This window comes from Rhizobium sp. PAMB 3174, from assembly GCF_052908375.1.
In genome coordinates, this window is record NZ_CM128608.1 from 3254665 (window position 1) to 3366748 (window position 112084).

A 112084-nucleotide genomic window follows, 5' to 3' on the forward strand; every position below is an offset into this window, starting at 1 on the left:
GTTCTGCGGCCTGTTCCCGGTCGACGCCAATGATTTCGAGGACCTGCGCGCCGCCGTCGGCAAGCTCCGGCTGAACGACGCCTCGTTCTCCTTCGAGATGGAAAGCTCGGCAGCACTCGGCTTCGGCTTCCGCTGCGGCTTCCTCGGCCTCCTGCATCTTGAAATCATCCAGGAACGGCTGGAGCGCGAATTCGATCTCGACCTGATCGCCACCGCCCCGTCCGTGGTCTACGAACTGACGATGACGGACGGCTCGCAGCGCGAGCTGCACAACCCGGCCGACATGCCGGACGTGGTGAGGATTTCGGAAATCCGCGAACCGTGGATCAAGGCGACGATCCTGACGCCGGACGACTACCTCGGCGGTATCCTGAAGCTCTGTCAGGACCGGCGCGGCATCCAGACGGACCTGACCTATGTCGGCAGCCGGGCGATGCTGACCTATGAACTGCCGTTGAACGAAGTGGTGTTCGATTTCTACGACCGGCTGAAGTCGATCTCGAAGGGCTATGCCTCCTTCGACTATCACCTCGACGGCTACCGGGCCGGCAACCTCGTGAAGATGTCGATCCTCGTCAACGGCGAGCCGGTCGACGCGCTGTCCATGCTGGTGCACCGCATGGCCGCCGAAAAGCGCGGCCGCGACATGTGCGAGAAGCTCAAGGAGCTGATCCCGAAGCACATGTTCAAGATCCCGATCCAGGCGGCCATAGGCGGCAACGTCATTGCCCGCGAAACGATCTCGGCGCTGCGCAAGGACGTGACGGCGAAATGCTACGGCGGCGACGCCACCCGCAAGCGCAAGCTTCTGGAAAAGCAGAAGGCCGGCAAGAAGCGCATGCGCCAGTTCGGCAAGGTGGAAATCCCGCAGGAAGCGTTCATCGCAGCGCTGAAGATGAGCGACGAGTGAGACGGCGCCTAGCCGTCTTCACGCGCCAGAATGCGGGCCCAGTTCTGACGGCTTCCCAATAAGCGAACGATCAGGATCCCATCAGGATTTGCCAGATAGACGATGACGTGACTGGCGTGGAAGTGGATGCGGACTGGCGGATGAAATTCCGCGTGCTCCCGCCCTACTGAAGGCATGTCGGCCAACATAAGAAATGTTGTCTCTAACTCCGCATGATATCGCTCGGCCTGGCTGATGCCGAAGGCCTCAACTCCGAAGGCATATATACCGAGAAAATCTTCTTCGGCCTGCGCGGTGAACCGCAACTTTATTTTGCAGCACGACGGCGCGCTTCCGCCAAAAGTTCCGTCAGGCTGCGCGTGCCGACGCCACTTTCCAGCCCTTCATCAATCAGCTTTTGCATCTCCACGATACCCTGCTGACGCTCCTGGTCCCGCCGAATGAGGTCGCGGACATAGTCACTGGCATTGCCATAGCGGCCACCTCTCGACTGCTCTTCCACCCAATTCTTCATCTGCTCAGGGAGAGAAATATTCATCGTGGCCATGGTCGCTTCCTTTTTATGGCAGATATTGCCAAAATTTGCCATGACCTACAAGAGTGAATGCTAAAGCCGCGCGAATGGATTTCGATCGCCGAACACTCGCGCATATACAAACGAAAACCGCCCGCCTCCATCCGGAAGCGAGCGGTTTTTCTTATCGGTCGAAGACCGTTAGTTCGAACCCGGCGCGGCCGGGGCAGCGGGAGCCGCATCGTTGGTGGCCGGAGCTTCCGGGGCGGCCGGCTTGACGTCCGGTGCCTGTTCCGTCGTTGCCGGCGGCGTGGTGGAGGCGGTCGTGCCCGGATCGGTGCTCGGCGTGCCCATGATCGCCCAGACGGCGATGACGACCACGGCGATGGCGCCGACGGCTACCCAGGTGACCGAGCCGCCGCGACGCGGGGGCTCCGGCGGCGGCGAATAGGGATTGGGGTTCGGGTTGTTCAGGTTGGGATCATAGGTCATGGCTCTCTCCTTTTCATTCAGTGACAGGAGAATGCGCGACCCACAGCGCTGGTTCCGTTGCCTCGGAATTACCTTTGTTGCGGCAAAATCGGGGCTGCGTCGATTTAGCGCGCCGCCTTTGCCTTTGCGCGGGCGGCGTCACGGCGGGCCCAGCTATCCGCAGGCCAGAGAGCCTTCATGTCGTAGTATTCCTCGAAAGCGTTCGCGCCGTCGGGAAGGACCACCCAGGGCATTTTCGAGCGGGTGAAGATATGGACGTCGGGAACGAAGGAGGATGGATCGTCGAGCGCGGCGACCCGGACGAAGAGCATCCAGCCGCGACGCCCGTAATCGCTCCACAGGGCGGAGCCGCAATCGGGGCAGCGATGGATATCGTGGGGATGGCCGCTGTCGGTGGCCATTTCAACGGCGACCGGCGTCCCCTTGAGCACCTCGATCCGGTCCGCCTCGATGATCGCATTGATCGCAAAGGCGCTGCCCGTCTGCCGCTGGCAGTCCTTGCAGTGGCAGCAATGGATGAACATCGACCGCCCGTGCTGGCGAAAGCGGACGCCGCCGCAGAAGCATTGTCCTTCGAAGATCTCGTCCATGCCTGCCCTCCCCGGCAGCAGCAGGATTGCCGCCGTTCGATTTACGCCCGTTCAGCCGGGCGTTTCAAGATGGAAGCGCTGAAGCCCCGCCGTCAGCCTGGGCACTGCTGGAGCTGGGCGGCATAGGTGCTGGTGATCGAATTCATCTTGGCGGCCGTCCGCTGTGCCGTCGAATTGCCCCGCCAGGACCCCTTCGAATAGCCGGTGTGGCCGACATAATAGGCGAGATAGAGATTGTAGGGATCGTTGAGCTGAATGCCGTTCTGCAGATGGCTCTGGTAGTGATACCAGCCGATGAACTGGATGGCGTCCGAGAAGCTCGTGCGGTTGGCGGCAAAGCGGCCCGTCTCGCGCTTGTAGCGATCCCAGGTTCCGTCGAGCGCCTGCGAATAGCCGAAGGCCGAAGACTGCCGCTTCCAGGGAATGAAGCCGAACAGCTTCGTGCGCGGCGGCTTGGCGCGGCCGTTGAAGCTCGATTCGACGTAGATGGTCGCCATCAGCACCGGCACCGGAACGCCGTATTCGCGCTCGGTCGCCTCGGCGGCCCGGCGCCAGTTGTTGAACAGGCCGTCGCGCTGCTCGAAAATGGCGCAGGCATTGCGGGTCTGGGACGGTGGTGCGGCACAGGCCGCGAGCGAAAGCAAAAGGCAGATCGCCAGGAAACGCATAACAAAACTCCCGGATTCGAGAGATTTATAAATCGTAAAGATTAACGATCGGTTTTTAGCGAGCCTATAGAACTTGGGGGGTCAGCCAGCCATGGCCTCCGACCGGCGCGCGGCCTGCCGCCGCGCCACGCCGATCCATGCCCGCGCAATCGCCATTCCCGATGCATGGGCCGGTGCGCCATGCAAGGCGGCCTCACTGGCATGGCGGCGCGGCCAGTCGGGATCCATCCTCAGGGCGGCATCGGCGAACTCCGTGCTCCAGCGCTCCACCACCCTTGTTCCCGCCTCGAAATGGCACTGGAAGCCATAGGCAGCCTCTCCGACGCGAAATGCCTGATTGGGAACGGTTGCACCTGCCGCGAGGTGGACCGCGCCCTGCGGCAGCGTGAAGGTGTCGTCATGCCATTCGAAGGCGCGGAAGCCGCCTGCAAGGCCGCTAAGCAGTTGATCGCGGGCACCCTCCGCCGTCGGCGCAATTTCGCACCAGCCGAATTCCGTCGCCGTCCCGACGATATTGGCGGCGCCATAGGCGCGCGCCAGAATCTGGCTGCCCAGGCAGAGGCCGAGCACCGCCTTGCCGCTGTCACCGAAATCACGCATCAGGCGGGCAAGCGCCGGAAGGTAGGGGTGGGCTTCGTCATCCAGTGCATTCTGAGTACCGCCGAAAACGATCAGCGCATCGAATTCCGCATGGCCTGCCGGCAGCGTGTCACCGGCATAAGGACGACGGATGACAGGAGCAATCCCGGCCTCCGCCAGCGCCTCGCCAACGAGACCATGCTCGGTGCCGGCCATGTTTTCGACGGCGAGTATGCGCATGCCTAATCCTCGGGACGTTTTGCGAAATCGGAGGAAGATGACCATGTTCGCCAAAGCGCCGCAAGGGCCCGGCCCGCAGAAACCACGGACAAATCTGTTGCCGGCGGGCGGGCGGCTGATACGATTGCCACACGCCACATGAAAGACTGGATGACCATGGACCGGAAATACCGCATCTCGATCCTCTACTGCACGCAGTGCAACTGGCTGCTACGCTCCGCCTGGATGGCGCAGGAGCTGCTCTCGACCTTCTCCGATGTGCTGAGCGAGGTCGCCCTGGTGCCCGGCACCGGCGGCATTTTCGAGATCCGGATCGACGACGATCTTCTGTGGGAGCGCAAGCGAGACGGCGGCTTCCCCGGTCCGAAGGAGCTCAAGCAGCGGGTGCGCGACGTCATCGAACCGGGGCGCGACCTCGGCCACACCGACAGGTCCTGATGTGAAAAAGCGGGGCGCAAGGCCCCGCTTCATCAGCGTTCGTATTGTCGCTTCGCGGCCTCAGCCCCACGGCGAATGGCACACCCTGTAGTCGCCGCTATAGGAGAGGAAGCGGTTGGTGCGCGGATTGTAGGACCGGTAGCGGTCGAGGCACCAGCGGACATGCCGGTTCCAGTATCCGCCCGGAGCAGGCCGCGGTGGCGGCGGAAGCGGGCGAATTTGGCGAGGACCGCCACGCCAGTAGCAGTTGCGGTAGATGTCGCAGACCCAGCGAACGTCCTGGACGTTGCCGCTCACTCCGCCACCGGCGGCAACGGCCGGCGGAGACGCGACGAACGCGCCCGCGGGCGTCGCCGGCGCAACAGCCGCGACGCTCATGACAATACCAGCAGCTATTCTTGCAATCTTCTGCATGAGGCACTCCTTCCCAATGATGGGGTTGTTAACGCGATCCCGCCGCTTTGTTATTCATGCCAGCCCCCAATTGAAGCACAAAACCGTCGATTGTCGACAGAAATCTTGCCTACCGGTGGTCATGAGCCAAGAGGCGTCCTATCTCAGAACTACCGGCGAGAAACGACGAAGCCTGACGATTGTTCCGCATTGAGCGGTGCGATCCAGTCAAAACTTTGCATTCTCGGCCATGACTTCTATACCGATTGCGGCCCGATGACGGCCGCACACGATACCGACGAGGGAGAGAAAGTTGAGCCTGAAATTTGGAACCAGCGGCCTGCGCGGCCTTGCCACCGAGCTTGCCGGCAAGCCGGCGACAATCTACGCGACGGCGTTCGCAAGGCATCTCCTCCAATCCGGACATGCCAATAACGGCGACGCGGTGCTGATCGGCCAGGACTTCCGGCCCTCCAGCCCCGCCATCGCCGCCGCCTGCGCCGCCGCCCTTTCCGATGCCGGCTTGCGCCCGATCAACTGCGGCACACTGCCGACGCCGGCGCTGGCGCTCTACGGGCTGAAGACCGGCGCCGCCTCGCTGATGGTCACCGGCTCGCACATCCCCGCCGACCGAAACGGGATCAAGTTCTACCTGCCGTCCGGCGAGATCGACAAGCACGACGAGGCCGCCATTACGGCGCTCGCCGCCGAGGTGGAGGCGGAAACGTTTTCCACCCCCGCCGATGCGGACATGGAAGATGCCAGCGAGCGTGCGATGGCGGTGTTCTTCGACCGCAACCGTGCCCTGCTGTCGCCAGGCACTCTCTCCGGCATGACGATCGGCGTCTACGAGCATTCCACCGTGGCGCGCGATCTTCTGGCCGACCTCCTGGAACAGTATGGGGCGACCGTGAAGCGGCTTGGGCGCTCCGAAACGTTTATCCCGGTCGACACCGAGGCCGTCTCTGCCGAGACCATCGACAAGCTGAAGACATGGGCGCGCGCGGAAAAGCTCGACGCCATCGTCTCGGCCGACGGCGACGGCGACCGGCCGCTGGTGGCCGACGAGACCGGAACGCCGCTTCGGGGCGATCTTCTCGGCCTGATCGCCGCCGGCTTCCTCGGTGCCAAGGTTGTCGTCACCCCGGTCACCTCCAATTCCGGCATCGAAGGCGCCGGGCGCTACGAGGTGGTGCGCACCCGGGTTGGCTCGCCCTACGTCATTGCCGGCATGCTGGACGCGCTCGCCGACGGCAAGGACGGCGTGATGGGCTTCGAGGCCAATGGCGGGCTTCTGACCGCATCGCCGTTCCTCTTGAACGGCCGGACGCTCAATCCGCTGCCGACGCGCGACTGCTTCGTGCCGATCCTCGCCTGCCTGGCGCGTGCCGCGACGAGCGGCCAGAGCCTGTCTGCCGTCGCCGCCGACTACCGGTTGCCCGTGGCGGCCGCGGACCGGCTGGAGAACTTTGCGCAGGAACGCTCCGCCGCGCTCATGCAGCATCTCAGGGCGTCGCGCGAAAACCTCGCCGGCTTCCTTGCCGACATCGGCGAGGTCGAATCGACCAGCGACATCGACGGCCTGCGGGTGTCTCTCAAGGACGGCCGGACGATCCATTTCCGCCCGTCGGGCAATGCGCCGGAAATGCGCTGCTACGTCGAAGCCGGGAGCGAGGAAGCGGCCTCCGCACTGCTGGACAAGGGGTTGCGGACGATCCGCGCCTTCGCCGCCGCAAGCCCTTGAAAATTCTTTTCCGGCTTTGTCGCGAAAACTTCAAAATGCCTGTTGACAGCAGGCTCTCCTCCTCTTACATCGCTCCCCGTCGCCCAGATGGCGGAATTGGTAGACGCGCCAGCTTCAGGTGCTGGTACTCGCAAGGGTGTGGAGGTTCGAGTCCTCTTCTGGGCACCAATTTCATGTTCCGGACTGTTACGGAAAATACAAAAACCCCGCCTAGGCGGGGTTTTTTGTTGTCTTCTTTCTTGTGAGCAGCTTGCTCTTTCTGCCAACAGAAATCCGTCTGTAAACGGCAATGCCCCCGGCCGCATTCGTAGCGTCGGGGGCACCTTGCGCGTGCCGTGGGCGGATCAGCCGCGCTCTTTCTCGTCACCGGATTCGATGAAGCGGCGGTCGTCCTGCAGTTCGAGCCAGATGGCGTTGAGGACGGCGAAGAGGGCGGCCAGCGGCAGGCCGAGGATCCATGCGAAATACCACATATCAGATGTCCTTTCTCAATAGACGACGTCGCTGGCTTCGGTGACGCTCTTCTCGGTCACCTTGCCCCACAGGACCTTGTAGACCCATGCCGTGTAGGCGAGGATGATCGGCACGAAGATCACCGCCGACACCAGCATGACGAACAGGGTCTGGTGCGACGACGAGGCGTCCCACACCGTCAGCGACGAACTGGGCGCGATCGACGACGGCAGAATGAAGGGGAACATGGTGAGCCCCACCGACGAGATGACGCCGATGATCGAAAGCTTGGAGAACAGCAGCGTCGAGACCTCGCGGCCGGCCCGCAGGCCGAGGAAGGCCAGGAAGGCGCCGGCAAAGCCGAGGATCGGCGATACGATGATCCACGGTCGGGCCGAATAGGCGGCCATCCAGGAGCCCTGGCGGACGACCTCGCTCAGGAGCGGGTTCGAAGGTCCGTTGGCAAGCGGCGGGACGCTGAAGGCATAGGCCTGGATGCCCGCTGCCAGCCAGACGCCGGCCAGCGCGTAGCCTGCCATCATGACAAGGGCGGCGATCGAGCCGTAGCGGCGCGCCCGGGCCTGTACGGCACCTTCCGTTTTCAGGTTCAGCCATGCCGCGCCGTGCATGACGATCATCGACAGCGAGACCACGCCGGCCAGAAGCGCGAAGGGGTTCAGGAGGCCGAAGAAGGTTCCGTCGTAGAAGATCATCAGATCGTCGTTGAAGCGGAACGGCACGCCCTGCAGCACATTGCCCATGGCGACGCCGAAGATCAGCGCCGGAACTGCGCCACCAATGAAGAGCGCCCAGTCCCAGCCGTTGCGCCAGGTGGCGGAATCGCGCTTGGACCGATACTTGAAGCCGACCGGCCGCAGGATGAGGGCGGCGAGGATGGCGAACATGGCCAGGTAGAAGCCGGAAAAGCTGACCGCATAGAGCGGCGGCCAGGCGGCGAAGATGGCGCCGCCGCCGAGAATGAACCAGACCTGGTTGCCTTCCCAGACGGGGCCGATCGTGTTGATGGCGACGCGCCGTTCCGTGTCGGTCTTGCCGACGAAGGGGATGAGCGCGCCGACGCCCATGTCGAAGCCGTCGGTCAGGGCAAAGCCCGTCAACAGGACGCCAAGCAGCACCCACCAGATGACGCGCAGGACATCGAATCCAATCAGTTCAAAGAGAATCATGATCGTTACTCCGCGGGTTGCAGTTCGTGATTGCCTGCGCTCAGGCGATTACGGTGCTTGTTCATCCACTGTTCGGTTTCCGCCACGTCAATATACGGGCCCTTGCGGATGTATTTGAGCATCAGGCCCATCTCGATGACGAACAGCGCCGAGTAGAAGACGGCAAAGCCGATCAGCGTGATCAGGAGATCGGTGACGCTCAGCTGCGAGGCGGACAGCGCCGTCGGCAGCACGCCGTCCACCGTCCAGGGCTGGCGGCCGAATTCGGCGACGAACCAGCCGAGTTCGGCGGCAATCCACGGTGTCGGAATGATCGCCACCGCGAACCACAGCGCCGGGCGCGAGAAGCGCATGCGCTTGAACGAGGCCTGGTAGAAGAACCAGCCAAGGATGGCGATGAAGGCGAAGCCGAGCGCGACCATGATGCGGAAGGCCCAGAACAGCGGCCAGACGGTTGGGATGGTGTCGTTCGCCGCCTTGACGATCTGCTCCTCGCTCGCCTGACGCGGATCGTCGACGTAGCGCTTCAGGAGCAGCGCGAAGCCGAGGTCGCTCGAGTGATCCTCGAAGGTCTTGCGGACCTCGTCGCTGACATTGCCCTTGTTTCCGCGAATGGTCAGCAGCGCGTCATAGGCGATGATGCCGGAGCGGATCCGCTCTTCAGCCACCTTCACCAGCTTGTCGATGCCGGGGATCTCCTCGGTCAGCGACCGGGTGCCGATCAGGCCCATGGCATAGGGAATGTGGATGGCATAGTGCGTTTCGCGTGCTTCCTGGTCGGGAAAGCCGAACAGGGTGAAGGAGGCCGGCGCGGGCTGGGTTTCCCACATGCCTTCGATGGCCGCGAGCTTCATCTTCTGGTCATGGGTGACCGAATAGCCGGATTCGTCGCCGAGCAGGACGACCGACAGCGCCGAGGCGAGACCGAAGCTGGCGGCAACCGCGATCGAGCGGCGGGCAAGCTCGATATGCCGGCCCTTCAGCATGTACCAGGCAGAAACGCCGAGCACAAAGACGGAGGCCGTGACGTAGCCGGCGGAGACCGTGTGCACGAACTTCGCCTGGGCGACCGGATTGAAGACCACATCGAAGAACGAGGTCATCTCCATGCGCATCGTCATCGGATTGAAGGCGGCGCCGACCGGGTTCTGCATCCAGCCATTGGCGATCAGGATCCAGAGCGCGGAGAAGTTCGAGCCGATGGCAACGAGCCAGGCGACGATCATGTGCGCGCGCTTGGACAGGCGATCCCAGCCGAAGAAGAAGAGGCCGACGAATGTCGCCTCGAGGAAGAAGGCCATGAGGCCCTCGATGGCAAGCGGAGCGCCGAAGATGTCGCCGACATAATGGCTGTAATAGCTCCAGTTCATGCCGAACTGGAATTCCATGGTGATGCCGGTGGCAACCCCGAGAACGAAATTGATGCCGAACAGCGTTCCCCAGAACTTGGTCATCTGGCGCCAGACCGGTCGGTCGGTCATCACGTAAACCGTCTCCATAATGGCGACGATGATGGAAAGGCCTAGTGTCAAAGGGACAAAGAGAAAATGATAAAGTGCCGTCATTGCAAATTGCAGTCGTGACAGCTCGACTATGTCGATAGCCATGGCGTCCTCGCTTTCTAGTCAGAGCAGGCGTTCATCCATACCCGACTTGCATTAGACCCCTCCGCTTGCCGCGTACTTGATTCACGTCAATAAGATGCATTTTTCGCGCACCTTATTGTCGCACCCCCGTTGCCGCAGCCGGCAGAGGTTTTCAGGAGAGCGATATCAGGCGATGAGCCCAGGCCTTCTCGGCCGCGCGGTGGGCCGCGACCAGGATCGCGGCTTCGGGAAAGGCGGCCTGCAGGCGCGCCAGAACAGTCTCCGCCGTCGCGCCGTCAAGCCCTTCGGTCGGCTCGTCGAGAAGCAGGAGACGCGGCCGCCGGATCACCATCCGGGCCAAGGCCAGCCGGCGCTTCTCTCCGCCGGAAAGGCCGCCTCCGCCTTCCCCGAGACGGAATTCCAGGCCGCCTTTTTCCGTGATCACAACGTCAAGCGCGGCGATCTGCAACGCAGCCATCATCTCTTCGTCGGAAGCGTCCGGACGAGCCAGGCGAAGGTTATCCGCGATGCTGCCGCCGACCAATGCGGCACGTTGTGGCAGGTAGCCGACGAGATGCGACACATCGTCCTCGGCGAGATCAAGGACCGGCCTGCCCGCCAGCGAAACGACTCCGCTGTCCGGCGCGAGAAGGCCGCGCGCCAGATTGAGAAGCGTCGTCTTGCCGGAACCGCTCGGGCCGGTGAGTGCGACGATTTCGCCGGCGTTGATGTCGAACGAGAGTGTCTTCAGCAACGGCCGTCCACCCTGCACGAGGGAAACGGTCTCGAAACTCAGCAACGGAGCGGCAGGGGACGAAGTCGTCTGCAGCGACGTCCGATCGGCGGCAGAGGTCGGAACCGCTGCGGTGAACTCGGCCTCGATGCGGCGGGCCGCATCCGTCATCCGGCCCAGTTCGCCGATGCCGCGGGCGAGCGGTACGGCGATCTCGGCGAGGGCGAGGGCCGCAAAGAAGCCGAGGGCGGCGTGGGCGGCATCCAGCGTTCCGTTCAAGGTCGCGAGTGCCCCGAGAAGAAGCGAACCGCCGGCGGCAATTGTCGCAAAACCGGTGATCAGAATGGCCGAGCGATGTTCGGCGCGGTCGACCGCATCGCCGGCCGCCTGCAGTCGATCCTGCGCATCCATGATCGACAGGCGCCAATCGTCGAGCCGCCCGGCAACCGCCAGCTCCGGCTGGGCGCGCATCATGTCGATAACGCGCATGCGCAGCGCCTGCATCGCCCTCTGGCCGAGGCGCGAAGGCTTGCGGGCCTTCCTCAGCATCATGAGGGTGGCAACCGCGATGCCGACAAGGAAGCCGCCGATCTGCCAGGCGGCGATCAGCGGCGTCGTCAGCCATGCCAGCAGGAGATAGGCGGCGACAAAGGTGATGGCGGCGGCGGTGAAGGGAATGACCAGCCGCAGGGCAAGACCGTCGAGGGCATCGATGTCGATCGTCAGGCGATTGAGGCGTTCGGAACCGCGGAGCCTGGAGAGGACAAGTGCGGGGCGGCGCAGCATGGCGGCAAGCACGGACACCCTGAGACGTGCCAGACCCCGCAGCGTCGCGTCATGGGTGGTCAGGCGCTCGCCATAGCGGGCGGCGGCCCGGCCGAAGGCCAGCATGCGCACGCCGGCGCTGGGGCGGAAGACGTCGAAGACGAGGCCGGCCCCTGCCCCGCCGGCGACGCCCGCCGCGGTGATGAACCAGCCGGACAGCCCCAGCAGCGCCATGCTGGCCGCGGTCACCGTCACCGACAACAGGACGCCCAGCAGCAACGAGCCGAAATGGCCGCTCCAGACGCGGCGAAAGACCTTGAAAAGCGCGCTCATGGGTGGGCCTCCAGCCGGATTTCCCGGTCCATGCGGGCAATCAGCGCCGGGTCGTGGGTGGCGACGATCAGGGTTGCCCCGGATTGCGCGGCGGCCAGAAGGGCGTCGGTGATCCGTGCCGCGGTCATCGCGTCGAGATCCGCCGTCGGCTCGTCGGCAAGAATGACGTCGGCATTGCCGTAGATCGCGCGGGCGATCATCAACCGCCGGGCTTCGCCGCCGGAAACGCCTGCGCCGTTCTCGCCAAGCCTGGTATCGGCCCCGCGCGGCAGGGCCGCTACCACGTCGGGCGCCTGCGCCCTCTCAAGAGCGGAGGAGAGGCGGTCCGGATCCGCATGTATTTCGGCCAGCGCCAAATTGGCTCTCAAGCTCGCATTCAGAAGATGGGGATGCTGGCCGACATAGCCGATCCGGGCGCGCCAGGCATCCGCCGTTTCGTCGTCCAGCCGCTGGCCGGCAACCGTCAGCGATCCCTGGTCGGGCTTCGCCAGACCGGCGAGGAGATAGAGAAGCGTGCTCTTGCCGGCGCCGCTGCCGCCGGTCAGTGCAACCTTCTCGCCGGGCTCGATGGCAAAGTCCGGGAAGAGGACCTGCCGTCCGGCGCTCATCGACAGCCCCACACCCTCCGCGCGGACGGCAGGCGCGCGCCCAAGCGGCGGCTGCTTTTTTCCGGAGCCGAGGATGGTGTGAGCCGCCCCGGTCTCCAGCGCCGCCACCTCTCCCGCCACAGCAAGCGCTGCCGCCCGGTCGTGCCAGGCAGCCGCCAGTTCCCGCATCGGCTGGAAGAAGTCCGGAACCAGAAGCAGGATGAAGATGCCGCCGGCAACCGAGAGCGGCGTGCCGTAGGTGCCGAAGGAAAACGTGCCGAGCAGGCTGAAGCCCACATAGACGGCGGCAAGCGCAATGCCGAGCGCCGCGAAGAGTTCGAGAACGGTCGAGGAGAGAAAAGCTACCTTCAGCACTGCCATGGTGCGGACCCGGAGACTATCGGCCGCGTCCTCGAAACGCGCATGCGTTGCGGCTTCCGCGTTCAGGAGCCGGATGTCGAAGGCGGCGGTCAGCCATTCGAGAAGCAGCCCATTGAGCGTGCCGGTCTCGGCGAGATGCTTCTCGCTCGCGTCCCGCGCGGCAAAGCCGATCAGCGCCATGAACAGCGGGATCAGCGGCCCGGACATCAGCAGGATCAGCGCCGCCACCCAGGACCAGAAAAGCGCGGCCAGGAGGATGGCGATCGGGACGACGGCCACCTTGATGGCGGCGACGCGGTAGCGCGCCATCCAGGGGATGAGAAGTTCGAGCTTGTTGCCGACCAGTGTCGCAAGCGCCGCGGAGGATTGCCGGTTGGAGGCGAGCGGCGAGACCCTGCTTTCCCGATCGATGATCCGCCGCCGCTCGCCGGCCACGACGGATTGAGCGGCACGAAACGCGCTGCGGGCCGCATAGGCTTCGCCGCCATGCCGCAGCAGGCCGAAGGCAATGAACAACACGGCGCCAAGCACCGCCTTCTGCACCGTCGCCGTGCCGGCAACCAGTGCTCCGATCAGATCGGCTGCGACATAGGCCTGGACGATCCAGAGAAGCGAGGCGGCGCAGGCAATGGACGCGGCGGCGAGGATCGGCCGGCGGCTTGCCTGTTCCAGCGCATCGAGCGCGCGTTTGGCCGGATCATCGGTTGAATGGGGGGGCATGAGGACGAAACAATCTAAAAAACATATTCTGGATGCATCTTTTATGACCACGCTACGGGCAGCCATGATCTCGATCAAACCCCAAATTGCCACGGCCCTGTAAAACACGGACTTAGTGGTGGGGAAAATCTGACATGCGGCTGACGACAAGGACCAATCTTGCCATCAGGACACTGATGTACTGTGCGGTGAACCGGGAGGCGATCGTCCGAAAGTCGGATATCGCCCTGGCCTGCAACGCGTCGGAAAATCATCTCGGCCAGGTGGTGCGGCTTCTGGCGCAGCACGACCTTCTGGACGCGACGCGCGGGCGCAATGGCGGCATGCAGCTCGCCAGGCGACCGGAGGAGATCGGCATCGGCGCCGTCTTCCGGCTGTTCGAGGCCGACCTGCCCTTTGCCGAATGCTTCAGCCCGTCGAACACCTGTCCGCTCGTCGAAGCCTGCTGGCTGAGAAACGCCATCGGCGATGCTGTCTCTGCCTTCTACGCTTCGCTGGACCGCGTCACGCTGGCCGATCTCGTTAACGGCAACGAAGCGCTGGCCGTCCTGTTGCGACTGCATCCGCCTGTCGGCTGCTCGGCGCGTGGAGCGCCGGGCACCGGATTGGCGGCACCGCTTTCGCCGGCCGCGATCTAGGCCGGCCACCGTCTCACCTGATTGATCCGCCTCAGGTCCTCAGTACCCGGTAGATGGCTGGGATGACGAGGACGGTGAGCAGCGTCGACGACGCCAGACCGAACAGCAGCGAGATCGCCAGGCCCTGGAAGATCGGGTCCGTCAGGATCACCACCGCGCCGATCATGGCGGCAAGCGCCGTCAAGAGGATCGGCTTGAAGCGGATCGAGCCGGCCTCGATCAGGACCTCGGTCAATGGCCGGTCTTCGGAGCCGGCATGGCGGATGAAATCGACGAGCAGGATCGAATTGCGGACAATGATGCCGGCAAGCGCGATGAAGCCGATCATCGAGGTCGCGGTGAACGGCGCGTGGAAGATCCAGTGGCCGCCTAGAATGCCGATGAAGGTCAGCGGGATCGGTGTCAGGATGACGAGCGGCACCTTGAACGAACCGAACTGGGCGACGACGAGGATGTAAATCCCGATCAGGGCCACCATGAAGGCCGCGCCCATGTCGCGGAAGGTTACCCAGGTCACCTCCCATTCGCCATCCCACAACAGCGTCGGGTGGCTCTCGTCGGTCGGCTGGCCATGCAGCGAGATCACCGGCTTCTGCAGACCCGTCCAGTCCATGCTGTCGATCGCATCCTGGACGGCCAGCATGCCGTAGAGCGGTGCTTCGTACTGGCCGGCAAGCTCGGCGGTCACCATTTCGGCGAAGCGGCCATTGTGACGGAACAGCGGATAGGACGTCTGTTCACGGGTGATCTTCACGACGTCGCCGAGTTCGACGACGGCGCGCGAGCCGGGCAGGACATTGGCCGGAACCGGCGTCGACAGGAACCGTTCGTCAAGCACCCTGGCCCCCTTTGGCCGGGCAATCTCGATCGGGATCGGCGCACGTCCGCCGCCACGGTGCGAATAGCCGACGACCGTGTCGCCGTTCAACGCCTTCAGCGTATCGAAGACATCGCTTTCCGACACACCGTAGAAATCGAGGTCGTCGGTGGAAATCGTCGCGCGCAGCCGCGGCGCCGGCGTGCCGAAGGAATTGTCGACATCGACGATGAAGGGCACCGATTTGAAGGCTTCCTCGACCTTGAGCGCCACGGCGCGGCGGGTCTCGGCATCCGGACCGTAGATTTCGGCAAGAAGTGTCGCCATGACGGGCGGTCCCGGCGGCGGCTCGACGACCTTCAGCGAGGTACCCTCCGGCACATCGATGGCCTTCAGCCGATCGCGCAGGTCGATGGCGATCTCATGGCTCGAGCGGTCGCGATCACTCTTCGGCGTCAGGTTGATCTGCACGTCGCCCATGTCGGGGTTGGAGCGCAGATAGGCGTGGCGCACCAGCCCGTTGAAATTGAAGGGTGCTGCGGTTCCGGCATGCGTCTGCATGGAGATGACTTCAGGCTCCGCCAGCGCCACACGCGCAACCGCCTGGACGACCGCATCGGTATCCTCGACGGACGAGCCTTCCGGCAGGTCCACCGTCACCTGCAGCTCCGACTTGTTGTCGAAAGGCAGGAGCTTGACGGTCACGTCCTTCGTATAGAACAGCGTCAGAGAGCCGAGCGTCGCCACGCCGACGGCGAGGAGGAAGATCCAGCTGCGGGTCTTGGTCTTGAGGATCGGGCGTGCCACGGCCGCATAGGCGCGGCCCAGACGGCCGCCGCTACTATGATCGGTATCGGCATGCAATTCCGCCTTGCCGGCGATCTTCAGCATCAGCCACGGGGTGACCATGACGGCGACGAAGAAGGAAAAGATCATCGCTGCCGAGGCGTTCGCCGGGATCGGGCTCATATAGGGGCCCATCATGCCGGAAACGAACATCATCGGCAGAAGGGCGGCGACCACGGTCAGGGTCGCGACGATCGTCGGATTGCCGACCTCGGCGACGGCCTCGATTGCCGATTGCCGCCGGTCGCTGCCGCCCATGCCCCAGTGGCGGGCGATGTTCTCGATGACGACGATGGCGTCGTCGACCAAAATGCCGATCGAGAAGATGAGCGCGAAGAGAGAGACGCGGTTCAGCGTGTAGCCCATCAGGTTGGCGGCAAAGAGCGTCAAGAGGATCGTCACCGGAATGACGATCGCCACCACCATCGCCTCGCGGCGGCCGATGGCGATCCAGACCAGAGCGATGATCGACAGCGTCGCCAGCCCGAGATGGAAGAGAAGCTCGTTGGCCTTCTCGTTTGCCGTCTCGCCGTAGTTTCGCGTGACCTCGACCGATACGGAGTCCGGCAGCAACTTGCCCTTGAGTTCATCGACCTTGGCGAGGATTTCCTCGGAAACGACGACGGCGTTGGCGCCGGCGCGCTTGGCGATGGCCAGGGTGACGGCGGGAACGCGCACCGGCTCGCCGTCCTTGCCGCGGGTGACGGAAGACACGTGCGTGTCTGCGGTATCGGTGACGAAGGAGACATCGGCGACGTCGCGCACATAGACCGGCCGGTTGTCGCGGGTCGTCAGCAGGAGATTGCCGATTTCGGCCGGGGAGCGCAGCGTCTCGCCGGCGACGACGTCGATCTGCTTGCCGCCGTCGCGCACGAGGCCGGTGGAAAAGGACCGGTTGGCCGCGGTCACCTTGCCGGTCAATTGCTGCAACGTGACGCCGTAGAGCGCGAGCTTTTCCGGGATCGGCGCGATGCGGATGGCGTCGCCCGTCTCGCCAACCAGATAGGTCAGGCCGACATTCTCGATGGTCGACAGCTGCATGCGCAATTCGCTGGCAATGCGGGTCAGGTCATTCGCCGTGACGCCGGCGCCCTTGTCTTCGGATGGCGTCAGCGTCAGCGCCATGATCGCCACATCGTCGATGGTGCGGCCGACGATCATCGGCTCGGGAATGCCGACCGGAATGCGGTCCATATTGGCCATGATCTTGTCGTGGACACGCAGAACCGCCGCATCGGCGGAGGTGCCGACGAGGAAGCGCACCGTGACCATGACCTGATCGTCGCTGGTCTCCGAATAGACGTGTTCAACGCCGTTGATGCCCTTGACGATCGTCTCCAGCGGCTCGGTGACGAGCTTGGCGGCATCCTCCGCCTTCAGCCCCTCGGCCTTGACGAGGATATCGATCATGGGGACGGAAATCTGCGGCTCTTCTTCGCGCGGGAGCGTCATCAGGGCGATGAGGCCAAGCGCGAAGGCGGCAAGCAGAAAGAGCGGCGTCAGCGGCGACGAGATAAAGGTCTTCGTCAGGCCGCCGGCAATTCCAAGGCCGTGCTTCATGGCAGCTGAACCTCTTCGCCGGCTTGAAGGCCTGTCAGGATCTCGACCATGTCCTTGCCATTGTCCGAGATCGTCTGGCCGGTCACGACGGCGCGTTCCGAGGTGATGTCGCCGGCCGTCACCGAGACATAGTCGATCCCGAACCGGTTGACGACGGCGGCCTTCGGCACGAGCAGTGCGTCATGGCTGCCGACGGGCAGGCGGACCAGCACGCGGGCGTTGACGAAGGCGGTCGGCAGGTCGGCGACCTCGACATCGGCGATCACCCTGCCATTGTCGATTTCGGGATAGATCTTGGCGAGCCGGCCTTCGGTCGCGCTGGTGCCGTCGACACCGTCGATCTCTATTCCGGCGCCCTGCTTCAGGGTGGCCGCATGCCGCTCCGGGATGGCGAGCCGCAGGAAGAAGCCGCCGCCGCCGACCGTGGCGACGGTTTCGCCCGCCAGCGCCACGGCGCCGCGGGTGACCGGTACGGCCAGAACCTTGCCGTCGACCGGCGCCAGCACCTGACCTTCCTTTGCCTGCTCCTCGATGACGGCGCGCTCTGCTTCGGCCGCGCCGATCTGGTTGGTGATGACGTCGACCTGGGTGCGCAACTGGTCCAGCCTCTGCGTCGTCGTCACGCCGCTCTTCAACAATTGCTCGCCGCGCTTCAGTTCGCTCTGTGCATTGGCAAGCGATGCCTGCAGGCCCGAAAGCTGGGCATTGATGGCCGCGACCTGGAAATCGATCTTGTCATCCTTGACCACGGCCAACACGTCACCGGCCTTAACGGTATCGCCTTCGGTCACGTTCAGCTCGATGATGGTACCGCCGAGACGGGCGCGGGCGGGAACGCTGTCGCGCGCCTCCACCCGTCCGTAGACAGCCTTCCACTCGGTCATCCTGGCCGGCTCCAGGCGCAGTGTCTCGGCTGCGGCATCAACCGCGCCGCCAGCGAGGCCAAGCGCCAGGGCGCCCGACAAGACGAAGGCTTTCCACCCCATTTCGGTATCCCCTGCTTTCATCAGAATGCGTTACCCGGCCTGATGCCGAGCTTCTTCAAGATCATGGCCGCCGGGCAGAAGCCCGTGAAGGCCGATTGCAGCATGTTGGCGCCGACAAAGACGGTCAGCCAGACAAAATAGGGACTGACGGCGTAGGTCAGCGCCAGAGACAAGAGCACCATGAAACCGGCAAAGCCGAGAACTGCACGATCAACGTTCATCTGAACCTCCATAATATATAGTGAAATTCATATATTTTTGTTTGACCGGGTTTTCAAGGGCCCTTCTGTCTGTGCTCCTCCCCTGATCTCGGGATGCCGATTCAGTGACCTGCGAGGCTTGACGTCAGCCAGTCGACGATCTGCCGTTCGCCCATGGCGCCCGACACCCGCGCCACCTCGCGGCCGTTTCTGTAGAGCAGCATGGTCGGAATGCCCCGGATCGACAGCCGGCCGGCGGTTTCCTGCTCATCGTCCGAATTGAGCTTCAGGAACCGGACCTTCGGCTCCAGCCTCTTGGCCGCCGCCTCGAAGGCCGGCGCCATCGACCGGCACGGTCCGCACCAGGGCGCCCAGACGTCAACGACCACCGGGACCGTGCTCTTCTCGATCTGCCGGCTGAAACGCGCTCCATTCACCTCGATCGGATGCCCCGAAAACAGAAGCGACCCACACGTCCCGCATTTTGCCGTCAGCGGATCGCGGTCGGTCCGCAACCGGTTGATGCCCGCGCAGGACGGGCACACGATCTGATGTGCGTCTGTCATATCCGGCCTCCTCTTCGTCGCCGTGATCTCCGACATGAAGAATATTGCATAGGCGTTGCAGAGGGAACTTGATCACGGTCAAGTCTTTGCGCCGGGATGCCGGCCGCGAAGCCGTCGACGTCAGTCGAGCGTCTGGCGGTAGCGCAGCATGGCGATAACCGTGATCACCACCATGATCAGGCCGAGCGCCGTCATGTCCGGCACTATGTCGGTCATGCCGGCGCCTTTCAGCATCACCTTGCGGACGATGCGGACGAAGTGGGTGGCCGGAATGACGCTTCCGACCACCTGCGCCCAGGCGGGCATGCCGGCGAAGGGGAACATGAAACCCGACAGCAGGACCGACGGCAGGATGAAGAAGAAGGACATCTGCATCGCCTGCATCTGGTTCCTGGCGACCGTGGAGAACAGGAATCCGAGTGCCAGGTTGACGACGATGAACAGGTTGAGCCCGGCGAGGAAGGCCCAGCCGCTGCCTTCGAAGGGAACGGCGAAAAGGATGAGCGCGATCAACAGGAAAACCACCGTCTGCACGTAGCCGACCAGCACGTAGGGCAGGATCTTGCCGAGCATCACCTCGGCGGGCCGTACCGGGGTCGAGATCAGCGTCTCCATCGTCCCGCGCTCGGTCTCGCGCACGATGGCGACCGCGGTGATCATGATCATCGTCATGGAGATGATGATCGCCAGCAGGCCGGGGACGATGTTGAAGGCGGTGACGCCGGCCGGATTGAAATGCTTGTGCACGACGATGTCGTAGGGCGGCGCCTGCGGCGCAAGGTGCTTGAGCGCGCCCGGCAGGCTGTCGGTGAGTGCCGCCTCGATGATGCCGTTCAGGGCGCCGACCGCGCCGCCGGTCGCCGTCGGATCGGAGGCGTCGGCGGCAAGCAGCACCGCCGGCTTCTCGCCGCGCACGACATCGCGTTCGAAATCGCCGGGGACGACGATGATGAAGGTCGCCCTGCCGGCAGCAAACGCCTCGTCGGCCTGCCTTTCTCCGGAAACCGCGCCGCGAATATCGAAATAGGTGGAATTGTCGAGGCCCGCCATCAGCGCGCGCGTCAGCGGCCCGCTGTCGCGGATATCGACGAGGGTCGGCAGATGGCGCGGGTCGGTGTTGATGGCGTAGCCGAAGAGCAGCAGCTGGACGATCGGCAGCGCCACCATCATGGCGAAGGTGACCCGGTCGCGCCGCATCTGGATGAATTCCTTGACCAGGACCGCGAGGAAACGGCTGAAGGAAAGACCGGACATCATGCCTCCGACTCCCGGCCGCCGAAATTGTCCTTGGACCTCGACATCAGGTGGATGAAGATATCCTCCAGCCCGGCCTTGTGCCGTGTCCATTGGCGCGACTTGTCTTTCGCACGCAACGTCTCGGCCGTCTTTGCAAGCGCCTCGTGATCCGTGCCGGAGGCGTGCAGCGCGGTACCGAAGCGGGTCACCTGGTCGACGCCCGGCTGACCCCGCAAATCGTCTTCAAGAGTGGTGAGGTTCGGGCCCTCGACATTCCAGGTCTCGAGGCCGACCTGGTCCGGAATGTCGCTGGTGCGTCCGTCGATCAGCTTGCGGCCATAGGCGATGTAGGCGATGAACTCGCATTGCACCGCCTCGTCCATGTAATGGGTGGACACCAGCACGGTGACGCCGCGGCGCGACAGGCGGCGGATCTCGTCCCAGAATTCGCGGCGCGCCTTGGGATCGACGCCGGCGGTCGGTTCGTCGAGGAGCAGCAGGTCCGGTTCGTGCAGCATGCAGGCGGCGAGCGCCAGGCGCTGCTTCCAGCCGCCGGAAAGCTCGCCGGCGAGCTGATGGGCGCGGTTGCGCAGCCCAAGATCCTCGAGCGCCTGCTCGACGCGCTCGCGCCTTCGATCCAGCCGGTACATGCGAGCGATGAAATCGAGATTTTCGCGGATCGACAGGTCCTCATAGAGCGAGAATTTCTGGGTCATGTAGCCGACCCGCTCCTTGATCCGGTTGCTGTCGGTTCGGATGTCCATGCCGAGGCAGGTGCCCGAACCGGCATCCGGCGTCAGCAGGCCGCAGAGCATGCGGATCGTCGTCGTCTTGCCGCTGCCGTTCGGACCGAGGAAACCGTAGATGGCGCCACGCGGAACACGAATGTCGAAATCGTCGACCACCGTCTTGGCGCCGAAGACCTTCGTCAGGCCGGTCACGTCGATGACCGTCTCGCGCTCCTGTTCGCCGCTGCTCATCGGCTTGAACCATCCGCGGCACGAACCATCACCGGTTGGCCGACAGGTGGGCGGAAGCCCCCTTCATCCAGACGGGCCTCGGTCATGAAGACCAGCCGGCCGCGCTCATCACGGCTGTAGATCAGCGGCGGCGTGAATTCGGGCTCGGATGCCTGGTAGGTCACCACCGCCGCGACCTCGCCGTCGCAACCGTCGCATTCGGCCACGACCCGGGCGCCGATAGCGAAATGGGACCGTTCGGCTTCGGGCACGAAGAAGCGCAGCTTGAGGTCCCCCGTCCGAACGATCGACAGAACGGGCGAAGACGGGCCGGACACTTCACCGACCTTGAGAAACTGCCGGTCGACCCTGCCCTCGACGGGTGCGACGACGTGATAATAGCCGAGCGCGGTTTGCGCCTGCACGAGCGCCTGTCCGGCGGCCTCGGCCTTCGCCTTCGCGGCGGCAATCTGCTCCGGCCGGGCCGGCAGCTCCGCCGATGCAAGCTGGGCATTCAGCTGCCGGACCTCGGCCGCCGCCTGCTGCAGGGCGGTGTCGGCCTTGTCGCGATCGGCGGAGGTGGCGACGCCGCGCACCGCCAGCGCGCGGATGCGGGAGGCATCCGCCGTCGCCTGCTGCAGCGTCAGCTGCGCCTGCTGCAGGTTCTGACGGATAACCTCCAGATCCGCCTCGCGCGCGCCGGTCTCCAGATTTCGCTGCTCGGCCGCCGCAGCATCGGCCTCCGCCTTGGCCTGAGCCACCGCGCTTGCCGCCGCGGTGTCGTCGAGATCGAACAGCGGCGTGCCGGCTGCAACGGTCTCGCCTTCCTTCACATGGACATGTTCCAGGCGACCGGAGACGAGCGGCGCGACATAGGTGTAGTCCGCCTCAACATAACCGGAGAAGCCGTCGGGCTGGGTGGGTGAGAAGAGGCTCAGCAGGCCGGTGAATGCTGCCCCGAGCCAGGATTGCACGTCATTCATCGTCTTTCTCCCGCAGCAGTCCGTTCATCAGGATGTCTATGTGCGACCGCATGAAACTTTCCTGTGCCTCGGCTTCGGCGCTTCCCAGCCCGAACACCTGGTAGAGGATGAGGTTTGCAATCAATGGACCGACGACGGCGCGCACAGCATGATCAGGATCAATTCGGCGGAAGCGTCCCGACTGCATGCCCCGTTCGAGGATGACTTTCGCTGCCCCCAGGCCGCGGTCGAGCACTTCCCGGCGATACATCGCGGCAAGGTCTGGAAAGAGCTTGGCTTCCGACAGGATGAGCCGCGGAACGGCGGCGGTTCGCTGGTCACCAAGACGCCGGCCCACGAGATGGATCATCCGGACGATGTCTTCGGCCGGATCGCCGGTGAGGTTTTCGGCCACCTGCGCGACGTTCTCGGCGACGGGGACCAAGGCCCGCTTCACGATCGCCTCGATCAGCGCTTCCTTGTTGGGGAAGTAGAGATAGACCGCCCCCTTGGATATGCCGGCGCGCTCGGCGATATCCTCCACACGGGTCATGGCAAAGCCGCGCTCGATGAAGAGATCAAGAGCCGCATCAAGGACCTCGTCCGGGCGCGCGGTCGGCCTGCGGCGGAACTTCGGCGGTTGCAGCATAGGGACCTTCTCCGGAGAATAAATAACTGACTGGTCATTTATATAATCGCAAAATTTAGGCGTGTCGAATCCCCTCTTTCCGGCGCAACACCGGCCTTCTGCGGCGGGTTGCTGAAGGGGCTTGAAAAAATTCAATAACTGTCGGATAAAAAATCAACCAACCTGACGAATTTGAAAATGAATTTCATAGACTTCGCGTTTCGGCCCGAAATTCGATTGACTAGGACGAAAATTTGTCACAGCCTAAGAAAATAAATTACGAAAACACGACGTATCGTAAAGGGTCCCATCAATGAGAGTAGGTATCATCGGTCTCGGCTACCGTCTCGGATATCTGAGTTATGTGTTCAATGCCCTGGACAAGGATTTCCAGATCGCCGGCTATGTCGACCCGGCGCCGGCCGGCATGACGACCCTGAACGAGCATGGCATTTCGCCCGGCAACGTCTATGAGACGCCACAGGAACTGATCGCCAACGAGACCTTCGACTTGCTGATGATCGGCTCGCCGAACCACATGCATCTCGAGCATATCCGCATCGGCCTCGAAGCTGGTTGCAAGGTGTTCTCCGAAAAGCCGATCGTCACGACGCTCGAACAGACCTACGAGCTTGCCCACCTGCTTGCCAAGTACGGCCACGACCGCCTGATGGTCGGCCTCGTGCTGCGCTACTCCCCGCATTACAAGAAGCTGCGCGCCGCACAGGCGGAAGGCCTGCTCGGCGAAGTCGTCTCGATCGAGGCCTCCGAGCATATCGAGCCCTATCACGGCGCCTTCTTCATGCGCGACTGGCGCCGCTACGAGCGTTATGCCGGCGGCTTCATGCTGGAGAAATGCTGCCACGACCTCGACCTCTACAACGGCGTGGTCGGCTGCCGGCCGGAGCGGGTCGCGAGCTTCGGCGGCCGCAAGAGCTTCATTCCGCAGAACTCGCCCGCCAATCAGGGTACCAACGACATGGAAGTCTATCACCGCAAGCCGAGCGGCTGGATGGGCTCGGACAAGGTGTTCGACAGCGATGCCGACATCATCGACTTCCAGACCGCGATCGTCGAATACGAGAACGGCGTGGCGATGACCTTCCACACCAATCTCAACGTTCCGGACCAGTTTCGCCGCTTCTGCGTCATCGGCTCGAAGGGCATGGCGGAAGGCGACTTCATCCGCGGCTATGTCGACGTCCACGACGCGCATACCGGCAAGAAGGTCATCGAGGAGCGCTACAATACGCGCACCGCGCTCTCGCAGCACTACGGCGCCGACGAGCAGATGGCCGAAGACATTCTCGATCACATGAAGAACGGCACGCCGCTGCCGGTCTCGGCCCTCAACGCCATGGAAGCCGGGGTGTTGGCAATGGCCATGGACGAGGCCCGACGGACGCGATCGGTGATCGACATGAGGCCCATATGGGCGCGGTTCGACGCCGCACTCCAGGCACAGGCCGCATAATCAAGCACAAAACAATAAAGGGGAGCTTGAATGCAGGGAATGACGACAAGACGAAGTGCGGTGCTCTTCGCCTGGATGCTTTTGCTCCCGGCGCTGATCTATGTCCTCATCATCGTCGCCTATCCGCTGATCGATACCATCAAGCTCTCCTTCACCGACGCCTCCCTCAAACGGACCTATGACTGGGTCGGCTTCGAGAACTTCACCAAGATCTTTCGCCGCGGCTTCTCGGACATCATCGTCCGGACCTTCGTGTGGACCTTCTTCTCCGTCCTCTTCAAGATGATCATCGGCACATGCGCCGCAGTCCTGCTGAACGCGGCCGTGCCGGGTCGCACGCTGTTTCGCCTGCTGACCATGCCGCCATGGATCGTGCCCATGGCCATCGGCATCTTCATGTGGGGATGGATGTACAACGGCCAGTTCGGGATGATTTCCGGCCTGCTGCAGCGCTTCGGCTTCCTCGACGGGCCCTTCCCCATCCTTTCGACCGGACCGACCGCCTTCTGGGCGACGATCGTCACCGACGTGTGGATCGGCGTTCCCTTCGTGACGATCTATCTGCTGGCGGCCATCCAATCGATCCCCACCGACCTCTATGAGGCCGCCTGGACCGACGGTGCCGGCCGCTTCTACCGCTTCCGCCGCATCACCCTGCCGCTGATCGTTCCGGCCATGATCACCATGTCGATGATCTCGCTGATCTCCACCTTCAATTCCTTCGACATCATCTGGATCCTGACCCAGGGCGGGCCGAGCGGCCAGACGACGACGATGATCATCGATACCTATCGCACGGCCATCGGTGCCTACAAGTTCGGCGAAGGTGCGGCGCGCGCCGTGCTCATCACCATCTTCCTGTCGCTGTTCTGCTGGCTCTATTTCCGCATGGTCAACCGCTTTTCCGGGGAGGCCGCACGATGAGCTCGAGCGCGCTGATCAACCGCTACACCTGGTACGAGAAGATCGGCATCTATGCCGGCATCCTCCTGTTCCTCAGCTTCGTGCTGGCGCCCTTCGTGGAAGGCTTCTTCGTCTCGCTGAAGCCGCTGTCGCACCTCTTCTCCTCGCCCTACCGCTTCTGGCCGGACGACGCCTCGCTGGAGGCCTATCACACCATGTGGGAGCGCGTGCCGCTGCTTGGCCGCTACATCGTCAACTCGATCTTCATCGCCGGCGTCGGCATGATCATCTCGCTGTTCCTGATCGTGCCGGCCTCCTATGCCTTTGCCCGGTTCGAGTTCAAGGGACGCGGACCGCTGATGGGCGGCTTCCTGGCAGTCAACATGTTCTCCGGCGCCGTGCTGCTCATCCCGCTGTTCCGCCTGATGCGCACATTCGGGATGCTCAACACCTATTTCGCCATGATCGTGCCGGGCGTCGCCTTCGTCATTCCGACCGGCATCTGGCTTTTGCGCACCTACATGCTGCGCATTCCGAGGGAACTGGAAGAGGCAGCACTCGTCGACGGCGCATCGCGCCTCTACACCTTCCGGCGCGTCATCATTCCGCTCGCCTTGCCTGGCATCGCGGTTGTCGCGATCCACTCTTTCCTCACCATCTACGCGCAGCAGTTCATCTTTGCGCTGACGTTTAATTCCAAGACCGAATACATGCCGCTGTCCGTCGGCCTCTACGCCTTCTTCGGACGCCAGGAAGTCATCTGGAACGAGCTCATGGCCGCCTGCTTCCTCGGCATTCTGCCGGTCTTCATCGTCTTCATCTTCCTGCAGCGCTACCTGGTGGCCGGCATGACGGCGGGAGCCGTGAAGACATGACAACAGATTTCGTGGACGGCATCGAGAAAGCTGTGTGCGGATTAGGGCAAGGCCCCGGGAAGGGAGTGACTGACGTCAACCCGGCGCCTTGCCGAACGGGCAAACAATAGAAGGGAACCCAGACAATGAGCATGACCCGAAATATCCTTGGCGCAGCAGCCGTGGCGCTTCTCGCCTCCACGCAGCTGGCGGCCGCAGAAGACACGACCGTCTCCATGATCCAGTGCGGCGACAAGCTCGCCGAAGGCTATGACGGCTTCATCAAGGAATGGGAAGCCAAGAACCCGGGCTACAAGGTCTCCGTCGAAATCGTCGGCTGGGCGCAGTGCCAGGACAAGATCACCACGCTTGCCGCCGCCGGCACGCCGGTCGGCCTCGCCTATGTCGGCTCGCGCACATTGAAGCAGCTGTCCGAAAGCGACCTGATCGTTCCCGTACCGATGACGGACGAGGAAAAGGCTTCCTACTATCCGCACATCGTTTCCACCGTGACCTTCGATGGCCAGCAGTGGGGCGTTCCGGTCGCCTTCTCCACCAAGGCGCTCTACTGGAACAAGGACCTGTTCGAAAAGGCCGGCCTCGACCCGGAAACCCCGCCGAAGACCTGGCAGGAACTCTACGACATGGCCAAGACCATCAAGGAAAAGACCGGCACCGCCGGATATGGTCTGACCGCCAAGACCTTCGACAACACGATGCACCAGTTCCTGCACTGGGTTTACACCAATAACGGCACGGTCATCGACGACGAAGGCAAGATCACCCTCGACAGCCCCGAGAACATCGAGGCGCTGACCTGGTACGGCAAGATGACGGACGTTTCGGAAGAAGGTCCGACCGCTTACGAGCAGGACGAACTGACGCCGCTGTTCAACGATGCCAAGGTGGCAATGATCGAGCAGGGTCCGTGGGTGCGCGTGCGCGTCAACAAGGACCTGAAGTGGGGTGTGGCTCCGCTGCCGCTCGGCCCCGAGGCCAAGGGCCCCGGCACGCTGCTGATCACCGACAGCCTCGCCGTCTTCAAGGGCACCGGCTACGAAGACAAGGCAGCCGACCTTGCCAAGTGGCTGACCAACCCGGAACACCAGTTCTTCTATGAAAAGACCCATGGCCTGACGCCGCTGCGTCCGGTTCCGGGTGTGGAAGAAATGGTCAAAGCCGACCCGACCTGGAAGCCGTTCCTCGACGGTATCTCCAACGGTGGTCCGGAGCCGCTTTTCACCGACTACAAGGCATTCCAGAACGCCATGATCGACATGGTGCAGTCGGTCGTCACCAAGCAGGCCAAGCCTGAGGATGCGATCAAGAAGGCTGCCACCGAGATCGAAGACTACAAGTAATCCCAGCCTGCGGCCCGCCTTTCCTTCCTGGAACGGTGGGCCGCTCTTTTTTCACCCCCGGCATGCGGCGCATTTCTCAACGCCAGGCATTTCCGGTATTCTTCAACCGATCGCATATCATACGTCCGCATGAACCGGACGACAGGAGTTGGCGTTTTGGGACAGCTTAACCTCACCAAAATTCGCAAGAATTACGGCACTTACGACGTCATCAAGGACATCGATCTCGAAATCCGCGAAGGCGAATTCGTGGTCTTCGTCGGCCCGTCCGGATGCGGCAAGTCCACGCTTTTGAGGATGATCGCCGGGCTTGAGGAAATCTCCGACGGCGACATTCACATCGCCGGCAACCGTGTCAACGACCTGCCGCCCGTCAAGCGCGGCATCGCCATGGTGTTCCAGTCCTACGCGCTTTATCCACACATGACCGTCTTCGAGAACATCGCTTTCCCGCTGCGGGTCGAGAAGATGCCCGAGCAACAACTTAAGGAGAAGGTTCACGAGGCCGCGCGCGTGCTGCAGCTCGAAGAACGCCTGCAGCAGAAGCCGGGCATGCTGTCCGGCGGCCAGCGCCAGCGCGTGGCCATCGGCCGGGCGATCGTGCGCGAACCGAAGATCTTCCTGTTCGACGAACCGCTCTCGAACCTCGACGCCGCGCTGCGCGGCGAAATGCGCATCGAACTCACCAAGCTGCACAAGCGCCTGAAGGCGACGATGGTCTACGTCACCCACGACCAGGTCGAAGCCATGACCATGGCCGACCGGATCGTGGTGCTGAATGGCGGCGACATCGCCCAGTACGGCGCGCCGCTGGAGCTTTACCACAGGCCGCAGAACCTGTTCGTCGCTGGCTTCATCGGCAATCCGAAGATGAACATGCTGCCGGTCAGCTGCACGGCCTCCGGACCGGACGGCATCACGGTGTCCTACGAGGGCCAGTCCATCACGGTTCCGGTCAAGCCGCACGGCAACCCGGTCGGCAAGACACTGACGCTCGGCATCCGCCCCGAACACATCAAGATGGGCCAGGGCGACATGAAGATCTCGGCGGTCCCGACCGTTGTCGAACGGCTCGGCGCCCACACCGTCGCCTATTTCATCCTGCCCTTCGGCGAGACGGAAAACTATTGTGGTCTGTTCGACGGCCTCGCCTCGTTTGCATCCGAGGCACCGGTCGAAAGCGGCTTCTTCGCGTCGGACTGCCACCTCTTCGACGAGGACGGCAGCGCGTTCGAACGCCAGGTCGCACTGACGGCGATCGACCCGCAACTCCTGACGATGACGCACTGATGACGGCAGGGAGCCCGAGGGCTCCCTACCAGACCAATCCCCGGGCGGCGATCTTCTCGATACGGGTGACCTGGCCGTCGCGGTGGAACACCATCTCATCAAACAAGTTCGAGACCACGCAGGTGTGGTTGGGAATGATGCGGACCCGATCGCCGATCGCCGGCCGTTCGCCGGAAACCTTCGAAAGATCGATGACGCCGTGCTCCTCCGACAGGCCCGTGATGACGGCCTGCGGATAATCCGGCAGGTAGCCGTAATCGGCAAAACCCAGCAGGTCGGAGGTCAGCGCCTTCGACCCCGCATCGATCACCGCGCGGTCGGGCGTCGGGCGGGAGACGACGGTCGCCAGGATATGCATGGCGCAGTCGCGGTAATCGCAATGGCCGGCGCGCACCATCGACCGGTCATTGTAGATATATGTACCGGCACGATGCTCGGTCGCCGACGGCACCAGGTGAGCGGAAAACAGGCTCGGCGTGCCGCCACTGCTGACCACCGGACAGTTGATGCCGGCGTCGCCCAGCAGCGCCAGGGCCTTGGAAAACCAGCGCTCGACCGCCTCTTCACTGGATGCCTTGGGATAGGTCAGGAGCCCGCCGAACGTCAGCCCCATCGATCCGACGATCTGCCTTGCCAGCGCCAGCGCATCCTCCGGCGTCTGCACGCCGCAGCGACCGCCGCCGGTGTCGCATTCGACGAGCACCGTCAGCGGTTTGCCATTGGCGAACGCCCGCGAGAGTGCCGCCACAGTGATCCCGTTGTCGGCCACGACCTTGAGGCTTGCGACGCGATCGTTGAGTGCGACCAGACGGGCAAGCTTCTCGGTGCCGAGAATGTTGAAGGTGATCAGGATGTCGTCGAAGCCGGCATCGGCGAAGACTTCGGCCTCCGTGACCTTCTGGCAGTTGATGCCGCGCGCGCCGGCATCCGTCTGCGCCTTGGCCAGTGCCGGGATCTTGTGGGTCTTGATGTGCGGACGGAAGGCCAGGCCATGCTCGTCCATGTAGGACTGAACGCGGGCGATGTTGCTGGCGAGAACGGTCTCATCGATGACCGGAACGGGGGTCGACAAGCCTGCAAGAGCCATGCCGGGCTTCAGTTCGAAGGGGTTCATTTAAGCGACCACATCCTTTTCTGCGTAGGGATTTTCGACCATCGGCCAGATGGTCCTGCGCGCCTTGCGATAGGGCGTCCTGGCCGGGTTGTTGGGATAGGGCGTCCCGGCCGCGCAGTAAATGATTTTCGAGGCGATCTTGGAGAAGGACGAATAGAAGTGGTTCGTCGACTTTATGACCAGAATCCGCTGCGCCCGCGGATCGATGCCCATGACCTCGAACAGGCTCGGGTCGAAGCTTTGCGCGCGGGTCGAGTTGAGGATCACGTCGATGCCGGCAAAGCGGATATGCGCCGCATCGCCGAAGGGCGCATAGCTTTCGCCGAAGCGCATCTCGGCATTGCGCAACAGCTTGACGACCGTCACCCGCGCATCGACCGGATTGCCGGTGCCGGGCGCGGACTTGGCGCCGAAGCGCAAGGGGATTTCCGCCCCCTCGCCTGCCGCCATGCAGATCTGCACGGCGATCGGGTCCCAGATCGTGCCGAAGGCGGCGCCCGTGACGCCGCGGGACAGAAGCTCTTCCAAAAGTACTGTGGAATCGCCCGCCGTGCCGCCGCCGGGATTGTCCCAGACGTCGGCGATGACGACCGGCCCTTCGGCTGACTTCAGCGCCTCGTCGACGGCCCCCCTCTCATCCAGCTGGGGCATCATGAAGGTGCCGCGAAGGCTGAAAAGCTCCATTCCCAGATCGCGGGCGATCTCGTCTCCCTTTTCCGGCTTGCCGTTGGTGACGGCGATCACCTTGGTCCCCATTTCCGGCACGTCGCCGGCCATGAAGCCGTGAATGACGGAGAGCGACAGGATATCCGGATCGGCGCTCTCCATGTCCATCATGCGGTCGACGAAGGAACGCATCGGCTCGCGCGAGGTCGGGAAGACGTCGATCATCCGGCAGTCGAAGACCGACATGCGCGGCGTCACCCGGCGCTCAACCGTATCGATCGCGATCTGCCAGAGGTCGATGGCGCGATCGACGAAATCGGTATGGGGGAATTCCTTGAAGGCGACGAAGAAGTCCGCGGCCTCGACACGCTTGCGGGTCAGATGGGAATGCGGGTCCAGTTCGGCGCAGACGAGCACGTCGGGACCGACCATCTCGCGTATACGCGACAGGAAATCGCCTTCCGGATCGTCGTAGCCGTCGGCGACCATGGCGCCGTGCAGGCCGAGGACGACGCCATCGACCGGCAGTGCCGCACGCAATTGCTCGAGGATCTCGTCGCGCAGCCCCTCATAGGTCTCGCGGTTGATGAGGCCTGCCGGATCGGCCCAGGTGGCCGTTCCCTCGATCAGTTCAAACCCGTGCTCGCGCGCAAGACGCCGGCCGACCGTGATCGGCGAGGAACAGAGCGTCGGTGTCGCCGGATGCATTCCCGGCGGCGCGTAGAGCGAGGCTTCAAAGGCGCGCCGGTCGATGCAGATCGGCGAGAACGTATTGGTTTCGGTCGCAAGAGCAGCGGTAAAGAAACGCAAGGATGAAGGCCTCCCCGGCATGATTGCGGCTTATTTCCCACCCATCGGATTGGGCAGGTAGCCGGTGAAACCGGAAATCTTCCAGCGTCCCTCATGCAGCCTGCAATAATAGAGCGTCTGCCACTTCATGATGTCTCGCTCGCCATCGGCCTTCAAGATCGAGCCGTCGAACTTCTTGCGCACCAGCGCCATGTCGCCGTTGATCTCGATGTCTTCCAGTGTCGTGGTGGTGAAGATCGCGGTGCGCGGGTCCTCGGCAAAGCTCTCCTTCTGGAAGGATTGCGCCTGGCGCAGCCACTCGTCGCGGTAGTGCCCGAGGGTCGGAAAGGCGAGCCGCCAGTCGTCCGGGCTCTCCGTCTTGCCGCCGTCGATGCCGATGAAGCCATCCTCGACGAAATCGTTCGCGACCATGCTCCAGTCAGCCGCCAGGAAGGCATCGATATCGCGCGGAACAAGCATCTCCCAAATGGCGCTGCGCGCCTTGTCTGAAGCGTCGAAAGGGTTCTTGAACGGGTCGCGCATTTAAATTCTTTTCATGAATTGCAATTTTGTCTGGCAAATTTCCGCCTTATCTGGTCAATTGTCAACGAAATAAGAAAATAATTTGCATAATGAGGGTCACATGACGATCAAGCGATATGGAGCGGAAAAGAAGGGCGCGGGCGGGCAGCGACTGCCGTTTGCGCGTGCCGTCGAAGCGGACGGCTGGCTTTATGTTTCCGGCCAGGTTGCCATGGAAGACGGCGAAATCATCGAAGGCAACATCGTCACACAGACGCACAAGACCATCCAGAATGTCATCGCCATTCTGGAGGAAGCCGGATACGGGCTCGAGCATGTCGTTAGGGTCGGCGTGTGGCTGGACGACCCGCGGGATTTCTGGAGCTTCAACAAGATCTATGAAGGCTATTTCGGCGAACATCCGCCGGCGCGCGCTTGTGTGCAGTCGCGGATGATGGTCGACTGCAAGGTCGAAATCGACTGCGTGGCCTACAAGGCCCGCCAGGCCTAGACCAACGGTAAGCGGGGGACCTCATGGACATTCTCACTCGGCTGCAGCAGGAGAAAGAGGCCCTCTCCCAATCGGAGCGCCGCATCGCCGACATCCTGTTTTCGGATTTCGATTTTGCGGTCAACGCCTCGATCATCGAGCTTGCCGAACGGGCCGACGTCTCGCCGCCGACGGTGACGCGCTTCTGCCGGCGGCTCGAATGCCAGAGCTTCTCCGAGTTCAAGGTGCGGCTGGCCCAGACGGCCTTTGTCGGCACGCGCTACCTCAATCCGACCACCCGGGCGACCTCGCCGCAGGACATCGCCGAGAACGTCATCACCAAGGCGCAGTCGGCGCTTTACGCCCTGCACCGGTCGATCGACCTCGAAAAAGTCGAGGCGGCGGCAACGCGGATTGCCGAGGGGCGGATGATCTATGCCTTCGGGTCCGGCGGCAACTCCTCCATGGTCGCCAACGAAATGCAGAACCGTCTCTTCCGGCTCGGCATCAACGTGACGGCCTGCAACGACCACCAGATGATGCTGATGATGACGGCCGCCGCCACCACGCAGGATGTCATCGTCGGTTCGTCCTTCTCGGGCCGCAACCGGGAACTCGTGCGCATCCTTGAACAAGCGCGGGAATACGGCATCTTCACCATCGCATTGACGCAGAGCGACAGTCCGGTGTCGAGAGCTGCGGGCCTGGCCCTGACGATCGACCTTGCCGAAGGCGTCGACATCTTCCGCCCGACCTCGACGCGTATCGCCTATCTCGCGATGACCGACGTCCTTGCCAATGTGGCGGCCCACAAGATCAAGAACCAGGCGACGGCGACGCTCCGGCGCATCAAGCAGCAGCTGGTGACGTTCCGCGACGAGGACGACCGCCAGCTTCTCGGCGACTAGAGCAATATCGGAGACGAAACGACATGGCGACGAGCGTTGCAGTGGTGACGGGAGCGGCCGGGGACATCGGACGGGCGATCGCCCGCGCCCTTGCCGGTGACCATGAGGCGATCGTGCTCGCCGATATCGACGCTTCGGCGGCGGCAGCGGCCGCAGCCAGCCTCTCGGATGACCGTACCCGCTTCGAACCGTTTGCCTGCGACATCACCGACCCGCAGTCGACGGAAGCGCTGGCGGCCTTCGCCTCGGGGCTCGGGCCGGTCGCTACACTCGTCAACAATGCCGGTGCTGCCCGAGACATCTCCCTGCAGAGCACGACGGGAGACAACTGGCGCCGCGACATGGCGCTCAACCTCGACGGCTGCTTTCATTGCTTCAAGGCGTTCGAAAGCGCGCTGAAGCAGTCGCAGGGCTCGGTCGTCAACATCGCCTCCGTCAACGGCCTCAACGTCTTCGGCCATCCGGCCTACAGCGCCGCCAAGGCCGGCATGATCCACCTCACCCGGCTGATCGCCGTCGAGTACGGCAAGTTCGGCATCCGCGCCAATGCGGTGGCGCCCGGCACCGTGCGCACCCAGGCCTGGGAAGCGCGCGCGGCGGCCAATCCGAACGTCTTCGAGGAGGCGCGCCGCTGGTATCCGCTGCAACGCGTCGTGCCGCCGGAAGACGTGGCGAGCGCCGTGCGATTCCTCGCCGGTCCGGCCGCCCGATCGATCACCGGCGTCTGCCTGCCGGTCGACTGTGGCCTGACGGCCGGCCAGGCGGAACTGGCGGCAACCTTCAGCCAGTCTGCCGATTACTGATGTTCAAAACCTCCCGATAAAAGAGCCCCCATCATGACCATTCCGCTATTTCGCCTAGAAGCTGCCTGGGAACCCGTTGCCGGCACCTCCGGCAAATTCCATTTCTCGCTGGTTAATCTGTCCGAAGAAGCCCTGACCGGCTTTCGTCTCTCGTACACGTCGCTGACCCGGACGGCTGAAAAGCACGTCTGCGAAAATGCCCGTCTCACCAGGAAGGTCGCCAATTATCACGAGTACGCGCCGCCGGAAGGTCTTTCGCTCGCGCCCGGAGCAATCTGGTCTTTCACGGTCGAGGGGCTGACGCGCCCGGCAAAGCATGTCACGGACGGCGCGAAATCCGCCTATGTCACGACGGTCGATAACCGTCATCTGGCCGTGGCGATCGGTGACCTGATGCTCAAGGGCGCGGAAAGCCGGACGCCGCCCCGCCTTCTGCCCGAAGGCAAGGCGGACGAGCCCTTCTCGCTTCTGCCCTGGCCGCGCGAAAGCACGCTGGAACCCGGAACCGAGGTGCCCGTCGCGCTGTTTCCGGCAGCGGGCACTGCTGGCGCCGACGTTGCTGCCATGGCAGCGATCCAGGGGCTCTATCAGCGGCTTTTCCCGGTCGATCACCTGCCCTTCTCGCTCGTCGCGGTCGATGGCGGCATTGCAGTCGAATTTGCCGAAACGTCCGCGCTTGCTCAGGAGGCCTGCGAGATCGCATTCGAACCCGGCGGCATCAAGCTCGTCTATGGCGGCGCTGCCGGCCGGCAATACGGCCTGACCAGCCTTGCGCAGCTGCTCCACGGCGCGCGGCCCGGCGGCAGCGGCTTCCGCTTCCCGAAGTCCGGCCGGATTTCCGACAGCCCGCGCTATGGCTGGCGCGGCTGCCATCTGGACGTCTCCCGCCAATTCATACCGGCCACCGACGTCCTGCGCTTCATCGATCTTCTCGCCTGGCACAAGCTCAACATCTTCCATTGGCACCTGACCGACGACGAGGCGTGGCGCCTGGAGATCAAGGCCTATCCCGCACTGACCGACACCGGCGCGCGCCGCGGCCCGGACGAACCGCTGATCCCGCAGCTCGGCGACGGAGCCGAACCGCGCCATGGCTTCTACAGCCAGGAAGAGGTCAGCGCGATCGTCGCCCATGCCGCCTCGCTCCATATCGAGACGGTGCCGGAAGTCGACATTCCCGGCCATTGCACGGCAGTCCTCATCACCTATCCGGACCTGACCGACGGCCAGGAGGCCCCCGACAGCTACCGCTCCGTTCAAGGCTATCCGAACAACGCGCTCAACCCGGCGATCGAGGCGACCTATGATTTCCTCGGCAAGGTCTTCGATGAAATGGTCGCGCTCTTCCCGTCCGAATATATCCACATCGGCGGCGACGAGGTTGCCGACGGCTCGTGGCTGAAATCGCCGCTCGCCCGTGCCCTGATGGACAAGGAAGGCCTTGCCGGGACCTTCGAGCTGCAATCGCATTTCATGAAGCGGGTGAAGGCGATGCTCGACGCCCGCGGGCGCAAGCTTGCCGGCTGGAACGAGGTCGCGCATGGCGGCGGCGTCAGCGCCGATGGAACGCTGCTGATGGCGTGGCAAAACCCGGAGGTGGGGATAGAGCTTGCACGCGAAGGCTACGACGTAGTCATGACGCCCGGCCAGGCCTATTATCTCGACATGGTGCAGGCCGAGGAATGGCAGGAGCCCGGCGCCAGCTGGGCGGGAACGGTGCCGCCGGCGCACAGCTACGCTTATGAGGCGGAAGGCGAGTTTCCGGAAGACCTGAAGGGACGGCTGCGCGGCATCCAGGCCTGCATCTGGACCGAGAACTTCATCTCGCGCGCCTATTTCAACCATCTGGTCTTCCCGCGCCTCAGCGCGATCGCCGAAGCCGCATGGACACCGAAGGCACGCAAGGACTGGCTGCGTTTCGCGGCGATCGCCCCACTTTCACCCAAGCTTTGAGGAGATGACCATGCGCATCGCCTTCGGCGGCATTCATACGGAATGCTCGACATCTTCCTCGGTGTTCATGAAGGAAGAGGACTTTCGGGTCGTCAGGGGCGACGACCTTCTTGCCGACGCACGGTTCCGCTTCATGGCAGCGGCCGGCATGGACTGCCTGCCGCTGACGCATGCCCGGGCCGTGCCGGGCGGCCCTGTGTCACGCGAGACTTACGAACGCTTCAAGACGGAGTTCCTCGAACGGCTGTCCGCCGTGCTTCCGGTCGACGGCCTCTATCTCGCCATGCATGGCGCGATGAATGTCGAAGGCATGGACGATGCGGAAGCAGACTGGATTTCGGCGGCCTGCGATGTCGTCGGACCCGACTGCGTGGTCGCCGCCAGCTACGACCTGCACGGCAATGTCAGCCAGCCGATCATCGACCGGCTGGACATTTTCGCGGCCTATCGCACGGCCCCGCATATCGACACGCAGGAAACGATGGAGCGGGCCTTCTCCATGCTGGTCGAGGCACTGAAATCCGGCGTGAGGCCCGGCATCGCCTGGGCGAAGATCCCGGTGCTGTTGCCGGGCGAAAGGACCTCGACGGAAGACGAGCCGGCCAAGGGGCTTTATGGCCTGCTGCCGGAGATCGACGGCGTTGCGGGCATTCTCGATGCCAATCTGATGGTGGGTTACGTCTGGGCGGACGAGCCGCGGGCGACGGCGGCGGCAATCATGACCGCGACGGACCGGACGGCCGCGATGCTAGAGGCGGAGAAACTGGCTGCGGCGTACTGGGATGCGCGGACGGACTTCCGCTTCGGGCCGACGACAGGGCCGCTCGAGGATATGCTGAAAGTCGCATCGCAGACAGAGACGAAGCCGATCATCCTCGCAGATTCCGGCGACAACCCGACCGGAGGCGGGGTCGGCGACAGGGCGGACGTGCTTGCCGCGCTGCTTGCCGCCGGCTGGCAGGATGCGCTTGTCGCCGGCATCTGCGACCGGCCTTCGGTGGAGGCCTGCTTTGCCGCCGGCGAAGGACAGAGCGTGACGCTCACCATCGGCGGCAGCCTCGATCCGGCGAGCCAACCGGTCGCGGTCGAGGCACATGTCGTGCGGCTGGACGATCCCGCCGATGCGCCCGAGCGGCAGGCCGTCGTCGAGATCGGCGGCCTAACCGTCGTTCTTTCGGCACGACGTCGCCCCTATCACAACATCGCCGATTTCACGCGGCTCGGACTCGATCCGAAATCCGTCCGGCTGCTTGTGGTGAAATCCGGCTATCTGTCGCCGGAGCTGGCGCCGATCGCCAATCCCAACCTGATGGCGCTGACGGACGGTTCGGTCAACCAGGACATCGAGGCCTTGGCAAACGCGCGCCGGCAGCGGCCGATCTATCCGTTCCAGAAGGATTTCGAGTTCAAGCCGGAAGCGGTGCTTTCGAAACGGTGGCAGACGCGCTGATCAGAGCGTGTCGATCTTCGTCTTCAGGGCGCGTACACTTGCCTCGTCGGTCTTCTTCGGATTGGTCGGGGCAAAGCCAAGCTCGATGACCTTGGGATTGCTGACCGGGACGGAGACGGAACAGGAGCCGTGGATCTCATTCGTCTTCAATCGCGGCAGCAATACGTCGATCGTTTCCGAATTGACGCCGGAGCCGGGCATGATGGAAATGCGGCCGGCCGCCACTTCGATGGCCCGTTCGATGACATCGACGCCTTCCGGTGCGGTGCGCTTCCCGCCGGAGGTCAGGATGCGTTCGAAGCCGAGCGAGATCGCCATCTCGACGGCCTCGTCGAAATCCGGGACGAGATCGATCGCCCGGTGGAGCGTCATGCCGAGCCCTTCGGAATGACCGGTGAGGATCTTCAGGAGATTGTAGTCGAGGCGGCCATCGGGCCGCGTGGCGCCGAGCACCACGCCATCGACGCCGGCGCGCCGGACCATGTCGATTTCGCGCATCAGCATCGAAAACTCCGATTCGGAGTAGACGAAATCGCCATCGCGCGGGCGGATCATGGCGTAGCAGGGGATGGACAGGTTCACGGCGGCCGCAATGAGGCCCGGGGTCGGGGTCAGCCCGCCGATGGAGAGCGCACTACAGAGTTCCAGCCTGCCCGCCCCTCCGCGAAAGGCTGCCATCATGCCAATTTCATCATCAATGCAGACTTCGAGAATACGCTCGGCCATGAACTCTCCCACTCCTCTTGGGTGGCAAAGAATTTATGGCCTGAAGGCGGCGTGACAACCGCCTTCAGCGCATAGCTTCTATTCGCAATCAGAGGAGCTGGCGCTTCGAAAGATTGCGCATCAGCGCCGAAACCCCGAAGGTCCAGGGCTCGCATTCCGTCGACAGGCGGACCCGGTTGCTGAGCGCGCCAAGGCGATCGTTGGAAATCGTCACGACGTCGTCGCCCTTGTGCGTGAAGCCCTGCCCCGGAAAGTCCCGGTCCTCCACCGGCGCAAACAGCGTGCCGAGGAACAGCATGAATCCGTCCGGATACTGGTGGTGACGGCCAATCGTCTGGGCGACGAGGTCGAGCGGATCGCGGCTGATCTCCTTCATCGAGCTCTTGCCGTGCAGCACATAGCCGTCCGTGCCTTCGATCAGGAGATCCAGTTCCGCCTGCCGGACATCGTCGATCGTGTAAGTCTCATCGAACAGACGGATGAACGGGCCGATCGCGCAGGAGGCGTTGTTGTCCTTCGCCTTGCCGAGCAGCAGGGCCGAGCGGCCCTCGACGTCCCGCAGGTTGACGTCGTTGCCTAGCGTCGCGCCCTTCACCTCGCCGCGGCTGTTGACCGCCAGCACGATCTCCGGCTCGGGATTGTTCCACTTCGAGACGGGGTGAAGCCCCACATCCGCACCGTGGCCGACAGAGGACATGACCTGAGACTTGGTGAAGACCTCAGCGTCCGGACCGATGCCGACCTCGAGATATTGCGACCAGACGCCTTCCTCGATCAGCGCCTGCTTGACCCTCTCGGCGTCCGGCGAACCGGCCTTCAGGTTGCGCAGGCTGTCGCCGATGATGGAGGTGACCTTCTCCCGGATCTTCAGTGCGAGCGCCGCATTGCCGGCGGCGCGTTCCTCGATGACGCGCTCGATCATCGAGCGGGCGAAGGTAACGCCGCAGGCCTTGACCGCCTGGAGGTCGCAGGGTGCGAGCAGCGTCAATGCCTTGCCCTGCGGTGCCTCGAGCAGATCTGTCACCGCGCAGAGCGTCTCCCCCTTCGCCGCGCGGGCGTAGGCGGCGGGATCGTCTTTCTCGAGCAGATCACGCATGGTCGGGGCATCCTTGCCGGTAATGTCGACCACATTGCCGTCACGCAGAACGACCAGAGCCGGGCCGTCGATGTCCCGATGCCAGACACGCCCCACGAAAAGTCCGGTTGTAAATTCCTGCGCCGACATGGCCTTCTCCTCATCCTGTTTCGAGGGACAGTCATAGGGTGACCGCCGGCGAAACGTCAACGCCGCATCGTGGCGCGCAAGGCCAATAGTCAATACTTACGCGATCGCTTAACCGCTTGATAAGGCATTTTGCAAATAATGCCCGGGATTTGAGGGCGTTTGGGCGCCACACTGTATTGGGGGGCCATTGGTGAAAAATCCTGTTCGAAATATTCCGCTGTTCCAATTCTCGTCGATCAAGGCCAAGTTTGCCTTGCTGGTCATTGGTGCGACACTGGTTTCATGCTTGTCCGTGGGTCTGCTGAGCTACCAGATCGGTAAGCAGGGGCTTATCGAAGCGAGCGAGCTTCGCCTGGCGTCGATCGCCGGCAACCAGGCGAAGGATGTGTCCAACTATGTCGTGCGCGTCAACCAGACATTGAGCGACATAGGGCAGAACACGGCCGTCGCCGACGCGGTGGACAACATCGCCTCCATCATGTCGTCCGAGCGCGACAACATCCTCAAGACTTTTTCGCCGTCCGGCTCGACGCTTGACCAGCGCGTGAAGGAAGACGGCTCGGCGACCAAGTTGATCTACGGCATGCGCCATTCGACGATCCACAGCTCGCTGGTCGCGGCCTGGAAGAACGCCAAGGTCAGCGACATCTACGTCGTCAACCAGGAAGGCCTGATCGTCTACTCCGTCACCAAGGGTCGCGAGTTCCTGCAGAGCGTCAGCGATCCGGGCAACGAGCCGCTCGCCAAGATCATCGAGGAAGCCGGCAAGAGCACCGAGACGAAGGATTTCGTCGAGGGCTTCCAGCCCTACAAGGCCGAAGACGGTGACGTGTCGGCGTTCATCGGCCGACCGCTTGAGATTCTCTACTGGGGCAAGCCCACCCGCAAGGGATTCGTGATCATCCGCGTCTCCAGCTCCAAGCTTGCGCAAGTCGTCGAACCGGAAGGCCTTGGCTCGACCGTCGACGCCGGCTTCCTGCTGACCGGCAACGGTGAGCTGCGCGCCGGCGCGGCGAGCTTCGCCAAGGACGGCAAGGCGCCCGCAGATCTCGCTGCGGCCGCCGGCCAGTCCTCATCCGGTTCGCTGCTTGCCTCCGACGACCAGGGTTCGTTCTTCTACTCCTATCTGCCGATCTCGCTTTTCGGTGAAAACGACATGCTTGTCGTCGGCCAGGAAGAGAGCAAGGTTCTGGCCGCCTCGACCAAGCTGGCGCAGTCGGCAATTGTCGCCACGCTTGCCGTGCTTGCCATCATGGGCCTCGTCGGTGCCTTTGTCGCAGCCCGCATGACGCGTCCGCTAACCAAGCTGGCGGAATTGATGAACCGCCTGAATGCCGGCGACAAGTCGATCGTCATCGAAGGCGTCGAGCGCAAGGACGAAATCGGCACCATGGCGCGCGCACTGGATTCCTTCCGCAACAGTGCACTCGAAAAGGACGCCATGGAGATCAGCGCCGCCGAGAAGAACCGCGAGATCGAAACGGAACGCGTCCAGCGCGAAGCCGAGAAGGCGCGCAGCGCCGCCGACCTCGAGGCGGCGGTCGCAGCTCTCGCCAGCGGGTTGAAGAACCTCGCCGGCGGCAGGCTCAGCCACCGGATCAACGTTCCCTTCGTCGCCAGCCTCGACCAGCTGCGTGTGGACTTCAACCTGTCCATGCAGCAACTGGAAGAGACGATCGGCGCCATCGGCGAAAGCGTCGACACGATCAGCGGCGGTTCGGCCAGCCTGAAGACGGCTTCCGAGAGCCTCTCGCAGCGTACCGAGCGGCAGGCAGCCGCTCTTGAGCAGACGGCGGCCGCGCTTGGCAGCATCACCGAGACGCTGAAGGAGACGCGCGGACGCTGCGAACATGCTGAAGCCGTGACCACGCAGACGACGCAGCAGGCGAGTGCTTCGGCCTCGATCGTCCGCGAAGCCATCTCGGCGATGGACAAGATCGAGAGTTCCTCGCAACAGATCCGCCAGATCATCGACGTGATCGACCAGATCGCCTTCCAGACCAACCTGCTGGCGCTCAACGCCGGGGTCGAGGCAGCACGTGCCGGTGATGCCGGCAAGGGCTTTGCCGTTGTCGCGCAGGAAGTCCGCGAACTCGCCCAACGTTCGGCAGCCGCCGCCAAGGACATCAACGCCCTGATCAACGGCTCCGCGACCGACGTCGAGAACGGTGTGGCGCTGGTGCTGAAGACGGGCGAAGGCCTGACCAAGATCGAAGAGGGCATCCAGGCGATCAGCGCCGAGATCAACGGTATCGTCATGGCGTCTCGTGATCAGTCCGAGCGTCTGGGCGAGATCAACTCCACCGTTGTCTCTCTCGACCAGGTCACGCAGCAGAATGCGGCGATGGTCGAGGAGACCACCGCATCGGCCCACAGCCTCGACAGCGAGAGCATCGTGCTGAGCCAGCGCATCAGCCACTTCCAGATCGGCGATGCACGGACACGCGCAGTCGGCCGGGCCGCCTGACAATTATGCCCCCGTGGCCTGGCCGCGGGGGCATTTCTCACCCCGGGGAACGCAGCAAATTCTTAAACCTATTGGTGCAATACTGCCGAGTATAGTTGTGAATTAACCCGGTCCCTGGTTGAATGGCAGACAGACGAGCACATTCCCTGCGCCGCATTGCGGTGAGATTGGTCAAGGCGCCCTACCTTCCCGGGCTGCTGCTCGTCGTCGCAATCTTCAGCGCACTTTTCTATGCCGACTTCGTCCGCAAGAAGTCGGCCGAGACCATGGCGCGAACGAAGGTTCATGAGGAACTGAACCTCATCCGCAGCAAGCTGGAAGGCAAGATCAACGGCAACATCCTGCTGGCACAGGGCCTCGCGGCGGCGGTCGCGACGGAACCCGACATGCCGGGGGAGAGCTTCGACAGGCTCGCCGGCCACCTCATGCAATCGGGCACGCAGATCAGAAGCATCGCGCTGGCACCCAACCTCGTCGTCAATCACGTCTACCCGCTGAAGGGTAATGAAAAGGCCCTGGGGCTAGACTACCGGAAGAACGACGACCAGCGCTCCGCCGTCTACAGGGCCCGTGACGAGAACAGGGTGACGCTCGCCGGTCCCGTCAACCTTGTGCAAGGCGGCCAGGGGCTGCTCGTGCGATATCCGGTCAATGTCACGGACCCGGATGGAAAAACGACGTTCTGGGGCGTTCTGTCCGCCGTCATCGATCTGGACAAGCTTTACCGGGAGAGCGGCCTCGACGCGGCTGCCAAGAACCTGCACATCACGGTCGGGGCCATCAACCACGACAACGGGTCGATCCGCTATTTCTACGGCAGCCGCGCCGAAGCGGGCCGGATGCCGACAGCGGCGGCAATCGATCTCGGCTATGAGCAATGGATCATGCTCGCCTCTCCGAAGGAGGGTTGGGATGTGTTGCCGGAGGGGACCGCAACCTTCCGCCTCACCCTGGCACTCGTCGGCCTGCTGATCATTCTGCCGCTCCTGTGGATCGGCCGCCTGATGCGCGAACGCCACGAGAATGTCCTGGCGTTGAGGAACCGCGAGGAGCAGCTCGAAGAGCTGTCCCAGAGGCTCGGGGTCGCCCTCGAAACCTCCCAGATCGGCGTCTGGGACTATGACGTCGACGAAGACATCCTCATCTGGGATGAGCGCATGCGCGACATCTACGGCATGTCGAGAGGCCAGGTGAACAACATCTATGAGGACTGGGAGCGATCCCTGCATCCCGAAGACCTGCCGATCGCGAAAGCCACTTTCGCGGAAACCATCGCCACCGGGCGTAAATACATCACCCAGTTCCGGATCATCACGGAAACGGGGGAAATCCGGCATATCCGCGCCTACGGTACGGCTTACCGGGACCGCCGGGGTCATTACAAGATCGTCGGAGTAAACTGGAACGTCACCGAGGATATCCGCCTCCAGGACGAGTTGAAGGCAGCCAAGAAGAAGGCGGATGAGCAGAACCGCGAGCTGGAAATCGCCCGCAAGCGGATGGAGTACAATTCACTGCACGATGCGCTGACCGGGCTGCCGAACCGGCGCTTCCTCGATCAGATTCTCGCCGAACGCGATGCCGGAGCGAAAGCGCCGGGCATGACCCTGCTGCATATCGACCTCGACCGGTTCAAGGACATCAACGATACGCTCGGGCACGGCGCCGGAGACCGTATTCTCAAGCACACTGCCGACACCCTGCTGGCCAATGTCGGCGTCACCGAATTCGTGGCACGCATCGGCGGCGACGAATTCGTCGTGATCACCGGCGGCAATGGCGGCCCGGAGGACAGCAGCCAGCTCGCCGAGAAACTGATCGAAGGCATCAGCCGGCCCGTCGACTACAACGGGCACGAATGCCGGGTCGGCGCCAGCATCGGCGTCGCGTCCCGCACCGATTTTTCGGAGAAGGCCGACGACCTGCTGATCAATGCGGACATCGCCCTCTACGAAGCCAAGCGCCGCGGCCGCAACCGGGTGGAATTCTTCTCCGATGAGCTTCGCGCGGTCGCCGTCTCGAACAAGCGCACGGCCGACGAAATCCTTCGCGGCCTGGAGCACGGAGAATTCATCCCGTATTTCCAGCCGCAGTTCGATGCGCGGACGCTCGAAATCGCCGGCGTCGAGGCGCTCGCCCGCTGGGAGCATCCGGAAAAGGGGATGCTGCCCCCTTCCGCCTTCCTGCCGATCGCCGAAGCGCTCAACAACGTCGCCCAGATCGACGCGAGCATCCTGCACCAGGCGCTGTTCCAGTATCACCGCTGGCAGGCGGCCGGACTTGCCATACCGCAGGTATCGGTCAACATCTCCGCCCAGCGTCTGCTGGACGACGGCCTGATCGAAAAGCTGCGCGAGATCGCTCCAGCGCCCGGCTCGCTGTCGTTCGAACTCCTGGAATCGATCTCGTTCGATGACGAGGACGATATGCTGCTGAGCCGGATCAAGGCCATCAAGGAGCTGGGGATCGCCATCGAGCTCGACGATTTCGGCACCGGCTATGCTTCGATCATCAGCCTCATCAACCTGTCGCCGCGCCGGCTCAAGATCGACCGGCAACTGATCAAGCCGGTGCTGTCCGGCGAGTCACAGAAGCAACTGGTGCGATCGATCATCGACATCGGCCGGTCACGGGGTATCGAAAGCGTCGCCGAAGGCATCGAGACGATGGAGCATGCCTCTCTGCTGCGCGACCTCGGCTGCGATCTCCTGCAGGGCTTCGCGCTGGCGCGGCCGATGAGTGCCGACCAGTTTCTGGCCTTCGCCAAGGCATACAAGCCGGCGACATCGCGGCGGCGAAGAAGCGCCTGAGAAAAGCCTTCCCTAGCGGACGGCGGACGGCCCGAAGCTCTCCAGCAGTCCGGTGTAGGGCTTCGATATCGGAAACGAATAGGCTCCACGCTTGGCCGTTCTGAGCCCGAGCGTCACCAGCGCTTCCGCCTGCTTGACGGCGGCACCGACACCATCGATGACCGGCAGCCCGTATTTCTCCTGAAGCTCGGCGGCCATCTCGGCCATGCCGGCGCAACCAAGCACGATCGCCTCGGACCTGTCCTCTTCGATGGAACGGCGGATCTCCGCCTCTAGGCGGGCGCGCGCACCGGACTGCGGATCTTCAAGCGAAAGCACCGGGATGTCGGCCGCCCTCACCCGCGCCCGGCCCGCCATGCCGTAGCGCTGGACGAGGTGTTCCAGAGGGTCGAGCGAGATCACCATGGTGGTGACGACGCCGATGCGGCGGGCGATGAAGGAGGCGGCGGCAAGGCCCGCCTCGCAGATGCCGATGACGGGGATGGCGGCCATGGCGCGAGCGGCATCGAGGCCGGTGTCGTCGAAGCAGGCGATGACGGCCGCATCCGCTCCGGCCTTCTCACCCGCCGCGATTTCCGCAAGCAGGCCCGGAACCGCGAACGCCTCGTCGTAGTAACCCTCGATCGAGACCGGGCCCATGGCCGAGGTCACAGCGGAGATCTGCGTGCCCGGGGCCGCGACGCGCACCGCCGCCGAAGCGATGGTCTCCGTCATGCTGGCGGTGGTGTTGGGGTTCACGACGAGGATGCGCATGGAAGGTCCGTCAGTTCGCCGACCCAGGTCGACGGTGCATTGCAGGGAAACAGTTGACCGGAGGTCACGCCCGCGCGCGCTTCCGCCCAAGATAGACGATCACCGCGAGCGTCGTACCGATGACCGCGAAGGAGAACAGCGTGGTCACGGTGCCGAGCGCATAGAGCACCGGCGTCGTCACATTGGTGGTCATGCCGTAGATTTCGAGCGGCAGTGTGTTGTAGCTGCCGGCCGTCAGCAGAGTGCGGGCAAACTCGTCATAGGAAAGCGAGAAGCCGAACAGGCCGACGCCGACGAGGCTCGGCGCGATCATCGGCAACAGCACGTTCGAGAAGGTCTGCCAGGGAGAGGCGCCGAGATCGCGGGCCGCTTCTTCGTAGGACGGCGAGAAGCGGTTGAAGACCGCAAACATGATGAGAACGCCGAAGGGCAGCGTCCAGGTGAGGTGCGCCCCGAAGGCCGAGGAATACCAGAACGGCTTGAAGCCGAATTGCTGGAACATCACGCCGATACCAAGGCTGACGATGATCGACGGCACCACGAGGCTGGCGATGGCGAGATAGAAGAGCGCGGTCGAGCCGACGAAACGCCTGCGGAAGGCAAGCCCCGCCAAAAGCGAGACGACGACCGTAACGGCCATGACCAAAAGGCCGAGGGTGACTGAGCGGGTGATCGAGCCGGCGAAGTCGCCGACGGCCTGCTTTTCAAACAGGTTGGCGAACCAGCGCACCGACCAGCTGTTCATCGGGAAGGTCAGGCCGCCGTTCGGACCCTGGAAGGACAGGATGAAGATCGCCGACATCGGCCCGTAGAGGAACAGGACGAAGATCGCGAAGAAGATGGCGAGGACATAGAAGCCGGTGCCGCGCTTTTCGTGGTGCATGGTTCAGAGCTCCTTCCTGATGTCGACGATCCGCAGGATGCCTGAGACGATGATCAGAACCGCAAGCAGCAGCACCACAGCATTGGCGGCGGCGGCCGGATATTGCAGGAGCGACATCTGGTTCTTCATCATCAGCGCGACCGATGCGCTCTGGCCGCCGGACATAACCTGCACGGTGGTGAAATCGGCCATCACCAGCGTGACGACGAAGATCGTGCCGATCGCCATGCCGGGCTTGGCCAGCGGAATGATGACGTTCCAGAGCGTCTGCCAGCCCGTCGCGCCGGCATCCTTGGCGGCCTCCACCAGCGAGCGGTCGATGCGCATCAGCGTGTTGAAGATCGGCGTGACCATGAACAACGTGTAGAGATGGACCATGGCGAGCACCACGGCGAAATCCGAGTAGAGCAGCCATTCGACCGGTGAGGAGACCAGTCCGGCCTTCAGCAGCCCCATGTTGACGAGGCCATTGCGCCCGAGCACCGGAATCCAGGAAATCATGCGGATAATGTTCGACGTCAGGAACGGAACGGTGCAGACGAGGAAGAGGATCGTCTGCATGGCCGCGCTTCTGACATGGAAGGCGAGGAAATAGGCGACCCAGAAGCCTATCACCAGCGTCAGCGCCCAGACGATCGCCGCATATTTCAGGGTGTTGAGGTAGGTCTTCCAGGTGACCCAGGAAAACAGCACATCCTCGTAATTGGTCCAGAGGAAATCGGGATAGATACCGGCGAAGTCGTAGTCCCAGAAGCTGACGGCAATGATCAGCACGATCGGCAGCAGGAAGAAGAAGCCGAGGATCAGCGTCAGCGGTGTGGCCTGGAGATAGGAGGCGGCGCTACCGGCCATTCGCGAGGCGAGGCTGGTCTTCACGCGCTTCATCGGCATCATGTCATCTGTGGCAGCGGTGCTCACGGGTGCCGTCTCCTATGACCGGGCTTTGGATGGCGCCCCTCCCCCGCAGATCGAGGGAGGGGCAGTCGTTATCAGGCTGCGATGAACTCGTTCCAGCGCTTGACCATGTAGCGGTCCTCGTCCATCACCGAGTTCCAGCAGGCGACGTGGCCCATGCGCTCCATGAACGAGCCGCCGTCGCGAACGGCACCGGCCTTCTCCATGACCTTGCCTTCCGGCGACAGGATATCGCCCTCGGCCGGCTTGCCTTCGATCCAGTAGCCCCATTCGTCGGCGGACATGTATTCCTTGGCGGTGTCCATGCAGGCCGAGTAATAGCCCTGACGGTTGAGGTAGCCACCGACCCAGCCGGACGTGTACCAGTTGATGTATTCGTAGGCTGCGTCGAGCTCGGCGCCGGAGAGGTGCGAGGCAAGGCCAAGACCGCCGCCCCACGAACGGTAGCCTTCCTTGAGCGGCTGGTACTTGCAGGCGATGCCCTTGGAGCGGACGGCGGCGACGGCCGGCGACCACATGGACTGGATCACGACTTCGCCGGAGGCCATCAGGTTGACGGACTCGTCGAAGGACTTCCAGAAGGCGCGGAACTGGCCGTCCTGCTTGGCCTTGATGAGGAAGTCGATCGTCTTGTCGATCTCTTCCTTGGTCATGTTGCCCTTGTCGGCATACTTGATGTTGCCCATGGCTTCCATGATCATGGCGGCATCCATGATGCCGATCGACGGAATGTTGAGGATCGAGGTCTTGCCCTTGAAGGCCGGATCCATGATGTCGGCCCAGGTGGTGATCTCGCGGCCGACGAGGTCCGGACGGATGCCGAGCGTATCGGCGTTGTAGATCGTCGGGACCATCGTGAACCAGCCGGTTTCGCCGGCAGCGAACGTCTTGTCGCCGGGCTTTTCGACGAAGCCGACGGTATGCGGCGCGGTGCCCTGGGCAATGACGCTGTCGGGCGTCAGCTTACCGGTTTTGAAGAGCGGCACGATCTTGTCATAGTATTTCAGCTTGGAGGTATCCATCGGCTGGATGGCGCCCGACGGGTAGACCTTCTTCAGGATCCAGTATTCGATGTCGGCGATGTCATAGCTGTCCGGCTGGGTGACCGTACGCTGCGCGGCGGCGTCGGAGTCGAGCGCGGTCATTTCGAGCGTGATTCCGAGGTCTTCCTTGCACTTCTCGGCGATGGCGTTGATGTTGGAAACGCCCGTGCCGATCTGGCGCAGCGTGATCGGGTTCTTCGCCCAGATGGTCGGGAAGCCGGTGATGACGCCGGTGCCGGCGGCAAGACCGGCCGCCGCGGCGCCCGTCTTGAGGATGTCGCGGCGCGTCAGCCCCTTCTTCTCTGTCTTCGTCTCGCTCATAGCTGTTCTCCTGGTGGTTTTGTTGACGGTCATTTATCGATCCGACCGAGGACGACCACATCCCCGGCATCCCAAGCGAGCGCCACGGCGTCTCCGACCTTGACCGGCCGGGCGAAAAACTCCGTGTCCCCCACAATCGCAGTGAAATCCGTGATCCCCGCACCGTCCGCGGTCAGCTTCACGGAGGAGCCGCGATATTCGACATTGGTGATCGTGCCGGAGAAGCCGAGACCCGGCGCCGTCGGCTCGCCGAGGCGCACGCGGTCCGTGCGCACGGCGATGTCGACGGGTTCACCGGGATCGCGCGGGCCGTCGATGGCCGTGAAGACGGCATCCTCGACCGCGACCGACAGGAAGTTGCCGTCATGGCCGGCCGCCTTGCCGGAGATCACGTTGTGGTCGCCCATGAAGCGGGCGACGAATGCGGTTGCCGGACGCTCGAAGACCGTGCGCGGCGCCGCGGCCTGCTCAATGCGGCCGTCGTTCATGACCACGATCAGGTCGGCCAGCGCCAGGGCCTCCTCCTGGCTGTGCGTGACATGAACGAAGGTGATGCCGAGCGAGGTCTGCAGCTTCTTCAGCTCGGCGCGCATGTGCACCTTCAGGAAGGGATCGAGTGCCGACAGCGGCTCGTCGAGGAGCAGCGCCTCCGGATCGGTGATCAGCGCGCGGGCAAGCGCCACGCGCTGCTGCTGGCCGCCCGAAAGCTGGGTGGGCTTGCGCGTCGCATAGCGCTCCATCTGCATGAGCTTGAGCATTTCCAGCGCCTTGGCACGCCGCTCCTCGCGGGCAACACCCTTCATCTTCAGGCTGAAGGCGACATTGTCGATGAGGTCGAGATGCGGGAAGAGCGCATAGGACTGGAACATCATCGCCGTGCCGCGGCGCGCCGGCGGCAGGTCGGACACGTTCTTGTTGCCGAGGATCACGTCGCCCTCGGTGATGCTCTCATGCCCGGCGACCATGCGCAGCGTCGTCGTCTTGCCGCACCCCGACGGGCCGAGCAGGCAGCAATAGGTGCCGGCCGGAATTTTGAGGTTGATGCCGTGGACGGCGGTCGTTGCGCCGTATTTTTTGACGACAGATACGATTTCGATTTCTGCAGCTTTGCTCATGCGGCGCCCCTTCGCTTGCCAAATGAGAAATGCATTTCGCGTGCCAGACTCAAGAAGCCTCTGATATCATGGAGGTTTCTGGCACACGCTGCCTGCTCACAAAATTGACAAATGTCGCATTGCACAAAATTTAACCTATTGTCTCCGATGCAATGTCAAAATTGTATGCAATCTGATGGCACTTTTTCAGACACTCGCCATTTGCATGAAAAGCGGTTCGGGATTAAATGAAGTCATCGAAATGCGGTGAATTCCTTCCATGACTGACGCAGCCTATTCCATCGACGCACCGGCAGAAGACCGGGCCCAGGCCATTCGCGACGCGCTTCGCGATGCGATCGTTGATCGCCGCCTGGTGCCCGGCACGAAGCTCTCCGAGGCGGAGGTGGGAACGCTGTTCGACGCGAGCCGCACGGTCGTGCGCTCGGCCCTGCAGATGCTGGCCTTCGAAGGCCTGGTCAAAACCGAGCGCAACCGCGGCGCGTTCATCTCCAATCCGACGCCGGAGGAAGCGCGGCAGGTCTTTGCATCGAGACGTCTGATCGAACCCGGCATCGCCACTGCCGCCGCCGAGCGGATCAAGGCCACCGACATCGCCCGCTTCCGCAAGCAGCTGGATGAGGAATCGCGCTTCATGAACGCCCGCGGGCCGCAGGCGCGGCGCGGAGAGATCAAGGCGTCCGGCGACTTTCACCTGATGCTGGCGGAAGTCGCAGGCAACCAGATCCTGCAGCGTTTCATGGACGAGCTCGTCGCCCGCTCCTCGCTGGTCATCGCGCTTTACGGACGCACCGGCATTTCGAGTTGCGGCCACAGCGAGCATACCGGCATTCTCGACTCCCTGGAAAAGGGCGATGCAAAGCGCGCCGCCGACCTGATGCTGCACCACATCGACCATATCGAGGCCGATCTCGACTACCGCATGCGTGAAGGCCTGGCGCTGAAGGATGCGCTGGACCTGTAGGCCGGACAGGCGTTCTGGGCGCTTGGGGAGGACCGGGCATGGCATGGAACCTGCGCAACTGGGCGCGCGCCATGAAGCGCGACGTCTCGGCGCTCTACCGCGCCAGCCGTGATCCGCGTGTCCCCTGGCACGCGAAGGCGCTGGCCGTCATCATAGTCGGCTATGCGCTGTCACCGATCGATCTCATTCCGGATTTCGTTCCCGTCATCGGCTATCTCGACGACATCATCCTGGTGCCGCTCGGCATATGGGCCGCGATCAAGCTCATTCCGCCGGAGATCATGGCGGAGCACCGCCGGCTGACATCCGCAGAGCGGCCGGCCAGCAAAGCGGCCGCAGCCGTCATCATCGCCATCTGGATCGCGGTCTTTGCGGTCGTCGCTGTCTGGCTCGCCCGGTGGCTGCGCCCTACTCCCTGACCTGCGACGAGATCCAGACGCGGAAGGCTTCGGCCAGCGGATTTTCGCGCTTTCCCTCCGGTACGACGACATAGTAGCTGTTTTCGGTCGTCAGCGGCTGCTCGAACAGGATCGCCAGCCGGCCATCGGCAAGCTCCTGTTCGATCAGGTAGCGCGGCAGGAGGGCGGCGCCGAGCCCGGCAATGGCCGCCTCGATCTGCATGGAAAACTGTCCGAAGCGATGACCGCTGAAGGCGCCGGCCGTTTCCAGCCCCTGTTCGTCGAACCACTCCGCCCAGAGCTTCGGTCGTGCAGTCAGGTGCAGGAGCGGAACATCGGCGAGGTCGGCGGACGTCAGTCCTGCCATGCGCGCTTTCAGCGCCGGACAGGCGACCGGCAAGATGACTTCGCGACACAGATAGTGGCAGACGGCCTTCGCCCAGACCGGCTGGCCGTAATGGATCGCCAGATCGAAGTTTTCTTCGTCGAAATCGAAAGGCTCGGAGCGAGAGGCGAGTTCGAGCGTCGTTCCCGGATGGCCTTCGAGAAAACCCGGCAGCCGCGGCGTCAGCCAACGGCTGGCAAATGTCGGTAGTGTGGCGATCGAAAGGTTTTGTTGGCCGGCGCGCGAGGCCATCGCCTTCAGCACCATGGCCTCCGTGCGATTGAGAAGATTGCGCACTTCCGGCAGCAGCGCATGCCCCTGCTCCGACAGGACGACACGCTGGCGCACACGCTCGAACAGGGTGAGACCGAGGCGGACCTCCAGTTCCTTGATCTGGCGGCTGACGGCGCTCTGTGTCAGGTTGAGTTCGCGCGCCGCCTGGGTGAAGCCGCCATGCCTGGCGGCGCATTCGAACGCCTGCAGCGTCGCCATGTCCGGCATCTGCCGTCTGTTGAGCTTCATGACCATAACGCATCACCTGAACTGCGAATTTTGCAATATTACCCCGATGAATTTCATTATAATGCTGAAACGGAATTAACTTACAAGCGACCCCATTCGCGATAGAGGTGCCCATGACCATTGCAGCTTCAAAAATCAACGTGCCCAAGGAAGCCGCCGCCCTGCTGGAAAAGCTGGGCGTCGATGCGGCGCTCTATACCGGCGGCAGCATGGCGTCGAATTCGCCGGTGACCGGCGAACAGATCGCTGCGCTTACCCCGCACACACCGGAAGCTGCTGCTGAAATCATCGCCAATGCCGACGCCGCGTTCCGCATCTGGCGCAACGTGCCGGCGCCGAAGCGCGGCGAACTGATCCGTCTGCTCGGCGAGGAATTGCGGGCCGCCAAGGCCGATCTCGGCCGGCTTGTGTCGATCGAGGCCGGCAAGATCGCCTCCGAAGGCCTCGGCGAGGTGCAGGAGATGATCGACATCTGCGATTTCGCCGTCGGCCTCTCCCGTCAGCTCTACGGCCTGACGATCGCCACCGAACGGCCGGGCCACCGGATGATGGAAACCTGGCATCCGCTGGGCGTCGTCGGCATCATCTCCGCTTTCAATTTCCCGGTCGCCGTCTGGTCGTGGAATGCGGCGCTGGCGCTCGTCTGCGGCAATGCGATCGTCTGGAAGCCGTCTGAAAAGACGCCGCTGACGGCACTTGCATCGCAGGCTATCCTCGAGCGCGCCATCGCCCGCTTCGGCGACGCGCCGGTAGGCTTGTCCTCCGTGCTGATCGGCGACCGCGCCATCGGCGAGGTTCTGGTCGACGACCGCAAGGTCGCGCTCGTCTCGGCGACCGGCTCGACCCGCATGGGCCGCGAAGTCGGACCTCGGCTCGCCAGGCGTTTCGCCCGCTCCATCCTCGAACTCGGCGGCAACAATGCCGGCATCGTCTGCCCGTCCGCCGACCTCGACATGGCCCTGCGTGCCATCGCCTTCGGCGCCATGGGCACGGCCGGCCAGCGCTGCACGACGCTGAGGCGCCTGTTCGTCCATGACAGCGTCTACGACGCGCTCGTGCCGCGGCTGAAGAAGGCCTATGAAAGCGTATCGGTTGGCAATCCGCTCGAGACGTCGGCCCTCGTCGGCCCGCTGGTCGACAAGGCCGCCTTCGACGCCATGCAGAAGGCGATCGACACGGCAAAGGCCGCGGGCGGCACGGTGACCGGCGGCCACCGCGTCGATGACGCCGGCAGCGCGCAGGCCTATTATGTGAAGCCAGCGCTCATCGAAATGCCGGCGCAGGTTTCGCCTGTCACCGAAGAAACCTTCGCGCCGATCCTCTACGTGATGAAATACAGCGATTTCGACGAGGCGCTTGCGCTTCACAACGACGTCGCGGCCGGCCTCTCCTCCTCGATCTTCACGCTCGACATGCAGGAGGCCGAGCGCTTCCTGTCGGCGGAAGGTTCCGACTGCGGCATCGCCAACGTCAATATCGGCACGTCGGGTGCGGAAATCGGCGGTGCGTTCGGCGGTGAAAAGGAGACCGGCGGCGGTCGCGAATCCGGTTCCGACGCCTGGAAGGCCTACATGCGCCGGGCAACCAACACGGTCAATTATTCCAAGGCCCTGCCGCTCGCACAGGGTGTGTCCTTCGACATCGATTGATCCTTAAAGGCCGGGGCGAACCTTCGCTCCGGCTCCCAACCTTTTCTGAACATGAAAACGGGGCCGCATGGCCCCGTTTTCATGTCAGGTCTTTGATCGCCACTATCCGGCGATGCGATGGGTCTTGCTTCGGTCTTCATAATACTGCCCGAACCGGTTCTGCAGAAACGCCTCAAGGCTGATTTCTTCCTGGCGGATGAAGCCGGCCTGGCGCGGCAGCTTGCCTTCGGACATCATGTCGAGCACGGCGCAGATGCTGGCAGCCGTGGTGATCTGGATGGCGCTCGTCATGCGACCCGCGACGACGCCGCTATAGACCTTGTTGGCATAGGTTTCCTGGACGAGGCGTCCGTCCTTGCGACCCGAGACGGTAACGAAGATGATCACGACATCCTGCGTCGTTGTCGGCAGCGCGTTTTCGAAGATATCCTTCAGCACCTCGCGGCGGTGGCGCAGGCCGAGATCGTTGAGCAATGCCTTCATGATCGCGGCATGGCCGGGATAGCGAATGGTCCGGTAGTTGAGGGTGCGGACCCTGCCCTTCAGCGTCTCGCAGAGCGTCCCGAGGCCGCCGGAAGTATTGAAGGCCTCATAGGTCACACCGTCGAGCGAGAATTCCTCGCGTTCTTCCAGCGCCGGCACTTCCGTCAGCACACCCTCGACGATCGCCTCACAGGGCTCGATATACTCGTTGATGACGCCGTCGGTGCTCCAGGTCAGATTGTAGTTCAGAGCATTCGACGGATATTGCGGCAGGGCGCCGACCCGCATGCGCACTGACTCCAGCGTATCGAAGCGGCTGGCAAGATCATGCGCGACGATCGAGATGAAGCCCGGTGCAAGCCCGCACTGGGGGATGAAGGCGGTCGTCGCGCCGGTCGCGATTTCCTTCACGCGGCGGGTGGAATCAACGTCCTCGGTCAGGTCGAGATAGTGAACGCCGGCGCTGGCCGCGGCTTCGGCGATGGCGACCGTCAGGTGGAAGGGGGCGGCGCTGAGGACGGCGAACTTGCCGGATAGCAAGGCTTCAAGGCTCGCGCGGTCGGCGATGTCGACGACCCTGGTCGAGACGGCAGGATGTGCTTCGATGGCGGCGAGCTGGTCTTCCGCACGATCCGCGACGACTACCCGATAATCGCCGCTATGGGCGAGCAGGCGGGCAATGGTCGAGCCGATCTTTCCGGCGCCGATGACGACGATATCCTTCATTGCGAATCCCCTTCTGGACATGTTTTCGTCAGCATGACGGAGATTTACGTCGATTTGCAGCTTCCAAAAGACATCATTGCCTTATAGAATTGAACATATAGGCGAAGAGATTGCGCAAAATGACGACAAGCGACAAGGACAGGGCCTTGCTGGATCTTCTGGGCGAAAACGCCCGGATGCCAGTGGCGACCATTGCCCGCCGGCTGGGCCTGTCGCGCACCACCGTCCAGGCGCGCATCGAGAAGCTGGAGCGCGACGGCGTTATCGCCGGCTACGGGGTGCGGCTGTCGTCCGCCTATGAAAGCGGGCTGGTGAAGGCCCATGTGCTGATCACGATCGCACCGAAATCACTTGGCCGGGTGACGGCTGACCTCTCCGCCATCGGCGAAGTCAAGGCGCTGCATTCTGTGAGCGGCAGTTTCGACCTGATCGCGATCGTCGCGTCCACCTCGATCGGCGCCCTTGATCACATCATCGATGCGATCGGTGAGATCGAGGGCGTTGAACGGACACTCTCCTCGATCATCTTGTCGACCAGGATCGATCGCTGAGGGCGTCAGTCCGAGCGCTTGGTAGAAGGATACGGCGTGCGGGTGCTCTCGACGGAATAGACGCCGTTGCTGCAGCGGTACACAAGCCGCGGCAGCGACCTGTTGTTCCGCAGCAGATTGCCGTCATCGTCGTCATAGCGATGGAAGCGGAACTGGCGTGTCGCCGTCTCGCACCTGAACTTCGCGCTCGTGTCGGTGCTGGTGCCGAAGGTCTCCACGCCAGGCAGATCCTTGTAGGGATACTGGCCCTTCAGCTTCGAAAAATCGAGCTCGGTGGCGGACGCCGGCGCGGCAGCGGCCAGCATGAATGCGCCGGAGATGGCAATGACGATCTTCAACATTCTTCCTCGGCCTCAAGCGGCGAACACACCCAATATAGGTCGCTCGAACAGCTACCGCAAAGGATCACTCAATAAAAACGGCGGTAGGCCGTCGGCTGGCCATAGAGCGGCTCGATGCGGGCGACCGCGTCGGACAGAGGCTCGCGGGTGACCTGCATCGTATGGCCGTTGGCATGCAGCAGGCTCTCGGCATCCTCCATGAAGCCGACATGGCCTTTCCAGAAGACGAGATCGCCGCGTCTCAAATCATTGCGGGTGATGGTCGTGCCGAAGGCGGCCTGCATGTCGCTGTCGCGCGGCGCATTGCGGCCGCTCATCTGCATCGAGAGTTGCACGAGGGCCGAGCAATCGATGCCCAGACCGCTGCGACCGCCCCAGAGATAGGGCGTCTGCAGGAAAAGACCGGCAATCGTCACCGGATCGTCGTCGAGACTGTCGCCGACCGGCCGGCAATGGAAGCCGATGACGGCGGTTCCGTCGGCAAGCAGGAGATAACGGGTGTTGCGGGTCTCGGTCTCTCCGACAACCGCAATCCGGCTTCCCATCGACAGTGTCGCCACGATCGGGAAGCGCAGGTCCGGGCCGGGATAGAGGAAGGTGCGCGGCACGCTGACCACATGCGTTGGCGCCGGCGCATCCTGTGCCACGGCCTCCACCGGAACATAGCCGACATAGCCGTCGACGGCCGACTGCACCCAAGCCCAGCCGTCGGCCCGGTCGAACACCGTCATCGCTTCGCCCATCAGGAACTGGGTATCGATCCCGACCGCAAGATCCGGCTTCGGGCGGACATCGACAACCGGCACAGTAATGATGCCCGCCTCGCCCTCGACATAGCGTTCCGCTTCAACCTCACCCTTCAGGCGGATGTCGGCAAGATCGGGCCGGAAGGCATGAAGACGTCGGTCGAGCATCGTGGTCTCCTGTCGTCAATCCAGTTTGCGGGCCTGATCGATGATCAGATCGCCGAGCTTTTCGAGATAGAGCGCGCCGGCGACGGTGCGCTTGATGATGACGTTGCGGCGGTCGCGTTCGTCACGCACCCGATCGATGAGCTTCATGGCGCCCATCGTATCGAGCGCCCTCGTGATGACCGGCTTGCTGACGTTCAGCGTCGCGGCCAGACCGCGCACCGTGTGCGGCGGTGGCACGAGGTAGACATGCAGAAGGATCGCCATCTGGCGGAGCGTCAGGTCCGGGTTTTCAAGCCGCACCTGCTCCAGGCTCACGCCATGCATGAGGCCCAGCGCCTGGCTGGCGGTCAATTCGACGGACACGGGGCTCTCCAGAACCGTTACGCTACCGTTCTATTTACCGCCAACCGGGCACATGGGACAAGGCCCCTCAGAGCCCTGCCTTCAGCACATGGTAAATGGCGCGGATCGCCTGCGCCTCGCCGCCCATGGGTGCGTGCGGCTTGTCGGCCTGCGACCAGGCGAAGATATCGAAATGCGCCCAGCGCGGCGTTTTGGTGACGAAGCGCTTGAGGAACAGTGCGGCGGTGATCGATCCCGCCATGCCGCCGGACGGCGCGTTGGTCAGATCGGCGATCCTGGCGTTCACCATCTGCTCGTAACCGGCAAATAGCGGCATGCGCCAGATCGGATCGAACACCTCGCCGCTTGCCTTGGCAAGCGAGGCGGCGAGAGCCTCGTCGTCGGTATAGAACGGCGGCACGTCCGGTCCGAGCGCGACGCGGGCAGCGCCCGTCAGCGTCGCCATGTCGATGATGAGATCGGGCTTTTCCTCGTCGGCATAGGCCAGCGCGTCGGCCAGGATCAGCCGGCCTTCCGCGTCGGTATTGTCGATCTGCACCGTCAGGCCCTTGCGGCTGGTGTAGATGTCGCTCGGCCGGAACGCATTGCCCGCTATGGAATTCTCGACTGCCGGCACCAGTACCCGCAGGTCGATGTCGAGGCCCGCATCCATGATCAGGAGCGCCAGGCCGAGAACGTTGGCGGCGCCGCCCATGTCCTTCTTCATCAGAAGCATGGAGGAGGCCGGCTTGATGTCGAGGCCGCCGGTGTCGAAGCAGACGCCCTTGCCGACCAGCGTCAGGCGCGGCGCGCCCTTGCGTCCCCAGCGCATGTCCAAGAGACGCGGCGCCGACGTGCTGGCGCGACCGACGGTATGGATCAGTGGAAAATTCAGCTTGATGAGATCGTCGCCGCGGATGACCTCTGTTTCAGCACCATAGTGCCTGGCGAGAGCGAGGAACACGGACTCCAGCTCTTCCGGCCCCATGTCGTTTGTCGGCGTGTTGACCAGGTCGCGAACCAGGTAGACCGCCGCGAGCTGGCGGGCGATTTCCACCGCATCGGCGTCCTGCGGCATGGCCATGCGTGCCTTTTCCGAAGACGGGGCCTTGTAGAGATCGAAACTGTAAGCACCGAGGCCGAAGCCGAGGCACAGCCAGTCCACATTGATCGGCGCCGTTTCCAGGTGCCAGTTTCCGGCCGGTAGCGCCTTCGGCAGCTTGCCCGTCAGGAATGGCTGGGTTTCCGGCGCACTGCCGAGGCCGAACAGGGCACCACCGAGATGTCCGTCTTCACCCGGCACCGGCAGCGTCGCGCCGGCTTCGGCCTTGAAACCTGCCTTCCGGGCCCAGTCGAGTGCCACGGGATCGATCGATCCGGCCTCGATCTGGGCGGGCGTAACGGCGAAGATCGGCAGCGTCGCGCCGCCCTCTTCGAGATAGGGAGAACTGCGATTGATATGCTGAAAGGGAGCCATGAGTACCTTCGAAATGCTGGGAATCAAATGCGACGTTAACCGTCCATTAGGGTTAACAGAATATTGCTGGAGTGAGAATGACGCCGCATTCCGGTCACGGATTCGGCTCGGGCACGAAGAGACAGGGGCATAGTATGAGCATGCCGGCACAATTGGCTTCCGGAAAAAACCGCCTTCTCGTTGGCGTGTGTCTGGCGATCGCAACCCTCTCGGTGAGCGGCTGCGCGATGAAGCCGAGCCAGATGACCACCGGTTCCATCCCGAAATTCTCCAAGCCCATCGAGCAGATGGATTCGGCCGAACTCAATGCGGCTGCCAATCAGGCCGGCAGAGCCTATGACAAGGCACCGACCAACCCGCAGGTCGGCACGACCTATGCCAACCTCCTCCTGATGTCGGGCAAGAACGATCAGGCGCTCGCCGTCATGCAGCGCGTCGCGATCGCCAATCCCAAGAACCCCGTCGTTCTTGCCGCCTACGGCAAGACGCAGGCGGCTGCCGGCCAGTTCGACCAGGCGCTGTCCTCGATCCAGCGGGCGCAGACACCGGATCGCCCGGACTGGAAGCTCTTTTCCGCCGAGGGCGCCGTACTCGACCAACTCGGCCGGCCCGCGGAAGCGCGCGAACGCTATCGCAATGCGCTCGACATCGTGCCGAACGAGCCGTCGGTGCTCTCCAATCTCGGCATGTCCTATCTCCTGACCGGCGACCTGAAGACGGCCGAATCCTATTTGCGCACGGCGATCGCCCAGCCGACCGCCGACAGCCGCGTACGCCAGAACCTCGCACTTGTCGTCGGCCTTCAGGGCCGCTTCGACGAGGCGATCAACATTGCCCAGCGCGAACTGACAAAGGAACAGGCCGACGCCAACGTCGCCTACCTGAAGCAGATGCTGAACCAGCAAGGCACCTGGAAGAAGCTCGCGAAAAACGGGTGAACACCTTACTGAGGGCGTCATCAGGAAGAACCGTTCTGGTCGGCTAGACCTATCAGCAATCGTCGGTAAATTGGTGTTTGTTGTACTCAAGACCTTCAGAGGCGGTGATTGAGCAAACTCCTTACGACGTTTACAGAAACGCTGATGCGGACCCAATCGTTGGAACCGGAAGCGCTCCAGCGCTACCAGGACCGGCTGACCACAATGCTCGTGGCTCACGCCGCTCGCCAGGTCCCATTCTACCGCGACACGGGTAGGTTATCGTCAATATTTGACGATAAGACCGGAAATGTGGATCTCACGCGCTGGCACGAGGTCCCCATTCTAACGCGCGAAGAGGCACAAGAAGCCGGAGAACGACTTCGTGCGGAGTCAACGCCGCCAGAAGCCGGCAATGCAAATTTGATCCGAACATCTGGATCGACCGGTACACCGTTTATCTTTCTCCAATCCGCAGCGCTCTTCATTGCCTCCAAGAGCTGCACGCATCGGCACCTCAAATGGTTTGGATTGGACGAATCGTCGGCATTTGCCCAAATGCGTCACGGACGGCCACCAGCTCCAGATTCGGAAGACGGCGTCCGTTCCGAGCAATCTAACTTCCATTTATACGACGTTGCTCACCGTAGCGATGATCCGCTCGATTGGCTTCGTAAAACGGGAGTGAATAACCTAATCAGCTATCCAACATATGCTGGGTTTCTTGCCCGCAAGGCGGCAGCAGAGGACCGTCTCCCCTTACACTTGGAACATGTCTTCTGCTTTGGGGAAGTGCTCGACGATGATGTACGCGAGGATGTGACGAGGGCGTTCAATACTCAGGTTGTCGATCGCTATGCATCCGAAGAATGCGGGATGATTGCAGGTGAGTGCGTTGAAAACCGACTTCACATTCAAAGCGAAACGAACCGACTTGAGATCGTTGACCATGACGGCCAATCAATAACAGGGTCAGCGATCGGCAGAGTGATCGTCACATCATTATACAATTATGCGACGCCTCTTATCCGATACGATACTGGTGATTTCGGGACTCGAAATCCGACTGCCTGTAGATGTGGAATTAAGTTGCCCACCCTCGGAAAGATACTCGGTCGTTCCAGACAGATGTTTCATCTCCCTGATGGGCGAAGTATCTGGCCTGTGATCCCATTTTCACGACTCCAAGAGTTTGTCGAAATGCGTCAAATGCAGATTGCGCAAACGCGAACCGATCACCTGGAAGTGCGTTATGTGCCAAAAGGCGCCCACTACATTGATCAAGTTTCAGCTTCAGCGTTTGTGAAGAAATGCCTTGAGGACGACAAAGATCAAATTGCCGTCGACTTTAAGCCCGTCGCCCACATCCCCAGAAGCTCGTCAGGAAAGTTTTTCGACTTCATTTCCGAAGTCTAACATTAACGTCAATACAACTCGACAGACGTCTCACTGCTCACCGGCGTTTCACCCAGCGAATTCGATATTCCGAACAGGGTATCCGGTTCCCAGGTATTCGGGTCGTCTTCGCGATGACGCCGGATCAGGGACTTGTCGGACTGCCCGAAATAGGCCCTGACGCCGACCCAGGCGGACTGGTGGTCGCTCTCGCCGATGCGCCCTTCGGCGAATGCGGAGAACGCCGTACCGCTGCCGTTCTGGAATAGGACTTCAGTGCCGAGCGCCAACGCATGGTTGCCGCCCGTATAACGGTGACCGGCATAAACACTGATATTGTCGGTTGGATAATAGGCGAAATCGACCATGTCGAAGAAACGGGTGCCGTCATCATATGATATCAGCGTCGAGCCACTGGTGGAGCTATCACCATTGCTGAATTCGACGCCGGCCACGCCGCGGATGGTGAAGCGGCCGAGATAGGCCTCGCCTTCCGCGCCGATACGGCCGCCATTCAGACCGCCAGCGGCATCGTAATGCGAAAACGAACCATAGACGCCCGCGAGCCCGACGTCCGGATCTCGCCAGAAGGTGTGGTTGGCGATCGAGAAATAGGTGTTTCCATCATTGCTGAACACGCCGCCGTCGAATTGCGTGCCGAATGCATGGCCCACAGGGATCGATAGCTTACCGACAAGACCGAAGATGCCGTCGCTGTCGCCGCCCCCGCCAAGGACACTCAGGCTACCGTTGACACCGTCTACGGCAGGCTTTTGGACGGCTGGCGGCGCAAATGAAGACGGAGCATCTGCCGCAACAAAAACATCCGCAGCAAACGCCTCTGATCGGGCAGCAGCAAATGCAGCAATAAGAGCCAATGCTGTGCCGGCACGCAATAATTGACGATAACCCATACCCCTTACTCCCTTTCATCAAAGGTTATCAGGGAAAATACCGCCATTCTAGTTACAGCTGATAGGGTTTATTAAAGAACAATAAATTGTTGCGGCCGAACAACAGATCAATTTCACCGAATATGTACGGGAAATGATGGTTCTTCAGTTGAAAAATTTCAACCCAGTCCAATCAATGGAACTTGTCGGAAACCGAGATGCCGGCGGGGCCGAGGATGACGGCGATGAGGACCGGGAGGAAGAACAGGATCATCGGCACAGTCAGCTTTGGCGGCAGGGCGGCGGCCTTCTTTTCGGCCTCGTTCATGCGCTCGTCACGGCCTTCCTGAGCCAGGACGCGAAGCGCCTGGGCGATCGGCGTGCCGTAGCGCTCCGCCTGGATCAGCGCCTGGGTGGCGCCACGGACACCCGGAAGCTGCGTGCGGTTGGCGAGATTCTCCAGCGCCTGGCGACGATCCTGCAGGAAGGAAAGCTCGGCCGTCGTCAGAACCATTTCTTCTGCAAGTTCCGGCGACTGCTCGGCGACTTCCTCGGCGACGCGGCGCATCGCCATTTCCATCGAGATACCGGATTCCACGCAGATCAGCAGGAGGTCGAGGGCGTCCGGCCAAGCAAGGCGGATGGACTTCTGCCGTTTGCCCATGCGGTTGCTGATATAGAGGTTCGGCGCATAGAAACCGGCATAGGCAACGAAGATCGTCACCAGAAAGCGCATGGCGAACGGTTTGTCCGGCAGGTTGCCGAGGCCGAAAACCCATCCGAGCGCGAGCAGGAAGAAGACGAACGGCAGAACGAACCGGGCCACCAGAAATGTGTTCAAGGCGTTCTGCGAACGATAGCCGGCAGCGCGAAGCTTGTTCATCGTGTTTTCGTCGACAAGCGCTTCCCTGAGGTTGAACTTCTCGACGATGCTGCGAACCGACTTGTTGTTCTCGGCACGGATCGACACGCGCCGGCCCTGCGATGATGCCTCCTGGCTCATGCGCGCCCGTTCGCGCGCCCTGATCTGGTCGCGCTCGGTGGAGACAGCTTTCATGCGCTTCTCGAGATCACCCTTTTCGAAATAGGGCATGACGAGCGAATAAAAGGTGCCGAACACGGTGATGGCGACCAGCAGGGCCACCAGGGTTGCGGGATCGGTAAGCCTGGATGCGAGGTCAGCCGTCATTGCTCCAGGTCCCTATATCTCGAAGTTGATCATGTTGCGCATGACGAAGATCCCGATGCTCATCCAGATGCCGCTCCCCAGCAGGATCATGTGCCCGCGGGGATCGGTGACGAGGACCGAGATGTAGCCGGGGGACGTCAGATAGACGAGCGTCGCCACGGCAAACGGCAAGATGCCGATGATCACGGCAGAGGCCTTGGCTTCCATGGACAGCGCATTGACCTTGGCCTTCATCTTCTTTCGTTCGCGCAGAACCTTCGACAGATTGGCCAGCGCCTCGGAGAGGTTACCGCCGGCCTGGGACTGGATGGCGATGACGATCGCGAAGAAGTTTACTTCCTGCAGCGGCATGGTGTTACCCATGCGCGCGCAGGCTTCCGGGATATTCATGCCGACCTGCTGCGCTTCGATGACGCGACGGAATTCGGTCTTGACCGGCTCCTGGCCTTCGACGGCAATCAGGCGAAGCGCATCGTTCAATGGCAGGCCGGAGCGAATGGAGCGCACCATGATGTCGAGCGCGGACGGAAACTCGTTCAGGAACTTCTTCTGGCGGCGCTTGATCAGAAAGCCGACAAACCAGCGTGGAACGCCCGCCCCGATCACGAAGGCGGCCCCGAGAACAACGAAAATGGGCAAGCCAGCCAGAAAGCCGGCAAAGAAAACGAAGGCCGCGGCGGCGGCGCTATAGGTGTAGAACTGCTTCAGCGAAATCGGAATCGATGCCTGCTTGAGCTTTGCCTCGATGCTGAGCGACTTCTTGCTCTTTTCCTGCTGCTTCTTTTCCATCTCCTTCAGCGTGTCCTGGACGGACTTGCGCCTCTTGGACATTTCCTGAACGCGATCCCGCGCCGCCTTGACCTTCGCTCCGTCGGTTTCGGCGGACTTGATCTTGCTGACCCGGGATTCCGTCTTTTTCTGCTTTTCGATCGAGCCGAACAAAATGCCGTAGGATACCGCGCCGGCGGCGATGGCCGACAGGACAATGATGGCAATCAGATTGATATCAATCCCGAACATCGGCGTTCCAACTTGCGTTCATCACTGCGCCATGGCGTCAAGCGCTGCGGCCAGACGTCGCTCTTCATTGTAGTAGCGTGCACGATCCCAGAAATTCGGCTTGCCGATGCCCGTCGACTTGTGCCGGCCGATGATGCGTCCGTTCGCGTCTTCGCCTTCCATGTCGTAGATCATCAGGTCCTGGGTCACGATGACGTCGCCTTCCATGCCCACGACTTCGGTGATGTGCGTGATGCGGCGCGAACCGTCGCGCAGGCGCGCCGCCTGGATGATGACATCGACCGAGCCTGAAATGATTTCGCGGACGGTTTTCGCCGGCAGGCTGAAGCCACCCATGGCGATCATGGATTCCATACGGCTGAGGCATTCGCGCGGAGTGTTGGCGTGGATCGTCCCCATGGAGCCGTCATGGCCGGTGTTCATCGCCTGCAAGAGGTCGAACACCTCCGGGCCACGGACTTCGCCGACGATGATGCGTTCGGGACGCATACGCAGGCAGTTCTTGACCAGATCGCGCATGGTGATCTCGCCTTCGCCTTCGATGTTCGGCGGGCGGGTTTCGAGCCGGACGACGTGCGGCTGCTGCAGCTGCAGTTCCGCGGTATCCTCGCAGGTGATGACGCGCTCATCAGTGTCGATGTAAGCCGTCAGGCAGTTCAGCAGCGTGGTCTTGCCCGAGCCCGTACCGCCGGAAATGACGACGTTGCATCGCACGCGACCGATGATCTGGAGCAGTACGGCCCCTTCCTGGGTGATCGCGCCGAACTTCACCAGCTGATCGAGGTTGAGCTTGTCCTTCTTGAACTTTCGGATCGTGAGTGCCGGGCCATCGATCGCCAGTGGCGGCGCAATGACGTTGACACGCGAACCGTCTGGCAGACGTGCGTCGCAGATCGGGCTCGATTCATCGACGCGACGGCCGACCTGGCTGACGATGCGCTGGCAGACGGACAGAAGCTGCGCATTGTCGCGGAAACGGATTTCCGACTCGATCGTCTTGCCGCCGACTTCGATGAAAGTCTGGCCGGCGCCGTTGACCATGATGTCGGCGATGTCGTCACGCGCCAGGAGCGGCTCCAGAGGACCGTAACCCAAGACGTCGTTGCAGATATCCTCGAGCAGCTCTTCCTGCTCGGAAATGGACATCGCGAAATTCTTGATGGTGATGATATCGTTGACGATATCGCGGATTTCCTCGCGCGCGCTCTCGCTGTCAAGCTTGGCAAGCTGCGACAGATCGATGGTGTCGATCAGCGCAGAAAAGACCTGCGACTTGGTATCGTAGTAGTCCTCGTTGCGGGCAGTCTTCTTGCGCTGCAGAGGCGGCGGCGCAATCTTGCCACGCTCCGGAATGGGGCCCGCGTCGAGCACGCCCGGCCTTGCCGGTGCGGGTGCAGGATTTTCGGCAGCCGGCGGCGCAGGTGCGGCGGCAGAAGACGGTGGCGCGACGGGTTCGGAGACCGCGACCTTTTCGGGGACGGCCGGTCGGGCGATCGTACCGATGCCAGTACCCGCCTTGCCAAATCCCTCATTTCCGCGCTTGCCAAACATCATTGAATCCTGTCGCTGTTCTTCTCAACCGTCTATTTTCTGCCGAGCATTCCCAGAACCTTGCCGAGACCGCCGCGCTTTTCCTTCTTCATCGTCGCCCGGCCGGTCACCAGATGGGCAAGCTGCGAGAAGGTTTCCGCGACCGGTGACTTGCCGTCAATTTCTGAGATCATCCGGCCACTGTTGGCCGCATCGCCGAATAGCTGGACGTTGAGCGGGATGATGGCCGCCGCCTCCATCTCCAGCGGCTCGCAGAAGTCGGCAGGCGCGATTTCCGGCCGTTTGACCATTCCGACCTGGTTGAGGATCAGATGCGGTGCCTTGTCGTGCGGCCGCAATTTTTTCAGGGCATCCAGCAGGTTCTTGGTGTTGCGCAGATTGGCGAGATCGGGCATCGCCGTGATCACCACTTCGTCGGCGGACGAGAGCACCGAACGCGCCCAATCCGTCCAGACATGCGGCACATCCAACACGGTTACCGGCGCCGTGCGCTGGAGGATCTCCAGCAGAGGCAGGAAGGCATCTCCGGAAAAGTCATAGGCACGATCAAGCAGCGATGGCGCCGCCAGCAGCGACAGCTTGTCGGAGCACTTGTTCAGCAGACGATCGAGAAAGACCTCGTCCAATCTCTCCGGCGTGAAGACCGCCTCGGCAATCCCCTGCGCCGGATCCTGGTCGAAATCGATGTTGGCCGTACCGTAAGGCAGGTCGAGATCGGCAAGAACAGTTTCGCTGTCGAACAGATGCGAGATCATGAATGCGCAATTGTGCGCGATCGTGGAGGAACCAACGCCGCCCTTGGCACCGATGAAGGCAATGCTCCGACCGAGCGGTTCCGACTGCGGATCGACGAAGATTCCCGACACCGTTCTCATGACGTCGGCCATCGCCACAGGGGCGACCAGATATTCGGAGAGGCCGTTGCGGATCAGTTCACGATAGAGATTGATGTCGTTGTGGTGGCCAATCACGATGACCTTGGTCGTCGGATCGCAGACCTCAGCAAGCGGGCTCAGCTCTTCGAGAAGGTTCTGCGGGCTGGCAGTCGTCTCGAGAATGATCAGATTGGGCGTCGGAATCTGGGAAAACATCCGGGCCGCAGCGGCAATGCCGCCGCCGTTGATCCGCAGGCTGACCTTCGACATCCGCCGATCCTCGGCCATCCGGTCCATGACCCGGCTGACGGCATCGGTTTCGCAAAAAGCATGAATGGAGATGCGCGGCAGAGGACGGATCTGCTCCATATCGCCGAGGATGCCGTGATCGAACTCACCGCCGTCATCGGGTCCCGCCGATCCAATTTCGTAGTCAATCGCGTTCATCGTCTTTCCTGACTTTCAATCCAATGCCAGATCATTCGGAGGCGGTGCTGGACCCATCACGATAATTGTCTATGACGGTGCTCCTGCGGTCCGCGTCGATCGGCGTCATTCCACGCGGTGCGACGAGGTCCATGGGATTGGCAATCTGTGCGGCAAGGTTGTTCTGGCTGGCGCAACCGAAGTTGTACCAATTCTTGTTCGCCATGGAGTCTGCCATGAGATCCTTCGGCCATTGCCCGCAGGTGTTCGTCACCGCGGTCACTGCCGAGTAGCTCAGATGAATAGGTGCTGCGCCTTCGTAGGAACCGGCGTCGTAAACCGTCGTGACGATCTGCGGCGCACTTACTCCAGCCGTCACCAATTGCCGGCGGATGTCCTTCGACAAATGAGACGCGGTCGCGCTGTTGATCGCGCCCTGCGGCAGGGCGACCTGGATCGTGCCACCGCCACTGGCGATGAAATTGGCCGCGAATCCCTTCAATACGTCCCTGGAACCGATCGGAAGCGCCTTGTCACCGGTGCCGACTGCCAAGTCGAGCGTATGCGGGACGTCGGCAAGAACAATCGGATGGCGGGTGCGGTAGTCGTCCGGGATCGAGCCTGTCTGGATGCGGTCTCCCATGGAGCCGCAGGAGGTCACAAATCCGGCGATCGCCATCATCGAGCTGGCGACAAAAAGGCGCGAAAAGCGATAGGCGGATGGCTTGTAAACCATGGTTGCAGCCTCTGCGTCCTGGCGGGTTTTTCTGGAATTTTTCGTCATTGCCGTTCTCCGCCTACTTGTAGATGAAGCCGACGGTGCCGTGGAACTGGCCCGGTTGAACGGTGTCCTCCTCGCGCCCGTAAACCTTGTTGATGCGATTGAGGAAGAACGTCGCCTGGTCGCTTGCCGGATTGAAGTTGTCATCCGGCTTGGCAAGATTGTTGCGCGCCACCGGGCGAACCAGATACGGCGTCGCGATGATGACGAGTTCTGTCTCGTTGCGCGTAAAATCCTTGCTGCGGAACAGTGTGCCAAGGATAGGAATGCGCGCCAGTCCCGGCAGTCCCGACATCGCCTGGCGAATATCGTCGCGCACCAGACCGGCAATCACGATGGACCCGCCGGACGGCAATTCGACAGTGGTGGATGCCTCGCGCTTGCGGATGCCCTGATAGGTGACGCCCGGAGTCGAGAGCGTCGAGCCAGTAACGTAGGAATCCTCGAAAGTCGGCTCGGAAACGTTCGTCTCGATCTTGAGACTGATTCTGCCCGGAGACAGAACGACGGGCGTGAAGTTGAGCTCGATGCCATATTCCGTCGTCGTGACCTCGCGCGTCACCTTGCCGTCTTCGTCGATGTCCTGGCTGGAAGCAAGACGGAACTCGCCACCCACATAGAATTTGGCGTCCTCGCCCGAGATCGCCGTAAGGCTCGGTTCGGCAAGTGTCCGCATGACACCGGCGCGCTCCATGGCATTGATATATGCGCTGACATCCATGCCCGCAATCGATCCGGACAAGGTGGCGTTCGCGGTCGAGTTGACGGACGAACCAAGGTTGGTCGGGTTCATATATTGGATCGCGGCATTCGCTCCGCTCAATGAGCCGGAGAAGCCGAGCTGTTTCATGACAGAACGGGTGACTTCGGCAACAGTGACCTTCAGTGTCACCTGATCCTCGCCCTCGATCTTCAACAGATTGACGATCTGCGACGTCTGACGGTCTTCCTCGTAGATCGCAACATCTCCGCCTTGGGCGCTGCTTGCAGCCGACGAACTGCGGGTCGTCGCCTCACCGCCCTTGAGGAAGGCTTGGGCGAGCTTTTGAGCCTGCAGCGCATCCTGCGGCGTCCGGACTGTCCCCGTCAGAACAATGTTGTCCGATACGATCTCGATCTTGATGTCGGAGTCGGGAATGAAGCGCGACAGGTTCTGCTCCAGCCCGCTGATGTCACGCTCGATCTCGATCTCAAGTGTCACGATCTCCTGGCCGTTGGGGCCGAAGATGAAGACATTGGTCTGCCCGACCGTCTTGCCGAAGAGATAGATCCGGCGTGACGTCCGCGTCACCGCGTCGGCCATTTCAGGATCGGACACGAGAATATCGTGGGCATCCGTCGGCAGATCGATGACAACGGCCTTGTTCAGGCCGAGCTTGACGCGCTGCGATGCGCCCGCCCCAAAACGTGCGATCTTGATCACGCTCGAAGCCGCATGCGCAGCTTCCGGGACCAGAAGAACGGTGGATACCCCGGCTGTCAGGCCGGAGAAGGTCAAGGATAGCGATACACCGCCGGCAAGGAGTGCATGGACCGTCTTCTTTAAAATTCTCATGGTCCCCACTCCCTTATTGCGACTGAGCAGCATTGATGCTGCTGGTTGCCAGCTCACCGGACTTGATCACGGTGATGCTGTCGGCTCCGGTCCCGGAATTCAGAATGCCCTTGGGGATCGTTGTGTCCTCTTCGCCGGCGTCCGCTACAGAGCGCAATGCCAGCGTCAGCCGGTCGGCCATCTGCTGCGCCACGGCGATCACCTTCGCCTGATCGGGCGTCAGCTCAAGCGTCGCGGTGGAACCGACGACTGCCTTCGATCCATCCTTCTCCTCCTGGATCTGCTGGTCGATCGCCAGGACCCGAACGTTGCTCAGGATCGTCCTCGTCTGAAAGTTTCGGTTATCATCGCGACGGACCATGATGACGTCGACCCGGTCATTCGGGAGGATGAAGCCGCCGGCGCCCGTCGACACGGTGATATCCGTCGAGATGGCGCGCTTGCCGGCCGGCAGCAGCGAAGACAGGATTCGGCTCGAGGAGTCGGCTATCTTTTCCGGCCGGATCGGCTCGCCAGCAAACAGGGGAAGCCGCACGACCGAGCCTGCCATGGCGGTGACGGCATCCGGGCTCTTTGCCTTGGTGATCAGCCCGTCGGCCACACTTCCCTTCGGCCAGGCAATCCATTCGACATTTTCCGGATTGAGGCGACTTCCGACCGGCAGGTTCTCCTTCGTGACGAGAACATCCACCGTCGGCTCCTTCTCGACGAGAGCTTCAGTCTGCTGCACCACAACCTGCGGGCGGCTCACCATGTTGACCACTAGAAGTCCCGCCAGGCCTGCGGCAACGACAGCAACTGTCAGAATAATGATGCGGGCAGGTTTCATGATCGTCCCTTGAGGAATCGCGACTTGATTTCCCCCAAGGATGATCAGCAAAAGGTGTAATTATAGTTAATGAGATGCGTACAGGCTTGGTTAATGTAAGCTTACTGCTGGAGATTTCGGCGGAGCTGGCCGGTCAATGCGCCTGAATGACAAGGGCCATCAAAGGCGAGGACGGATAGGCAAGAAACCCTCCTATTCCAATTGCGATACCATAGGGAATCTTTTTCGCATGCAGGATAGAAGCGGGCAGATTAAGGCCCATCGCCATGATGGCATTTGCCTTGCTTCGCAAAACGAGGATCATGAGCGTCACCGCACCGCCAACATAGCAGACGTATATCAGGAACTCCATGAGTGAAGGCGTAAAGCCGAACCAGACGGCAGCTGCGGCCAGCAATTTCGCATCCCCACCACCCATGACGTTGAAGGCAAAGAGAGCAAAGCAGACAGTGAGAACCAGAAGGCCTGCAACCGCGTGCATTCCCATCTCCTGCCAAGACAGGCCAACAAATGGCGCGACAAGAAAGAATGTTATCAAGAGGATCGCCGAAACCCTGTTTGGGATTGTCATGGTAAAGAAGTCGGTGAATGCTGCTAAAGCCAAGCATATCGGGAACACAACGAAAAGGGCAGCCGCAATCATCTCTTTTACCTCTATTATGACATCTGAAGCCTAGCGTGTAACCGCTAATAATTTAGAATTTAGACAGCGAAATAAAAGCATTTTTCCTACACGAAGACCGCCCTCATCTCTGAGAGCGGTCTATCGGGATCTCGGATTGCAACGGCGGTTGCGATGGTCGCTTCCGCCGCTTCTCCAAATCAACCCGAATAATTCAGCTTGCCAGCGATGTTGGTGAACTGGTTGCTCAGGCTGCTACCCAGCGTCGTCGCACCGGTGATGATTGCGACAGAGATGAGAGCTGCGATAAGACCGTATTCGATGGCGGTCGCACCGGACTCGTCCTTCATAAAGCGTGCAAAAAGCTTGGTCATGGTGATCTCCTTAGTCCACTTGTTCAGCACTTCCGCCAACTGTTGCCGTTGTTCGGATGAGCAAACACTAGCCAAGCCCTGTTGCAATCGACTTAAAAAAAGTAGTTACCAGTCCGTAAATATCGACACATCATTCCTATGGTAAACAAGTTGCGAACGGCTTTACTGCATTTCTAAATGATCCATGACGGTTTCCGGACACCTTGGCTACCCGCGCGAAGAGCGAACTTGGCGAACCGCAATTATCGGCAATGGTCACTCCAATATTTGCGCTTAGCTCGGCTATTTCGCTCCGCCTTTGCGCCGAATCGAGGCATTTAACGATTCATTCACCATTCCGCGCCATTGTCCCGTTAGTATTTCCGTCATCCGAAGCTCGTCATCTTTCGAGGATCGTGCCGTCATGCGTGGCCATCTCATCAAGTCCTGCCTTGTCCTGGCCTTTGCCGTGTGCGGGATGAAGCCGGCCTTTTCCAACGACAGCAATGGCATGCTGACGGTCTACATGAACCAGGCTCGGGTGCTTAAGCTCGATCGTCCGGTCAGCAAGGTCATCGTCGGCAATTCCGATGTCGCAGACGCCACGGTCGCCGATTCCCAGACGATCGTGTTGACAGGCCACGCGTTCGGTACGACGAACCTGGTTCTGCTCGATGCGGACGGCAATGCCATTTTCGACGAACGCATCCTCGTCGCCATCGACGAAGACGATACAGTCCGGGTCTTCCGCCAGACAGAACGCACCGTCCTGTCCTGCACGCCGAACTGCGAAGTCCACGCCGAGACCGGCACGTCCAAGTAACAGCTGGTGGCCGGTGGGGATGTCGCATGTCCCCACTTTCCTTATCTGCCGGAATTGCTTTATTGAGGGTTGGCATCAGCCATCGTCTCTCCCAACAGGCATGAGATGACTGGACGGAGCGATATCGATGCGCCCGAATATCCCGTTGAGGCAGAGCCTGTGACGGACTTCCGTGGCAGGCGAGGACACAATGGCACGAGCATTCCTTTACGTTCTGGATTCCTTCGGCGTGGGCGGGGCGCCTGATGCACGCGCCTATGGAGATTCAGGAGCGAACACGCTTGGCCATATTGCCGAAGCCTGTGCCGGCGGCGCGGCCGACCGGGCGGGCCTGAGAAGCGGGCCGCTACGCCTGCCCAACCTTTCCGCGCTTGGACTGATGCACATTGCAGAGATGGCGTGCGGCCGCTTTCCGGCCGGCATGGAGATCCCTGACAGGGTATTTGGCCTCTTTGGCGCAGCGAACGAGGTTTCGCGCGGCAAGGACACGCCGTCGGGCCATTGGGAGATTGCCGGCCTGCCGGTCAATTTCGACTGGGGCTATTTTGCCGACAGGGAGCAGTCATTCCCCGCCGAGCTTCTGGACGGGATCTGTCGGCATGCCGACCTGCCGGGCGTCCTCGGCAACTGCCACGCATCCGGCACCGATATCATCGCCCGGCTCGGCAAGGAGCATATCCGCACCGGCAGGCCCATCGTCTATACATCGACGGACTCGGTCTTCCAGATTGCCGCCCATGAAGTGCATTTCGGGCTGGATCGCCTGTACCAGCTCTCGCAGATCGTCCGCCAGCTGCTTGATCCGCTGAACATCGGCCGGGTGATCGCCCGTCCGTTCATCGGCGAGGATGCGTCGACCTTCACCCGCACCGGCAACCGCCGTGACTTTTCCGTACCCCCGCCGGAGCCGACGCTGCTCGACCGCGCCGCGCAATCCGGCCGGGAGGTGATCGCCGTCGGCAAGGTGAGCGACATCTTCGCCGCGCGCGGCGTGACCGCCAAGATCAAGGCCGACGGCAATGCGGCTCTGATGTCGGCCAGTCTCGACCTGATGGAAAACGCGCCGGACAACAGCCTCACCTTCACCAACTTCGTCGACTTCGACATGCTTTACGGCCATCGTCGCGACGTGGCGGGTTATGCCGCCGCCCTGGAAGCCTTCGACCGGCAGATGCCGGACGTTTTCCGCCGGCTGCGACCCGGCGATCTCATCGTGCTGACGGCAGATCACGGCTGCGACCCCACCTGGCGCGGAACGGATCACACGCGAGAACGCGTTCCGGTCATCGCGTTCGGGCCGAACATCCAGACGCGGTCGATCGGCATTCGCGGCACCTATGCCGACATCGGCGAAACCATCGCGCGCCACCTCGGCCTGCCCGCCGGACGCTACGGGCGCAGCTTTCTCTGAAGCCGGCAGCTGCTTTGCCTAAAGAAACGGGGCAAAACGCCGTCTCGTCTCTTGCGGCCTGCGCAGATTCCGTGGAAAAAAGTCCGTACATAACCAGAAAAGAAGGCCTACCCATGGACGGCGTCACCGTTATCGATCACCCGCTCGTGCAGCACAAGCTCACCATCATGCGCCGCAAGGAAACCTCGACGGCCAGCTTCCGCCGGTTGCTCCGGGAGATCTCGACGCTGCTCTGTTACGAGGTGACGCGTGATCTGGACTTGACGATGGAGACGATCGAGACACCGATGACCGAAATGCAGGCGCCGGTGCTGGAAGGCAAGAAGCTGGTGTTCGCCTCCATCCTGCGCGCCGGCAACGGCCTTCTGGAAGGCATGCTGGAGCTGGTCCCCTCCGCGCGCGTCTCGCACATCGGCGTCTATCGCGACCACGAAACGCTGAAGCCGGTCGAATATTATTTCAAGGCGCCCGAGGATATCGCGTCGCGCCTGATCATCGTCGTCGACCCGATGCTGGCGACCGGCAATTCCTCGATTGCCGCGGTCGACAAGCTGAAGGAGCGCGGTGCGAAGAACATCCGCTTCCTGTGTCTGCTGGCCGCACCGGAAGGCGTGAAGAACTTCACCGAGGCACATCCGGACGTGCCGGTCTACACCGCCTCGATCGACAGCCATCTGAATGAAAAAGGCTATATCGTTCCGGGTCTTGGCGATGCGGGCGATCGGATGTACGGGACCAAATAGTTTAACTTTCCTTAACCAGGACGCATGGAAACGGGGCCGGTTCGGCTCCGTTTGCGTCTGCGTTAACCATTCGTCAGACGCTCATCCATAACGATCGGTCCGGTTTTGCAAACAAGGGTCCGACATGATCGTCCGCAGCATCGTTATTGCCGCAGTTGCCGGCGTCTCGGCTATTCTGGTCCCGTCCCTGATGCCGTCTTTCACGCGCCAGAGCGAGCCGGTGCAGCCAAAGCAGACGATTATGACCGACACGGCAAAGGCGGAGCCAGCCTCTTATGGACACAGCGGACGGACGGAGATACCCGTCGGACGGAACGGGCATTTCTATGCCCGGGTGATCATTAACGGGCGGCCCCTCGATGGCCTGATCGACACCGGCGCAAGCACTGTGGCCATCAACGAGACAACCGCGCGACGCATCGGCATTGCCGGCAGCGATATCGACTACAAGTACACGGTCGGCACCGCCAACGGGAAGGCACGCGCGGCAAGTGTCGTGCTGAAGGACGTCCAGATCGGCAATGTCCGGGTGCGCGATGTCGAAGCCGTGGTGCTGGAGGACAAGGCACTGTCCGGTATGCTCGTCGGCATGAGCTTCATGAAGAAGCTGCAGTCCTATGCCGTCAAGGACGGTGTCCTGCAGCTCGTCCAGTAAGTCAGACCAGACCGGCGATGACCGGCCGCTCGTCGGGTCTTTCCGCCGATATCCGATAGCATTCAGACAGTTCTGCACGCGCTGCCTCAGCCTCTGAAGCGTTGCGGGCATGGACGAACGCTATGGGATCGCCTCGCCTCACTTGGGTACCGAGCGGCACGAGCCGGCTGAAGCCGACAGCGTGGTCGATGGCGTCGGACGGCTTGCGGCGGCCCCCGCCGAGGCCGATCACGGCAAGGCCGACATCGCGCGCATTGCAGGCTGAGAGAAAGCCATCCGCAGATGCCGGGACCGGGAGAATGACGGCCGCTTCCGGCAGATAGGCGGAAGACCTCTCCAGAAGATCAGCTGGACCGCCGAGTGCGCTGACCATGCGCGCAAACGTCTCGGCCGCCTGGCCATTTTCAAGCACTGTGCGGGCCATCGTTTCAGCCTCCGTGGGGCCCGACGCGATACCCGACTGCATCAGCATCTGGCCGGCCAGCGCAAAGACGATCGCCTCCAGGCGCGTTCCCTTCTTCTCGCCCTTCAGGAAGGCGAGGCAGTTGGCGATTTCCAGCGCATTGCCGGCCGCATCGGCGAGTGGCTCGTTCATGTCCGTGATCAATGCCGAAGTCCTGACGCCCGCGTCATTGGCGACGCCCGCGAGGATGCGGGCCAGTTCTTCGGCCTCCGTGACCGTTGTCATGAAGGCGCCGCTGCCGAACTTGACGTCGAGGACCAGCGTTTCCAGGCCGGCGGCAAGCTTCTTCGACAGGATGGACGCGCAGATCAACGGCATGGAATCGACCGTCGCGGTCACATCGCGGATGCCGTAGAGAATACGGTCGGCCGGCGCGAGATCGCCGGTCGGGCCGATGATGGCGCAGCCAACATTGCGGACGGTTTCGCGAAGGCGCTGCGCATCAGGACGGATTTGATAGCCCGGAATGGATTCAAGTTTGTCCAGCGTGCCGCCGGTGTGACCCAGGCCCCTGCCCGAGATCATCGGTACGGCGGCGCCGCAGGCCGCAAGGATGGGCGCCAGCATCAGCGAGACATTGTCGCCGATGCCGCCGGTCGAATGCTTGTCGACGATCGGCCGGCCGGCATCGCTCCAGTCGAGCACATCGCCGCTGTCGCGCATGGCAAGCGTCAGCGCCACGGTCTCGGCGCGGCTCATGCCCTTGAAATAGACGGCCATGGCGAAGGCGGCGGCCTGGCCTTCGGTGATCGTGCCGACGGTCATGCCGGCGATGAACTCGCTGATCGCGGCAGCCGACAATTCCTCGCCGTCGCGCTTCTTCCGGATGGTTTCCTGTGGGAGCATTCTAATGGTTCGCCTGGAGGGTTGCGTCTTCAAAGCGCCGGCCGGAAAGGACCGACAGGATGTCGTCGAGAAGGATGGTCGCGCCAAAGCGGAAGGTCGAGGGCATGACCCAGTCCTCCCCCATGACCGTTTGTGCCAGACCGAGATAGAGGCCGGAGTTTTCGACGGACCGCATGCCGCCGGACGGCTTTATCCCGACCTTGCGTCCGCAGTAGCGAATGGCCTGCAGGATGGTGTCGACGGCCTCCTGCGTGGCGTGCACTCCGGCGCGCCCGGTCGACGTCTTGATGAAGTCAGTACCGGCGGCAATCGCCAGTTCGGCGGCACGGCGGATGAGATGCGGGTCGCCAAGGATGCCGGTCTCGAGGATGGTCTTCAGCATTGCATCGCTGCCGCAAATGGCCTTGACGGCCGTAACCATGCGTGTGACGGCCTGCTCGTCGCCGGCCATCAGGGCACGGTAGGGAATGACCAGATCGATCTCGTCCGCGCCGGCGTCGAGAACCGCGCGCGTTTCGTCCTCCACGGCCACGCAGGTATTCTCGCCATCGGGAAAATTGACCACCGTTGCAATCCGCACCGCATGCGACGGTCCGAGTATGGACCGCGCCAGTGAGACGTAGCGCGGCAGGATGCAGATCGCCGCTGTATTGCCGTATCCGGTCTGGGCCCGGGCGCAGAGCTCAACGACATCGTCCTCGCTGCAATCGGCACGCAGGTTGGTCAAATCCAGTACGGACAAGGCTAACGCCGCCGTCTCGCGCAGGTCATGGCGATCCATGATGAAGGTCTCCTCCGGCAATCATCTCCCTCAGGATTGCCGCAAGACGCCTTCCACCAATGGGGGCCATGTCTTTTGTTTCTTCGTGACTGAGTTCTGCGCCGGTCATGCCGGCGGCAAAATTGGTAATGACGGAAGCGGCGGCAACCTTCATACCATAATAGCGCGCCAGGATGACTTCGGGAACCGTCGACATGCCGACAGCGTCGGCACCCATTATCCGGGCCATGCGGATTTCCGCCGGCGTCTCGAAGCTCGGGCCGGAAAACCACATATAGACACCGCTCGCCAGGTTGACGGTGGCCTTGGTCGCGGCGGCACGCATCCGCTCCAAGAGTTCCGCGTCATAGGCATTCGTCATGCCGACGAAACGGCGGTCGCTACGCTCGCCGATCAGCGGATTCATGCCGGAATAGTTGATGTGATCGGTAATCAGCATCACCGAGCCCGGCGGCATCTCGTCCTTCAGCGAGCCGGCGGAATTGGTGAGGATCAGCGAGTTGACGCCAAGGCCTTCCAGCACGGCGATCGGCAGCCGCATGGCCGCGGCATCGCCCTGTTCGTAGTAGTGCACCCGGCCCGACAGCATGACGACCGGCGTCTTGCCCATGTAGCCGGCCACCAGTTCGCCGGCATGGCCGGAGACCCCACCATGCGGAAAGCCTTCCAATTCGGCGTAGGGGACGCGGACCGCATCCCGCAATTCATCGGCCAGATGGCCGAGCCCCGATCCGAGAACGATGCCGTATTTCGGCAAGAGCCCGTTCAGCCGGTCGACAAGCAGGTCGATGACCTCCTTCATCCGATGACCTCGGTCTCGAAGGCGAAGGGCAGCAGTTCGTCGATCGTCAGTGTCTTCTGCACGCCGACCTCATCACAGAGATAGATGCGCGTCTCTCTCGTGGCGAATTCGGCGATCTTCTGCCTGCAGCCACCGCAGGGCGGGCAAAGCGGCAGCTTCTCGGCGATCACCGCGATCTCGACAATTTTCTTCGCGCCGCCCATGATCATCTGGCCGATCGCCGTGCATTCGGCGCACCAGCCCTGCGGGAAGGCGAGGTTCTCGATGTTGGCGCCCTTGTAGACTTTGCCGTCCTCGCCGCGGATCGCGGCGCCGACGGGGAACTTGGAATAAGGCGCATAGGCAAATGCCATCGCGTCCTTCGCGGCCCTGAAAAGCTCGTCGGTCATGGCTCTAGCGCTCCTTGGTATAGGGTACGCCGCCGGCCTTCGGCGGACGCGCGACGCCGATGAAGCCGGCAAGCAGCACGCAGGTCAGGATGTAGGGCAGCGCCTGGAAGATCTGCACGGGAATCTCGCCAATGCCGAATACCGTCTTGCCCTGCATGAAATTGGCGAAGGCATCGAGGAAGCCAAACAGGAGGCAGGCGAGCATGACGGGCACCGGCTTCCACTTGGCGAAGATCAGGGCGGCGAGCGCAATGTAGCCCTTGCCGGCCGACATGTCCTTGATGAAGGCCGCCGACTGGGCGGTCGAAAGATAGGTGCCGGCGAAGCCGCAGAGGAAGCCGGCACAGATGAGGGCGCGGTAGCGCAGCCAGGTGACCGAAATGCCGGCCGTATCGACCGCACCCGGATTTTCGCCGACGGCGCGCAGACGCAGGCCGAAGCGTGTGCGGTAGAGGACCCACCAGGAGAGCGGCACGGCGGCAAAGGCCATGTAGGTCAGGATGTTCTGACCGGAAATGACATTCGCATAGAACTTGCCGAGATAGCCCATACTGCGGGCGGCATCGGCACCGGGGAAGACGATCTCGGTAAAGCGTGCGCCTGCCGGAAGCGACGGCGTGCGGCCGCCCTGCTGGAACCAGGCGCTGCCCAGCACGACGGTCAGACCGGCCGCCAGGAAGTTCAGCGCCACGCCGGAAACGATCTGGTTGCCGCGGTTGGTGATCGAGGCAAAGCCGTGGATCAGCGAGAACAGGATCGACACCAGGATGCCACCGCCAAGGCCGAGCCAGGCGGACCCGGTGACATAGGCGACGCTTGCCGAAGCGAAGGCGGCCGCCAGCATCTTGCCTTCCAGGCCGATGTCGAAAATGCCGGAACGCTCCGAAAACAGCCCGGCCAGCGCGGTGAAGATCAGCGGGATCGACAGACGGATCGTCGAGCCGAGAATACTGATGAAAATATCGATGTATTCCATCCCCTCACCTCACACGGTTACGAATTTTTGGTAGACGCGAACGATCGCCGGCCGGAACATGTATTCCAGCGCCCCGGCGAACAGGATGACGAGACCCTGGATCACCAGGATCATTTCGCGGGTGATCGCCGGCATGTCGAAGGAGAGTTCCGCGCCGCCCTGGTAGAGCACGCCGAACAGCACCGCCGCGAAGATGATGCCGAGCGGATGGTTGCGTCCCATCAACGATACCGCGATCCCGACGAAGCCGGCGCCGCCGACGAATTCCAGCTGCAGGCGGGCGGATGCGCCCATCACCGGATTGAGCGCCATCATGCCGGCGAGACCACCGGAAATCAGCATGGTGATGATGACCGTGCGGACATAGCGGATGCCGCCATAAGACGCCGCCGACGGCGAGAAGCCGAGGGTGCGAATTTCGTAGCCGAGCTTGGTGCGCCAGATCAGCAGCCAGACGACCAGGCACATGAACAGTGCAACAAGGAAGGAGAAGTTGAGAGGCGCGGCACCGAGCTTGGAGCCGAACATGGCGATCAGCCAGTCGAGCTTCGGCAACTGTCCGCCTTCGAGGAAGGTGCGCGTTTCCGGCGCCATCTTGCCGGGCACGATCAGCACGCGCACGAGCAGATAGTTCATCAGGCTGGCGCCGATGAAGTTGAACATGATCGTGGTGATGACGATGTGGCTGCCGCGCTTTGCCTGCATCAGGGCCGGCAGGAAGGCCCATGCGGCCCCGAAGAGCGCCGACAGGATGACGGCGAACGGCATGGTGACATACCACGGCACGTAATGATCGAGCGACAGGGCGGCGATCGCCGCACCGAGGCCGCCGATATAGGCCTGGCCTTCGGAACCGATGTTGAAAAGGCCCGCATGGATGGCGACTGCGACCGAAAGGCCGGTGAAGATGAAGCTCGTCGCATAATAGAGGGTGAAACCGATGCCCTCACCCCGTCCCAGCGCGCCCTGCAGCAGCAGCGTCAGCGCCTCGATCGGGCTTTCGCCGATCATCCAGACGACGAAGCCCGAAACGATGAAGGCGGCACAGAGATTGATCAGCGGGATGAGACCGTAATTGATCCAGTTGGGTAGCGGTACGGATGCCGTGCTCATGTATTTCCCTTATGCCGCAATGCCGGCCATCATCAGACCGAGCGCCTGTTCGTCCGCGTCCGGCGTCTTTTCGCCGACCACATGGCCGGCAAACATCACCAGGATACGGTCCGAAAGAGCGCGGATTTCGTCCAGCTCGACGGACACCAGAAGAACGGCCTTGCCCTCGTCGCGCATTTCGATGATGCGCCGGTGAATGAACTCGATGGCGCCGATGTCGACGCCGCGCGTCGGCTGGCCGATGATCAGCATCTTCGGGTCGCGCTCGATTTCTCTTGCGACGACGATCTTCTGCTGGTTGCCGCCGGAAAAATTGGCCGTCTTCAGGCGCGGGTCCGGCGGGCGGATGTCGTATTTCTCGATCTTCTCGACAGCATCCTTGCGGATTGCCTCCAGGTCCAGAAAGCTACCCTTGCCGTAGCGTTCGTCACGATGATAGCCGAGTATGGAATTTTCATATTCCTCGAACTTCAGGACCAGGCCCATGTGGTGCCGGTCTTCCGGAATATGGGCGAGGCCCAGCGCCCTCAGCGTCGCGGGATCGGCGTGGGGCACCTGCTTGCCGTCGATGAAGATCTGTCCTGATGTCGGCTTGCGGATGCCGGCGATCGCCTCCAGCAGTTCGGACTGGCCGTTGCCGGCGACACCGGCGATGCCGACGATCTCACCGGCCCGAACATCGAAGGAAACGTTGTCCACCATGGTGACGCCGCGGCTGTCCTTCACCGTCAGATTCTTCACCGACAGGAGAACGTTGCCCGGGTTGGCTTCACCCTTTTCGACTCGCAGGAGAACGCGCCGGCCGACCATCAGTTCTGCAAGCTCCTCTACCGTCGTCTCCGACGTCTTGCGCGTGGCGACCATCTCGCCGCGGCGCATGACGGAGACCGTATCGGTGATCGCCATGATCTCGCGCAGCTTGTGGGTGATGAGGATGACGGTCTTGCCCTGGTCGCGCAGGACGCCAAGGATTCGGAAGAGGTGATCGGCCTCGGCGGGGGTGAGCACGCCCGTCGGCTCGTCGAGGATGAGGATCTCCGCGCCGCGATACATGGCCTTGAGGATCTCGACGCGCTGCTGCAGCCCGACCGGCAGTTCCTCGATGACGGCATCGGGATCGACATCGAGGCCGTATTCGCTTTCCAGCCGCTTCAACTCCGCCCGCGCCGCCGCCACGCCCTTTTTCAGCAGGCTGCCGCCCTCGGCGCCCAGCATGACGTTTTCCAGTACGGTAAAATTCTCGACCAGCATGAAATGCTGATGCACCATGCCGATGCCGGCGTCGATGGCCGCCTGGCTGTCGCGGATTGCGACCGGCGCGCCATTGATGCGGATCTCGCCGCTGTCGGCCTGATAGAAGCCATAGAGGATCGACATCAACGTCGATTTCCCGGCCCCGTTTTCACCGATGATCCCGTGGATCGTCCCCTTTGCGACCTTGAGGTCGATATTCTTGTTGGCATGAACCGCGCCGAATTTCTTGTCGATACCGGCGAGCTCGATTGCGATGTCCTGGCTCACGTGACCACTCCAGATGCAGACGGCAAATGGGCGCATGACGGTTTCCCCTCCGCCATGCGCCCATCGCCTGTTCGAGACTTACTTGGCCGGGCAGGCGCTGTCCGTCGTGTAATCGTGAACCTCGACCGCACCGGAGATGATGTCGGCCTTGGCCTTTTCGACTGCCGCCTTCATGTCGTCGGTGATCAGGCTTGCGTTGTTGTCGTCGAGTGCGTAATCGACGCCGCCTTCCTTGAGACCGAGGTTCTGGATGCCGGCGGAGAACTTGTCGTCCTTGGTGTCGGCGAAGGCGTTGTAGATCGCCAGATCGACGCGCTTGACCATGGAGGTCAGAACCGAGCCCGGATGCAGGTAGTTCTGGTTGGAGTCGACGCCGATCGAGAACTTGCCGTTGTCGGCAGCCGTCTGCAGCACGCCGAGACCGGTGGCTCCGGCCGCTGCGAAGATCACGTCCGCACCCTGATCGATCTGGTTCTTGGTCAACTCGCCGCCGCGCACCGGATCGTTCCAGGCGGCACCGGTCGTGCCGGTCATGTTCTGAAAGACTTCGATGTCCGGCTTGACGGACTTGGCCCCGAGCTCATAGCCACATCCGAACTTGCGGATCAGCGGAATGTCCATGCCGCCGACAAAGCCGACCTTGCCGGTCTCAGACTTCAGTCCGGCGAGGACGCCGACGAGATAGGAGCCTTCGTTTTCCTTGAAGAGGACAGAGCGGACGTTCGGCTTTTCAACGACCGAGTCAACGATGACGAACTTGGTGTCCGGAAATTCGGCAGCGACCTTGTCAAGCGCCGACGTCCAGGCAAAGGAGATCGCGACAACCGGATTGAAGCCCTTCGATGCGAAGTTGCGCAGCGCCTGCTCGCCCTGGGTGTCGTCGTTCGGTGCGAAATCGCGGTACTCGATCCCCGTTTCCGACTTGAACTTCTCGGCGCCGTTATAGGCGGCTTCGTTGAACGACTTGTCGAACTTGCCGCCCGTGCCGTAAACCAGCGCCGGCTTGATGTCGGCGGCCAGCGCCGAAGCCGACATGGCAGCCATGGCGAAGAGGGTCAAAAGTGATTTTTTCATTGTGCAGCCCTGTTGTAGCTATTGATCTTGTTGGGTCCTCCCGCAAGCCCGCCCCTCTCGGAAACGAACATGTCTGCGGTACCATCCGCCACCGCCAACGGCGGCAGGGTCGAGGTATCCTTGCACGGCCAAACAAAAAATTCACCAGAATTTTTCTCAGCTGGTAAAAATTTATTCCTGCCATCAAAACCTGTGCAAAAAGGGCCGCTTCCGGCGGAAGCGACCCTCTGGCATTCAGATTTTAAGGGACCAATGCACCTCAGCCGATCGGGCAGCTGACCCCTGTTCCCCGCAAGCCGCAATAGCCGCCGGGGTTCTTGGCAAGATACTGCTGATGGTAGTCCTCGGCATAGTAGTACGGGCCGATCATGGCGATTTCCGTGGTGATCTCGGCGTTCACGCCGGCCTCTTTCATCGCCGTCTGGAACCGGTCGCGAGAGGCTTGCGCCTGTGCCAACTGTTCTTCCGTCGTGCAATAGAGCGCCGAACGATAAGTCGTGCCGACATCATTGCCCTGGCGCATGCCCTGGGTCGGGTCGTGCTCCTCGAAGAAGGTCTTCAGCAGCGTCTCGTAGGAAATCACCGACGGGTCGTAGACCACCTTGACGACCTCGGCATGGCCGGTCAGCCCCGTCGTGGTTTCCTGGTAGGTCGGGTTTTCGGTGATGCCACCGGAATAGCCGACGGAGGTCACCCAGACGCCGTCCAGCTTCCAGAACAGCCGCTCGGCGCCCCAGAAGCAGCCCATGCCGAAATAGGCGACTTCCGTGCCTTCCGGATAAGGCCCCTTCAGCGGCCGCCCGTTGACGAAATGCCGGTCCGCCGTCGGGATGGCATCCGGACGGCCCTTCAGGGCCGTGGCAGCATCGGGCATCATCGTCTTCTTGGAAAACATTTCGGTCAGAAACATGCTTCACCTTCCTTTGCCGCTATGGCTCGAGCGGCGCGGAGGCGGCTTCGCCTGTTCACGCGGCGAAGCGTCCTGCGGCCGGCTCTCTCTTGTAACCGATCATCCACATCACCAGCGCCAGCGCGAGAAAGACCGCGAAGGCCGGCTGCGAGAGGACCCACTGAACCATCAGGTTCCATGAGCCCGCATTCAGATTGTGTTCGACGAAGCCCTGCAGCGACAGGAACGTCGCGGGGCTCACATCCTGCCATGCCGTTCCGAACGGCGTTAGAACGACATCGCTGTCGGCGACCGACTGGACGGAATCGACCGTACCCGAAATCACCGCCAGCACGAGCGCAACCAGACTTAGAACGCGGAAAATGAACCGCATTTTGCCTTCCCCCTATGCTCCCGTGCCGTATTTTCCGGTCTTCCGGGATTTCCCTCATCTCGCCCGGAGCGTAATTTAGTTTGCCCACCCTTGTGACGCAATGGTCAAAGCGGTGAACGATTTTCACGGGATGATCAAAATTCTGTCACAGGCGGGTTGATTAGCGCTGCAGCATCGGTATATATCGCGCCCGTTCCGCACGGTACGCCGTTGACCTCAACGCTGCCGAAGCACCCGGATTTCCAACGGGTGAAGAGACAAATGGACAGGTGGCCGAGTGGTTTAAGGCGCACGCCTGGAACGCGTGTGTACGTGAAAGCGTACCGAGGGTTCGAATCCCTCTCTGTCCGCCATCCTTTTCAACAAACAGTTGATTTTCCATCTTATTCACCTTCCTTTTGTCCAACTTCTCGGACTGGTTGGACAATTTTCGTTCGCTTTTTCTTCCCGGCGATGACCTTCAAGCCCCTCTCTGCGAGCTGCGCCTGGTTGGCGGCTGCCGTGTAGACCGAGACCTGCTTCAGGTCGGTATGGCCGGTGACGGCCTTGATCACGTCGGCGCTCACGCCGCCTTCCGCCATCCGCCGCGCGGCCGCCTTGCGCAGCCCGTGGGCGGCACAGTGCAGCAAGCCTGCCTCATTGCATCGATCGCGAAACCAGTTGCCGGAAACCGGCCGGCGTGAAGGGCTTGCCGAATTCAGTGGTGAGGAAAGTCGGCTTGTCGCGCGGCAGCTCACGGATCGCGTCCGTCAGCTCCGGCAGCATGTAGAGATCCAGTTCCGCCCCGGTCTTGGATTGCTTGACGGCGATCACCCGCCCCCGAATTTTCTCCCATCCCATCGCAACAACGTCGCCGCGCCGTTGCGCCGTATAGAGCAGGAGGACGAGGGCCAGCCGCGCCTTGGAGCCAGGCGGGTGGCGCTGCTCATAGGCGGCAATTTCCTCTTCCGTCCATGTGTGAAAGCCTTTTGTCTTCTTTCCGTAACCCTTGACGCCGCGCGCCGGGTTCAGCGTCACCCATCCATTATCGAGAGCATGGTCCCAAAGGATCTTGAAGAGCGACAGCAGGCGGTTCGCGGCCTGCGGGCGATCCGCCATGCCGCCGAGGATTGCCTTGACATGTTCGCGCCGCAGGTCGCGCACCATGCGCTTGCCATGTTCGTCGCGGAACCGCTCGATGATACGGCGATAGGTCTGCTGGGTGCTCTGCGCCAGGCCGGCGAACTCCGGAGACCGGTAATAGGACACGACCAGCGCATCGATCGTGCCGGGCCGGGTCCGCGTCGCGCCGATATTGGCGCGCCATTCGGTGACGCCGGCCAGCGCGCTGGCATATGCTTTCTCGAATTCAGGTCCGGTCGGGGGATAGGGGAGATACGTATCAACGCCCTTGGCGCGAAAGCGTATGCGCCGCTTCTTGTGTCGGTCGGTTACCAGAGAGCAATGCTTCGGCAGACCGTTGCGGCGCTTCCCTTTCATTTCAGCACGTCATCCCAGGAGTTCTTGTTTTCCGAGGCGGCGTTCGGATCGCTGAAGGAGGCAGACGCCTCAATCCGCCCGTCCGGATGAATGATGATCCGCGCAGCCTCGAAGCCGGCCTCCAGAGCCGCCTTGAAAAGGCGCTTGGCGTCACTCTGCTTTATCGATGCCTGTCGAATTGCCATGCCATGATCCTCTCGGGTGTTTCGCCGCCCCCGCGACGCTTTCAAGCGGGGGCGGCGATGCGGTCACCGTGGGCGGTGACCTTTACCTGAGGCGGCCGCTAGATCGCCTCGTCTATTGCCGATGAAGGACTGCACCGGCAATCAGTTGCCGGCTTATTCGCCGGGATTGAAGTAGGCGGCGCGATACTCATACGGCCCGCATCCGAAATCGAGGATGCATTCGAAGACCGCACCAGCCGCGACGGACGCAACTTCGTGCCTGACGAAGAACGGTCCATCACGCCCTTCCAGGTAACCATGCAGGAACGCGGGCCGCTTCGCGGGATCCGCGAAGAGCCACCAACCCTGGCCACCATAGCGGTTCTCGACGACCACCTGGAGCTGGCTGCTGAACGGGTTGACGTCGTCAGTCTTGGTCGCATTGATCTCGGCGACCACCTGCTGCGCCAACGTCTCCAAGAGCGGTCCGACAACGAGATACTTGGGCGTCACGCCTGCTGTGCCGGTGCCATTCACATTGGCCTGCAGACGCATCGCTTTCCGAGCTGCCGACAACGTCGCAACAGACGGCGCTTCTCCGACAGCCGCGAGATTGCCGTGATCGGCGTGGAAGAAATTCTTGTTGTCGCTGTACTTCTTGCCGCCAAAGGCGTTCGCCGACAGGATCTCGAAGAAGAGGTTACCTTCCGTCTGCTGAGACGCGTCGGAGAACGCGTAAAGGAAGTCCGAAAACGCCCCGAGATCATCATTGATGATTGCCTTGCGGCTCAAGCGAAAGCCACGCGCGTAAGTCTCGACGGCGAAGGAGACTGCCTCCGTCCCGAGCGTTCCGTATTTGACCTCACCACTTTCGGCCACCTTCAGCAGAAGGGGCGCTTCACCAGGACGGATATGGGTCTGGGGCCGGAAGTCGCTGCTGTTCCGCTTTCGCGAAAACATCTTGAGCGCGGAAGGGTCGGCAGAAAATCGCTCCATCAGCACCCGGTCGCCGCTCTCCATCAGCAGCACCGGGAAATCCGATGTAGTGTGTTCGCCACGCTTCTGACCTTGCAGCGCCGCCCCGCCCATGACCATGTCGGCGATTTCGCCATCGCTGAAATTGTCGGCGCGATAGCCGCGGGCAGTGTAGACTTCACGCGCGATCGAGATCAGCGACCGCCCCGCCAGTGCCCGGCCCCGCTCGTCTTGCGGTTCAGCCCCGCCGATCTTGTAGGCCAAAGCCTGAATGAGCGCCTCATCAGTCACTGCCTGAGTGCGCTCCTGTCCCGCTCCGTGAACGCCACTGGTCTTCACTCCCCTCTGCTTGTCGGCGAGCATATCGATTAGACGCTAGCGCCTGCGGTCAGCGGCTCGTCTGGCACAGCCTCCCAAAGCCGCTCCCTCAGGTAGGTGCTCGGGGCCGGCGTGTGATCCTTGCCCTGATGGCGCAACAAGGCGATCCATGCATCCCGTCCTGCGGCGGCTGCCTTACGGTCATCCGGCGAAAGTGCGCCCCACTCGCGTCGCGCCTTGTCCTGAGACAGGCCGGCGAAGCCAGGCCAGTTGTTCACGAACGACAGAAACGCCCTCTTGTCGGCTTTCGCATCAACTCCATCATCCAGATCCGGCTCTCTCGTGCGCGCATGCGCGCTTTGAGGGTTCCTGATGGTTTGGGTGCAATTCTCGTCCGCATTTTGCACCCCCTCCACGTCGTTTTCTGCGGGGTGCGAAATCTGCGGGGGTGCAAAATCTGCACCCCCCTTCTCGTCTGCTTCACGATCGTCGATCGGCGTGGCGAGCGCCTGCAAATTGATGGTGTAACGGTTGGTGCCGCCTGGGCCGGCGTTCGTGTCGATCTTGACCAGGCCGTTACCCGTCTTCCCGTCCGACTTGATCCGCTTCAGCGTGTCTTGAACGGTCCTCACGGAACAACGCGACTTGCGAGCGATCGCCTCGATGCCTGGATAGGCGCGGCCCTTGTCGTCGGCCCAATCTGCCAACGCCAGAAGCACCATGAACTGATTGCGTTCGGCAGGGCCGTTTTCAAATACCAAGTTCATCACTTTGATGCTCATGACAGCACCTCGTGACGGTTGGGAATCGCTGGAATTTCGTCAATGAAATCAACTGGCGAAATCAGCGAGTTGGACAAAGCATCAAACTGAAAAATATGGGGGTCTGCACAACCTCTCTGTCCGCCATTTCTGTCGGCGTGCATACCGAAGACATAGATAGCGGTTTGCCCCCAAGACATCGTTGCCCTCCATATCCCGTTATTTCCGTAGATCGCCGCATACCACCCATGCCCCTCGATGTGCTGAGCAAGGTCAATTGGCGTCAGTCGGCGCAGCCTGGTCGGGCAACAGCCAACCTCCATCCCGGTCATCGGACGAAAGCCTGGCGATCAGGTCCGGGATGTGAAGCGCCGCCGCGAGCCCCGTGAGGAACAGGAAGACACCAATCCCCAACTTCGTCCTCGGCATTCCCAGCCGCAGCAGCGACGGGTTCACGTTCTGGATTTCGTCGACAAATGGCCGCAGCGTCTTGTCATAGAGGGCAAAAGCGCGCGCAAGGTCGCCCGGATTGCGATTGATCGCATCGGCCAGGACGTAGGCTCCAACCAGACTGCCGGATACGCCCATGCCGCTGAAGGGGGATGCACAATGCGCGGCGTCTCCGGCAAGGACCACGCGCCCCTTGGACCAGCTGTCGGTGCGCACCTGCACCACTTCCTGGGAGTAGAAATTGGCCGTCGCCATCATGCCCTGGATGAAACGATCCGTCTGCCAGCCGGCATCCCGGAACCGTTGCGCCCAGAACTGCTTCTGCTGATCCAGCGGCGCTCTGTGAATGGCCGAGGCTTCCTCGGAGCGCTCCCTGAGCACGAAGTAGACCTGCGTTTCCGCCGGATTATGGCTTCGCCGCATGATCATCCGGCCGCAAGGAGCGAGGTAGGTGTTGCGGATGTTACCATCGTCGGCCGCTGTGCGCGGGATGAACCAATAGGCCATGTGGATGCCCATCTCGAGGTAGGGATCGCCGGCTTCCGGCGGCAGGATGCCCTTGCGAATGCGCGATCCCTGACCATCGGCTCCGACCAGCATATCGAAGCGGTCAGAGGTGCTGTCGGAAAAGTGCACCAGAACACTCTGGTCGTCCTGCTCGAAATGCTCCACGTGCTTTCCGAAAACGTATTCGACGTCGTCCTTGGTCGCGTCGTGAAGAATGCGTACCAAATCGCCGCGCATGATCTCATATTCGGATGTGAGAGATTGCGCGCCGCGACCGGACCGGTTGGCCATGATCGTCGCCTTGGCGCGGCCTCGGGCATCGACGAACGAGACACCCGCCTCATCGACAAGGTTGTTCCGGATGGTGTCGATGAGACCCATGCGCCTGGCGGCCTCGATGCCTTGGCCGCGCAGGTCCACCTGCGCACCCGAGGCCCTGAGCGATGGGAAACGCTCCACGACAACGACACGATGGCCACTCCGGGCGAGCCAGTAGGCGAGGGCCGGCCCTGCAATCCCGCCACCGCAGACGAGAACCTTCAGACGGCGATTGCCTGCGTCGATCTTCATGGGATCAACTCCAATCTATCGATGATAGTTTGATTTACAAAATTCCCTATCAACGATAGATTGTCAATATGGCCAAGCTGAATCGTGAAACCGTCATTGCCGCAGCGCTCGACCTGCTGGACGAGGTTGGTCTTGAGGGCATCAGCACGAGACAGCTCGCCAAGCGGCTTGGCGTCGAACAACCCTCGCTGTACTGGCATTTTCGCAACAAGGAGGAGCTGCTCTCCGCCATGGCCGAGACCGCGATGGCGCCGCACGCGGCCGCTCCGCTGCCAACGCCAGCGGACGACTGGCGCGCCTGGTTTCTCGACAACACACGCAGTTTCCGACGAACGTTGCTAAGGCGACGCGACGGAGCAAAGCTCCATGCGGGCAGCCGTCCCGGCGCCACAGACATGGATCGGATTGCGCACAAGATGGCCTTCCTGGTCGCGTCCGGTTTGCCCGAGCGAGATGCTCAGATGGCAATGCTCGCGTCCAGTCACTTCACTATAGGAAGCGTGCTCGAGGAACAGGCGGAAGCCACCTCCAGCACGGCAGAACGTCATGTGGCCGAAATTCCGCATATAGATCGTGAGGCCGCCTTCGAAGAAGGCCTGAAGCTGATCGTGGATGCCCTCGCCTCGCGGAAGGCATAGACCAGTTGGTGGCGGAATGTCTGCGTGAGCGCCCCGCCTTCGTTCTCGTAGAGGGCATAGTTCTACTTCAATTCGTCGATGCGCTCCAAAAGGCCGTGCCGGCTATTCCCGTCATCATCGATATGCACAATGTCGAAAGCAAATTGCGCCTGCAGACCGAGGTCCAGAGGGTTTCACGCATTCTGCGTCCCTTAGCGCCATTGATCCTGGCGGTTAGGGACTGGAACGGCCCTCGTGCAGAGCGCCGCAGCGTTGAAGCGGCGCGACAGGTCTGGGTTTGCTCGGAAAACGACAAGAAAGAAGCCGAGGACTTATTCGTCTGTGAGCGATTAAGCGTTGTTCCCAACCCGATACCCGACTGGGCCCAACAGGGCCCAGCGCGGGCTGCAGAGCAATCGCAGGAAGTTCTATTCCTAGGACACCTCAGCTATTTTCCAAATCTCCAGGCAGTCGAGATCCTATGCAAAGATATCATGCCGAGGCTGCAGCAACTGGTGCCGGAAGCGCAGTTGCATGTATGCGGGAAAAGACCCTGCAAGAGCATTGAGGTTCTCGTTCAGTCGCTTGGTCATCGCCTCACTACGAACCCTCTCGATTTGGCACAGGTATATGCGACGGCTGCTGTGACGGCTATTCCTCTGCAGGTGGGCGGAGGAACGCGGCTGAAGGGGCTTGAAGCAATGGCGGTGGGCTGTCCTGTTGTCGCCACCGCAAAAGCCGTGGAGGGCTTGGGATTGATACCGCAGGAGCACTACCGCCTGGCGGAAACCCCGGAAGAATTCGCACGCGAAATAGCGTGGGTCATGGCGTCGCCCGCCGCTGCGTCCGAGATGTCGGAGCAAGCAAGGAACCTTGCTCTTGATCGATACGGAGCGCGGGCTCATCTTTCTGCAGTCCGTACAGCCCTCGTCTCTGCCGGACTGTTGTGAAGCTCTGGCGATGCCTGATGTCGCCTGTGAGCTTGCCCTTACAGCTACACTCCCTTCCTGCCCTACCGCCTCCAGAACGCCGGTATCAGCATCACATAGAACGTCATCAGCTCCAGGCGGCCGAGGATCATGGCGGCCATGATCCACCATTTGGCGAGTTCAGGGATGGCCGAGAAGTTGGTGGAAGGGCCGACGAGGGGGCCGAGGCCGGGGCCGGCATTGGCCATGCCCTGGGCCACCGCCGATGTCGCGGAGAGGAAATCGACGCCCGTCGCCATCACCAGCATGGAGAGGACGAACAGGGTGACGATGTAGACGAAGAAGAAGTTGCGGACATTGCTGACCACGGCTTCGTCGACGGCACTGCCCTGATAGCGCACGCGCATGACCGAGTTGGGATAGAGCATGCTTTTCAGGCCGCGGATCACGCCGGCAAACAGGATCTGCCAGCGGAAGATCTTGATCGAGCCGGCCGTCGAACCGGCGCAGCCGCCGATGAGATAGAGCATGAAGAACAGCCCGACGGCAAAGCTGCCCCAGGTCGAGAAGTCCGACGTGGCAAAACCGGTGTCGGTGATGACGGAGGTGACGTTGAAAGCGGAAAGGCGGAGCGCCTCGCGCGGGATCATGCCCTGTGAAATGTTCCAGACCGTGCACAGTCCGATCGCCGTGGCCAGAACGATCAGGAACGCCTTCACCTGGTCGTCGACGAAGGGCTTCTTGCCGCGATTGACGAGGAATACCGCATAGGAGCCGAGCGGAAGGGCGCCGGCGACCATGAAGATTTCGGTGACGATCTCGATCGGCACCGACCGATAGTAGCCGATCGATGCGTCCTTGGTCGAAAGCCCGCCGGTCGCGATCGTCGCCATCGCGTGATTGATGGCGTCGAAGGCCGGCATGCCGGCGAACATCATGGCGATCACGCAGGCGAGCGTCAGGCTCAAATAGACGAACAGGATGGCGCGCACCATCTGGCTGATCTTCGGAAACGGCTTGCCGGAAATGTCGGAGGATTCCGACTGGAACAGCTGCATGCCGCCGACACGCAAGGCCGGCAGGAAGGACAGCGCCATGACGATGATGCCGACGCCGCCGAGCCATTGCAGGAGAGAACGCCAGAGAAGGAGACCGCGCGGCATGTTGTCGAGACCGACGAGGATCGTCGAGCCGGTCGTCGTCAGCGCCGAGACGGATTCGAACATGGCATCGGTGAAGCCGATATGCTGCGAACTGCCGAGCAGCGGAATGCAGCCGAAGAAGACCGCCAGCAGCCAGGCGCTGACCGTGATCAGAAAGCCCGTGCGCCGGTCGGTCACGTCAAAATGCTGTTCGCGGAAGGCAAGCACCAGTAGGGCCCCGACCGCGCCGGTGATGACGGCGGAGATCGCAAAATTCCGCGCATCGCCGTAGTTGTAGTCAGCCAGATCGACAATGGCCGGCACCAGCATCATGGTGGCAAGCGGCCAGAGGAAAAGACCGTTCAGGAACAGAACGAAGCGAATGCGGTCGATGGTCATGCTGTCTCTTGCCGACTGGCTGAAGGGGCTCGACGGCGATCCTTAAGGAGTTGGCCGGACCAGTCAATCCGCCTTGCCGAGCTCGATGCTGCGCTCGCAGGCAGCCCGGGTGGCTTCGGCGATCAGCGTCTTCGTCCGATCATCGGTCATGAACACCTTGAGGGCCGCAGCCGTGGTGCCGTTGGGGCTCGTCACCTGCTCGCGCAGGGTGCCCGGATCGGTATCGGACGCCATGGCGAGGCGGCCCGCTCCGAGAACGGTCTGCTTGGCGAGAAGGGCGGCGGTCTCCCTGGGCAGGCCGAGAGCGACGCCGGCGTCGATCAGCGCCTCGATGAAATGAAAGACATAGGCGGGCCCGGAGCCGGAAATGGCGGTAACGGCATCCATCTGCGCCTCGTCGTCGATCCAGGCAACTGCGCCGGAGGTCTTCAAGAGCGTTTCGGCCAGCGCGCGGGCATCGGCGCTCACCTGGTCGCCCGCAAACAGCACCATCATGCCCTCGCCGATCGCCGCCGGCGTGTTCGGCATGCAGCGGATGATCGCAGCACCCTCCGGCAGGTTCTTCGCCATCGCCGCCGTCGTGATCCCGGCAGCAACCGAGACGAAAGTCGCCTTGCGCTCGGCAAAGGCCGCGCATTGCCTGAGAACGTCGCCAACCGTGTTCGGCTTGACCGCGATGACGACGAGATCGGGGGTGAGGTCGGCCGGCACCTCATCGATGGAGGCAACGGCGACGGCTCCGGCATCGGCCGCACGACTGCGCAGGGCGTCCGCCGGCTCGACGACGTGGACGGCAAGCGATGGATTGTCGGCCATCCAGCCGCGCATCATCGCGAAACCCATGTTTCCGCAACCGATCAGGAGAATGGTGTGTTCCATCGTATGCCTCGCTTGAATTTGTCCACCCAGGCCGGGGGTGCATCGACCGCTCCCGCCGAAGTCCGGCGCATCTGGCCGCACCGGGCGTCACCGCATATCAGACCCGGCGGCGGGACGCAAAGCCGACAGCGATGCGAAACGGCGGCTGCCGCCGGCAAATCGCACTAGCGATCGAAGCGGATCGGGACGACGAACTGCCAGCTCGAACGACCGGCGCCCTCTGGGATCGGCGGAAACGGCGCGGCGCGGCGAACCGCCTCGGCAGCGGCCCGGTCCAGCTCGGCAGAGCCGGAGCTTCTCACGACCCTGACCGACCCGGCATTGCCGTTCCGGTCGACAACGAAGGAGACCCTCGCCTCCCCCTGGCTGCCGGCGCCGGACGGAAAGCGCACCGCGCGGCGCAGCTTGCGGGCAACCTTGCCTGGGTAGTTGGAGACAGCAGCATTGCCGGCAGCGCTCGCCTTGCGTCCCTGGCTTTGCGCCTCCCGGGCCTGTCGGCTGTCGGCGTCGGAATCACCACCCGAACCCTTTGCCTGGCGCACCGGTCTGGCGCGCGCCTTCTCCGTCTTGCGCGGACGCTCGGGCTTGGCTGCCGCAGGCGGCTTCGGACGCGGCAACGGAACGACGTCCGGCACCGGTTCACTCGCCTGAAGCTCCTCCGGCTCGGCCTGAACCGCCGCAACTTCGGCGACGGAATCCGCTTCGGCCGCCTCGGTCGGTTCGACCTCCGCCTCGGTGACGGTCGGAGCCTCCGCGGCCTCCAGCGGGACTTCCTGCGCCGTGGCGTCGGCAGGCTCGACTTCGCTCGTCTCCGGAGAGACCGTTTCGACCGGTTCTGCGGCCGGATCCAGCTCTTCCATATCGGCCTCGGACAATTCCGTCGGCTCGACCGTGTCCGTCTCCTCGGAGGCCTCCCCGGCCATCTGCGCATCGGCGAAGGCATCGCCCAGCACCGTCACGCCCACGTCGCTCGAGCCGGCGATCAGCACCTCGTCGGGGCCGGGCGCAAAATAGCCGGCAAAGGCCATGTGAACGAAAGCGGACAGCACCAGCGCCGCCCCCCATTGAATCAGGCGGGTTTTCATTTTGCAGCCCGTTCGGTGACGAGTTCTATCCTCTCGGCGCCGGCCTCCTGAAGGGCGGCGACAACCTCCAGCATCTGCGTCGCCGGCAACCGTCTGTCGGCCACCAGCCGGTATGTTCCGTCGTCCGCATCCTCGTTTTGCCGACGCATCTCGACATAGGCGGCGGCCGCCACCGGCTGGCCGCGAAACCGAAGGCTGCCGTCTTCGAGCACCACCAGCGCATCGGGCGGCGGAGAGGGTGACGACTGTTCCGTCTCGATCATCGAGAGGCCGGTATCGAGCGGCGGGGCGAGCGTGCCGGCGATCAGGAAGAAGATCAGCATCAGGAAGACGACGTTGATCAGGGCAATCGTGCTCTCGACTTCGCGCTTCTGTCTCTTTCGGGCTATGGAAATCATGGCACTACTTCGCAACCGTCACAGTGAACTGAAGATATCTGAGCGTTTCCAGCGCCTTGACGAAGCCTTGGGAGGCCACGGAGGGATCGACGATCAGAAGCGCCTTCGCGGCTCCCTTGTCCCGGTAGTCTTCCAGCGTCGCGGGGACATCCGCCTGGCTTATCGAAACGCCGTTGATCCGCCATTCCTCCTCGCCGGGCTTGACGATGATGTCGGCCGTCTGGCGGCCGCTGCCGCCGGCGGACGCCGGCGCCGCGAGTTCGACCGAGGCGAAGCGCGTGAAGGTCGAAGACAGCATGAAGAACAGCAGCAGAAGGAAAATGACGTCGATCAGCGAGGTCATCGACAGGCGCCGGCGAGACCGGCGCGGCATGTCAAGTCGCATGCCGCAGCTCCACCTGGCGAAGCGGCGCCTGCGCGCGCGGGTCACGCGGCGGCCGCAGCGCCGGCGACAGTATTTCCGAGGCCATCGTCTCGATCGCCACCCGCTCCTTCTCCACCCGCGCTTCCAGATAGGTAAGGACCAGCGACACCGGCATGGCGACGGCAAGGCCGGCCGCCGTGGTCAGAAGCGCCACCCAGATGCCGCCGGCGAGAATGGACGGATCGACGGAGCTTCCCGCTCCCTGCAGCTTCTGGAACGCATCGATCATGCCGAGCACGGTTCCGAAAAGGCCGAGAAGCGGGGCGAGCTGAACGCAGATATCGAGGAAGCGGAAACCGCCTTCCAGGGAATGCAGCCTGACGAGCGCGATCCGGCTGATCTCTTCCTCGATGTCGGACTTGGCGAGATCGCCGCGGCGCAACAGGCGCATCGCCGTGGCCACGGCGAAGGCACTGGCGCTTCGCCCGCCCCGAGCCAGATCTTCAGCAGCCTCTGTCTCGCCCGCCTTGAACAGCGCGATGGCCTTGGCGGCGCGGCCGGTGCGCCCCACTCTGAGCACGCTGAACTGCACGAGCTTCAATCCCACCAGCGCGGCGGCCACGATGGACGTCACAAAGAGGATCACGACCACCGGCCCGCCCAGTTCCAGGAACGAGGCGAGCATGTCATATGCTCCGGAAAAATAAGCGTTCATGTCCATTTCCCTCGCGATCGGGTTATTTGCCAAACTGCAGATCGGTGCGGTTGGCCGTTTCCAGCATGCCGTTGCACGCCTCGACTCCGCCCGGCAGACCGTCGCATGCGGCCGCACCATTGATCAGGAGACGCGAGAAGCTCGTGCAATCGCCGTCCTTGAGATCGAACTGCTTGACGACCGTCTTGCCATCCGGCAGTTCGCCGAAATTGAAGACCGTCAGCCGGTCGACGAGGTTGCGGCTGTCGAAAAGAACGACCTCGAATGCCGCCTTCTTCAGCTCCGCGCCGGTATGGTTGCTGGTCACGAAGGTCATGCGGCAGCCGCCACCGACGGATGTGAGCTTGTTGAGTTCGATCTGCAGCGGCGGAGTGGCGGCAGCCTCGCCCGTCGCCGCCGCTGGCTGAGCGGCGGCAAGGGCCATCGCGGCCAATGAAATCCGAATTCCGGTCCTCATCATGGTCGATTGCTTCCCTGGGACTTGTCCGCAGCCTTGCAGGCAGGCGAACATAAATATGACTTTACAATTCATCTTTGAGCTAGAATACATGAATTGATTAGTCAACAATAATTCCCGTGCCCGCGGCGCCTTTCCGGCAGGCGGCCGTTCGGGCTGACGATCGGCTGGCATTTAAAAGATGATTATAAAAATCATATATTGCGACACGTTCATAAGTTGACTATGATATTCATATTAATGAGACAAGCCCAGCCAGCAGTGCAAGCCAGGCCATAGAAACAATCAGCCCTTTTTGAAAATCGGGTGACCTGATGAAGTGTGACATGGGCACGAGCAAAAATTACGACGCCGAAGACCGCGGCGAACCCGCGGACAATAATGCACCCGTCTATTCAAGCGCATTCCTCTTCAAGGGCACGGGCGAGATACGGATCGAACACGCCGGTTTTTCCTACCGGCTGAAGATCACCCGCCAGGGCAAACTTATTCTCAACAAGTAGGAGATGCGCAGAATGAACGGCAATCTGCCGACGGCGGAAGACATCCGCAAAGCAAGACAGGACAATCCGAAACTCCGCGAACGCGATCTGGCCGCCAGTCTCGGCATTACGGAGGCCGATTATATCGCAGCATGGATTGGCCACGGTGTCCGTCGGATTTCGACCGACTTCGAGCGCGTCTTTCCGGGCCTTGAAGCCCTGGGCGAAGTCATGGCGCTGACCCGCAATGAATTCGCGGTGCACGAGAAGATCGGGGTCTATGACCGCTACATTGACGGCCGCAACGCCGCGATGATGCTTGGTGAACAGATCGACATGCGGATGTTTCCCAAGCATTGGGTGCACGGCTTTGCCGTCGAGTTCGACACCGGCGAGACGGTGAAGCGCAGCTTCCAGTTCTTCGACGCCAGTGGCGAGGCCGTTCACAAGGTGCACCTGCGTCCGGCCAGCGATGTGAGCGCCTGGCAGGCCCTCGCCGACAAGCTGGCGCTCCCAGACCAGAATGTTCCGGTTGCCGCGGCCGCCTACTCCCGCACCAGCCCCGTCAACGACAACGCCGTTCCGCACGAGAAGCTGCGCGAACGCTGGGAGGGCATGACCGACACGCATCAGTTCGTCGGCATCCTGAAGGACCTCGAACTGTCTCGCCTGAAGGCGCTCGAAAGCATCGGCGAGGATTTTGCCTGGCAGCTGGCACCGGATGCCGTGCATGCGATGATGCTCGCCGCCGTCGACGACGGCCTGCCGATCATGTGCTTCGTCGGCAGCCGCGGCTGCATCCAGATTCATTCGGGACCGCTCCACAACGTCGCCACGATGGGACCCTGGGTCAATGTCATGGATCCGACCTTCCACCTGCATCTGCGCGCCGACAAGGTCGCCCAGACCTGGGCGGTACGCAAACCCGTCGACAAGGGACACGTCACCTCCATCGAAGCCTATGATGCCGAGGGCGAACTGATCATCCAGTTCTTCGGCAAGCGCATCGAGGGGCAGGACGAGCGGCCGAACTGGCGCGCGATCGTCGAGGCGCTGCCGCGCCTTTCCGACACCCAGGCAGCGTGAGACGGCAATGACATCGATTTCCAGACGTGCACTTGTCGCGACCGCCCTGATCGGCTCCGCCACCTTGGCGTGGCCGCGCCTTTCGGTGGCGGCCGGCGTCGCCTCCCCGTCCCGGATCGTATCGATCGGCGGCTCCCTGACCGAGATCGTCTTCGCGCTTGGCGCCGGGGACCGGCTGGTGGCGCGCGACACGACCTCCACCTATCCGCCGGAAGCGCTCAAGCTTCCGGACACCGGCTACATCAGGGCGCTGTCGCCGGAAGGCGTGCTCTCGGTCAATCCGGATCTCATCCTCGTCCTCGAGGGCGCCGGGCCACCCGAGGCGCTCTCCGTGCTGCAGCAGGCCGGCATCCCGCTGACAACGGTTCCCGACGGCTACGACCGCCAGGCGATCGTCGGCAAGGTGCATGCCGTCGGCAAGGCGATCGGAGAGCAGGAGAAGGCCGAAGCGCTGGCCTCCCGGCTCGACGCGGACCTTGCCGCCGCCGAGACTGCTGCCAAGGCCGTGTCCGTCCGCAAGAAGGTTCTCTTCGTGCTCTCGCTTCAGAACGGCCGGGTGATGGCCGCCGGTGCGAACTCGCATGCGGACGCCATCATCACCATGGCGGGCGGCGAAAACGCGATGGCCGGCGTTTCCGGCTACAAACCCGTGAGTGACGAAGCCATCCTCGCCGCCGCGCCTGACCTCATCCTGATGATGACTGGGGCCGGCGACCACGCGGCCGGCGACGAGCAGGTTCTCGCGCAGCCGGCAATTGCCGAAACGCCGGCCGGCAAGGCCAAACGCATCATCCGCATGGACGGAATGTTTCTGCTGGGCTTCGGGCCACGGACGCCCGATGCCATCCGCGATCTGCATAGCGCCCTATACAAGCCGGCAACATAGACGGAATGACGATCATGCTCCAAGAGGTCGAGCGGCACGCCCTTCGCCGGCGGACAGGCCTGTGGCCCGCCGATCGCGGGGCGCGTGCGCGCATCGCCATTCCGGCACTCGGCGTCGCGCTGGTGCTTGCCTGCGGCCTGTCCCTGACGGCCGGTGCATCCGATACATCGGCCCTTGACGCCCTCCTTGCGCTTGCCGGCATGTCCGATGCCGGCGTGTCGGCCAGCGACCGCATCATCCTCGGCGCCATCCGCCTGCCGCGCATCGCGCTTGGCGCGCTGGTCGGAGCGGCGCTCGCCGTCTCCGGCGCCCTGATGCAGGGGCTTTTCCGCAATCCGCTCGCCGACCCGGGCCTCGCCGGCGTTTCCGCCGGGGCGGCTCTCGGGGCAGCGGGAATGATCGTGCTTGGCGGCTCGCTGCTGGCTCCGCTCACCGCCCTTTTCGGCTTTTCGGCGCTGCCCATCGCGGCCTTCGGCGGCGGGCTTGCCACCACCACGATCCTTTACCTGACGGCGACGCGCCGCGGACGAACCTCTGTCGCGACCATGCTGCTTGCCGGCATAGCGCTTGGCGCCTTTTCGGGGGCTGCGACCGGCATTCTGGTCTACATGGCCGACGACAAGCAGCTTCGCGACCTGACCTTCTGGGGGCTCGGCTCGCTGGCGGGTTCCACCTGGAGCAAGGCCATGACCGTGGGACCGCTGATCCTCGCGTGCCTCGCTGCCGCGCCCTTCCTCGGAAAGCAGCTCAACGCGCTCGCACTCGGCGAGGCGGCGGCCGGCCATATGGGTGTGCCGGTCCAGAGACTGAAGACCGGCTGCATCCTGCTCGTCTCCGCCATGACCGGGGCAGCTGTCGCCGTCAGCGGCGGCATCGGCTTCGTCGGCATCGTCGTGCCTCATATCATCCGCCTGTCCGTTGGCCCGGACCACCGCTATCTGCTGCCGGCATCCGCCCTGCTGGGTGCCTCGCTGCTGGTGCTGGCCGATGCCTTCGCCCGCACGATCGTCGCACCGGCCGAACTGCCGATCGGCATCGTGACGGCCACGGCCGGCGCCCCCGTCTTCCTCTGGCTCCTGCTCAGAAGCCGCACGGTGGTGGATATATGAGCCACGATCCCGGCATGCGCTACGAGGCGCAGGCGATCTCGGCCAGGCTCGGCGGCCGGACCATCCTCGCCGATCTTGACTTTGACGCCACCGCCGGCGAGGTCACCGTGATCGCCGGGCCGAACGGCTCGGGAAAGACCACGCTGATCAAGGCGCTTTCCGGCGAACTGCCGGTGTCCGGCCAGGTCTCCATCAACGGCCGACCGCTCGGCACGCTGAAGCCGTGGCAGTTCGCCGCCATGCGCGCCGTGCTGCCACAGGAAATCCAGCTCGCCTTTCCGTTTACCGTCGACGAGGTCGTCTCGCTCGGCATTTCCGCGGGCATTCACGGCGGATCGGACAAAGAGAACCGGCGCCGCGTGCTGCAGGCGCTCACGGCAGTCGATCTTTCCGGCTTTTCCGGACGGCTCTACCAGGAGCTTTCCGGCGGCGAGCGCCAGCGTGTTCAACTCGCCCGCGTGCTCTGCCAGATCTGGGAGCCGGTCGCGCATGGCGAGCCACGCTGGCTGCTGATGGACGAGCCGGTCGCAAGCCTCGACATCCGCCACCAGATCGGCCTCATGGAGATCGCCCGCTCCTATGCACGGCGCGGCGGCGGCGTGATCGCCGTCATGCATGATCTCAATCTCAGCGCCATGTTCGCGGACCGAATCGTGCTGATGAAGAATGGCCGCGTCGCGGCACTAGGCACGCCGGCTGAGGTGTTCGACGCCAAGACGCTGCAAACGGTGTTCGATTGTGCAGTCATACCCGGGATTGCCCCCGAAAACGGCAACTTCATCCTTCCCCAAAGTATTGCCTGAACCCGTATTTCAGCGATTTCAATGAATTACACCCCATGGCACGGGGATTGCTTGTTTGCTGGTTTGATCATCGCCGGCGAACTGCCGGGATCAGGTGCGAGGCGGGCATACCGCAATTTCTGGGGAGTTGCGCCGGCCGCAAGCCTCGGGCCACTCTGGTCAAACATGATGATCAGTAATGAGCCAGCCTGTGGGGACAGATCTGGCGACAGTCCACGGGGCGAGGAATTTGGGCAGATATTCCAGGGTGGCGCTTGGCGCCTGCATGCTTTTCATGTCCGGGTTTGGCTTGGTTCACGCCGAGGAAAACCACTACAAGCTGCTGAAGCTTGACGGCCACGTCGTCAAATGGGGCGATCCGACCCTTGGTTCTCCGGCGCATGTCACCTACGCCTTCGCGACGGCGGCGTTTCACGATCCGGAGGCGCGGAACTGCGGCGATATCGCTCCGTTGAAGAGCGTCGCACAGCGATCGGGCCTCAGCGAAGACGACATCCGGCAACAGGCGGCCGCGGCGGCGGCTCTCTGGTCCAGCGTCGCCGGCATCACGTTCGAGGAAGTTTCGGACCCGGCCAAGGCGAACATCCTGATCGGGGAGCAGAGCGAACCGACCGGCTACGCCTTTGCCAATGTCGAATATCGCAAGCCCGTGCTGGCCAAGGACGCAAAGCGGTCCGGCGACCGCGCGCTGAACATTCCTGATGGCCGGGCCAACCTTGGCCGCGAGCCAAATGCGCAGTCCGTCGCGACCATTTCCCGCTCGATGATCTGCCTCAACCCGGAGCGCATCTGGAAAAGCGGCTTCGGCGGAAACGCGTCGGCCTATGATATCCGCTACACGTTCACGCATGAACTGGGCCATGCGATCGGTCTCGACCACTACTATCACGCCGGCTTCCTGATGTACTACAAGTACACTGAAGCGTTCCGCGCACCGCAATCAGGCGACATCGACGGCGCCCGCGCCCTCTACGGTCCGCCCATCGCCCGCTGACACCAGCGGCTGCGGCATCAGGTCGCACCTGGCCGCGAAAACGCCACCTTTTGCAACTACAGATTCGCTTGGCATCGGACATGCGCCCTCAATGTCCGATGCCAAAGAGGGCTACCTGAAAAGGAGCTTGTCATGTTGAAACGACTTTTTTCGGCCAGTGCGCTGACGCTGGTTCTGGTAAGTGTTCCGGCATTCGCGCAAGATACGGCCGCCCCGAATACCGGGATGGCACCGGCGCAAAGCGATTCTGCCACGCCAGACGCAACGGTTGCGCCAGACGCGACTGCAGTTCCCATCAAGCCGATCGCATTCATCCCCAAGCAGGAACAAGGCCAATGGCTCGTTGCCGACTATATTGGCCTGAATGTTCAGGGGAATGACGGCCAAACGCTCGGCGATATCAGCGACATCGTTGTCGGAGACGACGGCAAGATATCGGCCTTCGTCATCAGCGTCGGCGGTTTTCTTGGCATGGGCGAGCGGCATATTGCCGTTCCGATAGATGCCGTTGACCAGTCAACCGACGAAAACGGCGCACCGAAGCTCGTCCTGGCCTCGAACAGCGAGGCCCTCCAGAATGCGCCTCCGTTCATGAGCCTGCTGGATATCCAGCGTGAAGCCGAACGGAAGCAGGCGGAGCAGGAATCGCAGATGAACGCCGCACCTGCTGCCCCGACCGGCCAGTAGCGGCGGCAACAGTTCCGCCTAAAGCCCGATACGGGCGGCTCTCGCCGAGGGCCGTCCGGAGAGGGTGTTGGCGGATGACGCACCGACACACATCAGATCACTGTCAGACGACGACTTCCTGGTCGACCCGGTCCTCGCTGCCGAAGAACTGCAGGTAGCGTTTGACGGCTTCCGGATCGCCGGTCGCCTTCTGCGGATTGTCGGAAAGCTTGACCGCTGGGCGGCCATTGGCGTCGGACACCTTGCAGACGATCGAGATCGGCTTCAGGCCGTCGATCGGGTCCGGTGCGCATCCGGCAAAGTCGTTGGTGAGGTTGGTGCCCCAGCCGAAGCTCATGCGCACCCTGCCCTCGAAATGGCGGTAGGTATCGATGATCGCATCGACATCGAGGCCGTCGGAGAAGATCAGCAGTTTTTCCTTGGGATCGCGGCCCATCTTCTTCCACCAGGCGACGATCTTTTCGCCGCCCTCGATCGGGGGCGCGCTGTCGGGCCGGAAACCGGTCCAGTCGGCCACCCATTCCGGCGCATTCTTGAGGAAGGCGGCCGTGCCGAAGGCATCCGGCAGCACGATCAGCAGGTTGCCGCCGTAAAGCGTGTTCCAGTCCTTGAGGACCTTGTAGGGGGCTTCGGCGAGTTGCTGGTCGTTTTCCGCCAGTGCAGCGGCGACCATCGGCAGTTCGTGCGCATTGGTGCCGACGGCTTCCAGGTCGGAGTCCATGGCGAGAAGCACGTTCGAGGTGCCGGTAAAGGCCGGGCCGATGCCTTCCTTCAGCGCTTCCACGCACCAGCGCTGCCAGAGGAACGAATGGCGCCGGCGGGTGCCGAAATCGGAGATTCTCAGGCCCGGCAGGGCCTTCAGCCGGTCCACCTTGTCCCACATCTTGGCCTTGGCGCGGGCATAGAGCACGTCGAGAGTGAAGGGGCCGAGCGAGCGCATGGCGGCGCGCGAGCGAAGCTCGTTGATGATCGCGAGCGCGGGAATTTCCCACAGCGTCGTTTCCATCCAGGGACCATGGAAATCGAGCTGGTACTGGCCGTCACGGCGCGTCAGCTCATACTCCGGCAGCTGGAATTTCGACAGCCAGGCCAGGAATTCCGGCTCGAAGATCTGCGAGCGGCCGTAGAAGGTGTTACCGGCCAGCCAGATCAGCTCCTTCTTGGAGAGGCGCAGCGTGCGGGCGTGATCGAGCTGCTCGCGCAGTTCCATCTCGTCGATCTCGTCGGCCAGACGGACGGACGTCGTCCGGTTGATCAGCGAAAAGGTGGCGTGGACGTCCGGATAGAGCTTCCAGATCATCTGCAGCATCAGAAGCTTGTAGAAATCCGTGTCGATCAGGCTGCGGATGATCGGATCCAGCTTCCAGGCGTGGTTATACACGCGCCGGGCGATATCTGTCTTCATCATGTGCTCCCCCGGAAACGCATCACACGTCGATACAGAAATGCAAAGTGCCGAAGCAACCGCGCTTCGGCACCTGCGACGTTATCGTGAAATATCCAACGAAAGTCCAGTGGCTACCGGCGGTTGTTTAGCCGAGCCACATTAGTTTGACGGGACCGCGGCACCGCTGTCGGCGGGTGCCGACTGGCTGACGCCGGCGGGCGACGGATCACTCGGCGCTTCGGTGCGGCCCCACCATTCAAGCGGCACCCAGAGTGCCAGGGCAATGGCCAGAGCGGCAAGCAGGACATAGAGAACCGGACGGCCCAGCCGGCCTTGCCGCGCCTCTTTCGGCTCAAGCGGCTTTTCGGTCTTCATGGCCTCGGCGCGCGGAGCAACCTTGTTGGCGAAGTCGGTTTGACTGTTCATGTCGGTCTCCCTTGTCTGCCTGTTGCATTGTGCCCTTCATCAAGAAGGGCTTATGCAATCAACGCGCGACGGGAAGAAGGGTTCCTGGAGACCCTGGGGACCGGGTCGCGGTGCTACTGGCTGACCGCGCCGGTATCGACCGCCTTCAGATCGAAGGCAGCGGCCATCAGGGCGCGGGTATAGGGATCTTCGGGACTGGAAAATATCTTCTCGGCGGGCCCCTTCTCCACAACCTTGCCGAGACGCATGACGACGACGTCGTTGGCGAGCGCCTTCACCACTTTCAGGTCGTGGCTGATGAACAGATAGGCGAGATCGTGCCGCTTCTGCAGGTCGCGCAACAGGTCGACCACCTGCGCCTGGACGCTCATGTCGAGCGCCGAGGTCGGCTCGTCGAGCATGACGAAGCGGGGTTTGAGCACCATCGCGCGGGCAATGGCGATGCGCTGGCGCTGGCCGCCCGAGAATTCATGCGGATAACGCCAGCGGGTGGCCGGATCGAGACCCACCTCTTCCAGCACACCGGCCACGCGACGGTCGCGCTCGTCGGCGCTGAGCGTCCGCTCATGGATCTTCAGCCCCTCGGCGATGATCTCGCCGACCGACATGCGGGGGCTGAGCGAGCCGTAAGGATCCTGGAAGACCACCTGCATCTCGCGACGCAACGGCAGCATCTCCTTGAAAGAATAGCCGGCTATATCTCGACCGACAAAGGCGATCCGCCCGCGCGAGGAAATAAGCCGCGCCAGCGCCATGCCGAGCGTCGTCTTGCCCGAACCGGATTCACCGACGACGCCGAGCGTGTGACCGGCCCGCAGCGTCACGTCGATACCGTCGACTGCCTTCACATTGTCGACGACCTTGCGCAGGAAGCCGGCCTTGATCGGGAACCAGACCTTGACGTCTTCCGCCTCCATGACCAACGGCTTGGCGTCGTTGCGCTCGGGCGGCTGGCCGCTCGGCTCGGAGGAGAGCAGATGCCGGGTGTAGGCATGCTGCGGATTGGAGAAGATGTCCGCGACCGGGCCGCTCTCGACGATCTTGCCCTTGGTCATCACGCAGACGCGATCGGCGAACTTGCGGACGATGCCGAGATCATGGGTAATGAACAGCATGGACATGCCATGCGTCGTCTTCAGGTCCTTCAGGAGTTCCAGGATCTGCGCCTGCACCGTGACGTCGAGCGCCGTCGTCGGCTCGTCGGCGATCAGCAGCTTCGGGCGGTTGGCGAGCGCCATGGCGATCATCACGCGCTGACGCTGGCCGCCGGAGAGCTCATGCGGATAGGCCTTCAGGCGCTTCTCCGGATCGCGGATTCCGACCTGATTGAGCAGTTCGAGCACCCGATCCCGTGCCGGCTTGCCGACAATGCCGCCGTGCAGCGCCAGGATCTCGCCGATCTGCTTCTCGATCGAATGCAGCGGATTGAGCGAGGTCATCGGCTCCTGGAAGATCATGGTGATGTCGTCGCCGCGCACCTTGCGCAGCTCGGCCTCGCTCGCCTTCAAAAGATCGCGGCCGGAAAACAGGATCTCTCCCGAGGGATGGCTTGCCGCCGGATAGGGCAGGAGCTGCAGGATCGAATTGGCGGAAACCGACTTGCCGGAACCGGATTCGCCAACCAGAGCCAACACCTCGCCGGGCGCGACATCAAAGGAAATCCGGTCGACGGCAAGCGACGTCTGACCGCCCTGATGAAAGGCGACGGACAGATCGCGGACGGAGAGAAGCGGCTCGGTCATTTGAACGTCTTTCGCGGATCGAAGGCGTCGCGGACGGCCTCGCCGATGAAGATCAGCAGGGAGAGCATGATCGACATGGTGAAGAAGGCGGTCAGGCCGAGCCAGGGAGCCTGAAGGTTACGCTTGCCCTGGTCGATGAGTTCGCCGAGCGACGGCGAACCGGGGGGCATACCGAGGCCGAGGAAGTCGAGCGAGGTCAAGGTCGTGATCGAGCCGGACAGGATGAAGGGAAGGAAGGTCAGCGTCGCCACCATGGCATTGGGCAGCAGGTGACGGAACATGATCGTCCAGTTGCCGACGCCGAGCGCGCGGGCCGCCTTCACATACTCGAAATTGCGGGCCCTCAGGAACTCGGCGCGGACGATGCCGACGAAGCCGACCCAGGAAAACAGCAGCATGATGCCGAGCAGAACGAAGAAGCCCGGCGGCAACACCGAGGAGATGATCAGCAGGATGTAGAGCACCGGCATCGACGACCAGATCTCGATGAAGCGCTGCATCAGAAGGTCGAGCCAGCCGCCGAAATAGCCCTGCATGGCGCCGGCGCTGACCCCGACGAATGCCGAGGCGATCGTGAGCGCAAGCCCGAAGAGGACGGCGACACGGAACCCGTAGATCATGCGGGCGGTGACGTCGCGCGCCTGGTCGTCGGTACCGAGCCAGTTCATGTTGCCGAGAACGCAATCCGGGTCCTTGTCACCCTGCGGATAGCCCGAGCAGCGCTCCTCCTTGCTCATCAGCCAGAACGGCGCGGTCGGCGCCGAATGGGGAATGTTGGAGTTGGCGGTATCGTAGGAATAGCGGATCGGCGGCCAGAGCATCCAGCCGTTCGCATTGATCTCGTCCCGGATGAACTCGGAGCGATAGTCCGTGTCGGCATAGAAGCCGCCGAATTTCTCCTCCGGATAGTCGACCAGCACGGGGAACAGGATCTCGCCCTTGTATGAGACGACGAGCGGCCTGTCGTTGGCGATGAGTTCGGCGAACATCGACAGCGTGAACAGGACGAGGAAGATCCAGAACGACCAGTAGCCACGGCGGTTCGCCTTGAAATTGGCAAGCCGGCGCTGGTTGGTCGGATTGAGGAACGGCCGCTTCGGCGGCTTGCCGGCGGCGATCTCGGTGGCGCCCGCTTCCATCACACCTCCCTCCGCTCGAAGTCGATGCGCGGATCGACCCAGGTGTAGACGAGGTCGGAGATGAGGCCGATGACGAGACCCATCAGCGAGAAGATGTAGAGCGTGCCGAAGACGATCGGATAGTCGCGGTTGACGATGGCGAGATAGCCCATGCGACCGAGGCCATCGAGGGAAAAGATGTTCTCGATCAGCAGCGAACCGGTGAAGAAGGCCGAGATGAAGGCGCCGGGGAAGCCGGCGATGATGATCAGCATGGCGTTGCGGAAGACGTGGCCGTAGAGCACCTGCCGGTCGTTGAGCCCCTTGGCCTTGGCGGTGATGACATACTGCTTCTTGATCTCGTCGATGAAGGAGTTCTTCGTCAGCAGCGTCGTCGTCGCGAAGGCGGCAAGCGACAGCGAAATGATCGGCAGCGTCAGGTGCCAGAAGTAGTCGACGATCTTCTCATACCAGGTGAGCTGCCAGAAATTGTCGGAGACGAGGCCGCGCAAGGGAAACCAGTCGAAGAAGGAGCCGCCTGCGAAGACGACGATCAGCAGGATGCCGAATAGGAAGCTCGGCACGGCATAGCCGACGATGATGACGCCGGAGGTCCAGACGTCGAAGGCAGACCCGTCCTTGATCGCCTTGCGGATGCCGAGCGGGATTGAAATGCCGTAGGACAGGATCAGGATCCACAGGCCGAGCGACATCGACACCGGCAGTTTGTCGATGATCAGATCGATGACGGACGTGTTGCGGAAGAAGCTCTCGCCGAAGTCGAAGCGGATATAGTCCCACATCATGTCGAGAAAGCGGGTGAGCGGCGGCTTGTCGAAGCCGAACTGCTTTTCGAGCTTCTTGATCAGGTCGGGATCGAGGCCCTGTGCGCCCCGGTATCTGGAATTGGCCTCGGAGAACTGGTCCTGCTGGCTCAGGAGATCGCCGCTGGCGCCGGACAGGCGTTCCTCGGCGCTGCCGCCCTGCCCCGTCAGCTGCGAGATGACCTGTTCGACCGGTCCGCCGGGCGCGAACTGAACGATTGCAAAGGAGATCGCCATGATCCCGATCATCGTGGGGATCATGAGGAGAATTCGGCGAAGGATATAGGCGCCCATCTGCGGCTATTTCCCCTTTCCGGTTCGCGCCTGGCGCATTGCCGCCGGCCGAATCCTGTCTGTTGCTGCCATTCTGTCCGTCATTCTCCTGATCATGCCACCTGCGCTACCGTGCCAAGCTTGCGCCGCACCGACCATGTTCCGGGCGTCCACGCTACTTCTTTTCCGCCGACTTCGCCCACCACAGGTCCGGAAAACCCATGGAATATTCCGGCAGGTTGTCCGGCCGCACGATATTGTTCCAATAGGCGATCGGCAGCGACCGGCGGGAGTAGCTCGGCACGATGTAGGCGCCGGACAGGAGAACGCGGTCGAGGGCATGGACCGAGGCGATCAGCGTATCGCGGTTCGGCGCGAAGATGACCTTCTTGATCAGGGCGTCAATGCCGGGATCCGCGATGCCTGCATAATTGTCGGATCCGGGACGTTCGGCCGACTGCGAGCCCCAATAGCCGGTCTGCTCGTTGCCCGGGTTCATGCTCTGGGTCCAGCCCTGGTAGACCACGTCATAATCGAAGGCGCGCAGCCGGTTGGTGAACTGTGAGGCGTCCACGGAGCGCACGGTCGCCTTCACGCCGATCTTGGCGAGGTTGGCGGCATAAGGCAGCGCCACACGCTCGATGATCGGTCCGTCGAGAAGAATCTCAAAGGTGAAGGGTGCGCCGGTCTTGACGTTGACCATCTGCCGGTTGCGGATCTCGTAGCCGGCCTGCTTGAAGAGGTCGATGGCATGGCGAAGGTTCTGCCGCTCCTTGATCTCGTCGCCACCGACCGGATTGGTGTAAGGCGTCGTGAAGACCTCCGGCGGCACCATGTCCTTGATGCTGTCGAGGATGTCGAGTTCCTCGCCCTTCGGCAGGTCGCTGGAGGCGAGCTCGGTGCCGAAGAAGTAGCTGTTGATCCGCTGATAGCTGTTATAGAAAATGGTCCGGTTCAGTTCCTCGAAATCGAAGGCATAGTTGAGCGCCTGGCGAACCCGCTTGTCCTTGAATTGCTCGCGGCGCATGTTGGGAATGAAGCCGACCATGACGCCGCGCTTGCGGTACTCGTTCTCAAGCTCCTCGCGCTTGATGCGCCCATCCTGTGCGGCCGGAAAATCATAGGCCGTCGCCCAGCGCTTGGCGGAGTTGTCCCACCACCAGTCGAGATTGTGGCCCTTGAAGGCCTGGAACTCGACGTCACGGTCGGCAAAGAACGAATATTTCACCGTCTTGAAGTTGTTCCGGCCGATGTTGACGTTCAGATCCTTCGCCCAATAATCGTCGCGCAATTCGTAGGTGATCGTCGAACCCGGCGAGAAGGCGGCGATCTTGTAGGGGCCGGACGCCATTGGCGGTTCGAGCGAGGTCTTCGAAATGTCACGCGGCTTGCCGTCGGGGCCGTTCGCCTGCCACCAGGCCTTCGAAATCACCGGTAGCTGGCCGACGATCGACGGCAGTTCGCGGTTGCCCTTCTCGTCAAAGCGGAATGTCACCTCGCGCTCGCCCGTCACCTCTGCGGCGGTGACATGGCCGTAGTATTGCGTGAATTTCGGACTGAGTTCCTTGAACTTGTCGAAGCTGAAGACGACGTCCGCCGGCGTCACCGGCGAGCCGTCGGCAAACTTTGCCTGCGGCCTCAGGCGGAACACCGCATAGGAAAAATCGTCCGGGTAGGACAGCGCCTCGGCAAGCAGCCCGTAGCTCGACGACAGTTCGTCGCTGGCCGGCGTCAGCAGCGTGTCGTAGACCATGGAGATGCTGGCGGGAATCTCGCCCTTGTCGAGGACGAAGTTGAACGTGTCGTAGGTGCCGATCTCGGACACGTCGATGCTGCCGCCCTTGGGCGCATCGGGATTTCCGTAGTCAAAACGCTTGAAGCCGTTCGGATATTTCAGATCGCCGATCGTCGCGATGCCATGCCGCCAAACCGGATCGGCGGCGCTGGCCGGAGCGGAGGACACACTCTGCAGAAAAAGGAGGGCAAGGGGAAAAACGAATGTCCGGAATGCCAATTTCATATAGCGACCTTCATGGGTTTCTTCGGCCATACCATAGGCGAAATACTGCGGAAATACAGGGGGCAATTCCACACAGAGAGCGGGTGAAGACAAATGCGGATCACAATTTCAACAAACCCTCCATTCAGTGTAGGATCAACAGCAAATCACCAAAGTCGAACCCTTGGCGGGAGGGGTATGAATGCAATCAAGGCTTTTTAAAGCCATCCGGAAGCCGGCCATGGTGCTGGCGACCGCAGCGCTCGCAGTATGCCAGTTCACAGCCGACAGTTCGGCCGACGACCGGCCGGCCAAGCAGGTTTTCAGCGCCATCGCGCTTCCCGAACAGGGTACGCCGCAATCGATCGGCTACTACGCCAATGGCTGCCTTGCCGGCGCCGTGGCGTTGCCGACGGACGGGCCCGGATGGCAGGTCATGCGACTGTCGCGCAATCGCCGCTGGGGCCACCCGGAACTCGTTTCGTGGATCGAACAGTATGCGGGCGACGTCGCCCGAAATGACGGCTGGCCCGGCATCCTGATCGGCGACATGTCGCAGCCGCGCGGCGGGCCCATGGCATCCGGCCATGCCTCGCATCAGGTCGGCCTCGACGTCGATATCTGGCTGCAACCCATGCCGAACCACCGTATGAGCGCCGACGAGCGGGAAAAGCTTTCCGCGCAATCGCTCCTGAAGAAGAATGCGCGCCTGACGGTCGATCCGGCGAAATGGAACGACAGCTACGCGGACATGATCGTCCGCGCCGCCAACTATCCCGAGGTTCAGCGCGTCTTCGTCAATCCCTCGATCAAGAAGAAGCTCTGCGAGACATGGACCGGCAGCCGCGCCAATTTCGGCAAGCTCCGGCCCTATTACGGGCATGACGACCATATCCATGTCCGTCTCTTCTGCCGGCCCGGCTCGCCGGATTGCAAGAAGCAGGCGGCCGTGCCCGCCGACGACGGCTGCGGCAAGGAACTCGCCTGGTGGTACTCCGACGAACCCTGGGCGCCACCGAAAAAGCCGACCAAACCGACGAAGCCTGCGCCCAAGCCGCATGTGAAGACGCTCGCGGACCTGCCGAAGGCCTGCACCGCCGTCGTCAACGGTCCGTCGGTCGCTTCCGTCGAGGCCGCGACATACCGTAGCGGGTCTGCGGGCGCCTCGCCGGCCACGGCATTCGCACCCGTCGAGCCAAACGCGGCCGGCGCCTTCGACGTCCCCGTGCCGCTGCCGCGTCCGCCCGGTCAGTGACGCACCGCGCAACGGAAAGTTGCAGGCCGACGAAACGCCGTCGGCCGCTCACGGCTTTTCAAATTTTCCGATGATGGTATAGAAGCGGCTCAAATCGATTTAAATCACATTGTCCGGGAGGCCGCATGCCCAGCGAAAAGTGCATTGCGCTCATCGCTCACGACCAGAAGAAGGACGACATGGCGGAGTTCGCCTATCAGAACTCGCCGCTCCTGTCGGAATGGCGGCTGGTGGCAACCGGGACCACGGGCGCGAGGATTCTCGACGTCTGTCCGCATCTCGACGTCACACGACTCAAGAGCGGTCCGCTCGGCGGCGACCAGCAGATCGGCGCACTGATCGCCACCGGCGACATTGACCGGCTGATCTTTTTCGTCGACCCTCTGACGCCGATGCCGCATGATGTCGACGTCAAGGCACTGATGCGACTGGCGATCGTCTACGACATTCCGATGGCGCTGAACCGGTCGTCGGCGCAAATTCTTCTGAACGACCTCGCCCGCAGCGGGAAATAAGACATGCAGGATCCAATGGCGGCGAACCAGCACCACGAACATTCGATGGCCTTTCCGGTCCTGATCGGCGATATCGGCGGCACCAATGCCCGGTTTTCGCTGCTGATCGATTCCTATGCCGAACCGAAAACCTTTCCGATCGTCCGCACGGCGGAATTCGAGACGATCGACGACGCCATCCAGCGCTGCATCCTCGATCACACCTCGGTCCAGCCCCGCTCGGCGCTCCTGGCGATCGCCGGGCCGATCCAGGGCGACGAATTGCCGCTGACCAACTGCCCCTGGGTGGTCAAGCCGCGCGACATGATCGCCAATCTCGGCTTCGAGGACGTCACGATCATCAATGATTTCGAGGCGCAGGCGCTGGCCGTCGCTTCGCTGCGGGATACGGACCGCGAGCAGATCGGCGGCAATGGCGAAGAGCGGATCGCGACCCGCGTGGTGCTCGGTCCCGGCACGGGCCTCGGCGTCGCCGGCGTGGTCTACTCGCAGCACCGCTGGATCCCGGTTCCGGGTGAAGGCGGGCACGTCGACCTCGGACCGCGCACAGATCGGGACTACCAGATCTTCCCGCATGTCGAAAAAATCGGCGGCCGCGTCTCGGGCGAACAGATCCTCTGCGGCCGCGGCATGGTCAATCTCTACAAGGCGATCTGCGCCGCCGACGGCGTCGAGCCAAAGCTCAGCGAGCCGGCAACGGTTTCC

113 protein-coding genes and 2 tRNA genes (2 of these 115 running past the window's edge) are annotated in these 112084 nt (G+C 62.4%); 40 read left to right on the top strand and 75 right to left on the bottom strand.

Annotated elements, in window-relative coordinates; translation table 11 throughout:
• Nucleotides 1-910, top strand: the 3' end of a protein-coding gene (lepA, locus tag ACU5AY_RS15680; RefSeq protein WP_446825614.1) for a translation elongation factor 4. It extends 917 nt beyond the left edge of the window; only the last 910 of its 1827 coding nucleotides appear in the window; its start codon lies off the left edge, out of view; it ends in the stop codon at nt 908-910.
• 8 nt (nt 911-918) lie between these two features.
• On the opposite strand, the gene ACU5AY_RS15685 is transcribed toward lepA, so the two are convergent.
• The 6 genes from ACU5AY_RS15685 to ACU5AY_RS15710 all read right to left on the bottom strand — a co-directional run bounded on the left by ACU5AY_RS15685 (nt 919) and on the right by ACU5AY_RS15710 (nt 3993).
• The gene (locus ACU5AY_RS15685; RefSeq protein ID WP_446826899.1) at nt 919-1215 is read right to left on the bottom strand and encodes a type II toxin-antitoxin system RelE/ParE family toxin; all 297 of its coding nucleotides are present in this window, start codon (nt 1213-1215) and stop codon (nt 919-921) included.
• 2 nt (nt 1216-1217) lie between these two features.
• The gene (locus tag ACU5AY_RS15690; protein WP_446825616.1) at nt 1218-1457 is read right to left on the bottom strand and encodes a type II toxin-antitoxin system ParD family antitoxin; all 240 of its coding nucleotides are present in this window, start codon (nt 1455-1457) and stop codon (nt 1218-1220) included.
• Nucleotides 1458-1625: 168 nt separating this feature from the next.
• Nucleotides 1626-1916: a hypothetical protein gene (locus ACU5AY_RS15695; RefSeq protein ID WP_446826900.1), complete on the bottom strand. Its 291-nt coding sequence runs from the start codon at nt 1914-1916 to the stop codon at nt 1626-1628.
• A gap of 104 nt (nt 1917-2020) precedes the next feature.
• Nucleotides 2021-2506 (bottom strand): GFA family protein, encoded by a 486-nt coding sequence (locus ACU5AY_RS15700; RefSeq protein WP_446826901.1) that lies wholly within the window; start codon nt 2504-2506, stop codon nt 2021-2023.
• 92 nt (nt 2507-2598) lie between these two features.
• Entirely contained in the window at nt 2599-3174 is a 576-nt protein-coding gene (locus tag ACU5AY_RS15705; RefSeq protein ID WP_446825619.1) for a transglycosylase SLT domain-containing protein, read from the bottom strand.
• Between the two features lie 81 nt (nt 3175-3255).
• Nucleotides 3256-3993, bottom strand: coding sequence for a type 1 glutamine amidotransferase (locus tag ACU5AY_RS15710; RefSeq protein WP_446826902.1), 738 nt, complete (start codon nt 3991-3993; stop codon nt 3256-3258).
• A gap of 156 nt (nt 3994-4149) precedes the next feature.
• On the opposite strand from ACU5AY_RS15710, the gene ACU5AY_RS15715 reads away from it, so the two are divergent.
• A complete protein-coding gene (locus tag ACU5AY_RS15715) occupies nt 4150-4431 on the top strand; it encodes a SelT/SelW/SelH family protein (protein WP_446825961.1) in 282 nt (93 codons plus the stop codon).
• A 60-nt stretch (nt 4432-4491) separates the two neighbouring features.
• Here the strand turns inward: ACU5AY_RS15715 and ACU5AY_RS15720 are convergent, their stop codons facing one another.
• The gene (locus tag ACU5AY_RS15720; RefSeq protein ID WP_446825621.1) at nt 4492-4845 is read right to left on the bottom strand and encodes a BA14K family protein; all 354 of its coding nucleotides are present in this window, start codon (nt 4843-4845) and stop codon (nt 4492-4494) included.
• 298 nt (nt 4846-5143) lie between these two features.
• On the opposite strand from ACU5AY_RS15720, the gene ACU5AY_RS15725 reads away from it, so the two are divergent.
• Both ACU5AY_RS15725 and ACU5AY_RS15730 read left to right on the top strand, forming a co-directional pair.
• On the top strand, nt 5144-6568 hold the full coding sequence (locus tag ACU5AY_RS15725; protein ID WP_446825962.1) for a phosphomannomutase: 1425 nt from the start codon (nt 5144-5146) through the stop codon (nt 6566-6568).
• A gap of 81 nt (nt 6569-6649) precedes the next feature.
• Nucleotides 6650-6736, top strand: a tRNA-Leu gene (locus tag ACU5AY_RS15730).
• Nucleotides 6737-6912: 176 nt separating this feature from the next.
• Here the strand turns inward: ACU5AY_RS15730 and cydX are convergent.
• The 5 genes from cydX to cydD all read right to left on the bottom strand — a co-directional run bounded on the left by cydX (nt 6913) and on the right by cydD (nt 13313).
• Nucleotides 6913-7041 (bottom strand): cytochrome bd-I oxidase subunit CydX, encoded by a 129-nt coding sequence (gene cydX, locus ACU5AY_RS15735; RefSeq protein WP_261931518.1) that lies wholly within the window; start codon nt 7039-7041, stop codon nt 6913-6915.
• A gap of 15 nt (nt 7042-7056) precedes the next feature.
• Nucleotides 7057-8208, bottom strand: coding sequence for a cytochrome d ubiquinol oxidase subunit II (gene cydB, locus ACU5AY_RS15740; RefSeq protein ID WP_446826903.1), 1152 nt, complete (start codon nt 8206-8208; stop codon nt 7057-7059).
• 5 nt (nt 8209-8213) lie between these two features.
• Nucleotides 8214-9815, bottom strand: a complete 1602-nt coding sequence (locus ACU5AY_RS15745) for a cytochrome ubiquinol oxidase subunit I (RefSeq protein WP_446826904.1) — start codon at nt 9813-9815, stop codon at nt 8214-8216.
• Nucleotides 9816-9966: 151 nt separating this feature from the next.
• A complete protein-coding gene (gene cydC / locus ACU5AY_RS15750) occupies nt 9967-11625 on the bottom strand; it encodes a thiol reductant ABC exporter subunit CydC (protein WP_446826905.1) in 1659 nt (552 codons plus the stop codon).
• The gene (gene cydD, locus ACU5AY_RS15755) at nt 11622-13313 is read right to left on the bottom strand and encodes a thiol reductant ABC exporter subunit CydD (RefSeq protein ID WP_446826906.1); all 1692 of its coding nucleotides are present in this window, start codon (nt 13311-13313) and stop codon (nt 11622-11624) included. Before cydD ends, cydC begins: the two co-directional genes overlap by 4 nt.
• A 134-nt stretch (nt 13314-13447) precedes the next feature.
• Between cydD and ACU5AY_RS15760 the strand changes: the two genes are divergently transcribed.
• Complete coding sequence (locus ACU5AY_RS15760; protein WP_446826907.1) at nt 13448-13951, top strand: RrF2 family transcriptional regulator; 504 nt, start codon at nt 13448-13450, stop codon at nt 13949-13951.
• A 31-nt stretch (nt 13952-13982) separates the two neighbouring features.
• Here the strand turns inward: ACU5AY_RS15760 and ACU5AY_RS15765 are convergent, their stop codons facing one another.
• From ACU5AY_RS15765 to ACU5AY_RS15800, 8 genes are all read right to left on the bottom strand, one after another.
• Nucleotides 13983-17174, bottom strand: coding sequence for an efflux RND transporter permease subunit (locus tag ACU5AY_RS15765; RefSeq protein WP_446826908.1), 3192 nt, complete (start codon nt 17172-17174; stop codon nt 13983-13985).
• Nucleotides 17171-18160 carry an efflux RND transporter periplasmic adaptor subunit gene (locus tag ACU5AY_RS15770; RefSeq protein WP_446825628.1) on the bottom strand — a complete coding sequence of 330 codons (990 nt, stop codon included), beginning with the start codon at nt 18158-18160 and terminating at the stop codon, nt 17171-17173. The genes ACU5AY_RS15765 and ACU5AY_RS15770 overlap by 4 nt, the downstream gene beginning before the upstream one ends.
• A 20-nt stretch (nt 18161-18180) precedes the next feature.
• Nucleotides 18181-18381 (bottom strand): YgaP family membrane protein, encoded by a 201-nt coding sequence (locus ACU5AY_RS15775; protein ID WP_446825629.1) that lies wholly within the window; start codon nt 18379-18381, stop codon nt 18181-18183.
• A gap of 101 nt (nt 18382-18482) precedes the next feature.
• Nucleotides 18483-18926: a thioredoxin TrxC gene (gene trxC, locus ACU5AY_RS15780; protein ID WP_446826909.1), complete on the bottom strand. Its 444-nt coding sequence runs from the start codon at nt 18924-18926 to the stop codon at nt 18483-18485.
• A 120-nt stretch (nt 18927-19046) separates the two neighbouring features.
• The gene (locus tag ACU5AY_RS15785; RefSeq protein ID WP_446826910.1) at nt 19047-20183 is read right to left on the bottom strand and encodes an ABC transporter permease; all 1137 of its coding nucleotides are present in this window, start codon (nt 20181-20183) and stop codon (nt 19047-19049) included.
• Nucleotides 20180-21142 (bottom strand): ABC transporter ATP-binding protein, encoded by a 963-nt coding sequence (locus ACU5AY_RS15790; protein WP_446826911.1) that lies wholly within the window; start codon nt 21140-21142, stop codon nt 20180-20182. Before ACU5AY_RS15790 ends, ACU5AY_RS15785 begins: the two co-directional genes overlap by 4 nt.
• Nucleotides 21139-22104: an HlyD family secretion protein gene (locus tag ACU5AY_RS15795; RefSeq protein WP_446826912.1), complete on the bottom strand. Its 966-nt coding sequence runs from the start codon at nt 22102-22104 to the stop codon at nt 21139-21141. Before ACU5AY_RS15795 ends, ACU5AY_RS15790 begins: the two co-directional genes overlap by 4 nt.
• Complete coding sequence (locus ACU5AY_RS15800) at nt 22097-22732, bottom strand: TetR/AcrR family transcriptional regulator (RefSeq protein ID WP_446826913.1); 636 nt, start codon at nt 22730-22732, stop codon at nt 22097-22099. Before ACU5AY_RS15800 ends, ACU5AY_RS15795 begins: the two co-directional genes overlap by 8 nt.
• 292 nt (nt 22733-23024) lie before the next feature.
• Between ACU5AY_RS15800 and ACU5AY_RS15805 the strand changes: the two genes are divergently transcribed.
• From ACU5AY_RS15805 to ACU5AY_RS15825, 5 genes are all read left to right on the top strand, one after another.
• Complete coding sequence (locus ACU5AY_RS15805; RefSeq protein WP_446826914.1) at nt 23025-24185, top strand: Gfo/Idh/MocA family protein; 1161 nt, start codon at nt 23025-23027, stop codon at nt 24183-24185.
• Between the two features lie 39 nt (nt 24186-24224).
• A complete protein-coding gene (locus ACU5AY_RS15810; RefSeq protein ID WP_446825636.1) occupies nt 24225-25109 on the top strand; it encodes a carbohydrate ABC transporter permease in 885 nt (294 codons plus the stop codon).
• On the top strand, nt 25106-25963 hold the full coding sequence (locus tag ACU5AY_RS15815) for a carbohydrate ABC transporter permease (RefSeq protein ID WP_446825637.1): 858 nt from the start codon (nt 25106-25108) through the stop codon (nt 25961-25963). Before ACU5AY_RS15810 ends, ACU5AY_RS15815 begins: the two co-directional genes overlap by 4 nt.
• A 125-nt stretch (nt 25964-26088) precedes the next feature.
• Entirely contained in the window at nt 26089-27303 is a 1215-nt protein-coding gene (locus tag ACU5AY_RS15820; RefSeq protein ID WP_446826915.1) for an ABC transporter substrate-binding protein, read from the top strand.
• 156 nt (nt 27304-27459) lie between these two features.
• Nucleotides 27460-28593: an ABC transporter ATP-binding protein gene (locus ACU5AY_RS15825; RefSeq protein WP_446826916.1), complete on the top strand. Its 1134-nt coding sequence runs from the start codon at nt 27460-27462 to the stop codon at nt 28591-28593.
• A gap of 25 nt (nt 28594-28618) precedes the next feature.
• Here ACU5AY_RS15825 and ACU5AY_RS15830 read toward each other — a convergent pair whose 3' ends face one another.
• From ACU5AY_RS15830 to ACU5AY_RS15840, 3 genes are read right to left on the bottom strand one after another with little or no spacing between them, the layout of a single operon-like run.
• On the bottom strand, nt 28619-29707 hold the full coding sequence (locus ACU5AY_RS15830; RefSeq protein ID WP_446826917.1) for a D-TA family PLP-dependent enzyme: 1089 nt from the start codon (nt 29705-29707) through the stop codon (nt 28619-28621).
• Entirely contained in the window at nt 29708-31183 is a 1476-nt protein-coding gene (locus tag ACU5AY_RS15835; RefSeq protein ID WP_446826918.1) for a M81 family metallopeptidase, read from the bottom strand.
• A 30-nt stretch (nt 31184-31213) separates the two neighbouring features.
• Nucleotides 31214-31705, bottom strand: a complete 492-nt coding sequence (locus tag ACU5AY_RS15840) for a hypothetical protein (RefSeq protein ID WP_446826919.1) — start codon at nt 31703-31705, stop codon at nt 31214-31216.
• 100 nt (nt 31706-31805) lie between these two features.
• On the opposite strand from ACU5AY_RS15840, the gene ACU5AY_RS15845 reads away from it, so the two are divergent.
• The 5 genes from ACU5AY_RS15845 to ACU5AY_RS15865 are packed head-to-tail and all read left to right on the top strand — an operon-like array spanning nt 31806 to nt 37288.
• Nucleotides 31806-32195, top strand: coding sequence for a RidA family protein (locus ACU5AY_RS15845; RefSeq protein ID WP_446825643.1), 390 nt, complete (start codon nt 31806-31808; stop codon nt 32193-32195).
• A gap of 23 nt (nt 32196-32218) precedes the next feature.
• Nucleotides 32219-33082: a MurR/RpiR family transcriptional regulator gene (locus ACU5AY_RS15850; protein ID WP_446826920.1), complete on the top strand. Its 864-nt coding sequence runs from the start codon at nt 32219-32221 to the stop codon at nt 33080-33082.
• A 23-nt stretch (nt 33083-33105) separates the two neighbouring features.
• Entirely contained in the window at nt 33106-33885 is a 780-nt protein-coding gene (locus tag ACU5AY_RS15855) for an SDR family oxidoreductase (protein ID WP_446826921.1), read from the top strand.
• 33 nt (nt 33886-33918) lie between these two features.
• Complete coding sequence (locus ACU5AY_RS15860) at nt 33919-35838, top strand: beta-N-acetylhexosaminidase (protein WP_446826922.1); 1920 nt, start codon at nt 33919-33921, stop codon at nt 35836-35838.
• 10 nt (nt 35839-35848) lie between these two features.
• Nucleotides 35849-37288 carry a M81 family metallopeptidase gene (locus ACU5AY_RS15865; RefSeq protein WP_446826923.1) on the top strand — a complete coding sequence of 480 codons (1440 nt, stop codon included), beginning with the start codon at nt 35849-35851 and terminating at the stop codon, nt 37286-37288.
• Here ACU5AY_RS15865 and ACU5AY_RS15870 read toward each other — a convergent pair whose 3' ends face one another.
• Together ACU5AY_RS15870 and ACU5AY_RS15875 are read right to left on the bottom strand one after the other, a co-directional pair.
• Complete coding sequence (locus tag ACU5AY_RS15870; RefSeq protein ID WP_446826924.1) at nt 37289-38014, bottom strand: copper homeostasis protein CutC; 726 nt, start codon at nt 38012-38014, stop codon at nt 37289-37291.
• An 88-nt stretch (nt 38015-38102) separates the two neighbouring features.
• Nucleotides 38103-39239: a fumarylacetoacetate hydrolase family protein gene (locus tag ACU5AY_RS15875; protein ID WP_446826925.1), complete on the bottom strand. Its 1137-nt coding sequence runs from the start codon at nt 39237-39239 to the stop codon at nt 38103-38105.
• A 292-nt stretch (nt 39240-39531) separates the two neighbouring features.
• Between ACU5AY_RS15875 and ACU5AY_RS15880 the strand changes: the two genes are divergently transcribed.
• Complete coding sequence (locus tag ACU5AY_RS15880) at nt 39532-41706, top strand: methyl-accepting chemotaxis protein (protein ID WP_446829034.1); 2175 nt, start codon at nt 39532-39534, stop codon at nt 41704-41706.
• Nucleotides 41707-41828: 122 nt separating this feature from the next.
• A complete protein-coding gene (locus ACU5AY_RS15885; protein WP_446826926.1) occupies nt 41829-44516 on the top strand; it encodes a bifunctional diguanylate cyclase/phosphodiesterase in 2688 nt (895 codons plus the stop codon).
• 12 nt (nt 44517-44528) lie between these two features.
• On the opposite strand, the gene ACU5AY_RS15890 is transcribed toward ACU5AY_RS15885, so the two are convergent.
• The 5 genes from ACU5AY_RS15890 to ACU5AY_RS15910 all read right to left on the bottom strand — a co-directional run bounded on the left by ACU5AY_RS15890 (nt 44529) and on the right by ACU5AY_RS15910 (nt 49546).
• On the bottom strand, nt 44529-45269 hold the full coding sequence (locus ACU5AY_RS15890) for an aspartate/glutamate racemase family protein (RefSeq protein ID WP_446826927.1): 741 nt from the start codon (nt 45267-45269) through the stop codon (nt 44529-44531).
• A 64-nt stretch (nt 45270-45333) separates the two neighbouring features.
• Nucleotides 45334-46152 carry an ABC transporter permease gene (locus ACU5AY_RS15895; protein ID WP_446826928.1) on the bottom strand — a complete coding sequence of 273 codons (819 nt, stop codon included), beginning with the start codon at nt 46150-46152 and terminating at the stop codon, nt 45334-45336.
• A 3-nt stretch (nt 46153-46155) separates the two neighbouring features.
• Complete coding sequence (locus ACU5AY_RS15900; RefSeq protein ID WP_446829035.1) at nt 46156-47046, bottom strand: ABC transporter permease; 891 nt, start codon at nt 47044-47046, stop codon at nt 46156-46158.
• Nucleotides 47047-47141: 95 nt separating this feature from the next.
• Nucleotides 47142-48431 (bottom strand): ABC transporter substrate-binding protein, encoded by a 1290-nt coding sequence (locus tag ACU5AY_RS15905; RefSeq protein WP_446825653.1) that lies wholly within the window; start codon nt 48429-48431, stop codon nt 47142-47144.
• 29 nt (nt 48432-48460) lie between these two features.
• On the bottom strand, nt 48461-49546 hold the full coding sequence (locus ACU5AY_RS15910; RefSeq protein WP_446826929.1) for an ABC transporter ATP-binding protein: 1086 nt from the start codon (nt 49544-49546) through the stop codon (nt 48461-48463).
• Nucleotides 49547-49805: 259 nt separating this feature from the next.
• Between ACU5AY_RS15910 and ACU5AY_RS15915 the strand changes: the two genes are divergently transcribed.
• Together ACU5AY_RS15915 and ACU5AY_RS15920 are read left to right on the top strand one after the other, a co-directional pair.
• Complete coding sequence (locus ACU5AY_RS15915) at nt 49806-50510, top strand: GntR family transcriptional regulator (protein WP_446825655.1); 705 nt, start codon at nt 49806-49808, stop codon at nt 50508-50510.
• Nucleotides 50511-50548: 38 nt separating this feature from the next.
• Nucleotides 50549-50929: a YkvA family protein gene (locus ACU5AY_RS15920; protein WP_446826930.1), complete on the top strand. Its 381-nt coding sequence runs from the start codon at nt 50549-50551 to the stop codon at nt 50927-50929.
• On the opposite strand, the gene ACU5AY_RS15925 is transcribed toward ACU5AY_RS15920, so the two are convergent.
• Nucleotides 50919-51815: a LysR family transcriptional regulator gene (locus ACU5AY_RS15925; RefSeq protein ID WP_446825657.1), complete on the bottom strand. Its 897-nt coding sequence runs from the start codon at nt 51813-51815 to the stop codon at nt 50919-50921. The genes ACU5AY_RS15920 and ACU5AY_RS15925 overlap by 11 nt on opposite strands.
• Nucleotides 51816-51928: 113 nt before the next feature.
• Here ACU5AY_RS15925 and amaB point away from each other — a divergent pair, with 113 nt between their 5' ends.
• On the top strand, nt 51929-53464 hold the full coding sequence (gene amaB, locus ACU5AY_RS15930) for an L-piperidine-6-carboxylate dehydrogenase (protein WP_446826931.1): 1536 nt from the start codon (nt 51929-51931) through the stop codon (nt 53462-53464).
• Between the two features lie 102 nt (nt 53465-53566).
• On the opposite strand, the gene ACU5AY_RS15935 is transcribed toward amaB, so the two are convergent.
• On the bottom strand, nt 53567-54673 hold the full coding sequence (locus ACU5AY_RS15935) for a saccharopine dehydrogenase NADP-binding domain-containing protein (protein ID WP_446826932.1): 1107 nt from the start codon (nt 54671-54673) through the stop codon (nt 53567-53569).
• A 119-nt stretch (nt 54674-54792) separates the two neighbouring features.
• Between ACU5AY_RS15935 and ACU5AY_RS15940 the strand changes: the two genes are divergently transcribed.
• Nucleotides 54793-55224 carry an Lrp/AsnC family transcriptional regulator gene (locus ACU5AY_RS15940; protein ID WP_446825660.1) on the top strand — a complete coding sequence of 144 codons (432 nt, stop codon included), beginning with the start codon at nt 54793-54795 and terminating at the stop codon, nt 55222-55224.
• 5 nt (nt 55225-55229) lie between these two features.
• On the opposite strand, the gene ACU5AY_RS15945 is transcribed toward ACU5AY_RS15940, so the two are convergent.
• The 4 genes from ACU5AY_RS15945 to ACU5AY_RS15960 all read right to left on the bottom strand — a co-directional run bounded on the left by ACU5AY_RS15945 (nt 55230) and on the right by ACU5AY_RS15960 (nt 58298).
• Entirely contained in the window at nt 55230-55565 is a 336-nt protein-coding gene (locus ACU5AY_RS15945; protein ID WP_446826933.1) for a hypothetical protein, read from the bottom strand.
• A gap of 68 nt (nt 55566-55633) precedes the next feature.
• Nucleotides 55634-56479 (bottom strand): C40 family peptidase, encoded by an 846-nt coding sequence (locus ACU5AY_RS15950; RefSeq protein WP_446826934.1) that lies wholly within the window; start codon nt 56477-56479, stop codon nt 55634-55636.
• Nucleotides 56480-56494: 15 nt separating this feature from the next.
• The gene (locus ACU5AY_RS15955) at nt 56495-56842 is read right to left on the bottom strand and encodes a MarR family transcriptional regulator (RefSeq protein WP_446825663.1); all 348 of its coding nucleotides are present in this window, start codon (nt 56840-56842) and stop codon (nt 56495-56497) included.
• Nucleotides 56843-56909: 67 nt separating this feature from the next.
• Entirely contained in the window at nt 56910-58298 is a 1389-nt protein-coding gene (locus ACU5AY_RS15960) for a leucyl aminopeptidase family protein (RefSeq protein WP_446826935.1), read from the bottom strand.
• Nucleotides 58299-58438: 140 nt separating this feature from the next.
• Here ACU5AY_RS15960 and ACU5AY_RS15965 point away from each other — a divergent pair, with 140 nt between their 5' ends.
• Complete coding sequence (locus ACU5AY_RS15965; RefSeq protein WP_446829036.1) at nt 58439-59236, top strand: tetratricopeptide repeat protein; 798 nt, start codon at nt 58439-58441, stop codon at nt 59234-59236.
• A gap of 108 nt (nt 59237-59344) precedes the next feature.
• Nucleotides 59345-60631 carry a phenylacetate--CoA ligase family protein gene (locus tag ACU5AY_RS15970; RefSeq protein ID WP_446826936.1) on the top strand — a complete coding sequence of 429 codons (1287 nt, stop codon included), beginning with the start codon at nt 59345-59347 and terminating at the stop codon, nt 60629-60631.
• 8 nt (nt 60632-60639) lie between these two features.
• Here the strand turns inward: ACU5AY_RS15970 and ACU5AY_RS15975 are convergent, their stop codons facing one another.
• From ACU5AY_RS15975 to ACU5AY_RS16020, 10 genes are all read right to left on the bottom strand, one after another.
• Complete coding sequence (locus ACU5AY_RS15975) at nt 60640-61524, bottom strand: hypothetical protein (protein WP_446826937.1); 885 nt, start codon at nt 61522-61524, stop codon at nt 60640-60642.
• Between the two features lie 172 nt (nt 61525-61696).
• Nucleotides 61697-62692, bottom strand: a complete 996-nt coding sequence (locus ACU5AY_RS15980) for a type II secretion system F family protein (RefSeq protein ID WP_446825665.1) — start codon at nt 62690-62692, stop codon at nt 61697-61699.
• Between the two features lie 12 nt (nt 62693-62704).
• The gene (locus ACU5AY_RS15985; RefSeq protein ID WP_446825666.1) at nt 62705-63712 is read right to left on the bottom strand and encodes a type II secretion system F family protein; all 1008 of its coding nucleotides are present in this window, start codon (nt 63710-63712) and stop codon (nt 62705-62707) included.
• Nucleotides 63713-63733: 21 nt separating this feature from the next.
• The gene (locus ACU5AY_RS15990) at nt 63734-65263 is read right to left on the bottom strand and encodes a CpaF family protein (RefSeq protein ID WP_446826938.1); all 1530 of its coding nucleotides are present in this window, start codon (nt 65261-65263) and stop codon (nt 63734-63736) included.
• A gap of 32 nt (nt 65264-65295) precedes the next feature.
• Complete coding sequence (locus ACU5AY_RS15995) at nt 65296-66585, bottom strand: AAA family ATPase (protein ID WP_446826939.1); 1290 nt, start codon at nt 66583-66585, stop codon at nt 65296-65298.
• A gap of 31 nt (nt 66586-66616) precedes the next feature.
• Nucleotides 66617-67348 (bottom strand): CpaD family pilus assembly protein, encoded by a 732-nt coding sequence (locus ACU5AY_RS16000; protein WP_446826940.1) that lies wholly within the window; start codon nt 67346-67348, stop codon nt 66617-66619.
• Between the two features lie 13 nt (nt 67349-67361).
• A complete protein-coding gene (locus tag ACU5AY_RS16005) occupies nt 67362-68900 on the bottom strand; it encodes a type II and III secretion system protein family protein (RefSeq protein WP_446826941.1) in 1539 nt (512 codons plus the stop codon).
• A 13-nt stretch (nt 68901-68913) separates the two neighbouring features.
• Nucleotides 68914-69729, bottom strand: coding sequence for a Flp pilus assembly protein CpaB (gene cpaB / locus ACU5AY_RS16010; protein ID WP_446826942.1), 816 nt, complete (start codon nt 69727-69729; stop codon nt 68914-68916).
• A 133-nt stretch (nt 69730-69862) separates the two neighbouring features.
• A complete protein-coding gene (locus tag ACU5AY_RS16015) occupies nt 69863-70372 on the bottom strand; it encodes an A24 family peptidase (protein ID WP_446826943.1) in 510 nt (169 codons plus the stop codon).
• Between the two features lie 179 nt (nt 70373-70551).
• Nucleotides 70552-70725, bottom strand: coding sequence for a Flp family type IVb pilin (locus tag ACU5AY_RS16020; RefSeq protein WP_446826944.1), 174 nt, complete (start codon nt 70723-70725; stop codon nt 70552-70554).
• Nucleotides 70726-71182: 457 nt separating this feature from the next.
• Between ACU5AY_RS16020 and ACU5AY_RS16025 the strand changes: the two genes are divergently transcribed.
• The 4 genes from ACU5AY_RS16025 (at nt 71183) to ACU5AY_RS16040 (ending at nt 74336) form a co-directional block, all read left to right on the top strand.
• Nucleotides 71183-71527 carry a pilus assembly protein N-terminal domain-containing protein gene (locus tag ACU5AY_RS16025; RefSeq protein WP_446829037.1) on the top strand — a complete coding sequence of 115 codons (345 nt, stop codon included), beginning with the start codon at nt 71183-71185 and terminating at the stop codon, nt 71525-71527.
• Between the two features lie 190 nt (nt 71528-71717).
• Entirely contained in the window at nt 71718-72938 is a 1221-nt protein-coding gene (locus tag ACU5AY_RS16030) for a phosphopentomutase (RefSeq protein WP_446826945.1), read from the top strand.
• Between the two features lie 113 nt (nt 72939-73051).
• Nucleotides 73052-73681, top strand: coding sequence for a uracil phosphoribosyltransferase (gene upp / locus ACU5AY_RS16035; RefSeq protein WP_446825675.1), 630 nt, complete (start codon nt 73052-73054; stop codon nt 73679-73681).
• Nucleotides 73682-73805: 124 nt separating this feature from the next.
• Entirely contained in the window at nt 73806-74336 is a 531-nt protein-coding gene (locus ACU5AY_RS16040; protein WP_446826946.1) for a retropepsin-like aspartic protease family protein, read from the top strand.
• A 1-nt stretch (nt 74337) separates the two neighbouring features.
• Here the strand turns inward: ACU5AY_RS16040 and deoA are convergent, their stop codons facing one another.
• From deoA to ACU5AY_RS16090, 10 genes are all read right to left on the bottom strand, one after another.
• On the bottom strand, nt 74338-75645 hold the full coding sequence (deoA, locus tag ACU5AY_RS16045) for a thymidine phosphorylase (protein WP_446826947.1): 1308 nt from the start codon (nt 75643-75645) through the stop codon (nt 74338-74340).
• 1 nt (nt 75646) lies between these two features.
• On the bottom strand, nt 75647-76426 hold the full coding sequence (gene deoC / locus ACU5AY_RS16050) for a deoxyribose-phosphate aldolase (RefSeq protein WP_446826948.1): 780 nt from the start codon (nt 76424-76426) through the stop codon (nt 75647-75649).
• Nucleotides 76413-77228: a purine-nucleoside phosphorylase gene (locus tag ACU5AY_RS16055; RefSeq protein ID WP_446826949.1), complete on the bottom strand. Its 816-nt coding sequence runs from the start codon at nt 77226-77228 to the stop codon at nt 76413-76415. The genes deoC and ACU5AY_RS16055 overlap by 14 nt, the downstream gene beginning before the upstream one ends.
• A complete protein-coding gene (locus ACU5AY_RS16060; RefSeq protein ID WP_446826950.1) occupies nt 77225-77617 on the bottom strand; it encodes a cytidine deaminase in 393 nt (130 codons plus the stop codon). The genes ACU5AY_RS16055 and ACU5AY_RS16060 overlap by 4 nt, the downstream gene beginning before the upstream one ends.
• A gap of 4 nt (nt 77618-77621) precedes the next feature.
• On the bottom strand, nt 77622-78593 hold the full coding sequence (locus ACU5AY_RS16065; RefSeq protein WP_261931584.1) for an ABC transporter permease: 972 nt from the start codon (nt 78591-78593) through the stop codon (nt 77622-77624).
• A gap of 9 nt (nt 78594-78602) precedes the next feature.
• A complete protein-coding gene (locus tag ACU5AY_RS16070; RefSeq protein WP_446826951.1) occupies nt 78603-79706 on the bottom strand; it encodes an ABC transporter permease in 1104 nt (367 codons plus the stop codon).
• A 9-nt stretch (nt 79707-79715) separates the two neighbouring features.
• Complete coding sequence (locus tag ACU5AY_RS16075) at nt 79716-81263, bottom strand: ABC transporter ATP-binding protein (protein WP_446826952.1); 1548 nt, start codon at nt 81261-81263, stop codon at nt 79716-79718.
• Nucleotides 81264-81305: 42 nt separating this feature from the next.
• Nucleotides 81306-82301: a BMP family lipoprotein gene (locus tag ACU5AY_RS16080; RefSeq protein WP_446826953.1), complete on the bottom strand. Its 996-nt coding sequence runs from the start codon at nt 82299-82301 to the stop codon at nt 81306-81308.
• Nucleotides 82302-82560: 259 nt separating this feature from the next.
• Nucleotides 82561-83211: a peptide-methionine (S)-S-oxide reductase MsrA gene (gene msrA, locus ACU5AY_RS16085; RefSeq protein ID WP_446826954.1), complete on the bottom strand. Its 651-nt coding sequence runs from the start codon at nt 83209-83211 to the stop codon at nt 82561-82563.
• 55 nt (nt 83212-83266) lie between these two features.
• A complete protein-coding gene (locus ACU5AY_RS16090; protein ID WP_446825686.1) occupies nt 83267-83584 on the bottom strand; it encodes a hypothetical protein in 318 nt (105 codons plus the stop codon).
• 263 nt (nt 83585-83847) lie between these two features.
• Here ACU5AY_RS16090 and ACU5AY_RS16095 point away from each other — a divergent pair.
• Nucleotides 83848-83937: transfer RNA gene (locus ACU5AY_RS16095), tRNA-Ser, on the top strand.
• Between the two features lie 30 nt (nt 83938-83967).
• On the opposite strand, the gene ACU5AY_RS16100 is transcribed toward ACU5AY_RS16095, so the two are convergent.
• From ACU5AY_RS16100 to ACU5AY_RS16125, 6 genes are all read right to left on the bottom strand, one after another.
• Nucleotides 83968-84213: a tyrosine-type recombinase/integrase gene (locus tag ACU5AY_RS16100; protein ID WP_446826955.1), complete on the bottom strand. Its 246-nt coding sequence runs from the start codon at nt 84211-84213 to the stop codon at nt 83968-83970.
• A gap of 7 nt (nt 84214-84220) precedes the next feature.
• On the bottom strand, nt 84221-85063 hold the full coding sequence (locus ACU5AY_RS16105; protein WP_446826956.1) for a tyrosine-type recombinase/integrase: 843 nt from the start codon (nt 85061-85063) through the stop codon (nt 84221-84223).
• Nucleotides 85060-85248: a hypothetical protein gene (locus ACU5AY_RS16110; protein ID WP_446826957.1), complete on the bottom strand. Its 189-nt coding sequence runs from the start codon at nt 85246-85248 to the stop codon at nt 85060-85062. The genes ACU5AY_RS16105 and ACU5AY_RS16110 overlap by 4 nt, the downstream gene beginning before the upstream one ends.
• Before the next feature lie 153 nt (nt 85249-85401).
• On the bottom strand, nt 85402-86541 hold the full coding sequence (locus ACU5AY_RS16115) for a phage major capsid protein (protein WP_446826958.1): 1140 nt from the start codon (nt 86539-86541) through the stop codon (nt 85402-85404).
• Between the two features lie 29 nt (nt 86542-86570).
• The gene (locus ACU5AY_RS16120; protein WP_446826959.1) at nt 86571-87302 is read right to left on the bottom strand and encodes a helix-turn-helix domain-containing protein; all 732 of its coding nucleotides are present in this window, start codon (nt 87300-87302) and stop codon (nt 86571-86573) included.
• A 252-nt stretch (nt 87303-87554) separates the two neighbouring features.
• Complete coding sequence (locus tag ACU5AY_RS16125) at nt 87555-88808, bottom strand: FAD-dependent oxidoreductase (RefSeq protein WP_446826960.1); 1254 nt, start codon at nt 88806-88808, stop codon at nt 87555-87557.
• Nucleotides 88809-88876: 68 nt separating this feature from the next.
• On the opposite strand from ACU5AY_RS16125, the gene ACU5AY_RS16130 reads away from it, so the two are divergent.
• On the top strand, nt 88877-89446 hold the full coding sequence (locus ACU5AY_RS16130; protein WP_446826961.1) for a TetR/AcrR family transcriptional regulator C-terminal domain-containing protein: 570 nt from the start codon (nt 88877-88879) through the stop codon (nt 89444-89446).
• Nucleotides 89447-89454: 8 nt separating this feature from the next.
• Nucleotides 89455-90375 (top strand): glycosyltransferase, encoded by a 921-nt coding sequence (locus ACU5AY_RS16135; protein ID WP_446829038.1) that lies wholly within the window; start codon nt 89455-89457, stop codon nt 90373-90375.
• A 62-nt stretch (nt 90376-90437) separates the two neighbouring features.
• On the opposite strand, the gene ACU5AY_RS16140 is transcribed toward ACU5AY_RS16135, so the two are convergent.
• From ACU5AY_RS16140 to ACU5AY_RS16170, 7 genes are all read right to left on the bottom strand, one after another.
• Complete coding sequence (locus ACU5AY_RS16140) at nt 90438-91895, bottom strand: TrkH family potassium uptake protein (protein WP_446826962.1); 1458 nt, start codon at nt 91893-91895, stop codon at nt 90438-90440.
• A gap of 63 nt (nt 91896-91958) precedes the next feature.
• Complete coding sequence (gene proC / locus ACU5AY_RS16145; protein WP_446826963.1) at nt 91959-92774, bottom strand: pyrroline-5-carboxylate reductase; 816 nt, start codon at nt 92772-92774, stop codon at nt 91959-91961.
• 164 nt (nt 92775-92938) lie between these two features.
• A complete protein-coding gene (locus ACU5AY_RS16150; RefSeq protein WP_446826964.1) occupies nt 92939-93859 on the bottom strand; it encodes a TonB family protein in 921 nt (306 codons plus the stop codon).
• Nucleotides 93856-94257: an ExbD/TolR family protein gene (locus ACU5AY_RS16155; RefSeq protein ID WP_446826965.1), complete on the bottom strand. Its 402-nt coding sequence runs from the start codon at nt 94255-94257 to the stop codon at nt 93856-93858. Before ACU5AY_RS16155 ends, ACU5AY_RS16150 begins: the two co-directional genes overlap by 4 nt.
• A gap of 4 nt (nt 94258-94261) precedes the next feature.
• The gene (locus tag ACU5AY_RS16160) at nt 94262-94642 is read right to left on the bottom strand and encodes a biopolymer transporter ExbD (protein ID WP_446825697.1); all 381 of its coding nucleotides are present in this window, start codon (nt 94640-94642) and stop codon (nt 94262-94264) included.
• Nucleotides 94632-95336 (bottom strand): MotA/TolQ/ExbB proton channel family protein, encoded by a 705-nt coding sequence (locus ACU5AY_RS16165; RefSeq protein WP_446825698.1) that lies wholly within the window; start codon nt 95334-95336, stop codon nt 94632-94634. The genes ACU5AY_RS16160 and ACU5AY_RS16165 overlap by 11 nt, the downstream gene beginning before the upstream one ends.
• Before the next feature lie 22 nt (nt 95337-95358).
• On the bottom strand, nt 95359-95796 hold the full coding sequence (locus tag ACU5AY_RS16170; protein ID WP_446825699.1) for a hypothetical protein: 438 nt from the start codon (nt 95794-95796) through the stop codon (nt 95359-95361).
• Nucleotides 95797-96119: 323 nt separating this feature from the next.
• On the opposite strand from ACU5AY_RS16170, the gene hemP reads away from it, so the two are divergent.
• The 7 genes from hemP to ACU5AY_RS16205 all read left to right on the top strand — a co-directional run bounded on the left by hemP (nt 96120) and on the right by ACU5AY_RS16205 (nt 101840).
• Complete coding sequence (gene hemP / locus ACU5AY_RS16175; protein WP_446825700.1) at nt 96120-96296, top strand: hemin uptake protein HemP; 177 nt, start codon at nt 96120-96122, stop codon at nt 96294-96296.
• A 12-nt stretch (nt 96297-96308) separates the two neighbouring features.
• Nucleotides 96309-97361 carry a hemin-degrading factor gene (locus ACU5AY_RS16180; protein WP_446826966.1) on the top strand — a complete coding sequence of 351 codons (1053 nt, stop codon included), beginning with the start codon at nt 96309-96311 and terminating at the stop codon, nt 97359-97361.
• A gap of 7 nt (nt 97362-97368) precedes the next feature.
• Nucleotides 97369-98247: a heme/hemin ABC transporter substrate-binding protein gene (locus ACU5AY_RS16185; RefSeq protein WP_446826967.1), complete on the top strand. Its 879-nt coding sequence runs from the start codon at nt 97369-97371 to the stop codon at nt 98245-98247.
• 14 nt (nt 98248-98261) lie between these two features.
• The gene (locus ACU5AY_RS16190) at nt 98262-99356 is read left to right on the top strand and encodes a FecCD family ABC transporter permease (protein ID WP_446826968.1); all 1095 of its coding nucleotides are present in this window, start codon (nt 98262-98264) and stop codon (nt 99354-99356) included.
• Nucleotides 99353-100159, top strand: coding sequence for a heme ABC transporter ATP-binding protein (locus ACU5AY_RS16195; RefSeq protein ID WP_446826969.1), 807 nt, complete (start codon nt 99353-99355; stop codon nt 100157-100159). Before ACU5AY_RS16190 ends, ACU5AY_RS16195 begins: the two co-directional genes overlap by 4 nt.
• Before the next feature lie 274 nt (nt 100160-100433).
• Nucleotides 100434-101153, top strand: coding sequence for a matrixin family metalloprotease (locus ACU5AY_RS16200; protein WP_446826970.1), 720 nt, complete (start codon nt 100434-100436; stop codon nt 101151-101153).
• Nucleotides 101154-101288: 135 nt separating this feature from the next.
• On the top strand, nt 101289-101840 hold the full coding sequence (locus ACU5AY_RS16205) for a PRC-barrel domain-containing protein (protein ID WP_446826971.1): 552 nt from the start codon (nt 101289-101291) through the stop codon (nt 101838-101840).
• A 103-nt stretch (nt 101841-101943) separates the two neighbouring features.
• Here ACU5AY_RS16205 and pncB read toward each other — a convergent pair whose 3' ends face one another.
• The 6 genes from pncB to ACU5AY_RS16235 form a co-directional block, all read right to left on the bottom strand.
• Entirely contained in the window at nt 101944-103248 is a 1305-nt protein-coding gene (gene pncB, locus ACU5AY_RS16210; RefSeq protein WP_446826972.1) for a nicotinate phosphoribosyltransferase, read from the bottom strand.
• A gap of 138 nt (nt 103249-103386) precedes the next feature.
• A complete protein-coding gene (locus ACU5AY_RS16215) occupies nt 103387-103653 on the bottom strand; it encodes a hypothetical protein (protein ID WP_446826973.1) in 267 nt (88 codons plus the stop codon).
• Between the two features lie 113 nt (nt 103654-103766).
• Entirely contained in the window at nt 103767-105395 is a 1629-nt protein-coding gene (locus ACU5AY_RS16220; RefSeq protein WP_446826974.1) for an ABC transporter ATP-binding protein, read from the bottom strand.
• The gene (locus ACU5AY_RS16225; RefSeq protein WP_446826975.1) at nt 105392-106534 is read right to left on the bottom strand and encodes an ABC transporter permease; all 1143 of its coding nucleotides are present in this window, start codon (nt 106532-106534) and stop codon (nt 105392-105394) included. The genes ACU5AY_RS16220 and ACU5AY_RS16225 overlap by 4 nt, the downstream gene beginning before the upstream one ends.
• Nucleotides 106534-107631 carry a microcin C ABC transporter permease YejB gene (locus ACU5AY_RS16230; protein WP_446825710.1) on the bottom strand — a complete coding sequence of 366 codons (1098 nt, stop codon included), beginning with the start codon at nt 107629-107631 and terminating at the stop codon, nt 106534-106536. The genes ACU5AY_RS16225 and ACU5AY_RS16230 overlap by 1 nt, the downstream gene beginning before the upstream one ends.
• Nucleotides 107632-107785: 154 nt before the next feature.
• A complete protein-coding gene (locus tag ACU5AY_RS16235) occupies nt 107786-109630 on the bottom strand; it encodes an extracellular solute-binding protein (protein ID WP_446826976.1) in 1845 nt (614 codons plus the stop codon).
• Between the two features lie 181 nt (nt 109631-109811).
• Between ACU5AY_RS16235 and mepA the strand changes: the two genes are divergently transcribed.
• The 3 genes from mepA to ACU5AY_RS16250 all read left to right on the top strand — a co-directional run.
• Complete coding sequence (mepA, locus tag ACU5AY_RS16240; RefSeq protein ID WP_446826977.1) at nt 109812-110864, top strand: penicillin-insensitive murein endopeptidase; 1053 nt, start codon at nt 109812-109814, stop codon at nt 110862-110864.
• Between the two features lie 125 nt (nt 110865-110989).
• Nucleotides 110990-111379, top strand: a complete 390-nt coding sequence (locus ACU5AY_RS16245; RefSeq protein WP_446826978.1) for a methylglyoxal synthase — start codon at nt 110990-110992, stop codon at nt 111377-111379.
• A 15-nt stretch (nt 111380-111394) separates the two neighbouring features.
• Nucleotides 111395-112084, top strand: partial view of a glucokinase gene (locus ACU5AY_RS16250; protein ID WP_446829039.1) — the 5' portion only. Its footprint extends 336 nt past the window's final position; only the first 690 of its 1026 coding nucleotides appear in the window; it begins with the start codon at nt 111395-111397; the stop codon falls past the right edge of the window.

Bases quoted from the DNA above. Each gene is read 5' to 3' on its own strand.
- upp (WP_446825675.1), top strand. From the start codon at position 73,052: ATGGACGGCGTCACCGTTATCGATCACCCGCTCGTGCAGCACAAGCTC.
- ACU5AY_RS16235 (WP_446826976.1), bottom strand. From the start codon at position 109,630: ATGAAATTGGCATTCCGGACATTCGTTTTTCCCCTTGCCCTCCTTTTT.
- cydD (WP_446826906.1), bottom strand. From the start codon at position 13,313: ATGCCCCCCCATTCAACCGATGATCCGGCCAAACGCGCGCTCGATGCG.
- ACU5AY_RS15860 (WP_446826922.1), top strand. From the start codon at position 33,919: ATGACCATTCCGCTATTTCGCCTAGAAGCTGCCTGGGAACCCGTTGCC.
- cydC (WP_446826905.1), bottom strand. From the start codon at position 11,625: ATGAGCGCGCTTTTCAAGGTCTTTCGCCGCGTCTGGAGCGGCCATTTC.
- ACU5AY_RS15795 (WP_446826912.1), bottom strand. From the start codon at position 22,104: ATGAATGACGTGCAATCCTGGCTCGGGGCAGCATTCACCGGCCTGCTG.
- ACU5AY_RS16170 (WP_446825699.1), bottom strand. From the start codon at position 95,796: ATGATGAGGACCGGAATTCGGATTTCATTGGCCGCGATGGCCCTTGCC.
- ACU5AY_RS15705 (WP_446825619.1), bottom strand. From the start codon at position 3,174: ATGCGTTTCCTGGCGATCTGCCTTTTGCTTTCGCTCGCGGCCTGTGCC.
- ACU5AY_RS15695 (WP_446826900.1), bottom strand. From the start codon at position 1,916: ATGACCTATGATCCCAACCTGAACAACCCGAACCCCAATCCCTATTCG.
- ACU5AY_RS16020 (WP_446826944.1), bottom strand. From the start codon at position 70,725: ATGACCAAGCTTTTTGCACGCTTTATGAAGGACGAGTCCGGTGCGACC.
- ACU5AY_RS15855 (WP_446826921.1), top strand. From the start codon at position 33,106: ATGGCGACGAGCGTTGCAGTGGTGACGGGAGCGGCCGGGGACATCGGA.
- ACU5AY_RS15925 (WP_446825657.1), bottom strand. From the start codon at position 51,815: ATGAAGCTCAACAGACGGCAGATGCCGGACATGGCGACGCTGCAGGCG.
- ACU5AY_RS15845 (WP_446825643.1), top strand. From the start codon at position 31,806: ATGACGATCAAGCGATATGGAGCGGAAAAGAAGGGCGCGGGCGGGCAG.
- ACU5AY_RS15850 (WP_446826920.1), top strand. From the start codon at position 32,219: ATGGACATTCTCACTCGGCTGCAGCAGGAGAAAGAGGCCCTCTCCCAA.
- amaB (WP_446826931.1), top strand. From the start codon at position 51,929: ATGACCATTGCAGCTTCAAAAATCAACGTGCCCAAGGAAGCCGCCGCC.
- ACU5AY_RS15840 (WP_446826919.1), bottom strand. From the start codon at position 31,705: ATGCGCGACCCGTTCAAGAACCCTTTCGACGCTTCAGACAAGGCGCGC.
- ACU5AY_RS15820 (WP_446826915.1), top strand. From the start codon at position 26,089: ATGAGCATGACCCGAAATATCCTTGGCGCAGCAGCCGTGGCGCTTCTC.
- ACU5AY_RS15985 (WP_446825666.1), bottom strand. From the start codon at position 63,712: ATGTTCGGGATTGATATCAATCTGATTGCCATCATTGTCCTGTCGGCC.
- ACU5AY_RS16125 (WP_446826960.1), bottom strand. From the start codon at position 88,808: ATGAAGATCGACGCAGGCAATCGCCGTCTGAAGGTTCTCGTCTGCGGT.
- ACU5AY_RS15865 (WP_446826923.1), top strand. From the start codon at position 35,849: ATGCGCATCGCCTTCGGCGGCATTCATACGGAATGCTCGACATCTTCC.
- ACU5AY_RS15805 (WP_446826914.1), top strand. From the start codon at position 23,025: ATGAGAGTAGGTATCATCGGTCTCGGCTACCGTCTCGGATATCTGAGT.
- ACU5AY_RS16180 (WP_446826966.1), top strand. From the start codon at position 96,309: ATGAACGGCAATCTGCCGACGGCGGAAGACATCCGCAAAGCAAGACAG.
- ACU5AY_RS15905 (WP_446825653.1), bottom strand. From the start codon at position 48,431: ATGAGCGAGACGAAGACAGAGAAGAAGGGGCTGACGCGCCGCGACATC.
- pncB (WP_446826972.1), bottom strand. From the start codon at position 103,248: ATGATGAAGACAGATATCGCCCGGCGCGTGTATAACCACGCCTGGAAG.
- ACU5AY_RS15800 (WP_446826913.1), bottom strand. From the start codon at position 22,732: ATGCTGCAACCGCCGAAGTTCCGCCGCAGGCCGACCGCGCGCCCGGAC.
- ACU5AY_RS15945 (WP_446826933.1), bottom strand. From the start codon at position 55,565: ATGTTGAAGATCGTCATTGCCATCTCCGGCGCATTCATGCTGGCCGCT.
- ACU5AY_RS15975 (WP_446826937.1), bottom strand. From the start codon at position 61,524: ATGGGTTATCGTCAATTATTGCGTGCCGGCACAGCATTGGCTCTTATT.
- ACU5AY_RS15980 (WP_446825665.1), bottom strand. From the start codon at position 62,692: ATGACGGCTGACCTCGCATCCAGGCTTACCGATCCCGCAACCCTGGTG.
- ACU5AY_RS16055 (WP_446826949.1), bottom strand. From the start codon at position 77,228: ATGAAGGAGGTCATCGACCTGCTTGTCGACCGGCTGAACGGGCTCTTG.
- ACU5AY_RS16185 (WP_446826967.1), top strand. From the start codon at position 97,369: ATGACATCGATTTCCAGACGTGCACTTGTCGCGACCGCCCTGATCGGC.
- ACU5AY_RS15790 (WP_446826911.1), bottom strand. From the start codon at position 21,142: ATGAGCAGCGGCGAACAGGAGCGCGAGACGGTCATCGACGTGACCGGC.
- ACU5AY_RS15700 (WP_446826901.1), bottom strand. From the start codon at position 2,506: ATGGACGAGATCTTCGAAGGACAATGCTTCTGCGGCGGCGTCCGCTTT.
- ACU5AY_RS16200 (WP_446826970.1), top strand. From the start codon at position 100,434: ATGTCCGGGTTTGGCTTGGTTCACGCCGAGGAAAACCACTACAAGCTG.
- ACU5AY_RS16065 (WP_261931584.1), bottom strand. From the start codon at position 78,593: ATGGAATACATCGATATTTTCATCAGTATTCTCGGCTCGACGATCCGT.
- ACU5AY_RS16120 (WP_446826959.1), bottom strand. From the start codon at position 87,302: ATGAGCATCAAAGTGATGAACTTGGTATTTGAAAACGGCCCTGCCGAA.
- trxC (WP_446826909.1), bottom strand. From the start codon at position 18,926: ATGACAGACGCACATCAGATCGTGTGCCCGTCCTGCGCGGGCATCAAC.
- ACU5AY_RS15890 (WP_446826927.1), bottom strand. From the start codon at position 45,269: ATGCGCATCCTCGTCGTGAACCCCAACACCACCGCCAGCATGACGGAG.
- proC (WP_446826963.1), bottom strand. From the start codon at position 92,774: ATGGAACACACCATTCTCCTGATCGGTTGCGGAAACATGGGTTTCGCG.
- cydB (WP_446826903.1), bottom strand. From the start codon at position 8,208: ATGATTCTCTTTGAACTGATTGGATTCGATGTCCTGCGCGTCATCTGG.
- ACU5AY_RS16070 (WP_446826951.1), bottom strand. From the start codon at position 79,706: ATGAGCACGGCATCCGTACCGCTACCCAACTGGATCAATTACGGTCTC.
- ACU5AY_RS16075 (WP_446826952.1), bottom strand. From the start codon at position 81,263: ATGCGCCCATTTGCCGTCTGCATCTGGAGTGGTCACGTGAGCCAGGAC.
- cydX (WP_261931518.1), bottom strand. From the start codon at position 7,041: ATGTGGTATTTCGCATGGATCCTCGGCCTGCCGCTGGCCGCCCTCTTC.
- ACU5AY_RS16190 (WP_446826968.1), top strand. From the start codon at position 98,262: ATGCTCCAAGAGGTCGAGCGGCACGCCCTTCGCCGGCGGACAGGCCTG.
- hemP (WP_446825700.1), top strand. From the start codon at position 96,120: ATGGGCACGAGCAAAAATTACGACGCCGAAGACCGCGGCGAACCCGCG.
- ACU5AY_RS16245 (WP_446826978.1), top strand. From the start codon at position 110,990: ATGCCCAGCGAAAAGTGCATTGCGCTCATCGCTCACGACCAGAAGAAG.
- ACU5AY_RS15810 (WP_446825636.1), top strand. From the start codon at position 24,225: ATGACGACAAGACGAAGTGCGGTGCTCTTCGCCTGGATGCTTTTGCTC.
- ACU5AY_RS15935 (WP_446826932.1), bottom strand. From the start codon at position 54,673: ATGAAGGATATCGTCGTCATCGGCGCCGGAAAGATCGGCTCGACCATT.
- ACU5AY_RS15920 (WP_446826930.1), top strand. From the start codon at position 50,549: ATGGCATGGAACCTGCGCAACTGGGCGCGCGCCATGAAGCGCGACGTC.
- ACU5AY_RS15870 (WP_446826924.1), bottom strand. From the start codon at position 38,014: ATGGCCGAGCGTATTCTCGAAGTCTGCATTGATGATGAAATTGGCATG.
- ACU5AY_RS15710 (WP_446826902.1), bottom strand. From the start codon at position 3,993: ATGCGCATACTCGCCGTCGAAAACATGGCCGGCACCGAGCATGGTCTC.
- ACU5AY_RS16215 (WP_446826973.1), bottom strand. From the start codon at position 103,653: ATGAACAGTCAAACCGACTTCGCCAACAAGGTTGCTCCGCGCGCCGAG.
- ACU5AY_RS16015 (WP_446826943.1), bottom strand. From the start codon at position 70,372: ATGATTGCGGCTGCCCTTTTCGTTGTGTTCCCGATATGCTTGGCTTTA.
- ACU5AY_RS15940 (WP_446825660.1), top strand. From the start codon at position 54,793: ATGACGACAAGCGACAAGGACAGGGCCTTGCTGGATCTTCTGGGCGAA.
- ACU5AY_RS15965 (WP_446829036.1), top strand. From the start codon at position 58,439: ATGCCGGCACAATTGGCTTCCGGAAAAAACCGCCTTCTCGTTGGCGTG.
- ACU5AY_RS16080 (WP_446826953.1), bottom strand. From the start codon at position 82,301: ATGAAAAAATCACTTTTGACCCTCTTCGCCATGGCTGCCATGTCGGCT.
- ACU5AY_RS16105 (WP_446826956.1), bottom strand. From the start codon at position 85,063: ATGAAAGGGAAGCGCCGCAACGGTCTGCCGAAGCATTGCTCTCTGGTA.
- ACU5AY_RS15950 (WP_446826934.1), bottom strand. From the start codon at position 56,479: ATGCTCGACCGACGTCTTCATGCCTTCCGGCCCGATCTTGCCGACATC.
- ACU5AY_RS16030 (WP_446826945.1), top strand. From the start codon at position 71,718: ATGGCACGAGCATTCCTTTACGTTCTGGATTCCTTCGGCGTGGGCGGG.
- ACU5AY_RS15775 (WP_446825629.1), bottom strand. From the start codon at position 18,381: ATGAACGTTGATCGTGCAGTTCTCGGCTTTGCCGGTTTCATGGTGCTC.
- ACU5AY_RS16155 (WP_446826965.1), bottom strand. From the start codon at position 94,257: ATGATTTCCATAGCCCGAAAGAGACAGAAGCGCGAAGTCGAGAGCACG.
- ACU5AY_RS15900 (WP_446829035.1), bottom strand. From the start codon at position 47,046: ATGATGCCGATGAAGCGCGTGAAGACCAGCCTCGCCTCGCGAATGGCC.
- ACU5AY_RS16000 (WP_446826940.1), bottom strand. From the start codon at position 67,348: ATGACGAAAAATTCCAGAAAAACCCGCCAGGACGCAGAGGCTGCAACC.
- ACU5AY_RS16165 (WP_446825698.1), bottom strand. From the start codon at position 95,336: ATGAACGCTTATTTTTCCGGAGCATATGACATGCTCGCCTCGTTCCTG.
- ACU5AY_RS15960 (WP_446826935.1), bottom strand. From the start codon at position 58,298: ATGGCTCCCTTTCAGCATATCAATCGCAGTTCTCCCTATCTCGAAGAG.
- ACU5AY_RS16025 (WP_446829037.1), top strand. From the start codon at position 71,183: ATGAAGCCGGCCTTTTCCAACGACAGCAATGGCATGCTGACGGTCTAC.
- ACU5AY_RS15830 (WP_446826917.1), bottom strand. From the start codon at position 29,707: ATGAACCCCTTCGAACTGAAGCCCGGCATGGCTCTTGCAGGCTTGTCG.
- ACU5AY_RS16130 (WP_446826961.1), top strand. From the start codon at position 88,877: ATGGCCAAGCTGAATCGTGAAACCGTCATTGCCGCAGCGCTCGACCTG.
- ACU5AY_RS16110 (WP_446826957.1), bottom strand. From the start codon at position 85,248: ATGGCAATTCGACAGGCATCGATAAAGCAGAGTGACGCCAAGCGCCTT.
- ACU5AY_RS15720 (WP_446825621.1), bottom strand. From the start codon at position 4,845: ATGCAGAAGATTGCAAGAATAGCTGCTGGTATTGTCATGAGCGTCGCG.
- ACU5AY_RS15745 (WP_446826904.1), bottom strand. From the start codon at position 9,815: ATGGCTATCGACATAGTCGAGCTGTCACGACTGCAATTTGCAATGACG.
- ACU5AY_RS15910 (WP_446826929.1), bottom strand. From the start codon at position 49,546: ATGAGCAAAGCTGCAGAAATCGAAATCGTATCTGTCGTCAAAAAATAC.
- ACU5AY_RS16220 (WP_446826974.1), bottom strand. From the start codon at position 105,395: ATGACCGAGCCGCTTCTCTCCGTCCGCGATCTGTCCGTCGCCTTTCAT.
- ACU5AY_RS16060 (WP_446826950.1), bottom strand. From the start codon at position 77,617: ATGACCGACGAGCTTTTCAGGGCCGCGAAGGACGCGATGGCATTTGCC.
- ACU5AY_RS16040 (WP_446826946.1), top strand. From the start codon at position 73,806: ATGATCGTCCGCAGCATCGTTATTGCCGCAGTTGCCGGCGTCTCGGCT.
- ACU5AY_RS16090 (WP_446825686.1), bottom strand. From the start codon at position 83,584: ATGCGGTTCATTTTCCGCGTTCTAAGTCTGGTTGCGCTCGTGCTGGCG.
- cpaB (WP_446826942.1), bottom strand. From the start codon at position 69,729: ATGAAACCTGCCCGCATCATTATTCTGACAGTTGCTGTCGTTGCCGCA.
- deoC (WP_446826948.1), bottom strand. From the start codon at position 76,426: ATGGATCGCCATGACCTGCGCGAGACGGCGGCGTTAGCCTTGTCCGTA.
- ACU5AY_RS16225 (WP_446826975.1), bottom strand. From the start codon at position 106,534: ATGGAAGCGGGCGCCACCGAGATCGCCGCCGGCAAGCCGCCGAAGCGG.
- ACU5AY_RS15785 (WP_446826910.1), bottom strand. From the start codon at position 20,183: ATGATGTCCGGTCTTTCCTTCAGCCGTTTCCTCGCGGTCCTGGTCAAG.
- deoA (WP_446826947.1), bottom strand. From the start codon at position 75,645: ATGCTCCCACAGGAAACCATCCGGAAGAAGCGCGACGGCGAGGAATTG.
- ACU5AY_RS15760 (WP_446826907.1), top strand. From the start codon at position 13,448: ATGCGGCTGACGACAAGGACCAATCTTGCCATCAGGACACTGATGTAC.
- ACU5AY_RS15715 (WP_446825961.1), top strand. From the start codon at position 4,150: ATGGACCGGAAATACCGCATCTCGATCCTCTACTGCACGCAGTGCAAC.
- ACU5AY_RS16230 (WP_446825710.1), bottom strand. From the start codon at position 107,631: ATGGGCGCCTATATCCTTCGCCGAATTCTCCTCATGATCCCCACGATG.
- ACU5AY_RS15990 (WP_446826938.1), bottom strand. From the start codon at position 65,263: ATGTTTGGCAAGCGCGGAAATGAGGGATTTGGCAAGGCGGGTACTGGC.
- ACU5AY_RS15770 (WP_446825628.1), bottom strand. From the start codon at position 18,160: ATGGGGTGGAAAGCCTTCGTCTTGTCGGGCGCCCTGGCGCTTGGCCTC.
- ACU5AY_RS15815 (WP_446825637.1), top strand. From the start codon at position 25,106: ATGAGCTCGAGCGCGCTGATCAACCGCTACACCTGGTACGAGAAGATC.
- ACU5AY_RS15690 (WP_446825616.1), bottom strand. From the start codon at position 1,457: ATGGCCACGATGAATATTTCTCTCCCTGAGCAGATGAAGAATTGGGTG.
- ACU5AY_RS16140 (WP_446826962.1), bottom strand. From the start codon at position 91,895: ATGACCATCGACCGCATTCGCTTCGTTCTGTTCCTGAACGGTCTTTTC.
- msrA (WP_446826954.1), bottom strand. From the start codon at position 83,211: ATGTTTCTGACCGAAATGTTTTCCAAGAAGACGATGATGCCCGATGCT.
- ACU5AY_RS15885 (WP_446826926.1), top strand. From the start codon at position 41,829: ATGGCAGACAGACGAGCACATTCCCTGCGCCGCATTGCGGTGAGATTG.
- mepA (WP_446826977.1), top strand. From the start codon at position 109,812: ATGCAATCAAGGCTTTTTAAAGCCATCCGGAAGCCGGCCATGGTGCTG.
- ACU5AY_RS16160 (WP_446825697.1), bottom strand. From the start codon at position 94,642: ATGCGACTTGACATGCCGCGCCGGTCTCGCCGGCGCCTGTCGATGACC.
- ACU5AY_RS16195 (WP_446826969.1), top strand. From the start codon at position 99,353: ATGAGCCACGATCCCGGCATGCGCTACGAGGCGCAGGCGATCTCGGCC.
- ACU5AY_RS15875 (WP_446826925.1), bottom strand. From the start codon at position 39,239: ATGTCGGCGCAGGAATTTACAACCGGACTTTTCGTGGGGCGTGTCTGG.
- ACU5AY_RS16150 (WP_446826964.1), bottom strand. From the start codon at position 93,859: ATGAAAACCCGCCTGATTCAATGGGGGGCGGCGCTGGTGCTGTCCGCT.
- ACU5AY_RS16005 (WP_446826941.1), bottom strand. From the start codon at position 68,900: ATGAGAATTTTAAAGAAGACGGTCCATGCACTCCTTGCCGGCGGTGTA.
- ACU5AY_RS15765 (WP_446826908.1), bottom strand. From the start codon at position 17,174: ATGAAGCACGGCCTTGGAATTGCCGGCGGCCTGACGAAGACCTTTATC.
- ACU5AY_RS15995 (WP_446826939.1), bottom strand. From the start codon at position 66,585: ATGAACGCGATTGACTACGAAATTGGATCGGCGGGACCCGATGACGGC.
- ACU5AY_RS15915 (WP_446825655.1), top strand. From the start codon at position 49,806: ATGACTGACGCAGCCTATTCCATCGACGCACCGGCAGAAGACCGGGCC.
- ACU5AY_RS15895 (WP_446826928.1), bottom strand. From the start codon at position 46,152: ATGCACCACGAAAAGCGCGGCACCGGCTTCTATGTCCTCGCCATCTTC.